Annotated in this window: 120 protein-coding genes and 1 other RNA gene (2 of these 121 cut by a window edge); 29 read left to right on the top strand and 92 right to left on the bottom strand. The window is 40.5% G+C overall.

From position 1 onward, the window contains the following. Together IHV11_RS01090 and IHV11_RS01085 are read right to left on the bottom strand one after the other, a co-directional pair. Positions 1-213, bottom strand: the 5' portion of a protein-coding gene (locus tag IHV11_RS01090) for an aminopeptidase (RefSeq protein ID WP_197193492.1). The gene continues 1,023 nt to the left of window position 1, outside the view; only the first 213 of its 1,236 coding nucleotides appear in the window; its start codon is at positions 211-213; the stop codon falls past the left edge of the window. A 232-nt stretch (positions 214-445) separates the two neighbouring features. Continuing rightward, positions 446-1,357, bottom strand: coding sequence for a GAF domain-containing protein (locus tag IHV11_RS01085; protein ID WP_197193491.1), 912 nt, complete (start codon positions 1,355-1,357; stop codon positions 446-448). Positions 1,358-1,536: 179 nt separating this feature from the next. Here IHV11_RS01085 and IHV11_RS01080 point away from each other — a divergent pair, with 179 nt between their 5' ends. The 4 genes from IHV11_RS01080 (at position 1,537) to IHV11_RS01065 (ending at position 5,545) form a co-directional block, all read left to right on the top strand. Further along, positions 1,537-1,998 (top strand): LytTR family DNA-binding domain-containing protein, encoded by a 462-nt coding sequence (locus tag IHV11_RS01080; protein WP_197193490.1) that lies wholly within the window; start codon positions 1,537-1,539, stop codon positions 1,996-1,998. Then, positions 1,995-2,399, top strand: coding sequence for a DUF3021 domain-containing protein (locus tag IHV11_RS01075; RefSeq protein WP_197193489.1), 405 nt, complete (start codon positions 1,995-1,997; stop codon positions 2,397-2,399). The genes IHV11_RS01080 and IHV11_RS01075 overlap by 4 nt, the downstream gene beginning before the upstream one ends. Before the next feature lie 287 nt (positions 2,400-2,686). Further along, the gene (locus IHV11_RS01070; RefSeq protein WP_197193488.1) at positions 2,687-5,074 is read left to right on the top strand and encodes an immune inhibitor A domain-containing protein; all 2,388 of its coding nucleotides are present in this window, start codon (positions 2,687-2,689) and stop codon (positions 5,072-5,074) included. 81 nt (positions 5,075-5,155) lie between these two features. Continuing rightward, positions 5,156-5,545 (top strand): hypothetical protein, encoded by a 390-nt coding sequence (locus IHV11_RS01065; RefSeq protein WP_197193487.1) that lies wholly within the window; start codon positions 5,156-5,158, stop codon positions 5,543-5,545. Positions 5,546-5,834: 289 nt separating this feature from the next. On the opposite strand, the gene IHV11_RS01060 is transcribed toward IHV11_RS01065, so the two are convergent. The 8 genes from IHV11_RS01060 to IHV11_RS01025 all read right to left on the bottom strand — a co-directional run bounded on the left by IHV11_RS01060 (position 5,835) and on the right by IHV11_RS01025 (position 15,459). Next, entirely contained in the window at positions 5,835-8,957 is a 3,123-nt protein-coding gene (locus IHV11_RS01060; protein ID WP_197193486.1) for an MMPL family transporter, read from the bottom strand. 15 nt (positions 8,958-8,972) lie between these two features. Further along, complete coding sequence (locus IHV11_RS01055; protein ID WP_191752208.1) at positions 8,973-9,425, bottom strand: MarR family winged helix-turn-helix transcriptional regulator; 453 nt, start codon at positions 9,423-9,425, stop codon at positions 8,973-8,975. A 351-nt stretch (positions 9,426-9,776) separates the two neighbouring features. Then, positions 9,777-10,241 (bottom strand): helix-hairpin-helix domain-containing protein, encoded by a 465-nt coding sequence (locus tag IHV11_RS01050; protein ID WP_231620168.1) that lies wholly within the window; start codon positions 10,239-10,241, stop codon positions 9,777-9,779. A 14-nt stretch (positions 10,242-10,255) separates the two neighbouring features. After that, positions 10,256-10,726 carry a GNAT family N-acetyltransferase gene (locus tag IHV11_RS01045; RefSeq protein WP_197193485.1) on the bottom strand — a complete coding sequence of 157 codons (471 nt, stop codon included), beginning with the start codon at positions 10,724-10,726 and terminating at the stop codon, positions 10,256-10,258. 393 nt (positions 10,727-11,119) lie between these two features. Next, a complete protein-coding gene (locus IHV11_RS01040; RefSeq protein ID WP_197193484.1) occupies positions 11,120-11,641 on the bottom strand; it encodes a DinB family protein in 522 nt (173 codons plus the stop codon). Positions 11,642-12,007: 366 nt separating this feature from the next. Continuing rightward, positions 12,008-13,021, bottom strand: coding sequence for an LLM class flavin-dependent oxidoreductase (locus IHV11_RS01035; RefSeq protein WP_197129400.1), 1,014 nt, complete (start codon positions 13,019-13,021; stop codon positions 12,008-12,010). A gap of 108 nt (positions 13,022-13,129) precedes the next feature. Continuing rightward, positions 13,130-14,128, bottom strand: coding sequence for an LLM class flavin-dependent oxidoreductase (locus tag IHV11_RS01030; protein ID WP_197193483.1), 999 nt, complete (start codon positions 14,126-14,128; stop codon positions 13,130-13,132). A 107-nt stretch (positions 14,129-14,235) separates the two neighbouring features. Continuing rightward, positions 14,236-15,459 carry an EAL and HDOD domain-containing protein gene (locus IHV11_RS01025; RefSeq protein WP_197193482.1) on the bottom strand — a complete coding sequence of 408 codons (1,224 nt, stop codon included), beginning with the start codon at positions 15,457-15,459 and terminating at the stop codon, positions 14,236-14,238. Positions 15,460-15,677: 218 nt separating this feature from the next. Here IHV11_RS01025 and IHV11_RS01020 point away from each other — a divergent pair, with 218 nt between their 5' ends. Next, a complete protein-coding gene (locus tag IHV11_RS01020; protein WP_197193481.1) occupies positions 15,678-16,205 on the top strand; it encodes a general stress protein in 528 nt (175 codons plus the stop codon). Positions 16,206-16,226: 21 nt separating this feature from the next. After that, positions 16,227-16,433 (top strand): CsbD family protein, encoded by a 207-nt coding sequence (locus IHV11_RS01015; RefSeq protein WP_197193480.1) that lies wholly within the window; start codon positions 16,227-16,229, stop codon positions 16,431-16,433. Positions 16,434-16,480: 47 nt separating this feature from the next. Here IHV11_RS01015 and IHV11_RS01010 read toward each other — a convergent pair whose 3' ends face one another. The 12 genes from IHV11_RS01010 to IHV11_RS00955 form a co-directional block, all read right to left on the bottom strand. Further along, the gene (locus IHV11_RS01010; protein WP_144698131.1) at positions 16,481-17,317 is read right to left on the bottom strand and encodes an undecaprenyl-diphosphate phosphatase; all 837 of its coding nucleotides are present in this window, start codon (positions 17,315-17,317) and stop codon (positions 16,481-16,483) included. 168 nt (positions 17,318-17,485) lie between these two features. Continuing rightward, positions 17,486-18,547, bottom strand: coding sequence for a M42 family metallopeptidase (locus IHV11_RS01005; protein ID WP_197194889.1), 1,062 nt, complete (start codon positions 18,545-18,547; stop codon positions 17,486-17,488). 77 nt (positions 18,548-18,624) lie between these two features. Continuing rightward, positions 18,625-19,605, bottom strand: coding sequence for a nuclease-related domain-containing protein (locus IHV11_RS01000; RefSeq protein ID WP_197193479.1), 981 nt, complete (start codon positions 19,603-19,605; stop codon positions 18,625-18,627). Positions 19,606-19,854: 249 nt separating this feature from the next. Further along, positions 19,855-20,215, bottom strand: a transfer-messenger RNA (tmRNA) gene (gene ssrA, locus IHV11_RS00995). Positions 20,216-20,355: 140 nt separating this feature from the next. Then, positions 20,356-20,823 (bottom strand): SsrA-binding protein SmpB, encoded by a 468-nt coding sequence (gene smpB / locus IHV11_RS00990; RefSeq protein ID WP_197129384.1) that lies wholly within the window; start codon positions 20,821-20,823, stop codon positions 20,356-20,358. A 104-nt stretch (positions 20,824-20,927) separates the two neighbouring features. Next, complete coding sequence (gene rnr / locus IHV11_RS00985) at positions 20,928-23,219, bottom strand: ribonuclease R (RefSeq protein ID WP_197194888.1); 2,292 nt, start codon at positions 23,217-23,219, stop codon at positions 20,928-20,930. Between the two features lie 58 nt (positions 23,220-23,277). After that, a complete protein-coding gene (locus IHV11_RS00980; protein WP_197193478.1) occupies positions 23,278-24,024 on the bottom strand; it encodes an alpha/beta hydrolase in 747 nt (248 codons plus the stop codon). A 12-nt stretch (positions 24,025-24,036) separates the two neighbouring features. Then, positions 24,037-24,726, bottom strand: a complete 690-nt coding sequence (locus IHV11_RS00975; protein WP_197193477.1) for an alpha/beta hydrolase — start codon at positions 24,724-24,726, stop codon at positions 24,037-24,039. 143 nt (positions 24,727-24,869) lie between these two features. Then, positions 24,870-25,109: a preprotein translocase subunit SecG gene (gene secG / locus IHV11_RS00970; RefSeq protein ID WP_066397553.1), complete on the bottom strand. Its 240-nt coding sequence runs from the start codon at positions 25,107-25,109 to the stop codon at positions 24,870-24,872. Between the two features lie 89 nt (positions 25,110-25,198). Next, the gene (locus IHV11_RS00965; RefSeq protein WP_137791702.1) at positions 25,199-25,531 is read right to left on the bottom strand and encodes a hypothetical protein; all 333 of its coding nucleotides are present in this window, start codon (positions 25,529-25,531) and stop codon (positions 25,199-25,201) included. 51 nt (positions 25,532-25,582) lie between these two features. Beyond that, positions 25,583-25,837 carry a hypothetical protein gene (locus IHV11_RS00960; protein WP_197193476.1) on the bottom strand — a complete coding sequence of 85 codons (255 nt, stop codon included), beginning with the start codon at positions 25,835-25,837 and terminating at the stop codon, positions 25,583-25,585. 221 nt (positions 25,838-26,058) lie between these two features. Continuing rightward, a complete protein-coding gene (locus IHV11_RS00955) occupies positions 26,059-26,760 on the bottom strand; it encodes an FHA domain-containing protein (protein WP_197129368.1) in 702 nt (233 codons plus the stop codon). Positions 26,761-27,170: 410 nt separating this feature from the next. Here IHV11_RS00955 and IHV11_RS21435 point away from each other — a divergent pair, with 410 nt between their 5' ends. Next, positions 27,171-27,257, top strand: coding sequence for a putative holin-like toxin (locus IHV11_RS21435; RefSeq protein WP_225218726.1), 87 nt, complete (start codon positions 27,171-27,173; stop codon positions 27,255-27,257). 134 nt (positions 27,258-27,391) lie between these two features. Here IHV11_RS21435 and eno read toward each other — a convergent pair whose 3' ends face one another. The 9 genes from eno to cspD form a co-directional block, all read right to left on the bottom strand. Next, entirely contained in the window at positions 27,392-28,684 is a 1,293-nt protein-coding gene (gene eno / locus IHV11_RS00950) for a phosphopyruvate hydratase (protein ID WP_137791699.1), read from the bottom strand. A gap of 95 nt (positions 28,685-28,779) precedes the next feature. Further along, positions 28,780-30,312: a 2,3-bisphosphoglycerate-independent phosphoglycerate mutase gene (gene gpmI / locus IHV11_RS00945; protein WP_197193475.1), complete on the bottom strand. Its 1,533-nt coding sequence runs from the start codon at positions 30,310-30,312 to the stop codon at positions 28,780-28,782. Next, complete coding sequence (gene tpiA / locus IHV11_RS00940; RefSeq protein WP_197193474.1) at positions 30,309-31,067, bottom strand: triose-phosphate isomerase; 759 nt, start codon at positions 31,065-31,067, stop codon at positions 30,309-30,311. Before tpiA ends, gpmI begins: the two co-directional genes overlap by 4 nt. Positions 31,068-31,289: 222 nt before the next feature. Continuing rightward, positions 31,290-32,474: a phosphoglycerate kinase gene (locus tag IHV11_RS00935; RefSeq protein ID WP_137791696.1), complete on the bottom strand. Its 1,185-nt coding sequence runs from the start codon at positions 32,472-32,474 to the stop codon at positions 31,290-31,292. Positions 32,475-32,601: 127 nt separating this feature from the next. Continuing rightward, positions 32,602-33,609, bottom strand: a complete 1,008-nt coding sequence (gene gap, locus IHV11_RS00930) for a type I glyceraldehyde-3-phosphate dehydrogenase (RefSeq protein ID WP_066397583.1) — start codon at positions 33,607-33,609, stop codon at positions 32,602-32,604. Between the two features lie 81 nt (positions 33,610-33,690). Further along, positions 33,691-34,713 (bottom strand): sugar-binding transcriptional regulator, encoded by a 1,023-nt coding sequence (locus IHV11_RS00925; RefSeq protein ID WP_197129355.1) that lies wholly within the window; start codon positions 34,711-34,713, stop codon positions 33,691-33,693. Positions 34,714-34,998: 285 nt separating this feature from the next. Continuing rightward, positions 34,999-35,244, bottom strand: coding sequence for a glutaredoxin family protein (locus tag IHV11_RS00920; RefSeq protein ID WP_197193473.1), 246 nt, complete (start codon positions 35,242-35,244; stop codon positions 34,999-35,001). 184 nt (positions 35,245-35,428) lie between these two features. Further along, complete coding sequence (gene rpoN / locus IHV11_RS00915; protein ID WP_197193472.1) at positions 35,429-36,754, bottom strand: RNA polymerase factor sigma-54; 1,326 nt, start codon at positions 36,752-36,754, stop codon at positions 35,429-35,431. Between the two features lie 224 nt (positions 36,755-36,978). Next, positions 36,979-37,179, bottom strand: coding sequence for a cold-shock protein CspD (gene cspD, locus IHV11_RS00910; RefSeq protein WP_066245685.1), 201 nt, complete (start codon positions 37,177-37,179; stop codon positions 36,979-36,981). Between the two features lie 335 nt (positions 37,180-37,514). Here cspD and yvfG point away from each other — a divergent pair, with 335 nt between their 5' ends. Continuing rightward, positions 37,515-37,730 carry a protein YvfG gene (gene yvfG / locus IHV11_RS00905; RefSeq protein WP_197193471.1) on the top strand — a complete coding sequence of 72 codons (216 nt, stop codon included), beginning with the start codon at positions 37,515-37,517 and terminating at the stop codon, positions 37,728-37,730. A 218-nt stretch (positions 37,731-37,948) separates the two neighbouring features. Then, the gene (gene clpP, locus IHV11_RS00900; protein ID WP_137791692.1) at positions 37,949-38,551 is read left to right on the top strand and encodes an ATP-dependent Clp endopeptidase proteolytic subunit ClpP; all 603 of its coding nucleotides are present in this window, start codon (positions 37,949-37,951) and stop codon (positions 38,549-38,551) included. Between the two features lie 54 nt (positions 38,552-38,605). Here clpP and IHV11_RS00895 read toward each other — a convergent pair whose 3' ends face one another. The 18 genes from IHV11_RS00895 to IHV11_RS00810 all read right to left on the bottom strand — a co-directional run bounded on the left by IHV11_RS00895 (position 38,606) and on the right by IHV11_RS00810 (position 55,646). Beyond that, positions 38,606-39,583, bottom strand: coding sequence for a zinc-binding dehydrogenase (locus tag IHV11_RS00895; RefSeq protein ID WP_197193470.1), 978 nt, complete (start codon positions 39,581-39,583; stop codon positions 38,606-38,608). A 158-nt stretch (positions 39,584-39,741) separates the two neighbouring features. Then, a complete protein-coding gene (gene trpE / locus IHV11_RS00890) occupies positions 39,742-41,274 on the bottom strand; it encodes an anthranilate synthase component I (protein ID WP_197193469.1) in 1,533 nt (510 codons plus the stop codon). 301 nt (positions 41,275-41,575) lie between these two features. After that, positions 41,576-41,875 (bottom strand): hypothetical protein, encoded by a 300-nt coding sequence (locus tag IHV11_RS00885; RefSeq protein ID WP_197189756.1) that lies wholly within the window; start codon positions 41,873-41,875, stop codon positions 41,576-41,578. Between the two features lie 142 nt (positions 41,876-42,017). Then, a complete protein-coding gene (locus IHV11_RS00880; RefSeq protein ID WP_197193468.1) occupies positions 42,018-42,275 on the bottom strand; it encodes an HPr family phosphocarrier protein in 258 nt (85 codons plus the stop codon). 41 nt (positions 42,276-42,316) lie between these two features. Continuing rightward, positions 42,317-43,258, bottom strand: a complete 942-nt coding sequence (whiA, locus tag IHV11_RS00875; protein ID WP_191752265.1) for a DNA-binding protein WhiA — start codon at positions 43,256-43,258, stop codon at positions 42,317-42,319. 40 nt (positions 43,259-43,298) lie between these two features. After that, positions 43,299-44,249 carry a gluconeogenesis factor YvcK family protein gene (locus tag IHV11_RS00870; protein WP_197129336.1) on the bottom strand — a complete coding sequence of 317 codons (951 nt, stop codon included), beginning with the start codon at positions 44,247-44,249 and terminating at the stop codon, positions 43,299-43,301. Further along, positions 44,250-45,125: an RNase adapter RapZ gene (gene rapZ / locus IHV11_RS00865; protein WP_197129333.1), complete on the bottom strand. Its 876-nt coding sequence runs from the start codon at positions 45,123-45,125 to the stop codon at positions 44,250-44,252. It abuts the gene before it with no gap. Between the two features lie 51 nt (positions 45,126-45,176). Beyond that, positions 45,177-45,635, bottom strand: coding sequence for an NUDIX hydrolase (locus IHV11_RS00860; RefSeq protein WP_066397616.1), 459 nt, complete (start codon positions 45,633-45,635; stop codon positions 45,177-45,179). A gap of 565 nt (positions 45,636-46,200) precedes the next feature. Next, on the bottom strand, positions 46,201-47,157 hold the full coding sequence (trxB, locus tag IHV11_RS00855) for a thioredoxin-disulfide reductase (protein ID WP_197193467.1): 957 nt from the start codon (positions 47,155-47,157) through the stop codon (positions 46,201-46,203). An 84-nt stretch (positions 47,158-47,241) separates the two neighbouring features. Continuing rightward, positions 47,242-48,867 (bottom strand): tetratricopeptide repeat protein, encoded by a 1,626-nt coding sequence (locus IHV11_RS00850; protein ID WP_197193466.1) that lies wholly within the window; start codon positions 48,865-48,867, stop codon positions 47,242-47,244. A gap of 319 nt (positions 48,868-49,186) precedes the next feature. Then, positions 49,187-49,831: a bifunctional phosphoribosyl-AMP cyclohydrolase/phosphoribosyl-ATP diphosphatase HisIE gene (gene hisIE / locus IHV11_RS00845; RefSeq protein ID WP_197193465.1), complete on the bottom strand. Its 645-nt coding sequence runs from the start codon at positions 49,829-49,831 to the stop codon at positions 49,187-49,189. After that, positions 49,828-50,586 (bottom strand): imidazole glycerol phosphate synthase subunit HisF, encoded by a 759-nt coding sequence (hisF, locus tag IHV11_RS00840; protein WP_197193464.1) that lies wholly within the window; start codon positions 50,584-50,586, stop codon positions 49,828-49,830. Before hisF ends, hisIE begins: the two co-directional genes overlap by 4 nt. Beyond that, positions 50,586-51,317: a 1-(5-phosphoribosyl)-5-[(5-phosphoribosylamino)methylideneamino]imidazole-4-carboxamide isomerase gene (gene hisA, locus IHV11_RS00835; protein ID WP_197193463.1), complete on the bottom strand. Its 732-nt coding sequence runs from the start codon at positions 51,315-51,317 to the stop codon at positions 50,586-50,588. The genes hisF and hisA overlap by 1 nt, the downstream gene beginning before the upstream one ends. Next, the gene (gene hisH, locus IHV11_RS00830; protein ID WP_197193462.1) at positions 51,314-51,955 is read right to left on the bottom strand and encodes an imidazole glycerol phosphate synthase subunit HisH; all 642 of its coding nucleotides are present in this window, start codon (positions 51,953-51,955) and stop codon (positions 51,314-51,316) included. The genes hisA and hisH overlap by 4 nt, the downstream gene beginning before the upstream one ends. Beyond that, a complete protein-coding gene (gene hisB / locus IHV11_RS00825) occupies positions 51,956-52,552 on the bottom strand; it encodes an imidazoleglycerol-phosphate dehydratase HisB (RefSeq protein ID WP_197129317.1) in 597 nt (198 codons plus the stop codon). Beyond that, positions 52,553-53,824 carry a histidinol dehydrogenase gene (gene hisD, locus IHV11_RS00820; protein ID WP_197193461.1) on the bottom strand — a complete coding sequence of 424 codons (1,272 nt, stop codon included), beginning with the start codon at positions 53,822-53,824 and terminating at the stop codon, positions 52,553-52,555. Continuing rightward, the gene (gene hisG, locus IHV11_RS00815; RefSeq protein WP_197189764.1) at positions 53,821-54,465 is read right to left on the bottom strand and encodes an ATP phosphoribosyltransferase; all 645 of its coding nucleotides are present in this window, start codon (positions 54,463-54,465) and stop codon (positions 53,821-53,823) included. Before hisG ends, hisD begins: the two co-directional genes overlap by 4 nt. Next, a complete protein-coding gene (locus tag IHV11_RS00810) occupies positions 54,462-55,646 on the bottom strand; it encodes an ATP phosphoribosyltransferase regulatory subunit (RefSeq protein WP_197193460.1) in 1,185 nt (394 codons plus the stop codon). Before IHV11_RS00810 ends, hisG begins: the two co-directional genes overlap by 4 nt. 283 nt (positions 55,647-55,929) lie before the next feature. On the opposite strand from IHV11_RS00810, the gene cax reads away from it, so the two are divergent. Both cax and IHV11_RS00800 read left to right on the top strand, forming a co-directional pair. Further along, entirely contained in the window at positions 55,930-56,985 is a 1,056-nt protein-coding gene (cax, locus tag IHV11_RS00805; protein ID WP_197193459.1) for a calcium/proton exchanger, read from the top strand. A 354-nt stretch (positions 56,986-57,339) separates the two neighbouring features. After that, positions 57,340-58,362: a redoxin domain-containing protein gene (locus IHV11_RS00800; protein ID WP_197193458.1), complete on the top strand. Its 1,023-nt coding sequence runs from the start codon at positions 57,340-57,342 to the stop codon at positions 58,360-58,362. Positions 58,363-58,570: 208 nt separating this feature from the next. Here the strand turns inward: IHV11_RS00800 and IHV11_RS00795 are convergent, their stop codons facing one another. The 13 genes from IHV11_RS00795 to IHV11_RS00735 all read right to left on the bottom strand — a co-directional run bounded on the left by IHV11_RS00795 (position 58,571) and on the right by IHV11_RS00735 (position 68,231). Next, a complete protein-coding gene (locus tag IHV11_RS00795; protein WP_197189767.1) occupies positions 58,571-59,113 on the bottom strand; it encodes a histidine phosphatase family protein in 543 nt (180 codons plus the stop codon). Between the two features lie 22 nt (positions 59,114-59,135). Next, positions 59,136-59,597 (bottom strand): SRPBCC family protein, encoded by a 462-nt coding sequence (locus tag IHV11_RS00790; RefSeq protein ID WP_197193457.1) that lies wholly within the window; start codon positions 59,595-59,597, stop codon positions 59,136-59,138. Positions 59,598-59,673: 76 nt separating this feature from the next. Next, positions 59,674-59,982, bottom strand: a complete 309-nt coding sequence (locus tag IHV11_RS00785) for a hypothetical protein (RefSeq protein WP_197193456.1) — start codon at positions 59,980-59,982, stop codon at positions 59,674-59,676. Positions 59,983-60,051: 69 nt separating this feature from the next. Continuing rightward, a complete protein-coding gene (locus IHV11_RS00780) occupies positions 60,052-60,495 on the bottom strand; it encodes a GNAT family N-acetyltransferase (protein ID WP_197193455.1) in 444 nt (147 codons plus the stop codon). A gap of 93 nt (positions 60,496-60,588) precedes the next feature. Further along, the gene (gene putP / locus IHV11_RS00775) at positions 60,589-62,058 is read right to left on the bottom strand and encodes a sodium/proline symporter PutP (protein ID WP_197193454.1); all 1,470 of its coding nucleotides are present in this window, start codon (positions 62,056-62,058) and stop codon (positions 60,589-60,591) included. 451 nt (positions 62,059-62,509) lie between these two features. After that, complete coding sequence (locus IHV11_RS00770; protein WP_066397668.1) at positions 62,510-63,100, bottom strand: hypothetical protein; 591 nt, start codon at positions 63,098-63,100, stop codon at positions 62,510-62,512. Positions 63,101-63,189: 89 nt separating this feature from the next. Further along, on the bottom strand, positions 63,190-63,702 hold the full coding sequence (locus IHV11_RS00765) for an acyltransferase (protein ID WP_197129288.1): 513 nt from the start codon (positions 63,700-63,702) through the stop codon (positions 63,190-63,192). Beyond that, positions 63,703-64,344, bottom strand: coding sequence for a pyrophosphatase PpaX (gene ppaX / locus IHV11_RS00760; RefSeq protein WP_197193453.1), 642 nt, complete (start codon positions 64,342-64,344; stop codon positions 63,703-63,705). Next, positions 64,319-65,287, bottom strand: a complete 969-nt coding sequence (locus tag IHV11_RS00755; protein WP_197193452.1) for a nucleoside recognition domain-containing protein — start codon at positions 65,285-65,287, stop codon at positions 64,319-64,321. The genes ppaX and IHV11_RS00755 overlap by 26 nt, the downstream gene beginning before the upstream one ends. Positions 65,288-65,303: 16 nt before the next feature. After that, positions 65,304-66,119: a prolipoprotein diacylglyceryl transferase gene (gene lgt, locus IHV11_RS00750; RefSeq protein WP_197129275.1), complete on the bottom strand. Its 816-nt coding sequence runs from the start codon at positions 66,117-66,119 to the stop codon at positions 65,304-65,306. A 22-nt stretch (positions 66,120-66,141) separates the two neighbouring features. After that, positions 66,142-67,077, bottom strand: coding sequence for an HPr(Ser) kinase/phosphatase (hprK, locus tag IHV11_RS00745; RefSeq protein ID WP_137791665.1), 936 nt, complete (start codon positions 67,075-67,077; stop codon positions 66,142-66,144). Positions 67,078-67,152: 75 nt separating this feature from the next. Further along, positions 67,153-67,659, bottom strand: a complete 507-nt coding sequence (locus IHV11_RS00740) for a GNAT family N-acetyltransferase (protein ID WP_197193451.1) — start codon at positions 67,657-67,659, stop codon at positions 67,153-67,155. Positions 67,660-67,730: 71 nt separating this feature from the next. Then, positions 67,731-68,231: a S4 domain-containing protein gene (locus IHV11_RS00735; RefSeq protein ID WP_197193450.1), complete on the bottom strand. Its 501-nt coding sequence runs from the start codon at positions 68,229-68,231 to the stop codon at positions 67,731-67,733. A gap of 601 nt (positions 68,232-68,832) precedes the next feature. On the opposite strand from IHV11_RS00735, the gene IHV11_RS00730 reads away from it, so the two are divergent. Continuing rightward, the gene (locus tag IHV11_RS00730) at positions 68,833-69,684 is read left to right on the top strand and encodes a vanadium-dependent haloperoxidase (RefSeq protein ID WP_197193449.1); all 852 of its coding nucleotides are present in this window, start codon (positions 68,833-68,835) and stop codon (positions 69,682-69,684) included. A gap of 391 nt (positions 69,685-70,075) precedes the next feature. Here the strand turns inward: IHV11_RS00730 and IHV11_RS00725 are convergent, their stop codons facing one another. The 4 genes from IHV11_RS00725 to IHV11_RS00710 form a co-directional block, all read right to left on the bottom strand. Further along, a complete protein-coding gene (locus tag IHV11_RS00725; protein WP_197193448.1) occupies positions 70,076-70,447 on the bottom strand; it encodes a phage holin family protein in 372 nt (123 codons plus the stop codon). A 1-nt stretch (position 70,448) separates the two neighbouring features. Further along, entirely contained in the window at positions 70,449-70,637 is a 189-nt protein-coding gene (locus tag IHV11_RS00720) for a PspC domain-containing protein (protein ID WP_137791660.1), read from the bottom strand. A gap of 14 nt (positions 70,638-70,651) precedes the next feature. Beyond that, on the bottom strand, positions 70,652-71,731 hold the full coding sequence (locus IHV11_RS00715) for a DUF4097 family beta strand repeat-containing protein (protein WP_197193447.1): 1,080 nt from the start codon (positions 71,729-71,731) through the stop codon (positions 70,652-70,654). Positions 71,732-71,822: 91 nt separating this feature from the next. Further along, on the bottom strand, positions 71,823-72,125 hold the full coding sequence (locus IHV11_RS00710; protein ID WP_197129265.1) for a DUF4870 domain-containing protein: 303 nt from the start codon (positions 72,123-72,125) through the stop codon (positions 71,823-71,825). A 177-nt stretch (positions 72,126-72,302) separates the two neighbouring features. Here IHV11_RS00710 and IHV11_RS00705 point away from each other — a divergent pair, with 177 nt between their 5' ends. Both IHV11_RS00705 and IHV11_RS00700 read left to right on the top strand, forming a co-directional pair. Then, positions 72,303-72,503, top strand: coding sequence for a hypothetical protein (locus IHV11_RS00705; protein ID WP_197129263.1), 201 nt, complete (start codon positions 72,303-72,305; stop codon positions 72,501-72,503). Between the two features lie 104 nt (positions 72,504-72,607). After that, on the top strand, positions 72,608-72,811 hold the full coding sequence (locus IHV11_RS00700) for a hypothetical protein (RefSeq protein WP_197193446.1): 204 nt from the start codon (positions 72,608-72,610) through the stop codon (positions 72,809-72,811). Between the two features lie 222 nt (positions 72,812-73,033). On the opposite strand, the gene uvrA is transcribed toward IHV11_RS00700, so the two are convergent. Further along, on the bottom strand, positions 73,034-75,904 hold the full coding sequence (uvrA, locus tag IHV11_RS00695; protein WP_197193445.1) for an excinuclease ABC subunit UvrA: 2,871 nt from the start codon (positions 75,902-75,904) through the stop codon (positions 73,034-73,036). Between the two features lie 6 nt (positions 75,905-75,910). Further along, entirely contained in the window at positions 75,911-77,902 is a 1,992-nt protein-coding gene (gene uvrB, locus IHV11_RS00690; protein ID WP_197193444.1) for an excinuclease ABC subunit UvrB, read from the bottom strand. A 241-nt stretch (positions 77,903-78,143) separates the two neighbouring features. Between uvrB and IHV11_RS00685 the strand changes: the two genes are divergently transcribed. Further along, positions 78,144-79,016 carry a sulfite exporter TauE/SafE family protein gene (locus IHV11_RS00685; RefSeq protein ID WP_197193443.1) on the top strand — a complete coding sequence of 291 codons (873 nt, stop codon included), beginning with the start codon at positions 78,144-78,146 and terminating at the stop codon, positions 79,014-79,016. A 15-nt stretch (positions 79,017-79,031) separates the two neighbouring features. Here the strand turns inward: IHV11_RS00685 and IHV11_RS00680 are convergent, their stop codons facing one another. Next, positions 79,032-79,262, bottom strand: coding sequence for a DUF2198 family protein (locus IHV11_RS00680; protein WP_197193442.1), 231 nt, complete (start codon positions 79,260-79,262; stop codon positions 79,032-79,034). A 239-nt stretch (positions 79,263-79,501) separates the two neighbouring features. Between IHV11_RS00680 and IHV11_RS00675 the strand changes: the two genes are divergently transcribed. Together IHV11_RS00675 and IHV11_RS00670 are read left to right on the top strand one after the other, a co-directional pair. Beyond that, entirely contained in the window at positions 79,502-79,687 is a 186-nt protein-coding gene (locus IHV11_RS00675; protein ID WP_197129244.1) for a hypothetical protein, read from the top strand. 21 nt (positions 79,688-79,708) lie between these two features. Next, positions 79,709-80,509 carry a serine/threonine protein kinase gene (locus tag IHV11_RS00670; RefSeq protein WP_231620167.1) on the top strand — a complete coding sequence of 267 codons (801 nt, stop codon included), beginning with the start codon at positions 79,709-79,711 and terminating at the stop codon, positions 80,507-80,509. 47 nt (positions 80,510-80,556) lie between these two features. On the opposite strand, the gene IHV11_RS00665 is transcribed toward IHV11_RS00670, so the two are convergent. The 13 genes from IHV11_RS00665 to moaA form a co-directional block, all read right to left on the bottom strand. Continuing rightward, positions 80,557-81,933 (bottom strand): DUF2254 domain-containing protein, encoded by a 1,377-nt coding sequence (locus tag IHV11_RS00665; RefSeq protein ID WP_231619509.1) that lies wholly within the window; start codon positions 81,931-81,933, stop codon positions 80,557-80,559. Positions 81,934-82,085: 152 nt separating this feature from the next. After that, positions 82,086-82,589 (bottom strand): GNAT family N-acetyltransferase, encoded by a 504-nt coding sequence (locus tag IHV11_RS00660; RefSeq protein ID WP_197193441.1) that lies wholly within the window; start codon positions 82,587-82,589, stop codon positions 82,086-82,088. A gap of 25 nt (positions 82,590-82,614) precedes the next feature. Then, positions 82,615-82,938 (bottom strand): MGMT family protein, encoded by a 324-nt coding sequence (locus tag IHV11_RS00655; RefSeq protein ID WP_197194886.1) that lies wholly within the window; start codon positions 82,936-82,938, stop codon positions 82,615-82,617. An 84-nt stretch (positions 82,939-83,022) separates the two neighbouring features. Continuing rightward, entirely contained in the window at positions 83,023-84,642 is a 1,620-nt protein-coding gene (locus IHV11_RS00650; RefSeq protein ID WP_197193440.1) for an ABC-F family ATP-binding cassette domain-containing protein, read from the bottom strand. Between the two features lie 213 nt (positions 84,643-84,855). Continuing rightward, positions 84,856-86,841, bottom strand: a complete 1,986-nt coding sequence (locus IHV11_RS00645; protein ID WP_197193439.1) for a TRAP transporter permease — start codon at positions 86,839-86,841, stop codon at positions 84,856-84,858. Next, positions 86,834-87,337, bottom strand: coding sequence for a DUF1850 domain-containing protein (locus IHV11_RS00640; protein ID WP_197193438.1), 504 nt, complete (start codon positions 87,335-87,337; stop codon positions 86,834-86,836). The genes IHV11_RS00645 and IHV11_RS00640 overlap by 8 nt, the downstream gene beginning before the upstream one ends. A 49-nt stretch (positions 87,338-87,386) precedes the next feature. After that, positions 87,387-88,376: a TAXI family TRAP transporter solute-binding subunit gene (locus IHV11_RS00635; RefSeq protein ID WP_197193437.1), complete on the bottom strand. Its 990-nt coding sequence runs from the start codon at positions 88,374-88,376 to the stop codon at positions 87,387-87,389. Positions 88,377-88,513: 137 nt separating this feature from the next. After that, complete coding sequence (locus IHV11_RS00630; protein WP_197129231.1) at positions 88,514-88,948, bottom strand: Dps family protein; 435 nt, start codon at positions 88,946-88,948, stop codon at positions 88,514-88,516. Between the two features lie 12 nt (positions 88,949-88,960). Beyond that, positions 88,961-89,410, bottom strand: coding sequence for a TlpA family protein disulfide reductase (locus tag IHV11_RS00625; protein ID WP_197193436.1), 450 nt, complete (start codon positions 89,408-89,410; stop codon positions 88,961-88,963). Between the two features lie 231 nt (positions 89,411-89,641). Next, complete coding sequence (locus IHV11_RS00620; protein WP_066397741.1) at positions 89,642-90,184, bottom strand: peroxiredoxin; 543 nt, start codon at positions 90,182-90,184, stop codon at positions 89,642-89,644. Positions 90,185-90,373: 189 nt separating this feature from the next. Beyond that, positions 90,374-91,048: a TVP38/TMEM64 family protein gene (locus IHV11_RS00615; RefSeq protein ID WP_197129228.1), complete on the bottom strand. Its 675-nt coding sequence runs from the start codon at positions 91,046-91,048 to the stop codon at positions 90,374-90,376. Between the two features lie 65 nt (positions 91,049-91,113). After that, the gene (locus tag IHV11_RS00610) at positions 91,114-91,974 is read right to left on the bottom strand and encodes a VOC family protein (protein WP_197193435.1); all 861 of its coding nucleotides are present in this window, start codon (positions 91,972-91,974) and stop codon (positions 91,114-91,116) included. A gap of 138 nt (positions 91,975-92,112) precedes the next feature. After that, the gene (gene moaA / locus IHV11_RS00605; RefSeq protein ID WP_197193434.1) at positions 92,113-93,132 is read right to left on the bottom strand and encodes a GTP 3',8-cyclase MoaA; all 1,020 of its coding nucleotides are present in this window, start codon (positions 93,130-93,132) and stop codon (positions 92,113-92,115) included. A gap of 377 nt (positions 93,133-93,509) precedes the next feature. Between moaA and IHV11_RS00600 the strand changes: the two genes are divergently transcribed. Both IHV11_RS00600 and IHV11_RS00595 read left to right on the top strand, forming a co-directional pair. After that, on the top strand, positions 93,510-93,710 hold the full coding sequence (locus IHV11_RS00600; RefSeq protein WP_066397748.1) for a cold-shock protein: 201 nt from the start codon (positions 93,510-93,512) through the stop codon (positions 93,708-93,710). Between the two features lie 160 nt (positions 93,711-93,870). Then, a complete protein-coding gene (locus IHV11_RS00595) occupies positions 93,871-94,770 on the top strand; it encodes an STAS domain-containing protein (RefSeq protein WP_197193433.1) in 900 nt (299 codons plus the stop codon). Between the two features lie 19 nt (positions 94,771-94,789). Here IHV11_RS00595 and IHV11_RS00590 read toward each other — a convergent pair whose 3' ends face one another. Together IHV11_RS00590 and IHV11_RS00585 are read right to left on the bottom strand one after the other, a co-directional pair. Beyond that, positions 94,790-95,413 (bottom strand): methanogen output domain 1-containing protein, encoded by a 624-nt coding sequence (locus IHV11_RS00590; RefSeq protein WP_197129217.1) that lies wholly within the window; start codon positions 95,411-95,413, stop codon positions 94,790-94,792. Positions 95,414-95,533: 120 nt separating this feature from the next. Next, positions 95,534-96,031: a GNAT family N-acetyltransferase gene (locus IHV11_RS00585; protein ID WP_197193432.1), complete on the bottom strand. Its 498-nt coding sequence runs from the start codon at positions 96,029-96,031 to the stop codon at positions 95,534-95,536. Between the two features lie 300 nt (positions 96,032-96,331). Here IHV11_RS00585 and IHV11_RS00580 point away from each other — a divergent pair, with 300 nt between their 5' ends. Beyond that, positions 96,332-97,231 carry a LysR family transcriptional regulator gene (locus tag IHV11_RS00580; protein ID WP_197193431.1) on the top strand — a complete coding sequence of 300 codons (900 nt, stop codon included), beginning with the start codon at positions 96,332-96,334 and terminating at the stop codon, positions 97,229-97,231. 10 nt (positions 97,232-97,241) lie between these two features. Here the strand turns inward: IHV11_RS00580 and IHV11_RS00575 are convergent, their stop codons facing one another. After that, positions 97,242-97,421 carry an aspartyl-phosphate phosphatase Spo0E family protein gene (locus tag IHV11_RS00575; protein WP_197129209.1) on the bottom strand — a complete coding sequence of 60 codons (180 nt, stop codon included), beginning with the start codon at positions 97,419-97,421 and terminating at the stop codon, positions 97,242-97,244. Between the two features lie 450 nt (positions 97,422-97,871). Between IHV11_RS00575 and IHV11_RS00570 the strand changes: the two genes are divergently transcribed. From IHV11_RS00570 to IHV11_RS00530, 9 genes are all read left to right on the top strand, one after another. Continuing rightward, positions 97,872-99,368, top strand: a complete 1,497-nt coding sequence (locus IHV11_RS00570; protein ID WP_231620166.1) for a spore germination protein — start codon at positions 97,872-97,874, stop codon at positions 99,366-99,368. Positions 99,369-99,371: 3 nt separating this feature from the next. Then, positions 99,372-100,472 carry a GerAB/ArcD/ProY family transporter gene (locus tag IHV11_RS00565; protein WP_197193429.1) on the top strand — a complete coding sequence of 367 codons (1,101 nt, stop codon included), beginning with the start codon at positions 99,372-99,374 and terminating at the stop codon, positions 100,470-100,472. Then, on the top strand, positions 100,469-101,611 hold the full coding sequence (locus IHV11_RS00560) for a Ger(x)C family spore germination protein (RefSeq protein WP_197193428.1): 1,143 nt from the start codon (positions 100,469-100,471) through the stop codon (positions 101,609-101,611). Before IHV11_RS00565 ends, IHV11_RS00560 begins: the two co-directional genes overlap by 4 nt. Positions 101,612-102,028: 417 nt before the next feature. After that, a complete protein-coding gene (locus IHV11_RS00555) occupies positions 102,029-102,310 on the top strand; it encodes a hypothetical protein (protein WP_197193427.1) in 282 nt (93 codons plus the stop codon). 147 nt (positions 102,311-102,457) lie between these two features. Then, a complete protein-coding gene (locus IHV11_RS00550; protein ID WP_197193426.1) occupies positions 102,458-103,165 on the top strand; it encodes a 4'-phosphopantetheinyl transferase family protein in 708 nt (235 codons plus the stop codon). Positions 103,166-103,259: 94 nt separating this feature from the next. Next, positions 103,260-103,991, top strand: coding sequence for an ABC transporter ATP-binding protein (locus IHV11_RS00545; RefSeq protein WP_197193425.1), 732 nt, complete (start codon positions 103,260-103,262; stop codon positions 103,989-103,991). Continuing rightward, positions 103,954-106,419 carry an ABC transporter permease gene (locus tag IHV11_RS00540; RefSeq protein WP_197193424.1) on the top strand — a complete coding sequence of 822 codons (2,466 nt, stop codon included), beginning with the start codon at positions 103,954-103,956 and terminating at the stop codon, positions 106,417-106,419. The genes IHV11_RS00545 and IHV11_RS00540 overlap by 38 nt, the downstream gene beginning before the upstream one ends. A 20-nt stretch (positions 106,420-106,439) precedes the next feature. Continuing rightward, positions 106,440-106,937: a PadR family transcriptional regulator gene (locus tag IHV11_RS00535; protein ID WP_197193423.1), complete on the top strand. Its 498-nt coding sequence runs from the start codon at positions 106,440-106,442 to the stop codon at positions 106,935-106,937. 16 nt (positions 106,938-106,953) lie between these two features. Beyond that, positions 106,954-107,613 (top strand): hypothetical protein, encoded by a 660-nt coding sequence (locus IHV11_RS00530; protein WP_231620165.1) that lies wholly within the window; start codon positions 106,954-106,956, stop codon positions 107,611-107,613. Positions 107,614-107,908: 295 nt separating this feature from the next. Here the strand turns inward: IHV11_RS00530 and IHV11_RS00525 are convergent, their stop codons facing one another. The 7 genes from IHV11_RS00525 to IHV11_RS00495 all read right to left on the bottom strand — a co-directional run. Beyond that, on the bottom strand, positions 107,909-108,595 hold the full coding sequence (locus IHV11_RS00525; RefSeq protein ID WP_197193422.1) for a CPBP family intramembrane glutamic endopeptidase: 687 nt from the start codon (positions 108,593-108,595) through the stop codon (positions 107,909-107,911). 173 nt (positions 108,596-108,768) lie between these two features. After that, the gene (locus tag IHV11_RS00520) at positions 108,769-111,816 is read right to left on the bottom strand and encodes an efflux RND transporter permease subunit (protein WP_197193421.1); all 3,048 of its coding nucleotides are present in this window, start codon (positions 111,814-111,816) and stop codon (positions 108,769-108,771) included. Between the two features lie 3 nt (positions 111,817-111,819). After that, a complete protein-coding gene (locus IHV11_RS00515; RefSeq protein WP_197193420.1) occupies positions 111,820-113,055 on the bottom strand; it encodes a beta-ketoacyl-[acyl-carrier-protein] synthase family protein in 1,236 nt (411 codons plus the stop codon). Positions 113,056-113,218: 163 nt separating this feature from the next. Further along, a complete protein-coding gene (locus IHV11_RS00510; RefSeq protein ID WP_197193419.1) occupies positions 113,219-113,632 on the bottom strand; it encodes a hypothetical protein in 414 nt (137 codons plus the stop codon). A gap of 10 nt (positions 113,633-113,642) precedes the next feature. Further along, positions 113,643-114,656, bottom strand: coding sequence for a beta-ketoacyl synthase N-terminal-like domain-containing protein (locus tag IHV11_RS00505; RefSeq protein WP_197193418.1), 1,014 nt, complete (start codon positions 114,654-114,656; stop codon positions 113,643-113,645). A gap of 64 nt (positions 114,657-114,720) precedes the next feature. Then, positions 114,721-114,993, bottom strand: coding sequence for an acyl carrier protein (locus IHV11_RS00500; RefSeq protein WP_231620164.1), 273 nt, complete (start codon positions 114,991-114,993; stop codon positions 114,721-114,723). An 18-nt stretch (positions 114,994-115,011) separates the two neighbouring features. Then, on the bottom strand, positions 115,012-115,343 hold the 3' end of the coding sequence (locus IHV11_RS00495) for a 3-oxoacyl-ACP synthase III family protein (RefSeq protein ID WP_197193417.1). Its footprint extends 703 nt past the window's final position; the window shows 332 of its 1,035 coding nt (coding positions 704-1,035); the start codon falls outside the window, past its right edge; the stop codon is at positions 115,012-115,014.

The raw sequence follows: 115,343 nt of genomic DNA, 5'->3' as shown, positions 1-115,343 counted from the left end.
AAGAGTGAGATGAATGCGGCTTGTTTGTGTATCTGTCCAATCCACCATCACTCGTTTACAACCATTCTCGTATGCATGCTTCGTTACCTTACGCGTAAATTCTGCCGTCTCAATTGGCGAACTAATGAGCAACCTTTGTCCCTCTTTTAAACCTAATCCAACCTTTATCACTAATTCAGCGTATTGATCCAATTTTTCTTCAAACGACTTCATACTTTCCCCTCCGATTGGTAAAACATAAAAACGACTGATAAGTTTATATTATTTTAATTATATAAAAAAATGAATATTATGACTACTGTTTTCTTTAATGACTTCTAAGTTGACTGTAGTGTGAGAAACTTCTTAGCTACCCCATACTTAGGGTAAGCTCACCTCACCTCCGGAAAAGTAAGGATCTGAAACGGACAATGAAGATAAAGAAACATTTACTTAAAAGAAAAGATCACATAACAGACTGTGATCTTAAATGATTACTTTCAGTTTTATTTAGGCTAAATCCGATCTGCGAGAGTGCACTCTCTAAATTGTTCGTGATCATAATTCCTTTAAAATCTACATCAACATGTAAAGTTGTCATTGCAAGATCAGGTCTGAATCCCGTTAGAATTGGAGTAACACCAATTAACCTTAACAACTTCACAATATTTAACAAATATTCACTAACCGAATTATTGATTCTGCTCACTCCTGAAAGATCAACGATCATATACTCCAGTTCTAAGCTCATGCTGCTTTCTAGTGTGCTTTGAATGATGATTTCTGCTCGATATTCATTGATATGACCAATGATTGGAAGGATTGCAACACCTTTTGTTAAAGGAACGATCGGCACTGAAAGTTCTTTTATCTCTTTATTTGCCTTGTCCAGTTCTAACACGTACGTCAATAAGGATGACATCGTCTGGAAAAGCTCGATGTGCTGATCTGTAAACTCAAAGGTTTCAGTATCTAAACCACAGATGGTTCCGTAATTTTCACCATCTTCATAATAGATCGGTATTGCAATAAAGCTTCCACCACCTAGATCTGCCGTCACATTCAGATGCTTCGTCCGTTCATTTTCCGTAATATCTTGGATTAAAAGAATATCATTGCCTTGATCTACACTCACTTTACAAAACGTTTCTTGAAAGGGCATTGATGTACCTTCTTGAATCAATACTGTGTTTTTATTAATCGCTTTTTTTATTTCATTTACTTCTTTGTCGTTCTTAGCAATAAACAACGTATTAATGTTGATAAGTTTACTCATAAAATGAAGAATATTCTCTGTTGCTTCTTCAAAGTTTTTAACCGATTTATTTTTAAGTGTTGCATTTAGATGAATAGACAAAGTAAATGACCAACCTTTCATTTCCAAAAATCTTTTTGAGTTTATACTTTGATGGTCCACCCATTTATTTACCCTTCGCTAAATGAAATAAACATTTATGTAAAAAAATATCTCTTTCAACCGTAATTCCAGTCTTCTTATACCAAATTATGGTACTTGTGATTTGAATTATGCGATACTTTTTTTGGAGGTGATGTTATTTGGAAATTAAGATTGATATTGATCCAAAGTATGAACAAACTGCCATTACGATTCAAACAAATGAAATGACTTCTGAGTTAGAGAAGATCCTCCTTTGCCTTAAGAACACCAAAACAAGCCACATAAAAATTTTTGGGACGAAAGAAGATCAAACGTTTATTTTACAACCATCAGAAATTGATTATTTTTATTCTGAAGACAGAAGAACTTATGCAAGAACGAAACAATCACACTATGAAGTAAGCATGAATCTCACTATGATCCAAAGTCATTTGAGGAATCACTATTTTGCACGCTTCTCTAAATCAGTAGTAGGAAACGTAAATCAGATTAAACGTTTTGAGTTATCGTTTAACGGAAATTTGTGTGTGTACTTCCATTCTGGACACCGAGAATATGTAAGTAAAAAATATGTTAAAGCACTAAAAGAAAAACTATTAAACGGAGGTACTAATGAATGATTGTGAATAATTGTTTTTTAAACAAGCTTTTAATCGGATTGAGTTTTGGTGCGGTGATATTTTTTGTTGCTTTAACTAGTTACATGCTATTCGAAATTGAGATAACGATAAAAGAACTTTGGCTGAATTTCACAGGTTCACTACTGGTCGGAATCTACTTTTCAACTGCATCGGTGATTTTTGATATTGAAAAATGGAGTACCCTTAAACAAACTAGTATTCACTTTATAACTTCAGTCGCATTCTTCTTCCCCATCGTCATACTTGCAAAGTGGGTGCCTGTTGAAACTTCTCCACTCCTAATATGCTTCCTGTGCTTTCTTATCATCTACAGCTTCATCTATTTAATCTTTTATTTCCATTTCAAAAGAATGGAACGGCAGTTAAACGATTTACTCTAAACGTTTATAAAAGCTAAAAAAAACAGCTCTTTGAACGAGAGTTGTTTTTTATGTCTAAAGAACTATATGAAAACTCCTAAAATAAAACATTCTTCACCATTTTTTCAAATTAAAAGTGTTTGAAAATAGTTCTTTAAATAGTAAATACTCCCTATTCTATATAAAAAACACGGGAGTTATCTCCTATTCTAGTAGTTGCGTTATCGTGGTAACATTTTGAATACACGGAATTATCCGACAATATATGTCGGTTTTCGGTAACTACTACGATTTTAGGGGGAATCTTGGTGAAAAAAGGGAAATGGGTATCTGCTGCACTTGCTACTATGTTAAGCTGCTCTGCTTTTTCAGGTGTTAGTGCTGCACCAGCGAATGTATCAACCGATTTACAAGCAACACATCAACACGATGATCACAAAGGACATAAGCATGGAGGCGGTCCTTTTGATTTAGGCGTCGCCAACGATGAAAAATTGATCGAAATGCTGAAGAAACAAGGCGAGATCAGTAAAAATGCATCTGAAGCAGATGCACAGAAAAAATTACAGCAATTTTTACACAAAAAACAAGAGAACGCTTCTAAATTCTCTGAAGGTGCACTAGAAGACGAACATAGTGAAAAACGTAAAGAAATTAGAAGTAAGCATAAAAAAGATGGCCTTAAAAAAGACCGTAGAAAAGAAGATAAGATCAAAAATGTAAAAGAAGAAAAGTGGAAAGGACAAAAGCGTGTAGATAACGTTCTTGTTCTTATGATAGAGTTTCCAGACTACCCTGCTACGAACATTAAAGCAGACGAAACAGATATGTTTTATGAAGAATACCCTAAGAAACACTATGAAGACTTAGTCTTTGGAAATAAAGGATATAAAGGGCCGAATGGGGAAAAATTAATCTCCATGAAGCAATATTATGAACAACAATCTGGTGGAAGTTACTCTGTAACAGGTAGTGTTGGAGGTTGGTATAAAGCTAAGCATCCAGCTGCTTATTATGGAGGTAACGTACCTACTCCAGACGGTAACGACAAAGACGCTCGTTCTCTAGTAAAAGAAGCGCTAGAAGCGGCTGCAAAAGATCCTAACATTAACCTAGGAGACTATGACCAAGAAGATCGCTACGACCTAGATGGAGATGGTAATACGCGTGAAGCTGATGGTTTAGTAGACCACCTTATGATCGTTCACTCAAGCGTTGGTGAAGAAGCTGGCGGAGGTGCACTTGCAGGTGATGCAATCTGGAGCCACCGTTGGAACCTTGGTTCACCTTTCCCAATCGCAGGCTCAGAGTCTGAAGTTGATTATTGGAACGGTATGATGGGAGCTTACGATTATACGGTTCAACCTGCTGATGGAGCAGCTGGCGTATTCGCTCATGAATATGGTCATGACCTTGAGCTTCCAGATGAGTACGATACACAATACACTGGCCAAGGTGAGCCTGTTGCTTACTGGTCGATCATGTCTAGCGGAAGCTGGGCTGGTAAAGTTCCTGGTACTGAGCCAACTGGTTTCAGTGCTTGGTCTAAAGAGTTCTTACAAGCGTATATCGGTGGTAACTGGTTAAGTGGAGAAACGTTCGTTTACGAAGAGATCAATCGTAAAGGGATTGAAGTTCTTCTCGATCAGGCAAACACGAAAGGTACGAACAATGATGCCGTTCGCGTTGATCTTCCACAAAAAGAAACCGTGGTTAACAAGCCTTATAGCGGTGCGAACCAATATTTCAGTGGTAGTGGAGATGACCTAGATAACTCATTAGTTACCTCTCTTGATCTTACAAAAGCTTCAACAGCTTCACTAAACTTTAAAACTTGGTATGACATTGAAACAGATTGGGATTATGCTTCTATTCAAGTAAAAGAAGAAGGAGCAACGGATTGGGTAACTGTTAAAGGAAACCTGACAACAGATACGAATCCAAATGAACAAAACCCTGGCCACGGTATTACAGGAAGCACGAATGGCGAATGGGTAAACGGAGCGTTCAATCTATCAGCTTATGCTGGCAAGAAGATCGACCTGAAATTCAACTATTGGACAGATGTAGCTGCAACAATGCCTGGATTCTTTGTAGATGACATTTCTGTAAACGTTGATGGAACCGAAGTATTGTTTGATAATGCTGAAGGAACGTCTACATTTAAGCAAGAAGGCTTCACGAAGAACCAAGGAAAATTCTTTTCTGATCATTACTACTTATTAGAATGGAGAAATCACCAAGGTGTTGATAAAGGGCTTGGGCACATCGCTCGCGGTAAAAGCTTGATGTCTTATGATGGCGGACTTGTTGTTTGGTACGTGGATAACAGCTATTCTGACAACTGGACAGGCATCCACCCTGGAGATGGTTTCTTAGGCGTAGTTGATGCGAACCAAGAAACGCTTAAATGGAGTGATGGTAAAGTAGCTTCAACTCGCTACCTGATCCATGACGCTGCGTTCAACACAGATAAAGGTAAACCGATGTTCTTAGATTACAAATCAATCAATGGAACATCGCTTACAGATAACGCGATCCATCCAAACTCCGTATTCAATGATAAAGATGACTACTCTAACCCTGGACTTCTAGACGCAGGACGTAACGTTCCACAATACGGACTAAAGTTCTCAGTTGAAGGAAAGAGTAAAGATAATTCTGTAGCGAAGATTAAGATCTCTCGCAAGAAATAAACATTATTCATAAACCCAACTGTGTACATGCAGTTGGGTTTTATTTTCCTAGGGTAAACTGTTAATAAGGAGGGTATAAAAATGAAAAAGTTTGTACGCGTATTCTTAACGGTTTTTACACTGATCTTGCTTATGAGTTGCAGTTCCCAAGAAAATGATAATCTTCTTGGGAAAAACACAAAGGAATCAGAAGAAAAAAAGGCAGAAACTGATCCAAAAGATTCCTCTGATTCTAAATCTGCAGAACAAAACGAGGTGACTGCCATGATCGCGAATGACGAAAGAATCATTCAGATGCTCAAAGATAAGGGAGAGATTCCTGAGAATGCCACAACAGAAGAGATCAACAACGCTCTCCAAAAATATCTGCAACAGAAGAATCCTGGCAATCTAGAGGATGAAAAAGCTAAAAAGAAATACATCGAGGAATTGAAGCAAAAGATTCAAAAAGATAGTAAGACAGCTGAATAGTTGTAGATTCAGTAATAGCATATAAGAGCTGTTTATGTATTCGTTGTTGCTTTTGAAAGTAGTTGATTTCCGTTGCAGATGCTCGCTTTCCGCGGGGCAGGCGGTGAGCCACATTTCACTACAATCAAAAAGTCAAAGAAGGAAATGAAATAGACTTAAAAACAACAAGCTTTTAGAATGCATTCAATATAAAAAATTTAAATCAGCTACATTCTAATAAAAAATCTTCAAAAAAAGATGGTTTAAAGTGTCTAGTCTTAGAGCACTTTAAAACCATCTTTTTTATTGCTTAGCTTCGTTTATACGGCCACCAGTTTGCTTCGCCAAAGTTCTTAACTAAAACTGGGATGAGTAACGGCAACACGACAAATGCATATAGAAGCAATCCTACTAAGATGATGGACGCGATCTGCAATAATGAAAGCATTCCAGAAGGCATCATCGCAGCAAACGTTCCACCTAATATGATAACGGCGGAAATGATAACCGTTCCCATCTTTTTCATTGCGAGAAGCATCGCATCTGCAACCGTAAGATCTTTATATTCATTAAATCGATCCATTAAGAAGATGCTATAATCAACGCCGAGCGCCACAAGGATTACGAATCCAAAGAACGGAACAGCCCAGCTGATTCCTGTATATCCTAATAAGTTTACATAGATGAATTCATTGATCCCCATTGACGTGTAATACGTTAAAATGAGTGAACCAATCAAGTAGACAGGCATGATTAAAGAACGGAACAAAAATACGAGAATGATCGAGATTCCTACTAACATGAGCAGAACGGTTCTTGAGAAATCATTGCTAGAAACAGTCTGCAAGTCAGCGTTTGAACTCGTGATTCCCCCCACTGCCACTTTTGCGTTTTCTAGCTCCGTTCCTTTTGTCACTCGATTGATTGCTTCTTTTATCTCGCCTACTTCATCAATTGACTCGTTAGAATAAGGATTGATTCCAAACACTACATCCATCGTCATCGTTTTGCGATCTTCTGATAGATAAGCATCAAGTGCCTGTTCAAAATCCTCGCTTTCAAGTACCTCTTCTGGCATATAAAAAGCACTCTTATCCTTTGTTTCGGCTAGATTGTTCAAATAATCCTGCGCAGAACCAAGACCATCTGAAACTTGATTCAATCCGTCAGCACTCTGATCTAAACCAGTCGTTAACTGACTAAACTGACCACCAAGGTCTTCAAATCCTTTTAACAGCTCTTGTTGGCCCTTATTAATACCGTTTAAGCCGTTTGTTAGCTTAGGTACATTATCAACGATCTGACCTTGACCGTTAGCTAACTGCCCGAGACCGGACTGAAGTTGATCTGTACCATCGATCACTTGCTGAAGTCCACCAATAATGCCTTGTTGATAGCCGTTTATCTCTTTAAATTTACCATTAGCTTGTTGAACACCTGATGAAACCTGACTCAATCCACCGTTTAATTGGTCTAGTTGACCTTTGATAACAGGCAGTTGGTTTTGAGTAGCTTTCACTGTGTTCTTTATTTTCTGATACTCTGAATCGTTTTCTGGAATTTCATAACGATCTTCCAAAGCTTGAAAATCTTGTTCTGTAATCGAGGCTAAAGCAGTATTCAAGCTTCCTAAACCTTGCCCTAGTTTTACGTAGTTTGATTGGATCGTTGATAGATTTGATCCCGCTTGTTCATAACCCTGCTGAATCTTTTGATAACCAGCCAACAGCTCTTGTTGTTTAGATTTTATCTGTTGTAATCCCTTTTTTGCGTCAGCTGCTCCTATCGTTCCTTTTCGAATTCCATCTTCTATCTTCACCAGATTCTTTTGAATCTCGTTTAAACCCGATTGAGTAGCACTCGTGCCGTCGATAAGCTGCTGAATGCCGTCAGTCGCACCAGTCAGCTGCGGCTCAGATTTTGATAACTCTCCGCTCGCTTCCATAAGTCCGCTGCTGATTTTATTGATTCCTTCTTTTCCATCACCAAGGCCATCGCCTAAGTTTTCTGCCTGCTTGTAGACGAAGAACTCTTCAACCGGTTCGCCAGTAGGTCTGGAAACAGACCTTACTGCATCAACATGGTTAACCTTTTCAAGTTCCTGACTAATCTTTTCAGCAAGCTCCATGTATGAAGTCGAGTCCATACTTTCATCATTTTTAATAACGATGTTTGTTGGCATCGATTCTCCCGCTCCAAAGCTTTCTTCAATTACATTAAACGCTTGGATCGATGAAACATCCCCTGAAATTTCTTCTAATGAGTTAAACGATAGCTTTCCATCATACGTTACAAGAAATGGTACGCATATTACCGCAACGAGGATGAGCGATAACAATGGACGTTTTAATGAAAAGTTCCCTGCAACTGCCCAGAGTTTGCTTTCGCCATGCTCCGCTTTTTTCTTAGATGGCCAAAAGATTTTCTGACCTAAGACCATCATGAAGAAAGGTACGATCGTGAATAAAGCAATTAAAAGAATACCTACACCAACCGCGACTGCTGCTGCTGATTGATAGAGAATGAACTGAGAAAAACCGATCGCAGCAAATCCAATCATGACCGCCAATCCACTAAAGAAAACAGTACGTCCCGCCTGACGATACGTTGCGATGATCGCTTCTGTTTTACTTTCTGTGAGTGTTAGTTCTTCTTTATATCGACTTAGCAAAAGAATGCAATAATCTGTCCCGATTCCAAACAGTACAGCGACTAAAAAGATCTGCGTATAATTGGAAATTGGAAAGTCGAACGAATCGACTAACATCGCCACGATTGATTGTGAAGCGAGATATGTCACACCAACGGTTAGCAATGGAATAAGTGGCGCAACTACCGATCTGAATACTAAGAGCAATACACCTAGAATGAATACTACCGTAATGCCTTCTGTCTTTTTAAGTCCCTCTTCAGAACTTTTCACAAGATCTTCGTTGATCATCCAGTTACTTGTGTAATAGTGATCAACTTTGTTGTCTTGGATCGTTTTGTATAGAGCCTCATTCACTTCACTTGGCTCTCGGTCATTCCAAGCTACTTTTATAGACGTTAAGATAGAGTTTCCATCTTTTGAGACTAACTGCTTCTCGAGACTTTTTTCATTAAAGTGAGTCAGAATCTCCGTGATTCCTAGCTCTTCTTTATTCTTTTCAAGTTGACGGATCGCTCGCTCAACTTCTTTTTGATCTGCGGCACTAAGTCCCTTTTCATCTGAAAAGACAAGGGCTACGGTAGACTCATCACCACCGCCTTCTTGTTCCTGAACTTCGCTCATAATGTCTGAAGCCAATGATGACGAATAGCCATCCGGTACATCGACTTGTCCTTTTTCTCGTACCAGCTCTGTCATATTAGGTGCCGATAACATAAGAACGGCAACGACAGCGATCCATGCAACAAGCACAAGCCACTTTTGTCTTAAAATAAACCGCACGATTTTTCCCCCTGCCTATTGTTTTTCCTGAAGTGTTGTTAAGATGTTGTTGATCTTTTCGTACGTGTCAATAAACTGTTTGATCTCCTGCTCTTCAAACTGAGTAATGATAGATTCTACCAAGTTATAGATTCTTTCTTCAGTTTTTTTGTAAAGCTCGAGTCCCGCTTCCGTTAATGTGAGGTAAACGACGCGGCGATCATTTTGATCTCTCGTTCTCTCGATCAAGTCTTGATCCCACAATTTTGTGATCACAGCGGTAATCGCGCTTTTTTTAACATCAAATACTTTCGCTAGCTCTGTTGACGTACAGTTCTCTGTCTTGTAGATATATTTCAATGTATAAAATTGATCATTTGAAAGTTCACTCTGTAGCTGTTCTTTTACAAGGGACTCCCCTTTTTTATGAACCGCAAATGTGAGATCGATATAACGATCAACAAGTTCTTTAATGGATAGTTGTGACATGCAAATCCTCCTGTTTGTTCATTTTTTTAACTGTTCAACCATTGAACTATCTATTTCCAGATTTAGATTACATGGTGGACAAGCAGCTTGTCAATCACTCTGCTGTAACTTTTACAGAGATCTATTTAAACGTAACAAAAAAGACATATCTCTTTAGATTAAATAGTTCAGATAACGTGGAGAAAACTTAAAATCACTGCCCAAAAAACATACGTTTTCGCAATTTGAATAGCAAGTGAATTAATAATACAATTAGCACAAAAAAAGCTTGGGAAATCCCAAGCTTTTTGTTATTGAATGTGTAGTTCTTATTCAATTAAAGCCCCCGTTTGTTGAAGATGATTCTTTATCTTATTTTTCATACCATGCTGTCTTTGGTCTGGAAATTGGATAACCATTTTGTTGTCTATATAATTTTCTTTCATTGGTAAAATCAAACCACTGCTTTTCACTGTCGGGATAATTAGCATAATGAATAATACAAAGAATTTGGTCTTCCACACAAGAATCAGTCCAACATCCAAGATTCAACTCTAAATTATGGAAGACCTCTTCCCAATTTTCTGTCTTTATTTGTTCGAGGGTAAAATAACCCAGAAGAGTAACTAACTTAAAAGCTAATTCAGAACCAATTGAAGGCACTTTTTGAAATGTTGCTAAGCCTTTCAACGTTTTTGCCCTTTCATTTGAAACATCAAACAAGTCAACGATTTCTTCTATCATCAACTTATGGAAGTCACTAAATTTTATTTTCATTTTCCTAAGTATTTGTTTTTCCTCTTGAGATAAAGGTAATTTTGGTCTTTTTGGATTCAAGAATTATCCTCCATTCAAGTAAGTGGCTTAGACATATCCATCATATTTTTAAATCCGAGATTTTCATAAACCTTTCTCCCTGACGAACTTGACCACAGCCTTGCTCGTCTTGCCCCTTTTTGTGATAGCCACAAACAAATTTCATCTACTAATTTATACGCTAATCCATTATTACGATGATTTTTCAATGTATATACTGCTAACACCCAACCAAAAAGACTTTGTTCTTCTGCAAGCGGGTAGGGATACTCTTTCCTAAGTAAACCACCTGCACAAGCAACAATCTTATCATTACTATCTATGGCAACTCTGAACTTTAAATTACCTAAATTAGTCTCTTTTATAAACAAGTTTTTAACTTCTTCAATTCTCTGGATATCTGGCTTTGGAATTTCATCTATCTCTCCCATTTCGCATGCCATTCTGTACCAATAGTCTGCCATAATAGTAATTTCATCATCATTAGCCCATCGAGTTTCATACATTCTATTACCTCCAAAAAGAGAGATACTTAATTTCATTTATTCAATTAAACTGCCCGTTAGTTGAAGAACTAACTTTTAATAATCTTTAAGTTTATTTTACCACATAATGTAATAAACCCTTTATTTTTCTCGCAACAGACTGATAATCACATACCAATTCACAAGTAAAATAGCAGCCTAATTCCAACAATGACAATAGCCATTGTCACTTTGTTATTATGGGTGCTATTTCTTATGTTATTTTGTTGTTATGTTCTTATAAAATGCCGATATATCAATACAAACGGTTCTTTTATTTACCGTGATAAAAGGGATGCTAATACATATGCCATTTACGATGTTTCTCCACAAAAACTGAACTACTTATCTTTAGATATGCCTTCTTTATCTTTCTTATGAAGTTTGCTTGTTTTCTTGTAGTGAATAAAGATAAAAAATATAATCGATCGATGCTCCTTTATAGCCGAGCTGATTGACGATCGCCGATAGATGACCGCGATGATACGTGCCGTGATTCACGATGTGTTGATTAAGATCTGCATAGGTTGAATGTAGTGTTCCGAAATGTGGATGATGAACGGTAATATCAGGGGATAAATCTCCTATTCCTTTGATGAAATTCTCGTAGTCTTCAGATATGGTTTGGAACTTCTTATGCATGTTTTGTAGATCAGCCTCATTTATTTCTTCGTGTAGCTGTTTTACGGAGTTAAAAATATCTTCGAATGTTCTCCCTTTTAGTACCTGTAGCCATACATAATCAACTTGATACATGTGTACGAGAACATCGGCAATCGTAGGAAAAACACTTTCTACCTCTTTTCTATACATTTCGGTTGGAAGTTCTTTAAGTTTCTCAAATACCTTCTCATTAGCCCAAGAGTTGAATAGTTGGAGCTGTAGTGATTTACCCATCTTTAATACCTCCAAGTTTGTTATTCAAGGTACTAATTTCGATATTGAGATGGAAAACTCCTTTAAAAACGCAAACAAACGTTCTTTTTTTTAGGAAGTGGCAATGTGGCTGAGCCATATTCGTACGCAATAGCCTTTGCAACAAGCAAAGTATACTTAAAGGGGTATTTGAAGGATTCAATCCAGAAGTTTTATAATTTTATCCACAAGATCTGCCCTTCAATCCAAAAGTTTTGCGGTTTTATCCACGAGTTTTGCTGCTCAATCCAAAAGTTATCTGCGAATCTACAAACTTCGACAAACTCTTAAACTAAAATCCCCCAAAAAAGCGCACTCCCCTAAAGAGTACGCTGATCATCACATATCTTATTTTACGATCTCTGATAACAACTCAAAAGAACGCAATCTTGCAGCATGGTCGTAGATCTGACCATTTACGATAATTTCATCTGCCTGTGTTTCATCCAAGAACGCTTGAAGCTTGGCTTTTACAGTTTCAGGACTACCGATAAAGGATGTGCGTAACTGTTGGTCGAGTGCTGCTTTTTCATACGGACTCCAGATCCCATCCATGCTCTCAACAGGGGGCTTCAGCTTCGTTGGATTTCCACGGACTAAGTTGACGAACTGCTGCTGAAGAGAAGTAGCGATTCGTGCTGCTTCCTCGTCTGTATCTGCGATTACCACGTTTGCTCCAACCATCGCATACGGTTTCTCGAGTACTTCTGATGGTGTGAACGTATTACGGTATAACTCTAGAGCAGGAATCGTGTTGTCTGGGGAGAAATGACTCGCAAATGCAAACGGCAGTCCTTCTCTACCCGCCAATCGTGCACTAAATCCGCTTGAACCTAAAAGCCAGATCGGAATATCTTGTCCTTCTCCAGGAACTGCTCTAACTTTCATCGGCGATTCTGCTCGTTCTGGATCGAGATACGTTCGCAGTTCATCTAACTGATATGGAAAATCATCACCCATGTTGCCTAGATCACGGCGAAGTGCTTGTGCGGTTACCTGATCAGTTCCCGGAGCTCGGCCTAGTCCGAGGTCGATTCTTCCTGGATAAAGTGCATCAAGTGTGCCGAATTGTTCAGCAATCACGAGTGGGGCGTGGTTAGGAAGCATGATCCCGCCAGAACCGACACGAATTTTTGAAGTACCACCCGCCACATGTCCGATCACGACCGAAGTAGCAGAGCTCGCGATTCCAGGCATGTTATGATGTTCAGCTAGCCAATAACGGTTGTATCCCCATTTCTCAGCATGCTGAGCGAGATCTAACGTATTTTGAAACGATTCCGTTACCGTTCCGCCTTCAACGACCGGTGCAAGGTCAAGAACTGACCATTTCACATCACTTAAACTTTTTTTATTGGACATCGTAACGTCCTCCTTATTTAAAGCAACAAAAAATTAGCTACTATATTTTAATAATTCGCTACTAGTATAACAAGTTTGCTTTCGTAAATAAAAAATACTGCTTATCCTTTATGTGGATAGCACGTGCTTAGCGAGCAACTCATATGACTTTTTGCGGTCTTCATAAGAGTGAGTAATCGTCACAATCATTATTTCATCTGTATGATAGATTTCTTGTAGTCTCTGTAGTTCTTTCTTTACCTCTTGTGGTGTGCCTATCATCATTTTTCTTTTTGCCTCAAGTATTAATTGTTTCTGTTCTTCTATTGAGAAAGAGCTCTGAGCTTCTTCTAGTGTTGGAACGCCACTTCCCTCGCCAGCAGCATTCTGTTTTCTCCATAGAATTCCTGGTAATGCGAGTTCCTCAGCACGTTCCGTTGTTTCTGCGCAGATCACAGAAACCGCAACAATGGTTTTTGCTGTTTTCAATAATGATTTTGGCTGAAACGACTTTTGGTAGGATACTACAATTTCTTGTCCTGGCTTATCACTCATAAAATGGCCGAACGCATAAGCTGTTCCAAGTTCTGCAGCTAAATCAGCACTTTTTTGGCTAGTTCCAAGAATCCATGGAACGGGCGAAATCTCAGGGACTGGCGCGGCCTGAATCTTAGAGAACATATCGTCGTTTGGAAAATCGTTATGCAGAAAATGCAGCAGTTGTTTAGTGTAGTCAGGAACTTTTCGAACATTCTCCAGATAATTGCCCGAAAGAGCGATCGACGCTTCTGCTGAACCCCCAGGTGCACGGCCTATACCTAGATCGATTCTATCTGGAAAAAGGGTAGCAAGCATGTTATAGGTTTCCGCAACTCTGTAAGGTTTATAATGCGGTAAAAGCACAGCTCCTGCGCCGAGTCGTATCTTTTCTGTGTTTGCCCCTATGTAGCTCAACATCACTTCTGGCGCTGAACAAGATAAGCCGCTAAAGTTATGATGTTCCGCGATCCAATAACGAATATATCCGAGCTTTTCTCCCTCTTTTGCCAGATCCATTGAAGCTTGAAGAGCATCTTGCGCACTTTTACCAGAGGAGATTGGTGATTGATCGAGTATGCTTAATTTCATCAGGTGCATCCTCCCTTGTATTCTTGTATTTTACTCCAATCTGACTCTCTTTACTTTTTTTGAGGATTATCAAATAAAAAAAGAACCCCACTTGAGGTTCGATAACGCTAGACTTTTATTTCAGTATCCGCCTTTACAAACTGATCAGCAGATAATGTACTTGCTCGGTAATGCGTAAAGAGTTCCGCTTCTGTCAAATTTAACGTGCGGCAAATCGACTGAATTTCCAGCCATGAACCTCTCTCCAAACCTTGTACGATTTTTAATGAAAGGTTATAGGAATCCCTATTCCCTAAAAGAGCTTCAGCCAGCTCATTCGTTATCGGAAGGTCTGCGATCACATCTTTCATGTTCTTACTTAGCAGAGTGTCGATAAGAGAAAACATACCAAACATGTAAAGATGGTTTTTAGATACACCTACAGATTTTGCGATGCGTTCAAAAAAGAAGGCCCGAGTAAGACTCATCTTTACGATTTCTAATCCATTATCGACTCTGTTCAAACTCGACATCATCAAAATCATAACGAGCTTTTTGATCTCAAATAGTCCGACGAGAACGACAGCCTGTTTAATCGTTGTAATCTTACTTTTAAAAAAGTAGGTACCAGAATTCATCACTTTCAAAAGCTTATAAGAAAGCGAGAGATCACGTTGGATCAAGCTGCTGATCTCATCAATGTCTGGATCGGAACCATTCAACTTTTCTAATAACAAAAGATAGTTCGTTGGAATAGGAGCGATATCCTTGCCTTGTAATATAACGGGTCTGCTAAAGAAGTAGCCTTGAAAATACTCAAATCCTAGCTCTTTGGCTTCTTCAAACTGCTCCCGTGTTTCGATCTTTTCAGCTAGAAATGTAATCTGCTCGCGGTACGTTTCAATCATAATCTTCATCTCTTCGACGTCCATGATTAAATAATCTACTTTAATAATATCGATATAAGGTAGAACTCTATCTAAGTTGCGGTTTACTGAAACATCATCCAGCGCAATAATATATCCTTTATTCTTCAACTCTTTACAGACTTCAAGTACTTCGTCCGTTAGACGAACATCTTCTAAGATCTCAACAACGATATATTGAGGAGAAATATAAGTAGGAATTCGATTTAACAACAGATTTTCCGTAAAGTTTATAAAACATTTCTTGCGTTCTCCAACTTCTTTGATCCCGATTCCAGCAAAGCTGTTCACCATCACATCTATCGTAGCACTGTCATGATCCAAGCCATCATATCTATTGTTCTCACTGTTTCTATATAAAAGTTCATAAGCCACAACGTTCTCATCTTTATCTAAGATCGGTTGTCTGCCGATAAAAATATCCATTTCAATCCCCATTCACAATCAATAATCTTTTTTCCTTTATATAGACATCAAACCATAAATTGTAAACAAGTACAATACGTGTTTCGTTGTTAAATGCTTCCAAATGGTTGGTTGCGACTTCTCCTTATACTTTTGACCAACCTGTAATATCATGTTTCATCTTAACCGACAGTAGGAACACAAACTACGTACTAATCTTCTACAAAAGGAGGAAATCGATGAATACTCATGGTAAAGTGGTTGGCGTTTTCCGTTCAGAAGATGATGCGATTGATGCAATTAAAGAGCTGAGAGATCAAGGTTATAGTGACAACGAAATCTCAGTGATCGCAAAAGATAAAAAAGAAGTAAAACACATTCATGAAGAAACCGGATCAAAAGCTCCAGAAGGTGCTGCGACAGGGATGGCTACTGGTGGCATTCTTGGTGGACTTGGTGGTCTATTACTAGGTGCTGGTGCACTAGCTATCCCAGGTATTGGTCCGATCGTAGCAGCCGGCCCTATTGCAGCAGCACTCGGTGGAGCGGCAGTTGGTGCTGGTACTGGAGGAATTGTAGGCGCACTAGTAGGATTAGGATTTCCTGAAGAGGAAGCAAAAGAATATGAAGAATCTGTTGAAGAGGGAGACATCCTTGTTCTTGTTGATGCAGATGATATCAATCGACATAGACAAGTAAATGACACGTTCCACACGTATCGCTCGAGTAACTCACATCGATACGAAGATACGTATTCTACGAAATAAACGGATGGAGGCAGATCAATCATGAAAAACGATACAATGGAAGGTAAATGGAAACAGCTTAAAGGTGAGGCACAAAAACAATGGGGCAACCTAACGGACGATGATTATGATCAAGCACAAGGTGACCGTGAAAAAATGATTGGAAAGATTCAAGAAAGGCACGGAAGAAAAAGAGAAGAAGCAGAACGTGAATACGACGATTGGTATAGCAGAATGGAACAATATTAAAAATAGTGAAACCCCACTTGTTTGAACCAAGTGGGGCTTCTTTTTCATTACATGATAACAAAAAAGATAACAGCTACTAGCACAAGACGATAGATCGCAAATGGCGTTAGCTTAACTTTTTCGATAATGTTTAAGAAGAAGCGGATCGATAACATAGCGAATACAAACGCACTGATAAATCCAACAATAAAGAACGGCATAGCATCCATACTAAAATACTCTAAGTTCTTTAATAAGGAAATACCACTCGCACCTGCCATGATCGGAACAGCCATGATAAATGTAAAATCAGCTGCCGCACGGTGACTAAGCCCTAGAAGGACACCACCTGAAATCGTAGCACCAGAGCGTGAAAATCCTGGCCACAGGGACAAACACTGAATCAATCCAATAGAGAAAGCTTGTTTGTACGTAATCTTATCCACTGTATCAATAACAGGATTTTGATTTTTAGCAGCAAATCGATCAGCAAAAATCATAAGAAACGCACCAATCGCGAGTCCAATAAGGACAGTGTTCGTCGTGAAAAGGTACTCATCAATATAATCTTCAAACAACAAGCCAAGAACACCTGCAGGTAAGAGACCTACGATGACTTGCGTTAATTTTAAACGACTCCCCGTAATTTCATTTGTTGCTTTGTTTCGGCTAAGTCCCAGCATATCGATGAATCGTTGTCTGAAAACAACGACTACCGCTAAAATCGAACCAAGCTGAATCACAACTTTAAATGTATTCGCTGGGTATTTACCTAAAAAGTCTTGTGATTTTAACCACATGTCATCCACAAGAATCATATGTCCCGTAGATGAAACAGGAGCGAACTCCGTCAAACCTTCAACTAACCCTAGAATAAGGGCTTTTAACAACAATAGGATGTCCATAAAAATAACTGATCTCCTTTAACAACTTATACTCTCATCTCTATATAATAGACGTTTTTCGATGATTAGCAAAGAATGATGTAAAACTTTTTATAACACTGTAACATATTGCGATAAAGTGAGAAACCCCGTCGGAATAAAATCCAACGAGGTTTTTTTGAGTAGTGTTTAGTAATCCAGAAGCGAATGAAGTTTTTCTTTATCTAGAACCTTTACTAGCTCTACTAAAAGCTTTGTGCTATTTTCTAAGTCGCTTTTACTGATCATGGATGTATGACTGTGAATGTAGCGAGCCGCCACTCCCACTACAAGACTTGGGATACCCTTTTTGAAAAGATGGAACTTACCCGCATCAGTTCCTCCGCCGAGCATCACATCTACTTGGTAAGGTATGTTATGTTTCTCTGCAACCTCGATAATTAAATCACGAAAACCGGTGTGCGGAATCATCGACGAATCGAGAAACGTAATGAGGGGTCCTTTTCCGAGCTTCGCCTTGTTCGCGTTACCGCCAGGACCATCTTCTGCAACGCCCACATCAAGAGCAATCGCGACATCTGGCTCCATAATGGCTGGTGCAGTGATTGCTCCTCTAAGCCCTACTTCCTCTTGAACGGTTGCACCACAATAGACGGTGTTTGGATGCTTGACGTTTTGAAGTTGTTCTAAAACCTGAAGCGCTGTATAACAGCCTGCTCGATTATCGAGTGCTTTAGCAAGAATGGTGTCACCGTCAGGCATCATTTCAAAGGGGCATATCGGAAGAATCGGATCACCTACTCTAATTCCCCACTCCTTCACCTGATCTTTATCTTTAGCACCGATATCAATAAACATCTCTTTCATCGGATAAACCCGGTTTCGTTCATCCGCCGTTAAGATATGAGGTGCTTTTGATCCAACGACGCCTGTGAACGTTTTACTTTTCGTCTGAACATGGACACGCTGCGCGAGGAGAACTTGTGACCACCAGCCTCCTAAAGGAACAAAGCGCAAATACCCTTGTTCTGTGATCTCACTGACCATGAAACCGACTTCGTCCATGTGGCCTGCAAGAAGTATTTTAGGACCGTCATTCGTAGATCCGTGTTTTTCACCGAATACACTACCGATGTGATCGTTCATTAGCGAGGCACCTGTTTTGCTGATCTCACGTTTCATGATCTCTCGGATCGCTTTTTCAAAACCAGGAGCACCATTCGTTTCGGTTAACTCTTTTAATAAGTCCATCATTTTTCACCTTCCTATTTTATAGGATGGGGAAAAGATACGGTTTGAATACGTTCTTTTTCAGAAGGAGAATGAAATTATTCAAAATTGAAGGTTAGTTCATATTTTCTGCCTTTATTCGTTCCGATTGTTTTAGAACATAGTGAGTTTAAAAGGTGTTTCGTTATATGAGGTGAGTTGATATGGAGGAAATCATTCATTTGGCGGTTATTTATCGTATTTCCAATTAGCAAGTAATAATCATGTAGGGCTTGTATATGAGCGTCTTTAGAAGTGGTCATACATCTAGAACAAGCCCATGTACCAAACGTTCTGTGCATACTATATAATTTACAATTCGTACACTGAATTCCTTTTATTAAATCACTTTCTGAGATTTGGAAATGCTGAAGAATATTGAATTTTAGTGGATGGTGTTGTAATTGAAGTTGTACGGAAAGATTATGATGAGATTCCTTAGTAAGGAGATGATTGGTGTGTCTGACCTCAAGTTCTTTTATTTTTTCAGGCAAAACATAGAAAGGTAATACGAATTGGGAGAGAGTGTGAGATTTTTCTTTTTCAGTGGATTTGATTACTGATTTATCATTTCCGATAATTACAAGCGGTTCGATTGGAATGGAAGGATATTTATAAAAGGCAAGCCACTTTTGAAGTTGCTCTACATGTCTATTTACTTGAATGATTGGACTGCTGAACGCTCTTTCATCCTTATTATCATTGATCCTGATCAACTGATTAAATGTTGAGTCAAAAATAAGAGTTCCAGTTATGTTTTTCACTTCGATGATAATCATGAAATTTGAGGATAACAGGAGGCAATCAATCTGGAAGTAATGTGACCCATCATATAGACGAAGGTCATGAAAGATATGGTACTTCTGTTCGGGTAAAAAACTTAGCGGAAAATCTAATGAACGCTCACCTCGATATCCAGCGATATTTTTTGCATATGTTTCAGAAGCAATTTGTCTTTTTGGATGATCAAGATCAAGTCGTCTAAATAGTGCCTCAAACTTAAATAATTTAATCGGCTTTGTTCGTTTTTTGATGATCAAGATCTAACTCCTTTCGTGATTATATTGTTAATAATTCTTTTGTTTGGGTGCAAAATCCTGTGAGGAAAATAGATATCGGCAACTTTTTTGTTATATCGGCGAGAATGAGTATTTTATCAGCAACTTTAGAATTATATCGGCAAGATTTTAAATATATCAGCGAAAATCAGATTATATCGACATTTGCCAAATTTAGCATACAAAAAAGGACTCACCCTAGTTGGGCAAGTCCTGTTATCCACCTATGTATGGTGGAGACGGTGGGAATCGAACCCACGTCCAAAGATATTGGCACTTAAGCTTCTACGAGTGTAGTCGGTTTATTCGCGTTTCGCGGATCCGTCTGCCAGCCGACAGGCGCCTGGACCGCTAGCCTGATTATTCTCTTCCATCGTCCTCAGGCGGAGGACAACCGGCGTAGCCCACTAAGAGTGAGTCCCTTACCCTACCACATGGGCGATGGAGGGAGGAACAGCTAAAGTGCTATTACGCAGCTAAAGCTAAGTTGTTGTTTTGTTTGCCAGTTATTGGCTGTGGCGTTTTAACGAGGCCGACCCCCTCGACTCGCAACTTAAGCTCAAACTACCCCTGTCGAATCCGTAACGTCCCCATTATAAAATGGTAAGCAGAAACTTAATTCTGCCGAACCTCGGAAAGAGATAAAAGCTCAATCGCTTCTATTCACTTGTGTACTCAGTATAACATTTTTGCTTCATCGTCTCAATTGTAACATCCTGTAAAAGGAACCAATTAATCTTTTTGTCGATCTCGGAATGCACGTTCAATTTCTCGCTTCGCATCCTTCTTCTTCAGATCGTCACGCTTATCGTAATGCTTCTTCCCTTTTGCAAGTCCGATCAAAAGCTTCGCAAAACCATTCTTCAGATACATTTTCAAAGGAACAATCGAATATCCTTGTTCTTTTGTAGCACCTAACAGCTTGTTGATCTCTTTGCGGTGTAAGAGCAGCTTACGCGTACGAAGTGGATCATGATTGTACCGGTTTCCTTGCTCGTATGTGCTAATGTGCATGTTGTGTAAGAACAACTCGCCATTTTGCACACGTGCGAAAGAATCTTTTAGATTAGCCCTGCCTGCGCGAATGGATTTAATCTCCGTGCCCTGAAGGACAATTCCTGCTTCAAATGTTTCTTCGACGTGGTAATCGTGCCGCGCTTTCTTATTCTGTGCGACTACTTTCCCTTCTCCTTTTGGCATGTAAAACTCAATCCTCCCCACAGCAAGTGAAGTTTAATTATAGCAATATGGTCAAATAACGTCAAGGTTCACCACTATAGATGAACCTTGACTGAACATGCTTATTATTTCTTCTTTTTCTTGCCTTTTTTCTTAGCTACTGGTTTATAGAAAGGCTTTTTCTTCCCTTTCTTTGAATCTTGAGGGCCGCTTGAACGCTCAGATTCACTCGTGCGGTTCTTGCTTCTTCTTCCTCTTCCACGTTTTGGTGTATCCCCAATATCGATCACTTTCTGGCGATCTTTAAAGCGTTTACGAGGTGTTCCTTTCATTCCGACGATTTCAAAATCAATCGCGCGTTCATCTACATTTACGTTCGCAACTCGGATGGAAATCTCATCACCGATTCGGAACACGTTACCCGTTCGCTCACCGATCATCGCCATAAACTTCTCATCAAATCGGTAGTAGTCGTCTGTTAAGTAGCTAACATGTACGAGTCCTTCGATCGTGTTTGGAAGTTCAACGAACAATCCAAAGTTCGTCACAGAGCTGATCACGCCATCAAACTCTTCTCCGATCTTATCAAGCATGAACTGTGATTTTTTCAGCTCATCTGTTTCGCGTTCCGCATCAACGGCACGGCGTTCCATCGCGGATGAATGTTTGGCGATCCCAGGAAGTTCCGCTTTCCAATGACTGACTGTTTTTGGTCCTGTGTCTTTTTTAAACAGATACGTACGGATGAGGCGATGTACGATCAAGTCTGGATAACGACGGATGGGTGAAGTGAAATGCGTATAGAACTCAGTCGCTAATCCGTAGTGACCAAGTGACATATGATCATATTTCGCTTGCTTCATGGAACGAAGCATGATCTTTGAGATCACCATTTCTTCCGGTTCACCTTTTACGGTTTCTAGTAACTGTTGAAGGCTTCTCGGGTGGATGTCGCTCGCGGTGCCTTTTAACGCATAACCAAACATACCGATGAACTCTAAGAAACGCTCTAATTTGCCCTCATCAGGATCTTCATGGATACGATACATGAACGGAAGCTCGAGCTCGTGAAAATGCTGAGCTACAGTTTCATTCGCACAAAGCATGAATTCTTCGATCAGTTTTTCTGCGACTGATCTCTCGCGAAGAACAACATCTTGTGGATCGCTGTTTTCGTCTACGAGTACTTTTGCTTCAGAGAAATCAAAGTCAATCGCACCGCGTGCAAAACGTTTTTTACGAAGAACCTCAGCAAGCTCTCCCATCAGCTTAAAGAAAGGAATAAGTGGCTCGTATTTCTTGTTAACTGCTTCGTCTTCATCCTGCAAAATTTTACGAACATCTGTATACGTCATTCGTTCTGTTGTTTTGATCACACTAGGGAAAATCTCATGTTTAATGACTTCACCATCGTGGTTGATCTCCATCTCACATGAAATCGTTAAGCGATCAACTTTCGGGTTTAATGAACAGATACCGTTCGATAGACGATGTGGGATCATCGGGATAACACGATCGACTAAGTACACACTCGTACCGCGCTCTTGCGCTTCTTTATCGATCGGAGAATCTTCGGTTACATAGTGCGTAACATCTGCGATATGTACGCCAAGCTTGTAATGACCGTTAGGCAGCTTGATCACATGAACCGCATCATCCAAGTCTTTCGCGTCTGCTCCATCAATCGTTACAATCGTTTCGTTTCGAAGATCGCGACGTCCTTCAATATCTTTCGGATCGATCTCATCTGGTGTGTTATGAGCTTGCTCGAGTGCTTCAACTGGAAACTCTCTTGGCAGTCCATGTTTGAAGATAACAGAGATAATATCTACACCTGGATCGTTCTTATGTCCGATGATGTGGATGATCTCTCCTTCGGCACTGTTTTTGCCTTCAGGATATTTTGTAATCTTCACAAGCACCTTATGTCCTTCTACAGCTCCGTTAACGCCGTCTGCCGGAATAAAGATGTCATTTGGTATCCGTTTATCATCAGCCACAACAAAACCGAATTTACGGCTTTCCTGGAACGTTCCGACGACCTCTGTAACCCCTCGCTCTAAAATACGAATAATCGAACCTTCCGGGCGTGATCCCGAAGATGTTTGGTTTAAGCGCACGAGAACCGTATCTCCACTCATCGCACCATTCATATCTGATTGTGAGATATACACATCTTTTTGTTCAGAGTCTTCAGGGATAAGAAACGCAAAGCCTTTCGCGTGACCTTGAACGCGGCCTTTAATTAGACTCATTTTTTCAGGCAATCCATATCGGTTCGTACGTGTTCGAACGACAGAACCTTCATCTTCTAGTTCGTTAAGTGTTAAAACCAGTTTCTTGAAAGCTTCAGCGTCAGGAAGTTGAAGAGCTTCTTCAATCTCTGTTACTGTCATCGGTTTTTCCGATTCTTTCATGAGCTGGAGTATTTGCAGTTTATCCAAAAACTGACCTCCTTTTTAAGGAAAAAAGGTTCTATTCTGACCAATCAAGGTCTTCTAAGAAAGCATAAACATCTTCATGCAGCTGTTCTTTTTCCTTGTCTAATGTAATAACATGTGATGAGTTTTCATACCACTTTAAATCTTTCGTTTCACTTTCTACTTCATCATAGATAATATTTGCAGAATCCGTGTTTATCATTTCATCATTTCTAGCCTGCACAACAAAGGTAGGTGCATATACGAGATCTACCGAATTTCTTACACTTTGAATAAGGTCTTGTAGAGCTTTTAACGTGTTCATTGGAGTATTTTTGAATTCTTCCATTTCTGCTTGAATCTGTTCTGCTGATTTCTGTTCACGCTTTTTATATTCTTCAGCGTACGCACAAACCCCTTTATACATCACTTCTTCACTCTTGATGGACATCGGTGCGCACATCGGAATTACGGCTTTTACAGGGTGGTCCGTAGCAAGTTTTAAAGAGAATACTCCACCTAACGAAAGACCGCAAACAGCAATCTCGTCGTAGCCTTTTTCTTTTAGATGATTGTAGCCGCCAATCACATCTTCCCACCAGTCTTGGGGCCCTGTGTGTACTAATTCTTCAGGAGGAACGGCATGCCCTTTATATTGAGGGGCGTGACATGTATAGCCCTTCTTCTGCAGAAACCTCCCCATCATTCGTACATCGGCTGAACTGCCTGTGAACCCATGAAGCATTAAGACTGCCCGCTTTCCTCCTTCAAAGAAAAACGGTTTTGGTGCTGCGATTTTCATGTTGTACCTCTCCTATTCATTCATTAAAAATTGATATACTTCTTGAATTAATTCTTCTTTCTCTACATCATGACAGATCATGTGCTTGGATTGTTTAAAATAACAAAGACGCTTGTTAGAGGCTGCTATCGCTTTATACAGATATTCTGCACTTCTTCTCGGAACAAGGCCATCACATTCTCCTTGAACGATTAGAGTTGGTGCCGAGACTTGTGAGAATTCAGGTTTAATCATTCTTACAAGCTTTTGAAACTCTCTTGTTGCTCTAAAAGGTGTATCAAGGAACTTTTTTCTATACCTTTTATATAATTCATGATCTCTTAGTTGACCGTTCAGACCAGAGACCATCATATTGGCAATATCTTTAATCATCTGTGCGGGATTAAGATAGTAGGCACTTGCGTTCAACAGAATCAATTTGTCGCAACCATATTTGGAAGCTAGATAACCCGCTATCATGCCGCCCATCGAAAAGCCGACAATATAGATCTGTTCAACCTTTTCTCGAAGCTCCAAATAGGCACTTTCCGCTTCTTGAAGCCATTCTGTATGTGTTCTACCTCTTAATGAGAGTTCGGTTCCGTGTCCAGGATAAGTGGGCACAGATAATAACCAGTCTGTATGCTTTTCAAGATATTCAGTAATTGGCTCGATCTCATAAGGTCCACCCGTGAACCCATGCAAACAAAGACACCCGATCATGCTACCACCTTTTTTGTCTATAGGTTACCCTTTTATCCTCGTAACAAATCATATCACAACCACTCTCATAAAGGTTATGCGGCGTTTCTACAGACTAAAAAAACAACAAGCGGCATTCACCGCTTGTTGTTTTTGACTGTTCTTTAGTTCATCGGAATAAAGTATGCTACTGATATTGTTAGAATGAAGAACAACACTGCAAGAATGATCGTTAACTTACTTAGCAATGCGTCGATTCCACGTGCTTTTTGTTTACCAAAAAGCTGTTCAGCTCCACCTGTAATCGCACCTGATAATCCTGCCGAACGACCTGATTGAAGAACAACGACAACGATTAATGCGACTGATACTAAAATAAGAAGGATTTTTGCTGCTGTTAGCATGTATGTTACACCTCCACCGTTCCACGTTACATTACCCTAAATGTACCATAACTTGAAGGGACGAGGCAAAGTTTTTTTCAGAACCTTCATTAATTTGTTCCTGAATAGTTAATATCAAATTCTTTATGAAAAATATAGAGACGAACCGCTTTAATTACATTCAGTCTTTTGTTCAACATCCCAACTACTTGGACGGTAGCTCCTGGCTGCACGGCTTCGTCTGGCGCGATATCTAGCGTCTTGTCTCCATCGAGCAGCTCTGTCTTAGCGTCCAGTTTTACTTTCATCAACGTTTTTTTATGAGAGATGGTAAATACTTGGCCATTGGTTTCTTTCACTTTTCCAATAAAGCTGATCGGATTCAATTTTTCCAGTTTGTTCTCTGCACCATCCGAAGATTCTTGTTTAAGTGGTTGCATCATAAACATCCCCTCTTCGCATTAATGGGGACATCCCCCATTTTCATTTTACTGTTACTTGTTATGTTTTATGTCTGTTTCTAGTGGTGTGTCTTTTTTTGACGAGTAGTAGTTATCATTGAAAATGGATTTTTTGATCACAACATCTTTATAGGTCTCAGATTTCAAACGAGCTCTTTCTCCATTTGTTATCTGCAGTTCATAGGTTCGTATATACAAAATCGTAAATAGTAGAATGATAAATACTCTGATTAATCGAAACCGATATGATCTTCCTCTTCGATCCCGTCTAGTTTCCTCTACCCTCATTACTTCCTCACCACACCTATTTAAAAGAAACATCTTTTTTTAAAAAGGAGTTTTTTCCTTTTATTTAATTTACTCTCTTTTTGTCTACTCTAAAATGGATTTATCATGACTCTTTCCTCATACGAAAATGATAAGTTTCTGATAATTAGATTGTGTTTTTATTATAAAAAAAAGCCTATCAGAACGATTGGGTTCTAACAGACTCTTGGGAGTGTTTCTATTTAATTAATCTGCAACATGTATCCATAACGTGGGACAGTAACGATAGCATCTCCGTACGGACCAAGCTTCTTTCTGAGTCGGTAAACAAGTGCATTGATCTCATCGTTTCCAACGTCAGGTATATCGTTCGAACCGGCAACCATTCGCTCCGGCCATATTTGAATCTTTATTTCGTCACTGCTGACTGCCTGATTCTTTTTTCGATACAAAAATACAAGAAGGTCGGTGTGCTTTCCTGACAGAAATAAAGGCTCACCATCAATCGAAATCTGGCGGCGTTCAGGAATGATATGCAACCCACTCGTGATCTGTGATTCTGCTGGTTGAATAGGTGAAGTAAACTCCATCGTAAGATCTGATTGATCTTCTTGAGTGTTCAGATAGGTTAAAAGAATAACTCCCTTTGCCAAGCTGATCACATCTCCAGATTGCAACTGTTTTGGCATATGTGGCTCGAGCAGCTGATTATTGAGCGCCGTTCCGTGCTTTGAATCAAGATCTCGAATAAAAGATACCCCATCTTGCATGTAAATCTCAGCATGCTTTCGAGATACATAAGGGCTGATAAATGACACATCTGTTTCGTTCGTTTGAGAAGAGCGTCCAAAGACTAATGCTTCTCCTTCAGGTTTTAATGGCATGAGGCTCCCCGTGTCATAAGGATCCCCAGCTTCTATGCGTATGTATAAACTATCATTCATCAAAAATTCCCCCGTACATCAAGCAAGTACTTGTTATATGCATTTTAAATGATTTTCGTTAAAAATAGAAGGATTATGAGGTTTTGTGAGAAATTCGGCAAGAGCTGTGGTAAGTATTTGGTAATTTAAGAAACTTGGAACGCTCGTGAATGATTGCAGTGATATAGAGATTCTGAGAAGGTTTGTGAAGTTTTAAAATCGCTCACAAAGTCTTGGAATCACTCATAAATCTTTCGAATCGCTCACAAATCTTTCGTATCGGTCGCAACTTTATAAATCACTTTATTTTAATTAATTCTGAAATCCTTTAAGCAAGAAAGACAAGCCTTATTACCTATCTTTCTCTTTTGGGGTATAGGACAACCCTGCTTTTACGAATCTTAAGGGTAACACGATTGGAGGGATCAAAGATGACTGTTTTTGAAACGATGTCGCTCATGATCAGTTTCTCAATGCTCATTGTTACTATCCTTCATTCTAACAATCGCTCTCGATAAGCAGCAGAGTATGCTTTACCACTTTAAAAATGAAGACAGCCCCCGAATCAGCACTTCTAGTGCTTGATCCGGGGGCTTGTCTTTTTCACAAAGACAAAATGGCGAGTTTGTCTTTGTTTGGGGTCAGACCCCAATTATTTTTTAAGGTTGTAGAATGCGTTCATTCCTGGGTATACAGCAAGGTTTCCTAGCTCGTCTTCGATGCGAAGAAGTTGGTTGTACTTCGCAACACGGTCTGTACGTGAAGGAGCACCTGTTTTGATTTGTCCAGCGTTTGTCGCAACAGCGATGTCAGCGATTGTGCTATCTTCTGATTCACCTGAACGGTGAGAGATAACTGCTGTGTAACCAGCACGTTTAGCCATTTCGATCGCGTCGAACGTTTCAGTCAACGTACCAATTTGGTTAACTTTGATAAGGATGGAGTTACCGATTCCTTTTTCGATACCTTCAGAAAGCTTAGTTGTGTTTGTTACGAACAAGTCGTCACCAACAAGCTGTACGCGGTCACCGATACGCTCTGTTAATAGTTTGAAACCATCCCAGTCGTTCTCATCAAGACCGTCTTCAATTGAAACGATCGGATATTTGTTAGCAAGATCTTCGTAGAATGCAACCATCTCTTCAGAAGTCTTAACAACACCTTCACCTGAAAGGTGGTATTTTCCGTCTTCTTTGTTGAACAATTCAGAAGCAGCAACGTCCATTGCAAGGCGAACTTCTTCACCTGGCTTGTAACCAGCTTTTTCAATCGCTTCCATGATTGTTTGAAGAGCTTCTTCGTTCGAACCAAGGTTTGGAGCGAATCCACCTTCGTCACCTACAGCTGTGTTCAATCCTTTTTCTTTAAGAACTGCTTTTAAGCTGTGGAAGATTTCAGTACCCATGCGAAGTGCTTCTGGGAAGCTTTCAGCACCAACAGGCATTACCATAAATTCTTGAATGTCTACGTTGTTATCCGCATGCTCTCCACCGTTTAAGATGTTCATCATAGGAACTGGAAGAGTTTTAGAGTTGAATCCTCCAAGGTACATGTAAAGAGGTACGTTTAAGAAATCAGCAGCAGCGTGTGCAACAGCCATGGAAACACCAAGGATTGCGTTAGCGCCTAGCTTACCTTTGTTTTCAGTACCATCAAGCTCGATCAACGTTTGGTCGATTCCAACTTGGTCAAGTACATCAAAACCGATAAGTTCTGGAGCGATGTTTTCGTTTACGTTGTTTACAGCGTTCATAACACCTTTTCCAAGGTAACGCTCTTTGTCGCCATCACGAAGCTCAACTGCTTCGTATTCACCTGTAGAAGCACCAGATGGAACGATTGCGCGTCCAAAAGCACCTGATTCTGTGTAAACTTCTACTTCAACTGTTGGATTACCGCGAGAGTCTAGAACTTCGCGAGCATAAATTTCAATAATAGCTGACATATTTGTCTCTCCTTTTTAAAAGAAAATGTAATTTGAGAATAAGGTATTTCGAGCACTATGCACAAGAGGCTCTGTACATATTCCGTAAAATAAACTTATTTGATTAATGATTTACCTGTCATTTCTTTCGGTTGTTCTCCACCTAAAAGGTTTAAAACCGTTGGTGCAAGATCGGCCAAGATTCCGTCTTGACGCAGTTCTAATCCTTCTTGTGTCACAATTACAGGAACAGGATTTGTTGTGTGAGCCGTCATCGGATTGCCTTCCATCGTAATGACTTCATCAGCATTACCATGGTCAGCAGTAATGATCGCAGCTCCTCCTTTTGCAAGGATCGCATCGACCACTTTTCCTAAGCACTCATCCACTGTTTCAACTGCTTTAATCGTAGGCTCAAGCATCCCTGAGTGACCTACCATGTCAGGGTTTGCAAAGTTTAGGATGATCGCATCGTGCTTATCTGCTTCAATCTCTCCAACAAGCGCATCCGTTACTTCATAAGCACTCATCTCAGGCTTTAAGTCGTACGTTGCAACTTTAGGCGAGTCGATTAAGATACGCGTTTCACCAGGAAACTCTGCTTCACGTCCTCCACTGAAGAAGAACGTTACGTGTGGATACTTTTCCGTTTCAGCAATACGAAGCTGTTTAAAGTTTTGTTGTGATAAAACTTCACCTAATGTGTTGTCTAGGTTTGTAGGTTTGAACGCTACATCCCCATCAACCGTTTCACTAAAGTGTGTTAAACATACGAAGTGAAGGTTTTTCGGGAACGCTTCTCCGCGATCGAAACCACGGAAATCTTCGTTCGTAAACACTTGAGAGATTTGGATTGCACGGTCAGGACGGAAGTTACAGAAGATGACTGCATCTCCATCTTGAACGGTCGCAACAGGCTCTCCGTTCTCTTGTTTTAAAACAGAAGGAAGAACGAATTCATCATGAACGCCATTGCTGTATGAATCTTCAACAACTTCAAATGGATCTTTGTAATCTGGTCCTTCACCATAAACCATAGCACGGTATGATTTTTCAACTCGGTCCCAACGCTTATCACGGTCCATGGAATAGTAGCGGCCAGAAAGTGTTGCAATCTCACCAACACCGAGTTCATTCATCTTGTCCACTGTTCTTTGAATATAACCTTTAGCCGATTGCGGTGGTACATCACGCCCGTCCAAGAATCCGTGCAGATATACCTTTTCCACGTTCTGCTTTTTAGCTAGTTCTAATAGTGAAAGAATGTGTTCGATATGGCTGTGAATACCACCATCAGAAAGCAACCCAAAGATATGAAGTGCTTTGTCAGTCTTTTTCACATGGTCCATCGCATCAATAAACGTTTGATTTTCGTAAAAATCTCCTTCTTTGATCGATAGGTTCACGCGAGTCAAACTTTGGTAGACGATACGTCCTGCACCAATGTTTAAGTGACCCACTTCTGAGTTACCCATTTGACCTTCAGGAAGTCCAACGGCTTCCCCACTAGCTGTTAGTTGAGCATGCGGATACGTTTCCCAGTAGCGGTCAAAGTTGGGCTTTTTCGCTTGTGCAACAGCATTACCTTTGTCTTCATTACGGCAAGCAAAACCGTCTAAGATGATTAAAGCTACTGGTTTTTTACTCATCGGCTAACGCCCTCCAGAAGCTGAAGGTAAGATTTTGGCTCAAGGCTAGCTCCGCCAACCAAAGCGCCATCAATATCAGACATACCCATTAATTCTTTAATGTTGTCAGGCTTAACACTGCCGCCGTATTGAATACGAACTGCATCTGCAACATCCTGAGAGAATTGCTCTGCTACAACACTGCGGATGTAAGCACATACTTCGTTCGCATCTTCAGAAGATGCTGTTTTGCCTGTTCCGATTGCCCAAACTGGCTCATATGCGATAACCGTTTGTTTCATCTGCTCATCTGTTAATCCAGATAGACCTTTTTCAGTCTGTTCTTTTACAACGTCCTTCGTCTTGTCTGCTTCACGCTGTTCAAGCGTTTCACCCACACAAACGATCGGAGTCAGACCATGTTTGAATGCAGCATGTGTCTTTTGGTTAACAAGCTCATCTGTTTCACTAAAAAGTTCACGACGCTCAGAATGTCCAAGAATAACATATTGAACGTTAAGATCTTTTAGCATAACAGGGCTGATTTCACCTGTGAACGCACCACTTTCTTCAAAGTGCATGTTTTGTGCACCGATCGCAAGTGGTGTACCTTCTGACTCGTCTGCTAAGCTGTCAAGGAACAAAGCAGGAGCACAGATTACAGAGTCTACAGTTTCAGCTGAAGGCACAAGACCTTTCACTTCTTCTACAAAACTGCGTGCTTCTGTTAATGTTTTATTCATTTTCCAGTTACCTGCAATAATAGGTTTACGCATTCTTTTCACCTCTTAAAAGTGTTTCTTTTAGAGTAGTACTAAAAGTTGAAGCAGTCAGTTATACAGTAGCTTAATTGATAAGTCGATTGGAGTGTAAGGTGCGAGACTCCTGCGGGACAAGCGGTCAGGTGAGATACTTAGTGGCGCAAAGCGGCAAGTGGCTCACCGCCTGCCCCGCGGAAAGCGAAGCACCTGAAGTGGAAATCGACCGCGCACAAAATCTTACTTGTCGTTTAAAGCTACTACGCCTGGAAGTTCTTTACCTTCCATGAACTCAAGGGAAGCGCCGCCGCCTGTTGAGATGTGGCTCATCTTGTCAGCAAGACCAAACTTCTCAACCGCTGCAGCAGAATCTCCACCACCGATAACGCTATACGTGTCAGTTGCTTCTGCAAGTGCATTTGCTACTGAACGAGTACCGTTTGCGAATGCATCGATCTCAAATACACCCATCGGTCCGTTCCATATTACAAGCTTCGATTCTTTAATAACCTTTACGTACTTTTCAATCGTTTTTGTTCCGATATCAAGCCCTTCCCAATCAGATGGGATAGAATCGATCGCTACTACTTTCGTGTTAGCATCGTTCGAAAAATCGTCAGCTACTAAAACATCCTCAGCAATCAGGAAGTTCACGCCTTTTTCTTTAGCTTTTTCCATGAAACCGCGAGCTGTTTCAATCTTATCTTCTTCTAAAAGAGACTTCCCTACATCATGGCCAAGCGCCTTAATGAATGTATACCCTAAACCACCGCCGATGATCAGGTTGTCTACTTTGTCTAATAGATTATCGATTACGTCAATCTTATCCTTAACTTTTGCACCACCGATGATGGCAGTGAAAGGACGGTCAGGATTCGATAGAGCTTTTCCTAGCACTTCAAGTTCTTTTTCCATCAACAAACCGGAAACAGCAGGAAGATGTTTCGCGATCCCTTCTGTTGAAGCGTGCGCTCTGTGAGCTGCTCCAAATGCATCGTTTACGTACACATCAGCGTGTGCAGCAAATTTTTGTGCTAATTCAGGATCGTTCTTCTCTTCTCCTGGATAAAAACGAACGTTCTCAAGTAAGATCACGCCGCCTTCTTCTAGGTTAGCAACTGCCTTTTCAACTTCCTCGCCGTAAGCTTCATCCGTTTTTACAACTTCTTTACCAAGAAGCTCGCTTAAACGTTCTGCTACAGGAGTTAGACGAAGCTCTTCAACAACTTGTCCTTTTGGACGTCCTAAATGACTTGCTAAAAGAACTTTAGCGCCTTGCTCTGTTAAGTATTTGATGGTTGGAAGAGCAGCGTTGATACGCGTTTCATCCGTAATGTTTCCATCTTTCATTGGTACGTTAAAATCAACACGGCAAAATACGACTTTGCCTTTTAAATCGATGTCACGAACACTTTTTTTGTTCATAAGTACATGCAGCCTCCTGACTAGTAAAAAGATTAAAGAAACGACAATCCCAGGTTTTACATGGGAAAGAGGAGTAGAAGCCTGTTTGAAACGACTTCTCCCCCTCCTTATTGTTCTTCTCTATCTATTAAAGTCCTTTTTTAGCGATATAGTCAATTAAATCTACAACGCGGCTTGAGTATCCAGTTTCGTTATCGTACCAAGATACAACTTTAACCATGTTTCCTTCCATAACCATCGTGGAAAGAGCATCGATTGTAGAAGAGTGAGTGTCGCCATTGTAGTCAGTAGATACAAGCGGCTCTTCAGAGTAGCCAAGGATTCCTTTAAGGTTGCCTTCAGCTTCAGCTTTAAGTGCTGCGTTTACTTCGTCAACAGTAACTTCTTTGTCAAGTTCAACAACTAAGTCAACTAGAGATACGTTTGGAGTTGGAACACGCATTGCCATACCGTTTAGCTTACCTTTAAGTTCAGGAAGCACTAGAGAAACTGCTTTAGCAGCACCAGTTGAAGTTGGAATGATGTTCTCAGCTGCCGCACGAGCACGACGAAGATCTTTATGTGGAAGATCTAGAATTTGCTGATCGTTTGTGTATGAGTGAACAGTTGTCATCATACCGCGCTTCACGCCGAATTTCTCGTGAAGAACTTTTGCGAATGGTGCAAGACAGTTCGTTGTACAAGATGCGTTAGAGATAACATCGTGGCTAGCTGCATCGTACTTGTCTTCGTTAACACCCAGAACTACAGTGATATCCTCATCAGAAGCAGGAGCAGAAATGATTACTTTTTTAGCGCCAGCTTCTAAGTGTTTAGCAGCGTCTGCACGCTTAGTGAAACGTCCAGTTGATTCAACAACTACTTCTACACCAAGGTCTCCCCAGCCAAGTTGTGCTGGATCGCGCTCAGCTAAAACTTTGATTTCTTTGCCATCTACAATAAGTGCGTTTTCCTTAACTTCAACAGAACCAGCGAATTTGCCGTGTACTGTGTCATGCTTTAATAGGAAAGCAAGAGTGTCAGCATCTGTTAAGTCGTTTACAGCTACAACTTCTACCTCAGGGTTGTTGAATGCTGCGCGGAATACATTACGGCCAATACGACCGAAACCGTTAATACCAATTTTTGTTGCCATGTAAAATGACCTCCTTGATTTAAGAGAGAATTTATTTTTTATATAAAGGGAAATCCCCTTAATAACGAATTGAAAATGAACTTACGAGCGTCCCAATAATTGTCGGGCAGCTCCTTCGTCCGTGATTAAAACCTTTTTCGGACCGTGTTTCATGAATGCTGCAATCGCATCGGATTTAGATGATCCGCCTGCTACAGCCATGATGAAATCACTATTCTGCAGCTCATCTAGCTGCAAGCCAATCGTGCGCACGCGGTGAACCACTTCACCCTGCTGATCAAAGTAATAGCCGAATGCTTCTGCAACAGCTTTTTCTTTCTCCAGCTTTTGTAGAACGGATGGATTTGAGTTTCGACGTACTGCCATTGTTTTAGCATCGCCAATCCCGTGAAGCACTATACCAGCGGAGTGTATGAGCTCCATGACTTCTTTAACACCTGGCTCAGCCATCAAAGATAGATACGTTTCTTTACTCAACTGATCAGGTAGATGAAGAAGCCTGTATTCCCCATTGGCTTTTTGAGCCATCGTGGAACAAATGGTGTTCGCTTGGTTCTCAACCTTTTCACCAAGTCCGCCTCGGGCAGGAACAAACAATAACTGTTGTCCTTTCTGTATAGGTGACATCATCTCTGCAACTGAAGCGAGTGTTGTTCCACCCGTTACAGCGATAACATTCTTCGCTGATAGCTGACGCTTTAATCGGTCTGCTGCAGCCTTACCCATATCATTTTTTACCCACACATCTTGATCACTATCACCTGGTACTACGATGACTTCTGACAGATTTAACATTTCCTTAAGTTTTGATTCTAAAACATGCAAACCAGACAATTCTTTCATCATCTCAGAAAGCTCTAGTAAAATATCATGTCCTTCTGATGTTAATGACATGCCAGCGGTCTGAATGTTTAGAAGTCCTTGATCTTTTAGAAACGAAACTTCTGAGCGCAGTACGCGTTCTGTCAGGTTCAAGGTTGATGCTAAACTTCTTCTTCCAATAGGTTCATGAATTCTCACCACGTTTAAAACGTTGTATCGCTTTCGCATCGTTTCTAGAAGATCTGGCAGCAACTTCTTTTGTATCTCTATAAGTTTTTTCATTGCACATTTCTCCTGATTCAATGAGATGAACGATTAAGCTCTCTGGAATTTTTTGATGGCAAACCCAGTTGGACTTTTTATGTCCCGGTTAGTCATTTTTTGTCCCATTAGCTTAAGAAAATAACTTGGTTTGACCCAAGTCCCAATATTACCTATTGTAGATTACCCTGAAAGTGATCTTTTAAAACGTGCCAGACTTCACTTTTTGTCATAAAAGTGTCGAATTTCTCTCTGGCAAGTTTATATTATCAAATAGTCTCACTACATTTCAACAACTTTTACTTATTAAAAATTAGTAAGCGCTTTCTTTACTTTACTTTCTGAGATCATTCCGTAGTCAATTTCTTTCCCATCGACTTCAATAACAGGAATCATCAATCCGTATTTTTCAAGAAGGAGATCATCTTGATAGATGTCGATCGACTCTAAGGTGAACGAGATCTCCTGCTGCAGCTTCTGTAATAGTTTATGTGCATCATCACAAAGTGGACAATGTATTTTCGTATAAAGTATGACTTTTTTTTCACCCATTTTTAGTACTCCTTCCTTTGTATTCATCGTTGATTTTAAAAAGCAATTGATTTCCGTTGCAGATGCCCGCATTCCACGGGTAGGCAGTGAGCCACACCCATACGTTATGTATCAGTGCCTCACCTTTCAAGTGGCATTGGCTAGCCAAACAAAAAGGACTTCTCCGTGAGGAAAAGACCTTAGTTTAAGAGGTATACCGTTTCCGTTTTGAAGAAGATGGTATGTTTAATTCTTCCCGATATTTCGCAACCGTTCTTCGGGATATCGAGAGACCGCTGTTCTTTTCTAAGAGAGATGCAAGTATCTGGTCTGATAAAGGTTTGGTTTTATCTTCGTTCTCTACCAATTTCTTAATTTCCGATTTGGCGGAAGTTGCAGAAACGCTGCCCCCATCTTGTGTAAAGATTTTAGCTGTAAAAAAGGATTTAAGCTCCACTGCACCTTTTGATGTTTGAATTACTTTATTTTTGACAGCTCGACTTACCGTGGATTCGTGTACCCCGATTTCGTATGCCACTTCTTTTAAAGTGAGTGGTACCATATCCGATCGATCGAATGTTAAAAAATACTTCTCTTGTACTCTGACGATCTCATTTGTTATGTTAAGGAGCGTTTCTTTTCTTTGTTCTAGAGCCTTTTTCAACCAATTAAACTTTTGGAAAGAATCATCTAAAAATTTCGATGTTGCGTTTTTTCCGTTTAAGAGTGTGCCATAGCTTTCGTTCAACTTGAGCATTGGTGAGTATTGCTCGTTAACAGCAATGTGAAATTTTCCGTTCTCTTCTGTTACAGAGACATCTGGATATAAATACGCTTGATCGTTGGCAGGAGCGTACGCAGCGCCTGGTCGAGGATCAAGTGTTTGAAGAAAATCCGCCGCTGCTTCTACTTCTTGTGGTGTTACGTTTAGATGAGTTGATAGCCATTTCATCTTACGCTCTGCTAGCTGGTCTAAATACTGATCTACGATTATGTAGCTTATTGTATGTTCTTGATGTTGTTCTTGAAGTTGAAGCAACAGACACTCTCTTAGATCTCGTGCACCGATTCCAACAGGCTCTAACGTTTGAAGGAGTGAGATAAGCTCCTCACATTTTTCAACTGTTGTTTGAAACCGATGTGCCGTATCCTCAGCAGAGACGGTGAGATACCCGCTCTCGTCTACACTTAGCAGTAAGTATTGAAATATTCTTCGATCCTGTTCTTGGATCGGCAGAAGGATCGATTGTTTATAAAGGTAGTCGTACAAGGTTTCTTTCTCTATGATCAGATGCTCGAGTGGTTGCTGTGCATCTGAGCGGCCATTAATCCCATTTTTCCGCACGCTTTTCTTCAATGTCGTGAACATACCCTTTGGTTCTGCAATTTCAATAAGCGGATTCTCTAATGCCTGCTCTTGAAGATATGATGTCAGTTCATAACTGGGAACTTGTAAGATGGCAATGGCCTGGCGCAATTCAGTTGTCATGACAAGGTTCATGCTCTGTTGTTGAAACAAACCCATTTCCATTCTAAATCCCCCCTATTCCTTCATCATACTACAGATGTAAGCGCTATACATCCTACAAAATTTGGGGTCTGACCCCACACAAATACAAATCCTAGAAATTTGTATTTGTGAGGAAGACAGCTAGCTCTGCATACATACTAGATTACAAAGACTTCTTAAGATCTTCAGCCAACAAAAAAATGCCAGCACCGCCCGAAGGCAGTCTGGCATTTTAAACTTTACTATTAAAGTTTTGTTACGTTAGCAGCTTGCGGTCCACGCTCGCCATCAACGATTTCGAAAGATACTTCTTGTCCTTCTTCAAGAGACTTGAAGCCTTCTGATTGAATTGCAGAAAAGTGAACGAATACGTCGTTTCCGCCTTCAACTTCGATGAAGCCGAAACCTTTCTCAGCGTTGAACCATTTTACTTTACCATTTTGCATGGGTGTTTCCTCCTTACAAACGCTATGTAAGCGTTTTAACTCTTTTAACCGACTTACTATGTAAATAAAAAGGCATAAAAAAATGCGCACTCATCTGAATAATTCTGAAGTGGATTTTAAGTGTTCCACTTCTTATTCAAAAAGTACGACCGCTTTAAATCCAAAAGATATTCACAACGTAAATGGTTGAATTAACTATAACATGCTAAAACTCAATTGTCAAAACAAGGGATACAAATTTTAATATCCTTTTGCACAAACATTAAGATAGGCTATGATAGATAAAGAACAAGAACCTTTTAGAATGGGTTTTACGAATGAAGGAGGAACAACGAGTGAGCGAAGCATTTTCAGTCCATTATTTTAAAGAGAATTTTCAGCAATACATAGAGCGCAATAAAGATGTTTTCACGAAGACTCATGCGATGAATGCCTACTACCGTTCGATCGTCGGCACTCTTATTAATGATAATCTTAACAAAAACAGTGAGATCGTACGTCGCATCCGCAACTTAGAAACCGCCTATATCGAGATTAAAAACGAAAACTAAAGCTTATTTTTCTCATTTAAGGGTATTGTTTTCACATGTAGAGGTTTAAAATCCTGCATATAGCGGGCATTATGATGATAGCCCATACATAAGGTGTAAGAAGGATATTGAGCATTGCTGGCGAAATGAGTTACATACAGCATATCGTTTGACCTTGTTTGACCTTTTTTGTATGATGACAGTACAGTTTAACTTGAAAAAGGAGAAGGAGGATTTCCATGAACTTAATTCCAACAGTAATTGAACAAACGAACCGTGGGGAGCGCGCTTACGATATCTACTCCCGTCTATTAAAAGACCGTATTATTATGCTTGGCAGTGCGATCGACGATAATGTTTCAAACTCAATCGTAGCACAACTTCTATTCTTAGCTGCTGAAGATCCTGATAAAGACATCTCGTTATACATAAACAGCCCAGGTGGTTCGATCACAGCTGGTATGGCGATCTATGACACGATGAACTTCATCAAGCCGCACGTTTCCACGATCTGTATCGGTATGGCTGCATCTATGGGTGCCTTCTTGCTTGCTGCAGGGGAAAAAGGAAAGCGTTATGTGCTACCTAACTCTGAAGTTATGATTCACCAACCTCTTGGAGGAACACGTGGTCAAGCAAGTGATATCGAAATTCACGCTCGTCGTATCATCCAGATGCGCGAACAGCTGAACAAGATCCTTTCTGAAAAAACAGGTCAGCCGCTTGAAGTCATCGAGCGCGACACAGACCGTGATAACTTCTTGCTTGCAGAAGATGCGGTTAAATACGGATTGGTTGATAAACTAATCACATCTGTAGACAGCACAGATATTAAAAAATAAGTAAGGTAATAAAAAAACTGGACTGCAGGATCTGCAGTCCAGTTTTTTTGTGGTTTATAAAACAGCTACGATTTTTCCTTTTACATGTCTTTCTGAAAGTTTGATAAGCCCTGCCGGTACTTCTTCCAACGAGATTTTTTCAGAGATCATCGCGGAAATTTTCCCTTCGACGACAAGTTGTGCTAATTCTTCGTTCATGGTCGCTAAATCTTTTAAAGCTTTTATTGAATTTGAGAAATGAGCAGCTCCTAACGCGATTTCATGAAAAGAAAGAGCCTGACTGAAAGGCTTTACAGCCGAATAATCTGGGTTTCCTGCAATGAAAGCAATGCGTCCGTTAAAGGCGATGCTTTTTAATGATTCCGTGGCATTCTCCCGGCTAACCGTGTCAAGGACCGCATCGACTCCAACTTCGCTCGTAAGTTCCATCACACGTGCATGAACGTCTTCTGTTTTATAAAAAATCACGTGATCGGCTCCAAGACTTTTTACATATTCCTCATTTTCAGGCGAACACGTTGTGATGATGGTAGCTCCGATTTGTTTTGCCAACTGGATTGCAAATCCACCGACACCACCAGCTCCACCGTGAATCAAGATGGTCTCCCCTTGTTGAAGGTTCATCTTTCTAAAAAGTGCTTGATACGCTGTCATCCCTGCACAAGGAAGAGCCGCTGCCTCTTCAAATGAAAGCTCAACAGGAATTCTAGCCAAAGAATGAGCCGTTGTCACCGCATACTCAGCAAAACCGCCTCTTTTCATAAAGTTGCCGTGGAAAAAAACACGATCTCCCTGCTTGAATTCAGAAACGCCTTCACCAGCTTCTTCAACAATTCCCGCTGCGTCAACACCAAGGATGTGAGGGTAGTTCCATGCTGGGTTTCCGTGAGTTGCTGTTTTATAGTCAACAGGATTAAGTCCAGCAGCCTTGATACGAATCAAGACTTCACCTGGTCCAGGAGTAGGTTTTTCCGTTTCCTGAACCTTCATCTCACTCCACATATTTTTGTCTTCAAGCGTTAAAGCTTTCATCTATACTCGCCCCTTTGAGTTTGGAAATATGAAAAGAATATAAGGGACAGTATATCCATTTTCGGCATTTGGTAATAGCAATCTGCTCAGATGATGATTGTTTTACAGCTTAAGTAATCAATGGTTCGATGAGTTGATTATTAATGTCGTGAGTGTCTTCACCGAATAGACAAAACGGGGGTTTGTATTTGTCTGGGGTCTGTCCCCCCCTCTATTGCTTTCAGCATAGCTTTTGCTTTATTGACCGTTTCTTCGTACTCTCGCTCAGGAACTGAATCGGCAACCACGCCTGCACCTGCTTGGACGTAGGCTTTGCCATCCTGAAATACGATTGTCCGTATGGCAATACAAGAGTCCATCTGGCCGTTAAATCCTAAGTATCCGATGGCTCCTCCGTAAACACCGCGTGACTGTTGCTCTAGTTCAGAAATAATCTGCATGGCTCTGACCTTTGGTGCACCTGAAACAGTTCCCGCCGGCATACAAGACCTGAGAGCATCGAAGAAGTCTTTATCTTTTTGCAATTTACCTTTCACGTGTGAGACCATGTGCATCACATGTGAATATCGCTCTATCTCCATATATGAATCTAGTTCTACAGTTCCGTATTCGCTCACTCTTCCTACATCGTTTCTTCCTAAATCAACAAGCATGACATGCTCTGCTCGTTCTTTTTCATCAGCAAGCAAGTCCTGCTCAAAAGCCAAATCCTCCTGAAGCGTCTTGCCTCTTGGACGTGTTCCTGCGATCGGTCTGTTCTCCACACATCCATCATCCACTTTTACAAGAAGCTCTGGGGAAGCCCCCACGATATACGCGTCCTTCGATTTGTAATAATACATATATGGCGAAGGATTCATCGAACGCAGAAGTCGATACACATCGAACGGGTCCGCTTCGGTTTCCTGTTCGAATCTCTGTGATAATACGACCTGAAAAACATCTCCCGTTTTGATATATTCCTTCGCTTGCTTCACCATGTAACAAAATTCTTCTTTTGTATGTGAAGAACGAACCTCGTTTTTTTTCATTTCCGATAAAGGAAATTCAGTCTGAACAGCTTTCTTTTTTGCGGGTTGCTGCAGCTCTTCATACGTTCTACGAATTCTATCGCACACTTGTTCATATTTTTCGTGTAAGTTGTTTTCACTATCATCAGGAGAAACGTGCAGATTGCATACAATCGTTGTTTTTTGTTTCAGATGGTCGAATACGATGACTTCATCTGTAAACAAAAATTCCATTTCATGTTCTTGCTCAGATGGAGATTTTGGTCTTGAGACATTTTCAAACGTATGAATCAGATCATAGCCGAAAAAGCCAACAGCGCCTCCTGTGAACGGAGGCAGAGAAGAGTGTTTAGGAGATTTGTATCGTGATACGTAGTCTTTCACGATATCTAACGGAGAACCGTGCTTTTGTATACTTTTCTTATCATTTATAAACGTGATATCTACTGTCTTCCCTGATGATGACACCACCAAGAACGGCTTTCGGCCAATATACGAATATCTCGCCCAACGCTCTCCGCCTTCAACACTTTCTAGCAGAAAAGCATGTTCTTCATGACGAACTCTCTCAAACTGAGAGATGCACGTTTCATGGTCAGATAGGTAAGTAAAACCGATTGGAATCACATTAAAATTTTCTTTTGATAGAGAAACGACTTCCTCTATATTTGGTATAAACATGTTATTTTCACCTCTTTCAAAAAATAAAAACCTCTCGCTTGTTACAGCGGAGGCTGATGTTTGCATCATAAAAAAACTAAGAAAGAGGTTTAATCGGAGGATTAAAATACTCTCAACTCAGCTCAAACTATGCTCTCTTTTCTCCACTCATCTCAACTCTAACTATTCTCCTGATTAGTGATTAATATATAGCGTTACCCCTTTTCTGTCAACTCTCAAATGAGTAGACATCTCTTTTTGAAATGAGATGTCTTTGAAATAGAAAATCGAATAATATTGAATGCTTTTTCCTAAGGTTCATTTATCGATAAAAAGAATGCCGAATCACCCACACCCAGCAGACACTAAAAAATAAAATAAGACTAAATATAATCGTAATCATAAAAGCGAGGCCAAGAAACAGTCCTGAACTTGCTGGATATTGCAACGAAAATCCTGCCAATGCTAAAGGATAAAGAAAGATAAAAATCAACATTAAAACCCAGAAAATCAAACGTACAGAACTTCTTCGAGGTTTAATCAGATAAAGTGTCAGAAGGATATTTAGAATCGTTAATCCTGCGGCAAACGACCAGTCATGCATAAAACTTGTGTGATGCAAAGTAATCGCCTCCCTTTTTCCTCTTTAACAGTATATAGAGTGAACGGTGTGGGCCAACCCTGCAAAATCGAAAAAACCGGTGATTTGTCCTTATAGAAAGGACAAATCACCGGTTTTGTAATTGTATGGGGTCAGACCCCCGTTATTCTGCTTTGGAAACAAAAGCAGTTAGGGCTTCGATTGCTTCGTTCTCATCAGGGCCATCAACAGCGAGTACAAGTTCACTGCCAGATCCTACAGCTAAGCTCATGATTCCCATAATGCTCTTTGCATTTACTTTCTTGCCTTCCTTCTCAACAAATACATCAGATGTGTAACGGTTTGCTTCTTGGACGAACAATGCCGCTGGGCGTGCTTGCAGTCCACTCTTCAACTGCACGGTTACTTTCTTTTCAACCATTCTACCTTACCTCCTCTAACCTTATCTCTCTATGAAAAACATCAATGGATGGGTTGACCGTTTCTAATCTTCGTAGCGATTTCATCAATCTTACGTAATCGGTGGTTAACACCTGATTTACTAACAGGGCCTGATGATACCATCTCGCCAAGCTCTTTGAGGGTAATTTCTTGATGCGTGACTCTCAGTTGCGCAATCTCGCGCAGCTTATCTGGAAGTGTCTCAAGTCCTACCTGTTCGTCAATAAACTTAATGTTCTCGACCTGTCTCATAGCAGCCCCTACTGTTTTGTTGAGGTTCGCTGTCTCACAGTTTACGAGTCGGTTCACTGAGTTACGCATATCTTTTAAGATTCTAATATCTTCAAAAAATAATACTGCGTGATGAGCGCCGATCAGTGTCAGGAACTCTGAAATCTTTTCGCCATCTTTTAAATAGATAATATAACCTTTTTTGCGTTCTAGAACTTTTGCTTTAAGTTCAAATTTGTTCATCAGTTCAGCTAATGCAACCGTATGCTCTTCATACATAGAGAATATCTCTAGGTGATAGCTTGTCTCTGGGTGGTTTACAGACCCACCTGCTAAGAACGCACCTCTCATGTATGCACGGCGGCAACAGCTCTTCTTATTAAATTCCTCTGCAATGTTGCGGGTAAACGTAAAAGCTCCGTCAATAATCTTCAAATCTTCCAACAATGCTCTTGATTCTTCTGAAACACGTACAATGTAGACATTATTCTTTTTCAAGCGCATCTTTTTTCGTACTAATAGCTCTACGTGATAAGGATATACACGTTTGATCAACGTATAGATTCTTCTTGCAATAGCAGCATTTTCAGTCGGGATATCCAGAATCAATTTTCTGTTGCTGAAAGAGATGGAACCATTCATTCGAATTAAGGCAGCTAACTCTGCTTTTTTACAGCAATCTTTCAGTTCGAGCTGCGTTAATTCCTTTTTTGTATCTGCAGCAAAAGACACCTGCATCACCACCTCTCTTCCATCCGTTTCAATCCGTATTCTATTTTTCAATAAGTCCTAACAATAAGTCAGAAACACGCTGTGCATCGTGTCTGACAAGCGTTCCGTACTGAATGATGTTGTCACATAACAAACCGATTCCGAACGACTTTAACCGTTCCTCATCATAAGTAACTTGCGATGCGCCTTCTTCCAAATATAGATCCAGGTATTCTGAAGGAATCTTTTCATTGTTCGCGATCACAACATCGATAAAGTTGTGGCCCACATGATCGATCAATGCCTGAATGTGATCACCAGCCGTGTAACCTGTAGTCTCTCCAGGCTGTGTCATGACATTACATACATAAACTCTAGGAGCCGTTGCCTCACGGATGCTCGTGGAAATTCCGTTCACAAGAAGGTTCGGCAAGATGCTCGTGTACAAACTTCCTGGTCCGATCACGATCAAATCGGCTTCTTGAATCGCTTTCACACTTTCACGAAGAGGCTCGATCTTTTCATCAGATAAAAAGACGCGTTTGATTTTCTTATTCGACAGCGGGATCTTAGATTCCCCCTGAACAATCGTCCCATCTTCTAACTCCGCACATAGAATAATACTGTTTTTCGCTGCAGGCAGTACTTGTCCTCTTACGTTTAAAACGCGGCTAAGTTCCCGAATTCCTGTTAAAAAATCTCCCGTAATATCGTGCATGGCAGCAAGAAGCAAGTTTCCAAGCGAATGACCCGTAATTCCGTCTCCCACTTTAAACCTATGCTGAAACATTTTTTCTACAAGCGGTTCCACTTCAGAAAGTGCGGCGATCACGTTTCTCACATCACCGGGAGGAGGCATATCGTAATCTCTCCTCAACCTTCCTGAGCTGCCGCCGTCATCTGCAACCGTAACGATAGCAGTGATATCAACTGGATAGCGCTTTAAACCGCGGAGAAGAACAGAAAGACCTGTTCCTCCGCCAAGCACTACCACTTTCGGCTGCTTATTCATTTAAACTTTATCCTTTCCCATATCTCTGTGAGAGCTGAATGTCACATATTCTTTGGAAAGTGCATTTCCGATATATTCAGCTAGAGCTACAGAACGATGTTTTCCGCCTGTACATCCGATCCCGATAATCAGCTGGCTCTTGCCTTCTCTCTTATATTGCGGAATCATAAACTGAAGCAGATCAAGCAGCTTTTCTAAAAACATGTTCGTTTCCGGCCACTTCAATACATACTCTGAAATATCTGCTTCAAGCCCTGTTCGCGGTCTCATATGCTCAATATAATGAGGATTTGGTAGGAAACGCACGTCGAACACTAAGTCAGCGTCGATCGGCATCCCGTACTTAAATCCGAATGACATTACGTTGATCGTGAACGGATGAGCGGCATTTGCAGAAAAACGCTGAATGATACGTTCACGTAATTGAAGTGGTTTTAAGTCAGATGTATCTAAGACTTGCTGTGCTCTTCCTTTTAGTTCTTCAAGCATCTCACGCTCTTGAGTAATCCCTTGAAGCGGGTTTCCACTCTTCGCCAAAGGATGAGAACGTCGGGTTTCTTTGTATCTGCGTACAAGTGTTGCATCCTTACAATCCAAATATAAAATCTGCGGCTGAACATCCGATGAGAGGGCAAGTTGATCGAGCGTTGAAAACAACTGATCAAAAAACTCGCGACCACGAAGGTCCATAACAAGTGCCACCTTGTTCAACTTGCCAGCAGATTCTTGCATTAATTCTACAAATTTAGGGAGTAGTGCAGGTGGTAGATTATCAACACAGAAAAAGCCTAAATCTTCAAAGCTCTGCATGGCTACCGTCTTCCCGGCCCCTGACATTCCTGTAATAATCACCATTTGTACATCATGTCTTTCCATGCCATTTCCCCCCAGTTTACTATGTTCCATTTTTATGCGACCCGTCTTAACTTATGCTGGGTCTAAACGATAAGAAAGCAGTTCAAAATCAGGTGTATACGTAAATGTGCCAAATATCATGTTGCTGCCACTCGTCATATAGTCAAGAATGTGATGATCTCCTGGCGCCATCGGAAGTTCACGTACTTCTTCAACCGGCTTCCATGACAAAATCCCTTCTTCACATTCATCTAATGCAACACCTTCTGAGTCTGTTGCAAAAAAGGTAAACATCATCCACTCAGAGACGATCTTGTCGCCTTCTTTAATAATAAAATTAAACACACCTTTAAGCTGCGGATTCTTCAGATAGATTCCCGTTTCTTCACGGTACTCGCGTATAACAGAATCACGGATAGACTCGGTAGACTCCATCTTTCCGCCTGGTGCTACCCACCAGCCCCGTCTAGGCTTTTGAAGTAAAAGCACTTGATTATCTCTTATTAACACACAGTTTGTTACTCTTTGCACTTGTTTTCACCTCAGGGCTATGTCCTACTTTTTAGTATACTAAATTATGTAACCCCTCACAATACAGAGGCCTCAAGGGTTTGACGTATTTTAGCATTCTAATTTATGGTATTTTGCTTTTCTTATTATGTGAAAAAAGAACCTATTAAATTAAAGGAATTATTTCAATACAGGTAATACCTTTGCGACATTTAACTGAGAAGCTTCTGAGCAAATACTCCCTTCACTATGATCGCTTGTTTAAAACGAGATCCTTAAACTAAAAGCTAGCTTTCAGGCATTACCTCTTCTTTGGCAAAGTTGATTGGAGCGCAAGGTGTGAGACTCCTGCGGGACAGGCGGGCAGGTGAGACACTTAAGAGTGAAACGAACAAATGTGGCTCACCGCCTGCCCCGCGGAAAGCGAAACACCTGGAGCGGAAATCAACCACTTCTTCGCATAAATTAACTCATAAAAAAAGGACACGAAGCATAGCTCCGTGTCAAAGTCTTGCCTTTATAAAAAGGGGGTCAATTTCTTATTTTTATAATACCCCACAATTATTTCATCACTGTTACAATCACATTAATTGGAAGTTACGTTTTTTAGTTTCTCCGTTAAACTCTCCACGTAATGCTGAGCAGCTTGTGCCGCAATACTTCCATCACCTGTAGCCGTAACGATTTGACGAAGTGTTTTTTCACGGATATCTCCTGCTGCAAAGATTCCCGGAATTCTTGTTTCCATCTGTTCGTTCGTTTCTACATAACCATTTTCGTTCGTGATGCCAAGATCTTTAAAGGCAGCGTTCAATGGAAGCATTCCGATATAGATGAACACACCATCTGCTGAGAAGTCTTGTTCTGCTCCTGTTTCAGAATGAACGAGAGTTACTTTGTTCACCTTGTTGTTTTCACCGTGAATCTCTTTAACAGAGTGATTCCAGATAAAATCAATCTTATCGTTATCAAACGCACGTTGTTGAAGGATCTTTTGTGCACGAAGTTTGTCACGTCTATGAACGATCGTTACTTTAGAAGCGAATCGAGTCAGGTAAACACCTTCTTCAACAGCGGAATCACCGCCGCCGACAACGACTAATTCACGGTTCTTAAAGAATGCACCATCACACACAGCACAGTAAGAGACACCGCGTCCAGAGAATTCTTTTTCTCCCGGAATACCTAGTTTCTTATATTCAGCACCTGTTGAGATGATGATCGAACGCGCTTTATACGTTTTGCTTCCTGCATGAATCGTTTTGTACTCTTCGCCATCGATGATTTCTTTTACATCGCCATAAGCGTATTCAGCACCGAATTTTTTTGCGTGCTCAAACATCTTGTTTGAAAGTTCTGGTCCAAGAATGTGATCAAAACCAGGATAGTTTTCTACATCTTCCGTATTAGCCATCTGTCCGCCAGGGATACCTCGTTCGATCATAATCGTATCCAAGTTCGCGCGTGATGTATAAACCGCTGCAGTCATACCAGCTGGTCCTGCACCAAGAATAGCTACATCATAAATTCTTTCTTCAGTCATTAATGCCCACTCCTTATATAAGGAAATTCTTATTTACTATATCTATATCCTATTCGCACATAGGAGTAAAGTCCATCATTCTGCTCAAACGTTGCGATTTACCCAACCTATCAGTTTTTTTATGCGTAATGACAATACAGAAACTGTGATTCCATACTGCTCTGCAACACTCTTTTGGGTAGAACGCCCTTTTTGCTTACGAGCTAAGTGATCGATTGCCGCAGCAATTGCTTTTTGATTATCAAAGATTCGTTCGCCTGTCGTCTCCGCATATTTAATCGCTTCTGCCCAATAAAACAGTACATGCTCATCAAGCGCTGAACCCATTTCTTTAACAGAAAGAAGTACATCTAATGCCATACTAATAACCTCAGAAGGTGCGTTCACTTCAACACGTGCATCATCATGTTGGAGTTCTACAGCTTTTTCAGGCTGATGTTCCAGCATGATTGTTGCAGCGATCTCTTTTACGAATAACGACTCTTCTTTTCTAAGGCAAAAGTCACGAAGCGTCTCATAAGCCTCTTCATTTTTATTCCCTCTTAAAAGAATTAAATGCGTAATTTTGTTTTTTTCCAGTCCTTTACGAACCTGCTGAATATGCTCCATCGCTTTCACTTGACGATCTTTTTTCGGTTTGTTCTGATTGTTAGTTGGAATGCGATATTGATAGTCCCCGCCTGTTATCGTCAACTCATCACTTTGTGCTTTTTCCAAATAAAAAGGAGCAACGTGACTTTCAGGATCTAGATCGATTACCTTTTTCCATGTTTTTACAGAAAGGTCTTTTTGTCCAAGTGCATAGTACGACACAGCAAGCATATGTGTGGTTACAGGATCATATACAAATGACGACTTTCTAAGTGATTGCAGCCACTTATTCGCGTATAGATGCTCCTCTAATAACCCGAATGTATTCCCCAATTTGTAACGATGCTCAGGGTGCATCGGATGCACCGTTTTTAGCCGCTCAACTAGCTTGCCACCAGGTTCGTCCATCCCTAAATGGAACAGAAAAATAGCAAGATTGCATAGCGCGTTTAAGTTACCTGGATTCTTATCCAACACATCTTGAAGAACATCCATCGCTTCATCAAACTCGCTCTTATAAAAGTGAGTGAGTGCTAAGTTATTATACGCCGCCCAAAACTTAGGATGATTCGTGATGATCTCCTTTAACTGTTGTTGCGCTAATGGAAGATCTCCTCGTTCAATCGATTGCCTTGCTTCATCATGAAGCTTGATCAGCTCTTCTTCAGTAGAAAGAGGCAGGTTAGAAGACTTGCTTCCTGTTTCGAGTGAGATAAGATCTAATAGTTCTTGTGTATCATCAACAAATTCACCATCTGGATCAATCGCGATATATAAACGAGCATGTTCTTCAGCATCACTATACATGCCTAGATGCGCAAAGTTATTCGCAAGGAAAAAATGACATTCTGAAAGATCAGAACCAGACTGCTCTAATGCGTTCAGCAAATACTTATTGGATTCTTCATATTCTCCGATCTCAGCAAGCGTTGAAGCAAGCTGACATAAAAAAGAGGGCTCTTCCGGCTGGAAGGTAACGGCCCGCTCAAACATTTTTTTTGCTGTATATAGATCACGCCTATTATAGGCTTTTATTCCTTTTTCAAAAAAGTAATCCCCATCCTGGATAAAGGGAAGAACACGGCCGCTAGCTGCACTGGCCCGTTTTTGTTTATGCATATTTGGTTCCTCCATCTACTTATGTAAACATATATACTTCTATATCGTTCTGTTTACAAAGTTTTCAACCAAAAAATTATAACACAGGCGATAGTGAGTAACACCCCTTAGACTGTAAATAATGTGCAGGAAACTTTCGACAAAAAATGATGGATGCGTGTCAATCTGTATGAGACAAGGAGTCCGAGGTTTGTAAGTTATTGCGAAAAGTTTGGAACACTTTGATGGGGCTTAATATAAATCCCTGGAATCGCTCATAAAACCCTGCAATCGATCATAAATACTTTCAGACACAAAAAAACAACCGAGCTAAAAAGCCTCAGTTGTCCTTTTTCGTATGTCTTTCTTTTAATGTAGCTAAAATCTCGTCTAAAGGTACCTTTTGCTCCTGCAACAGTACCAAAACATGATAAAAAAGATCAGAAACTTCCCATTTCAATTCTTCGGTATCACGATTTTTAGCGGCGATAATCACTTCCCCTGCTTCTTCTCCAACTTTCTTAAGAATCTTATCGACTCCATGTTCAAAAAGATAGGTTGTGTAAGCACCTTCTGGCATCTCATGCTCTCGTTTTGCGATAATCTCTTGCAGTTCTGTCAGAATTCTATATCGATCAGGGTTTGGCGCATCTACTCTCTCATCCACCTCATAAAGTGTTTCTGAAAAACAACTATATGAACCCGTGTGACAAGCAGGCCCTTTAGGTTCTACAAGCACAACCACAGCGTCTTGATCGCAATCATAGCGGATGCTTCTGACTCTTTGTGTATTTCCGGAAGTTTCGCCTTTGTGCCATAATTCTTGTCGTGATCTTGAAAAGAACACCGTTTCGCCAATTTCGATTGTTTTCTGGAGCGATTCTCGGTTCATATACGCGACCGTTAGTACCTCTTTTGATTGAATATCCTGGACTACGGCAGGAATCAGTCCTTTTTCATCAAATTTCAGTTTTTCTAAATTCATCGAACAGACACCCCTAACTTTCGCAAATCTGCTTTTACCTCTTTAATCGATGTTTCTTTATAATGAAAAATACTAGCAGCAAGGCCAGCATCAGCTTTTCCAATCGTAAACGCATCATTAAAATGCTCGGAAGATCCAGCTCCGCCTGACGCAATAACTGGAACGGTTACCGCTTCACTCACTGCTTTCGTCAGCTCTAGATTAAAACCAGACTTTTCTCCATCTTTATCCATGCTCGTCAGCAGAATTTCTCCAGCACCCCGGTTTACTGCTTCTCGCGCCCACTCTGTGACTTCCCATTGAGTGGGTTTGCGACCTCCATGCGTATACACGCGCCATGATTTTAACTCTTCGTCATACTTTGCATCGATCGCCACTACGATACATTGGGCACCAAAATAATCCGATCCTTCTGTAATCAGTTCTGGTCGCAAAACCGCTGCTGTATTTACAGAAACTTTGTCAGCTCCGGCACGTAACACACGTTTCATGTCTTGGAGTTTATTGATACCGCCACCGACAGTGAATGGAATCGCAAGTTCTGCTGCAACTCGTTCAACGACTTCGACCATCGTGTCCCGTCCTTCATGACTAGCAGAAATATCAAGAAAAACGAGCTCGTCTGCTCCTTCTTCATCATAAAATCTCGCTAGTTCAACAGGATCACCAGCGTCGACTAAGTTAAGGAACTGAATCCCTTTAACAACTCTTCCTTCCTTAACGTCTAGACATGGAATAATTCTTTTCGTAAGCATTATTTCACACTTCCTAACGCTTCTGGCAGGGTAAATCGATTTGTGTAAAGTGCTTTTCCAATAATTGCACCAGCGATGTTACGTTCATCTGCTTTTAAAGAAACGAGATCAGCGATTGAGCTTACACCACCTGAGGCAATCACTTCTTTTCCAGTGATGCTTGCTAATTCTCCGATCGCTTCTACGTTCGGTCCCTGTAGCATACCGTCTTTTGAGATGTCTGTGAATATAAACGTCTCTGCCCCTTCTTCTACTAATCTTTTCGCGAGATCAACAGCTTTGATGTGAGACGTTTCAAGCCATCCTTCTGTAGCTACAAATCCATCACGAGCATCAAGTCCGATCGCTACCTTTGAACCACCGTATTGCTGTAACGCTTCTCTTACAAACTCTGGATTCGAAACCGCAGCACTGCCTAAGATCACTCGGTCAACTCCACCGTCTAAGTAATACGAAACGTCATCCATCGAACGAATTCCTCCACCTATCTGAACTTTTGCAGACAGTTCCTTCGCAACACGCAATACATGCTCATGGTTGATTTTCTTTCCGTCTTTCGCGCCGTCAAGATCCACCATATGAATCCACTCTGCACCTTGATCTGCAAACTGTTTTGCCATATCAAAAGGGGAATCTCCGTAGATCGTTTCTTGTTCATAGTCTCCTTGCATCAACCTTACGCACTTCCCATTACGCATGTCGATCGCGGGGTATAATACATATTCACTCATTCTTGTTTTCCCTCCTCAACAAAATCGCAAAAGTTTTTCAGCATGCTCATGCCTGTCTCAGAACTTTTTTCAGGGTGAAACTGCGTACCCATGACCCTGCCGCTTCCGACTACAGCTGGAACTTCCACGTCTTCGTAGTGAGCGACTGCAGCAAGTACCTCTCTATTTTCCGTCTGTACAACAAAAGAATGGACGAAATAAACATATCCTTCGTCTATACCTTTTACTAACGGCTGATCACTCTGCAAAAAGTGTAGATCGTTCCATCCCATGTGAGGCACTTTATATGAATGTCCTTCGTTCGTTTTGCCTGTAAAACGTTCAACTCTTCCTGGAAGTAATCCCAGTCCTTTCGTTAAACCATTCTCGCTGCTGCCATCAAAAAGGAGCTGCATGCCTAGACAGATGCCCATCAGAGGCTTACCGCTTTCCGCCTCTTTTTTTATAAAACTAGCGAGACCTGTCTTCTCTAACTCCGTCATCGCATCTTTAAAAGAACCAACTCCCGGCAACAACAGTCCATCTGTTTTTTGAAGTTCCTCTGGATTTCCGGAGAGGATGTAAGGTTGATTGATTCTCTTTAGAGCAGAACAGACAGAATGCAGGTTGCCCATTCCATAGTCAATGATTCCGATCATCTATAACATTCCTTTCGTAGAAGGCACTCCTTTTACCCTAGGGTCGATCTGTGTGGCTTCATCTAACGCTTTTGTAAAAGCTTTAAAAATAGCTTCTATAATATGGTGTGTGTTCGAGCCATAGTGAACGATCACATGCAGGTTCATTCTCGCCTCTAACGCGAGCTTCCAAAAGAATTCATGCACGAGCTCGGTATCGAACGTTCCTACTTTTTGACTTGGAAACTCTGCACGAAATTCAAGGTGCGGACGATTGGATAGATCGATCACCACTTGAGCGAGCGTTTCATCCATCGGTACAAACGCATTACCGTATCGTTTGATTCCTCGCTTATCCCCTAGTGCTCCTTGAATTGCTTGACCAAGACAGATGCCAACGTCTTCTGTTGTATGATGGTCATCGATCTCCACATCTCCCGCAGCGTTTACCGTAAGATCAAAATGTCCGTGACGTGCGATCGCGTCTAACATGTGGTTTAAAAAAGGGACAGGTGTTTGAATATCGGCTTGTCCTTCTCCGTCAATGTTTAGAGATAAGCTGATCTGTGTCTCTTTCGTATTTCTTTCAATCGTATGTTGTCGCGCTTGATTTTCCATCTACTTGTCCTCCAGTCGAACATCTATCGCTCTCGCATGTGCTTCAAGTCCCTCTATGCGAGCAAAAGCTGATATTTTCTCTCCATTTTCTTTTAGTGCCTGTTCACTATATCGAATCACGCTTGATTTTTTCGTAAAATCATCTACGTTAAGCGGACTTGAAAAACGCGCTGTCCCACTTGTCGGAAGAACATGATTGCTTCCTGCAAAATAATCCCCAACAGGCTCTGAGCTGTATTCTCCAAGAAAAATCGCACCTGCGTGTTTTATTTTTCCGAGAAGACTCATCGGATCTTTCGTCATGATCTCAAGGTGTTCAGGTGCGATCTGGTTGATCACATCTGCACCTTCTTCAAGCGAATTCACGATATAAATGCTTCCATGATCTCGAATCGCTTCTGTCGCGATATCTTTTCTTGGGAGTTCAGATAGTTGTGACTCTACTTCCGTTGCAACTTCTTCTGCTAACACTTTTGAAGTTGTAACCAATACCGCTGCTGATCGGGGATCATGTTCGGCTTGTGATAAAAGGTCTGCCGCAATGTAACGAGCGTTTGCTGTTTCATCCGCAAGAACGGCGATTTCGCTCGGACCTGCGATCATATCAATGTCACATACACCAAAAACTTCGCGTTTTGCTAGCGCAACGAATATGTTACCTGGACCAACGATTTTGTCCGTTTTGGGAACCGATTCAGTGCCATATGCCAGAGCTCCGATCGCTTGTGCACCACCTATTTTAAACATTCGTTTAACTCCTGCAATAGAAGCTGCAGCCAGTACAGCAGACGGAAGTTTTCCGTCTTTCCCTGGTGGTGAGACGAGTACGATCTCCTCTACGCCAGCAACAACGGCTGGTATGACGCCCATCAACACAGATGACGGATAAGCAGCTGTTCCACCTGGAACGTACACACCGACTGAATCAAGCGGCGTTACTTTTTGACCCAAAAGCGTTCCATCTTCACGTGTGAAGAACCATGACTGTCGTCGTTGTTTTTCGTGATATTCACGAATATTGCTTGCTGCTTCTGAAATAATTTCTATCATACTTGGATCAAGTGAAGAGATGGCTTCATCTATTTCGTTCTTTGTTACTTCAAGAGATGAAAGAGATACACCATCAAATGTTTCAGTATATTCAAAAAGGGCTTTATCTCCCTTCGATTTCACGTTGTGTAAAATATCAAGAACCGATTTTCTTTGCTTCTCCGTGTTTTGTTCAACACTTCTCTCTAAGTTTTTCAGTTCAGTGACAGGTTGTATCTTCATTGAACTTCCTCCTTGCTCTCAACAAGTGTTCGAAGTCGCTCAACCAGATCGTTGATTCGTGCAGCATGCAATCTGTAGCTAGCAGGATTCACGATCAACCTTGATGTAATTTCAGCTATTTTCTCAAGTTCGACCAGACCGTTTTCTTTTAACGTCCGCCCCGTCGAAACGATATCAACGATTCGATCTGCTAACCCTATTAATGGTGCAAGCTCGATCGATCCGTTTAATTTGATCACTTCAACTTGCTGGCCCTGCTCTCTAAAATAATGAGACGCAACATTCGGATACTTCGAAGCGATCTTTGGTGCAACTCTTTGATCATGTCCATTCGGTAGCCCCGCAACCGCCAGATAGCATTCTGAAATTTTCAGGTCGAGCACCTCATAAACATCACGTTCTTCTTCAAGCATCACATCTTTTCCGGCGATTCCGATATCAGCTACACCATGTTCCACATAGGTAGGGACATCCATCGGTTTTGCCAGAATAAAACGAAGACCTGCTTCAGGTGCATCGATAATTAACTTTCTAGATTCATCAAACTCGGGAGGAAGCGGATATCCAGCTTGTCTGAGAAGATCGACTGCTTCTTCAAATATTCGCCCTTTTGGCATTGCCATCGTTAATACCGTACTCATGAAAAGTCCTCTCCTTGCTGTGTTCCGATTAAATATTGCACATCATCAAAACGTTTGCTGAATTCATCTACATTTTTGACTCCAGAAAGATTCTGCATCACAACATGCGTCCCTTTATTACGCTTTTCTTTTGCTAACTTCAGTGCTTCTTTTCTGCGTTCAAATGTGTAAAGAATGCAATGTCTCTTTGTATCATCACTTTTGTTTCCGAGCGCTTCTACAAAATAGTCCATCCGAATCGCAAAACCAATAGCGGGTGCTTTTCGATCAAAACGACTGAGCAGGTCATCATAACGTCCTCCGCTCGCGATTGGTGCGCCGATTCCAGCAGCGTATCCTTCAAACACGATTCCCGTGTAATAACTCATGTGACTGAACAACGTAAAATCGAATACAATGTTTTGTGCCGCATCATAATCTTCTAAGAGATTGTACAAGTCCTTTAGTTCTTGTAAGGTCTGCTGTCCTACTCTGTTCGGATTTAATGAAGATGCTTCATCAAGTACTTCGATACCACCTCTTAAATCCAACAGTTTTAATAAGCGCTGTGTATCGATTGAAGATAGAGGAAGCTTCTTCACATGTGAAGTGTAGCCTACATAATTTTTTTCATTTAAATAACGTAACAAATCCGCTGCTCGATCATCATTTCCTAAAATATCGGAAAGAAGCTCTTGCACAAATCCTATATGTCCAACGGCTACAGTAAATGCAGCAATTCCGCTCTTTTTGAACACTTCGGACATTAAAGCGAGTGCTTCTGCTTCTGCACTAGCCGTTCCTTCACCAATCAATTCGATACCTACTTGTTCAAATTCTGCTGGCCTTCCCCCTTCTCGCTGTTGCGCTCTAAAAACGGGAGAACTGTATGCGAGGCGAAGTGGGTAAGCTACATGCTTCATGCTTGATGACACGACCCTCGCGATCGGAGCTGTCATATCTGGTCGGAGCACCAATGTTTTTCCTTCCATATCAAGCAGCTTGAACAATTGTTGATCTAAAATTGCGGAGGCTTCCCCGACTGTATCGTGATATTCCAAAGTAGGAGTCTGAATGAATTGATAACCCCAAGACTCCATCTCTTGTTTGATTTTATTTTTGATGTCTTCATTTTTTTGATAAAAAGCAGGAAGTGTATCTCGCATACCTGCTGGTTTTTCAAACACAAACGGTTTTGACATGATCCTTCATCCTTTATTTATAAAATGAATAGATTAAGTAATGTTTTACGAAAATATGAGCTGGCTTTTACATAAATTTGATCAATGGGAACTACCAAATTACACAAAACACTTTAGTTCGCTAATATACTACCACGATAAAGATTTAGTTGTTAGTCTACACGTACTTGTCGAAACTGTCAACCAATTCAAACAAAATCTTGTATCCTTATTCTGAGTTAAGAAAACAGATTTCAGGGAATAGTATGTAAAAATATATACATAGGAAGGGATGGAATGCGTCTTGTTTAATCGCATCTTTTTTATTGCCATCATGATTGGCGTACCGCTATCCGTTATCGGCAGCATCCTACATTGGCCTGCTGTCTTACTCTTTGTGATCTATTGTGCAACGATTATCGCACTAGCTGGTTATATGGGACGCGCAACTGAAAGCTTAGCCATCATAGCCGGGCCGAGAATCGGCGGGTTACTCAACGCCACTTTCGGTAATGCGGTCGAACTCATCATTTCAATCTTTGCTTTAAAAGCCGGACTTATAAGTGTAGTATTAGCGTCTTTAACTGGTTCTGTACTCGGAAATCTTTTACTAGTCGGAGGTTTGTCATTTTTCATCGGTGGATTAAAGTATAAACAACAAAAGTTCAACGTTTATGATGCACGCCATAACGCTGGTCTATTGATTTTTGCTGTGGTAGTCGCTTTTGTTTTCCCTGAGGTCTTTTCTTATAAACTGAACGACACCGATTCACTCACCTTAAGTGTTTGGGTCTCTGTCATCATGATCGTTCTTTATATTGCCGCACTTCTGTTCAAGCTTGTTACTCACCGCGGTGTCTATCAGTCAGAACACGATGTTGCGCATGGAGATGAAAAAGCAGAATGGAGTAAGTGGAAAGCTCTTATCGTCCTCGCTCTTGCTACTCTTGCCGTTGCTTATGTTTCTGAAAAACTCGTGCATACGTTTGAAGAAGTAGGCAGAACGCTCGGCTGGAGTGAAGTGTTCATCGGAATCATCATCGTTGCGATTGTTGGTAACGCAGCTGAGCATGCTTCAGCGATCATAATGGCTTACAAGAATAAGATGAATGTTGCCGTAGAAATCGCAATTGGTTCAACACTTCAGATCGCCATGTTTGTTGCTCCCTTGCTCGTATTGGTTTCTTTATTTTTTGAAAAGTCGATGGCTCTTGTCTTTACGCTTCCTGAACTCGTAGCGATGGTTCTCGCCGTATTCTTAACGATCTCGTTAACAAGTGATGGCGATACGAATTGGTTTGAAGGGCTTACGCTTCTAGCTGCCTACCTGATCATGGGAGTTGGTTTTTATCTTTTATAAGTGCCTGTTTCGTATTCAGTATTGCTTATGAAAGTAGTTGATTTCAATTCCAGGTTGCTCGCTTTCCGCGGGGCAAGCGGTGAGCCACATTCTTACGTTTCACTTTTAAGTGTCTCACCTGCCCGCCTGTCCCGCAGGAGGCACACACCTTCCATTCAAATCAACAGTCAAAGAAGGAAAAAAATTAAATGCCACTGAAACAGCATTAAAAAAAGAGATGTAATATATAGCATAAGACCAGTGCAGGGAGAGACCCTTCACTGGTTTTTTTAATGAAACAAGCAAATTAGGAATAAAAATAGCAAAACTTTGATAAAGTTTAGAATAGAGGACAAGTTTAAGGTGGGTGGTAAAATGGCGGATTATTTAACGATCGGATCTTTTCCAATAAAGATGGTTTGGCTTGCGATTGTAGGATCAGCGTTGATCGCGTATGGCATATTGTATGTAAAAGTAAGAGAAGAACCTGATAAAAAACAGCTGTTAGACGTATTGAGTAATGCGGTAGGAATTTTTCTATTGGTTTGGAAGTTCAGTTATTCTGTTCTGCATCCCCTACTGATCGTTGAACATCCGTTAAGCATCTTGTACTTTAATGGAGGAGAAACAGGAATCGTACTCGGGATCATCTTTTCAATCCTTTACATGCTAAGGGCTTCAGGAAAACGTGAGCTTGATAGAACTCGGGTGTTTTATATCGGAATATTAGGTCTAACTGTTTTTTTCGCCGCTTATTATGGTGCACATTTTGCGTCAACCACCCTCTTCGCAGACGGGTTGATCTCATTGTTCTTTTCCATCCTGTCAATCTACTTATATACGAAGGGTTCATTTGAAATAAGAAAAACCGTTCTATCTATGCTAGTCACCGCACTCTTCTTTTCCGTTCTAACGAATTCCCCGCTCGGGGGACAGGACATGAACGGTGAAGCAGTAGAGGCGGCATCTTATGGAATCAAAACAGGTGACCGTGCACCGGATTTTGAATTAAAAACGATTGAAGGCGAAACCGTAAAGCTATCAGATCTTAAAGGAAAGGTCGTATTCGTAAACCTATGGGCAACATGGTGTCCGCCTTGTCGTGCAGAAATGCCTGAGATGGTCCGTTTCTATAGAGACCACTCCTCTAAGAAAGTAGAAATCTTAGCTGTGAACTTAACAGACAGCGACTCTGAAAAAGAAGTGAAAAAGTTTGCGCAATCGTACAAGTTAAATTTTCCGGTTTTATTAGATCCAGACGGTAAAGTCGGAAACACGTACAAAACGGTAACGATTCCGACTACTTTTATTATTAATAAAAAAGGAATCATCGTGCAAAAACATATCGGCCCGATGAGCTACGATATGATGGAAGAATTTTATAAGAACGCTCAATAAATGAAGGTTTTACGAAAGAAAACTGGCTACATTCCCTTTTCGTGTGGGGTATCAGCCAGTTTTCTTTCGATATATAGATGTACAAGTGCACAAATTCACGGTAATCTCTTTTTTATTCACGGTAATGACCAATATATTCACGGATAGCATACATAATTTCACGGATAAAATTATTTATCCGATTTTCGACACACCTCGACAGCCCCACCTAGATCTTCTCAAACAAATAGAGCTTCGCGTTTTCGGGTCTGCCTAATCTTGGTCCCTTAAATCCTCTACGGATCAGTTCTTTTCTCATAAACATCATGAGTCCACCATGACTTACAATTAGTGCATTTTCTTCGTTTTCTTCTAGTATGCGGTCAACGATCTTTGAAACACGCATTTCTACATCCGTTCTACGCTCAAGCTGAGATTTGTGGTTAAAGAACCATGCTGTTCGAATGCAAAGAGGATATAGAATCATTGGAATCTTAATATCTCTTTTAAAAAACGGATAGACTGGGATTTCACGAAGATCATCTGTTCTAATCAGCTCTCCTCTATAAATCTTCCCTGCTGTATATTCTGCACGACGAACTGTACTCGAATAGCATGTATTCCAGTTGATTCCGCCTAAGTCAACGTCTGTTTCTTCTACATCAGACGCTTCGTATTCTTTCAACCACTGATCAAATTCAGAGGGCGTGATCCATTTTTCAGTCGGATAGCCTCTTTTGACTTTGAAATGACGTACCATTCCTATCTTCATCACTGATCACCACTTTCTACTTTTATGTGTGTTGCGTATTTTCTGCGATCTCTTTTAGCGCTCTTGCCCGTCCTACTAGAAAATTAGTCATGTACTTCTCTAGGAACAACCAATCAGCTAATCTTCCAATCACGCCAAACGGAGACTTGTAATGAAAATGATCCACCATAACGGTCCCGTTCCCCTTCGGTTCAAAGGTGTGAGTATGCACGAATGAATGGAAAGCCCCCTTTACCATCACATCTATGAACATATGAGGTCTTTCCATCTCAATAATTTTTGCAGTCAATCTTTGTCTCACGCCAAGATGAACAGCTTCCCACGTCACATGATCTCCTTTTTCCATATAACCTGACGTTACTCCGGCGACCGCTCTTTCTCCTGTATGAGAAGTCGTTTCAGTATGTATATCTACGTTTCGTGCGAGATCAAAACAGGTTTCTGCAGAAGCATGTACAAATTCTCGGTGTATAATGATAGGCATGATTATGACTCACTTTCTTATGAATATGTAAAAAACAACACCTCATTAAATGAGGTGTCTAACAGAATATGATTCTTTAACTATTCTCTGTATAGAATGAAATTCCTTCACTGACATGCTCACTGTAGAACGAGATCAGCTCAGGCATAGAATAATAACTTCTATAATCTTCCGTTATCCCGAACACATCTTTTGTATACAGTGTTCCGAGTTGCTCGTTTTTATCAAATAAAATTAATCCGTAAACATCTCTTAACGTAAAGATTACCGGGCAGCCCTTGTTTAAGTCGCTCTTAAACTGTTCTTTGCTCTCGATTGGTCGTAATGATTTCTCTGGATAAAGCGATCCTAAGAACCAAAGCTTCACTCTATCTTTTATCCTCATGTCCGTCACCCCGCTTATACCATCATATGCGTAGGCTGCTATTAAGAGTGAATTCTTTTAAACAATTGTTTAATCACACAGCTTTTTTTCGAGTACAATTTTATGTAACCCATTTTTATTCGTATACGTTTCCTTCACATCAAATCCATTTTTAATATTTAACAGCAGCATGTGGCGCCACTTATTCATCGTTTTGGTTCGAACAACAGAATACCCTTTCATTTTTAGATACTCATGCTGTTGTTTCATTAACTTCGAAGCTACTCCTTGCCCCCTATAAACGGGGTCGACTCCACCTAGCCAGCTATAATAAGTGTTATGATCGATTTCATAGCCCATTTTATAGCCAACTACCTTTGAATGATGAATAGCTGTAACGATCGTTAGTTTGTCCTTCCCTTTCATTTTACAAAAGAGACCGTCATTTGATGCACCAAAGATTACTTCGTGTAGCTGAAGGATTCGCTTCAATAGATCCTCCTCTGGCATTCCTTCAAGAATCATGAATTCCATTCTGCGTCCTCCTCTATCAGTAACTTTATTCTAAGAAAAAAACTGACCAAATCAGCTATTAAATCCGCTATTTGGTCAGTCCATACCTCACTATTAACTTACTAATCTTTTCGTCTCTTCAAACTCTTCCTGAATACTTGCACTTGGTTCTTTTGTCATCAAGCTAACGACTACGATCGTTAGTGTACATGCGATGAATCCTGGAATGATCTCATATACATCAGCCATAGCCGGGATGAGTTCCCAAACGATAACAGTTACAGCCCCTACAACGATACCAGCAAAAGCAGACCATTTCGTCATTCTCTTCCAATATAGACTCAGCAAGACGACCGGACCGAATGCAGCACCAAACCCTGCCCATGCATAACCTACAAGATTCAGAATCGTTTCACTCGGATTAAGAGCCATAACAAATGCAATAACGGCAACAGCAAAAACCGCCAAACGCCCTACTAACACGAGTTCCTTGTCAGATGCAGAACGTTTTACGAATGCTTTGTAAAAATCTTCCGTCAAAGCACTCGATGTTACGAGCAACTGAGATGAGATCGTACTCATAACTGCCGCTAAGATCGCAGCAAGCAAGAAGCCCGTAATAATCGGATGGAACAATACTTCAGATAATAAGATAAATACCGTTTCAGCTTTTGCTTCTCCAAGAGGTGCTCCCGCTTGGTTGAAGTAAGCAATCCCTACTAGACCTGTGAACATCGCTCCAACGATGGAGAAAACCATCCAACCCATTCCGATTCGTCTAGCGCTCTTCATCTCTTTTACAGACGTGATCGCCATAAAACGAACGATAATATGCGGCTGACCAAAGTAACCCAATCCCCATGCTAATAAGGAGATGATACCGATCAAGCTAGTCCCCGTAAAGGCATCAAGTAAAGTTGGACTGATGCTTTCGATCTCGTTAAACGACGCATCCCATCCGCCAACTTTTAAAATGGCTACGAATGGTACAAGGATTAACGCTACAAACATGATCGCTCCTTGTACGAAATCTGTATAACTTACCGCTAAAAAACCACCGAATAAAGTATAAATAATAACTACTCCAGCTGTAAGCAAGATCCCCCACATGTAATTCAGACCAAAAGCTGTCTCGAATAATTGTCCGCCCGCAACCATTCCGGATGATGAGTAAAACGTAAAGAAAATCACGATAACTAATGCAGACGTAATACGCAGTATGCGTGAAGTATCTTTGAATCGGTTCTCAAAATAATCTGGAATCGTAATCGAGTTGTTCGCTACTTCCGTATACGTTCTGAGTCGAGGTGCAACGAAAAGCCAGTTTAAATAGGCACCTGCACACAAGCCGATCACAATCCATCCAGCACTCAAACCAGATACGTACATTGCACCTGGAAGACCCATTAACAGCCATCCACTCATATCTGATGCACCTGCACTAAGTGCGGTAACGGCTGGTCCAAGATTTCTTCCACCAAGCATGTAATCGGTAAGGTTATCGGTCTTTCGGTACGCATAAAGCCCGATCAGCACCATCCCGATCATGTACACACTAATTGAAAAAACAACTCCATAATCCATATTCAGTTTTCCTCCTGCCTTTTCTTGTTGTAAAAACGCTTTCAATATTTTAAAAATTATAAAAAGGAACATTTTTATTATAAAGACATTTTTCGACAAAAGGAATAGATTTTTTTGGAAGACATTTAATATTGAGCTTGTTAGCTGCCAAAACAAGGTGGCGTGGCACATAAGGACTAATCAATCCAGTAGTTTTGGTGCTGAATCCAAAATTTTTGGTGTCGAATCCAGAAATTTCTGCATTCAATCCGGAAGTTTTGGCTATTTATCCACGAGTTTTGGTGCTGAATCCACGAGTTTTGGCTGTTTATCCACGAGTCTGCAATCCTCGACAAATTTCGCTGTTTGTCACTAGCCCCCAAGTCTCATACTCGCTATTCCCCACTCCCTTTACACATCAAAAAAACTGGTACCCATTCATGAGACGTTTGGGCGCCAGTTTTTAATCACTTTATAATTTTTTTCGTCTTAATCGTTTGACCTTTACAAATTGATTCGTAAATAGATCCAGCTCTTCGTCTCGGTAGATGTAGAAGAACCTATGGTGATGACCATCTTTCATTTCGGCCAGATCACACTTCATGTAATCATCCAGTTCCTGTCGCGTCAGTTCGACCGTATACATCTTGCCATGACTCGGAATATCCAGTTGGATCTCTTCTAAAAAATGGAGTTCTTTAAATAAATAAATAGAAGTATCTAGGAGAAATTCACAGATTAAATCTTCTGTTCCAAAGTAGTGTTGAAAATGTTCGCGTGTAAACGCAATATGAGGTACGTTACGTTTGTAAGTAGAATAGTCGCCGTAAAAAACCAGCTTTGCACGTTTGCTTTGAAGTTCGTAATGCTTAACAAGACCATGACCTTTCATTTTTGACACAGCAGTCCGGAAACGATAGGTATCGCGGGCAGCAAGTTGTTCGGCCTTGTTTTGTGGATGAGATGCTTTCGGTGCATGCTGAGACTGACAGTTGTCTTCAACGAGGTGTCCAATTTTAAACGTGTTCTTCATAAATACGATCGAGAATGATTTCCTTCTCATAGTATGCGCCTCCAGCTTTCGCTTTTTTGCCTGTTTTAAGTATACGACGAAAATCAAGAAAACCCAAGAGGGGAACTTACGACAAATTTCTATCTTTCCATTTCCCTCTTAAGAAGTTCTTCTTTCGTGTAGATGACCTGCATCGGATTACCACCGACGAAAGATCCCTCTGGAACATTTTTGTGGACGAGTGTTCCAGCTGATACGATCGCACCGTCACCGATCGTAACGCCTGGGAGGATCGTAGAGTTCGCACCGATCATCACTTCATCGCCCACGATCACATCACCCAAACGGTATTCTTTTATCAAATATTCGTGAGCTAATATCGTTGTATTATAGCCGATCACACAGTTCTTCCCGACTGAAATGCGTTCCGGATACATGATGTCTGGCATGACCATCAAGGCGAACGCTGTCCCCTCACCGACCTTCATCTTCAAAAAAGTACGGTATAGCCAATTTTTCATAGGTAGAAATGGCGTGTATCGAGCCACTTGTATCGCGATAAAATTCTTTACCACTTTCCAGAACGGGACAGTGTCATACACCTGGTACAATGAGTTTCTTCCTTTTACCGGATAACGCTCAGTATTCCGCAATTATCTCTCTCCTAAAACATCCAGCAAATCCGTCATTTCATTCAGCATGAAGTCTGGATTAAACTGCTGCAAATAATCGTTGCCGCGAATGGTCCATGCTACACCAGCCGTTTGTGTGCCAGCATTCTGACCCGCAAGAATATCGTACTTACTGTCGCCTACCATGATTGCTTCTTCTGGTGTTGAACCGAGCAAAGTTAACGCTTTTTGAACAGGCTCTGGATCTGGTTTCGCGTTTTTCACGTCATCTAGCGTAACAACCGTTTGAAAGAACTTATCAAGACCAACAAGGCGCAAGCCCATCTCGACTGTATTTCTCATTTTTGTAGTTACGATGCCCAGTTTATAGCCCTTTTTATACAATTCTTCTACCGTTTCAAAAACTCCTTCAAACTCTGTAACCAATTCATCGTGATGTGAGATGTTATGTTCACGGTATGTTTGAACTAAGTCTGATACTTTTTCTTTATCGAACTGCTCCATCGTCTCAACGAGCGGCATCCCCATAAACGGCAAGACACTCTCACGATTGTATTGCTCAGGGAAATGCTTATCTAGCGTGTAAATGAAAGAAGCGATGATCAGTTCGTTCGTATTGATTAATGTTCCGTCTAGATCAAATAGTATGGTGTTGCGTTTCATGTTGTCGTTCCTTTCTTGTTAAACGATTTTTCCGTTCAAGCTTGTTCCATACGTAAGCAACTAATACCGTAAGAACGATCGCCGTCACTACTCGGATGATCAACAACGGCAGAACGGGAATTCCTAATGGTACAAAAACAAGTGTATCCTCAACAACAGCATGGCAGCTTACGAGAAAGATAAAAGCTAGATACAGATCTTTCTTTGAGACGCCATCCTCTTTTGCAGCCTGCATCATCACACCTGCACCATATGCGAGACCGATCGTAAGTCCAGCTGCCATCGTCATGGACATGTTCTCTTTCATACCTAGCAGCTTCATAGCTGGTGCCATCCATTTCGAAAACTTGTTCAGCCAGCCTTTGTCCTTCATATACTGCATGATGATCATGAGGGGGATGACGATAAGTGCTAGTTGCAGAATACCGAGTGAAGCTTTTTCTATAGCAGCCAGAGTGATTTCTCCCCAGCCGTTCGGAGCCGCTTCAGGCTTTGAAATAAAACCATATTGTGCTTTTTCTGTTCCGCCATCCCATAAAAGGTTGATCATAAAAGCAGAGAAAAGCGCCAAGCCGATTCGCACGAGTAGGATCACCCACAATTTGATACCTACACTCGCTGCAACACCAGACTCAATAAATAGGTTGTGCGAAAACGAAAGCATGACAGCTAGAATAAATACATCTTGTACCGATAAAGAATCTAGAGTCAGAATCCCCCCGATCCCTGCATATAGATTCAGAAAATTACCGAGAACGAGCGGGATCGCCGCTTCACCCGGAAGTCCGATCCATTTCATGGCTGGAGCTAAAACAGCGATCAGCCAATCTAACACTGGTGTGTGACTCAACAACGTGATCAGTAAAGTGACAGGAAAAATAATTTTCCCTAGCGTCCAAGTGGTTTTCAAGCCTGCAAGTGTGCCTTTTTTTAACGTTTCCACTTTTCATTCGCCTCCCTTAGCTTTCTAGATATCGTTGTTTAGCCAATCCTGTTTTTCTTCTATAGATCCAGATGATCACCGCCGCTGCAATCCAGACCAAACTCACCACTTGTGCGATGCGAAGGGAAGTTCCCCAAACGATCAAGCTATCCGTACGAAGTCCTTCTACAAAGAAACGTCCGATCGAATACCAGATGATATACGTTAAGAACAATTCACCTCGGTGAAGGTTCACTCTGCGTAAATAAAGCAAGACAATAACACCTATGAAACTCCAAAGCGATTCATAGAGAAAGGTTGGATGATAATAAGTCCCATCAATATACATCTGATTGATGATAAAGTCTGGCAACATGAGTGATTCTAAAAAGTTTCGCGTTACTTCCCCACCATGAGCTTCCTGGTTCATGAAGTTGCCCCAGCGTCCGATCGCCTGACCGAGCAAGATGCTAGGAGCTGCGATATCAACCAGCTTCCAAAAAGAGATTTTCTTTACTCTTGAAAAAACGAGTGCTGTTAAGAAAGAACCGATCAGTGCACCATGAATCGCGATACCGCCTTCCCAAACAGCGAGAATCTTACTTGGATTGTCTTTATAAAAGTCCCATTCAAACGCTACATAATACAGCCTTGCACATAAAATAGCCACAGGTACTGCAATCATCACTACATCAACGAACGTATCCTTAGCAAGCCCGCGTCTCTCTGATTCTCTTACCGCAAGCCAAAGGCCAAGCATCGCACCAAACCCAATAATAAGTCCGTACCAATAGATCGTGAGTGGTCCTAATTCGAGTGCTACACGATTTAATGGCTGAATCGTTTCTTCCACAGTCTACACTTCCTTCTCATTCTTATAGGTCTTCTTCATCTCCAGCTTCGATCACATCTGTCAAACGGTCTGAGAATTGCTGTGCGGCATTCATGCCCATTCTCTTCAGTCGGAAGTTCATCGCTGCCACTTCAATAATGACCGCTAAGTTTCGTCCAGGACGAACAGGGATCGTTAAGATCGGAATCTCAGTATCAATGATCTTCGTTGTCTCTTCTTCCAATCCTAAGCGGTCATATACTTTTTTAGAATCCCAAGCTTCCAGATTCATAACGATTGAGATTTTTTTATAGTTGCGAATCGCTCCAGCACCGAACAACGTCATCACGTTGATGATGCCAAGACCTCGAATCTCAAGCAGATGCTGGATGAGTTCAGGTGCACTGCCGATGAGCGTATCTTCATCTTCCTGTCTGATCTCAACTGAATCATCTGCTACTAACCGATGCCCACGTTTTACAAGTTCTAGTGCGGTCTCACTCTTACCAACACCTGAGTTACCTGTGATCAAAACGCCGATTCCATATATATCTACTAAAACACCATGTTTAGCTGTCGTTGGCGCTAAGCGGCTTTCTAAATAATTGGTGATACGGCTTGATAAACGCGTTGTCGTAACCGGTGAGCGCATGATCGGCACTCCGCTTTTATGAGAAGCTTTAAGCAGTTCTTTCGGGACTTCTATATCTCTAGAAACGATAATTCCCGGTGTCTCATCCGTACAAAGCGCTGTTAAACGCTCCATTCGTGTTTCAGGATCGAGCTCAGAAATAAACGACAGCTCTGTTTTCCCAAGGAGTTGTAATCGCTCCCCTGGATAAAATGTAAAGTAACCAGCCATCTCAAGACCTGGCCGGGAGATGTCGCTCGTTCGAATCGTGCGGTGGATGCCTTCTTCACCACTAACAAGCTCTAGATGAAATTTTTTTATGAGTTCATGAATATGTACCTTAGCCATTGGGTCCTCCTCGACATTTTTCAATGATTCTATTGTATCACTTCAACCACGGATTAACCAAAGAGTACTATAGGGTTATTTCTGACTTTCTGCCCAGCTGTAAACGTCTACAGGTATCGTATTAAACGTTGATTCTTTTTGAAGGGTCATCCCTAATCTCGATGCGACCGAGACAGACTTTTTATTATTTCGCTGAATCAGACAGGTCAGTCGTGTGATTCCTAGTTCGTGAATGGCGTAATTTTTGAAGTAAATCGCTGCCTCCGTTGCGTAGCCGTTTCCCCAAAATTCCTTAGCCAGCCAATAGCCAATCTCATACTCTTTTTTTCCATCGATCATTTGCTGCACAATACCTGCGTGACCGATTGGAACTAGACTTTCCTTAAGCACGATTAGATACAAACCTCTCCCATCACGATATCCCGGAATCAGCCATTCATCAAAGCTTTTTCGAGCTTCTTCTTTTGAACGAGTTACCCCTTTCCCGATGAATTGAACAACATCAGGATCTGCCCATAATGATGCAAAAAAAGAAAAATCCTCAGTCGTGTACGGTCGGAATTTCAGCCTTTCTGTTTGCAAAATCACCAGCTCCTTTTGAAAGAGAAATGCCGTTTGATCGAATTCGAAGCAAACGGCTGGAATGAATATTATTATTTTACATCTATAAAAATCTTATCATGAACAGAGAGCTTTTGACTTGGTTTCGTTAAACAATTGTTTAACAGAATCTTACCTGCTTTAATGTTTTGTGCAATTTCTGTTCTGCTCCACCCTTCTAGGTGATCCGCAAGCGTGCGGTCGAGCCGAAAGATTCCGTTGACAGATGTTATCTGTATTTCGCAAGCAGAATCCCCTCTTTTCATGGAAGTAATCTTTTTCCCTGGTTCTATCTCTATAAAAGATGTCGGAATGATCGACAGGGGATCGACATGCTCTGTGAACGATTTATAGTTGTTGAGTTTTTTGTTCCAAGAATGATTTTTCGGACATTTGTAAATCGCAAACTGATAGATGTTCTTTCCGTTTGCGTTGTGTCTGCGAATGGTAGTATCTGTAAATATGGTAACTTTTCCGCACATTTTGCACTGTTTTTTTACTGTGTCCGCTTTCATTTGTTGGTGTAGTGCTAAAGCATATTGTTTGAATTGCATTGTTTCTTCACCTCTGGAATTAGTAGGGAAGAAATACAACTTCTATTTGATTATTTGCAGAACGAAAAAAAAGCTCCCCTCATACAAGGAGAGCTTTGAACGCAATGTTACCCGTAATAACGGACTGCAGTTCGCTGTATTTCCTCTGTAATGGGTTGTAGACAGACTTCTCCCGCGGTCAGAAACACGGTGTTTCTTAACGGTTGAGAAGCGATCTAAATTGTTTTCCATTACAGGTTAAATGTTGGCATACAGGTCACTTGAGGTCCTTTCTTCAAACAGAATACCTTAATATTACTATAAAGTATAAAATATGGAAACGATTTAATCTTTTTTGGAGAGATTTCCACTTCAGGATTCATGCTTTCCGCAGGGCGGGCGGTGTTCATTTTATCAAATGAAGAGATCGAAAAAGAATTAGTAGAGATAAATAATAATAAGCAAAACTTTTAGCTTTATTATCAGTAATCGGGTGTATTTCTGTAATAAGAAATGTGCCCTTTCTTTTTGAATTGGGCTTATGAAAAGGACACTTGTCCAAGCATGAATTTTTGTCCACCATACATTATAAAAAAATAAGAGAAAGAGGCAAAAAAAATATATGCGATATAATTACCCTCTGTGGACAAAATTGCCTTATGCAGGACAAGAGCACCCGCCAAAAAATCCTGTAAATCCCTATGCTGGTTCATGGCCTTTGAACTACTTAAAACAGGAAAAGCATGGATTTACTACTTTGGATGGCGAGCCGATAAAATTAAAGTTAAAAGATCCCCGGACGATTGATTGGAAGAAAGAATTAAAACAGGTTCAAAGAATTGTAAGACATTTAACTCAAGAACAGATTAGGATCGCAAAGTTTTGGGCAGAAGGTCCTCCAAGTAAGCAATGGACTCCCATTGCCGATATCTTAATTGACACTTATAATGTGACACCGCCATATGCAGCTCGTATCCTTGCAGCTTTAAGTGCCGGAATGAATGATGCACTTGTTGTCACCTGGTATTTAAAATATCTAGCGCTTGTTCCTCGTCCCAATCAGTTTGACCCTAAGCTCGCGACAATCGTCTGCACCCCTAACTTCCCTGCTTATCCTTCAGGCCACTCCGTATTATCCGGTACAGCGGAAGTTATCTTAAGCTATTTCTTCCCTACAGAAAGAGAAGGTCTGCATCAACTAGCTGAAGAAGATGCATTATCACGTCTATACGCAGGGGTTCATTTTAACGTGGATAATGAAGAAGGACTGCGCCTCGGAAGACAGATTGGTAAGATTGTAATTAATCAATTAAGCAAAGAACGGGATGCAAAAGGAAAATATATTGATAATCCTTATACGGAACATCGGAATGCAAAATTGTTCCCCCCTCCATATATACAAGCCATTCCTTTTGATTTTGATACAAAATGTTCATCACTTGTTATTGATGAAATCTCTGAAAAAAAACGCTAAACGTTATAAGAATAAAAAGTTGCATTTTAGGGTGCATTTCTAATATAAGAAATGCACCCTCCTTTTTGAGATGAAAGAGACTTAATTTAAGTAATTTAAATCAGTTTTAGGATTTTTCCTGTAATGAGTGATTCCACGAACGGCGATTACTGAATAAGGCGAAAAAGTAAACGACCAGAAAATGATGAACTGCACCCCAATTGTTAGTGGTGTCTAACAATTGGGGTGCAGTTCAAAAAAGATCTGGTCGTTATTTATGTCATTTACATATCCATTTATAGTGCTATTCCACCTGTTAAATGGCTTGGGGATTACGATTTTCTCCTCAATGAGAACTCGCTATGAAAATCCACCGCTTTTTTCAAACTTTGTATGAATGATCGAACTGCCACTAGTTTCTTTTTCGCTTCTTTCTTAAAGGCTCCAATACAAAATTCGTCAGGAACATATTGAGAAGTGAAATGATGACTGCAGCGAGTAATGCCATTCCGAATCCATCAATATTAAACGAGCTACCCATCAACTCCGCCGTTAATGATAAAAGTGCTGCGTTTATGACGATTAAGAATAATCCTAAAGAGAAAATGGTCACAGGCAATGTCAACAGGACCAGGATCGGCTTTAGAAAAACGTTAAACAATGATAATAAAACGCTGGCTAGTAATGCAGCACTGATGTTTTCAATATGAAAACCATCAAAATACCCTGCCACAACCATTAGCGCAACGGTGTTGATCAGTAAAGAAGCAAACCAGCTCATCATTTTATACGCCATCCTCTGGCATAACAGCTAGCGCGATGATATAGGCTAAACCAACTGGGATAACCGCTGTAAACAGTGCAAGTGCTACTGTTCCTAATCGTACAACCGTGGGATCCACATTCATATACTCCGCAATTCCACCGCAAACTCCTGATATCTTAGCGTCGTTCGATCTTTTTAGTTTTTTCATGATGTATGTCACCTCTATTTCGCTTTTAGCACCACAACAGAGCCTGTTTTCGCTTCCGCCTCCAATTTAAAAGAAGGCCAGCTCTTACCTCCATTCGCGATAAACGAAAGAAACTTACGAGTAACTTCTTTCTTTTCTTCTCGCACCTCAACGGACTCAAAATCACAAACAAATCCACCAACGATTGTTTTGAGAACGGCATCAAGCTCAAGTGTTTCTGGAAATTCAGTTTCTATTTTTCCCGTCACCGTCTTAAAAGATGCATACCCTTCTACTGCTGAAGCAAAACGGCAGTAAATCGAACCATTTATCGTTTCTGAGCGTACTTGGGATGCATCTACAGTAAGACGAACAGGTCCGTTCATCGTTTCTGCTTCTACGTCCTTAAACTGACAATCGTTAAGTGTTAATGAGCCGTTAGCAGCCGAAGCTTTCACGTTGTCCCCTGTACAATGGTTCATCGCAATTGCTCCTACAGTTGTTTTGACCGTAAGCGTTTTTGCATGCGAATCACTTATTTTCACAGGACCATTAAACGTTGTAATCTTGATCTCGTCATAAGCTTCTCTTGGAATTGAGATAACGGCGTTCACCTTTTGATGCTTGTTTCTTGAGTAGAATCTCATCTTAGTCGCATCACAATCATAGAACGTTTCATTTCTGAATTTCGTTTTCGCTGAAGATCCTTCTGGCACTTTATAAACATGAGCATCGCATTCGACTTGGACGTCTTTTCGATCCCATGGTACGACCGTAACTGAACCGTTGTATACTTCGACATCCATTGCCTGAAACATGACATGGCTATCTTGAAAGACATAATGAACAGGTTCAGAAGGTCCGAAATTCAAATCAAAATCAACCGTCTTGATGCGTTTTACAACACGATCAAAAAACTTTGCCACTTTATAACCGGAAGTGGGAAGTTTGACAGCAGTCGCACCGTTAACGGCTTTATTTTTGAGATTGAGAGGACTGATTGAGCTCAGCTGCAGCTTCTTCTTATCGTTAAGGGCATACAAAAGTTTCTCCGCCTCTTCAACAGAGATCTTTCCTTCGTTCAGCATGTTTAAAATCATTTTGCGTTCTTCCATACATTGACGCCTCCTTTTTGGGGTTCCGTCACCGGCGTCGGCTGATTCTAAGATGTCTGAGACTTTCCGGTATTACTTGTACAAAAATAGATTATGAGACGATTACCTTTATCCCTTTAACAATATTCCAGATCATCACAATTAATGTCAGTGTTCCAAAAATGAGTGCACTTATAATAATAGCGATAAGATGATATTGCGTTTCAAAAATGATAATAATACCTAATGGAACAGCGATAACGGGAAATAGATGGGACAAAAATGATCTCTTAGCGTGCTCCATCACTTCAGGCTCATCTGCGATTAGATATACGGCGATCGGAAATAAAAATGGTGCGAAAAACAGACTAAAATAACATAGTGCAGAAATAGCTTTTTTTGAGCCTTCCTTCATGAAACAAGACCTCCTGCTTTAATAAATCCATAACGAAACGGGACTACGAGCAAAAGAGGCATGTGCCTTTTTTACTTCGACCCCTTTAAACAATCTTCCTTTATCTCTATAGCCATTCGACATAACTTCTAAAATTCCGTATCATAATGACAAAAACACCCAAGGGAGCTACCACCATTGAAACAGATTCGAACATTAAAAATACTTTTTATAGTATTAGCTATACTGATGATCACTAGCATTATATTCGGTGTTATGACTGAAGATGCTATGGAACTCACAGTTAGTGACCGAATTCTAGCTGGGATGTTCGGCACTTTCATCGTAATGTTGATAAACTATGTAATCTACAAACTTCTTTCTAAGATATGGAAATAAAAACACCTATCTATTTTATACGAAAATTGTCGTTTTGAGGAGGTTTTGTTTAGGAAAACCACGAAAAAGGAATGGTTAAACAAATACGACAGGAGTGATTTATTATGGCTGAAGAGAAAAAAAAGCAAAAAGGCAAAATGGACAATCCTGAACAATACAAAACAAATCAACAAAGTTTGTTTGATAAATTTGAAAGTGAACAAAATGTAGATTCAATTCCGATGGAAGATCTTAAACAAGAAAAACGCGAAGAAAAGGACAAGAAAGGTACGAAAGATTCTTCGTCCTCAGAAGAGAAATATAAATAATTTCTAAGGTTCACATACACTTTCTCATATTTTGAGAAGGTGTATTTTTTTGTAGTTTTATTTAACCAATCGCATAGCAAAAAAGTCCTATTCCAATTAGTTAAATCCTACTTTTCCAATATATTTGTTTCATAAATGTTTTAATAAGACGATATTCTTTCAACCCCTATCTTTTAATAGAAAAAGGACGGTGAAATCATTTCACCGTCCTTTTACTAGCTTCTATTTAATCGTTTCTTTTTCTTTGATCTTTCCAGTCATCCGTTTCTTATCACGTTTTAAGATCGGAGCAAGATAACGACCGGTGTGAGAAGCTTCAATTTCAGCTAACTCCTCTGGTGTACCTGCACCAACGATCATACCGCCCTTGTCCCCACCTTCTGGTCCAAGGTCAACTAAATGATCACACTGCTTGATAACATCAAGGTTATGCTCGATAACAAGTACAGAGTCTCCGTTATCAACAAGTCTTTGAAGTACGACAAGTAAGCGTGAGATATCATCAACGTGAAGACCCGTTGTCGGCTCGTCTAGAATGTAGATCGTTTTTCCAGTAGAACGCTTATGAAGCTGAGACGCGAGTTTTACACGCTGTGCTTCTCCTCCTGAAAGAGTTGTAGCGGATTGACCGAGCTTAATATAACCAAGACCGACATCAAGAATGGTCTTTAGCTTACGATTGATCTTAGGGATGTTGGCAAAGAACTCAACAGAATCTTCTACCGTCATGTCTAAGATATCTGCGATGTTTTTCCCTTTATACTTCACTTCTAATGTTTCTCTGTTATAACGTTTACCATGACAAACTTCACATGGTACGTATACATCTGGCAAGAAATGCATTTCAATTTTAATGATTCCATCTCCGCGGCATGCTTCACAACGTCCACCTTTTACATTGAAAGAAAAACGTCCCTTTTTATAACCACGTACCTTTGCTTCATTCGTTGATGCAAACACATCACGAATATCATCAAATACTCCCGTATATGTCGCTGGATTTGATCGTGGCGTTCGGCCGATTGGAGACTGGTCGATATCAATAACTTTATCAACATGCTCTAGACCCTTGATGGACTTATGTGCACCAGGCTTGTCCTTTGCACGGTGCAGCTTTTGTGCAAGAGCTTTATGCAGGATCTCATTTACAAGCGTACTTTTCCCGGATCCAGAAACACCTGTAACTCCTGTAAATAAACCTAATGGAATTTTTGCGGATACGTTTTTCAGATTGTTTTCTGTTGCACCTTTAACCTCAATATATCTTCCATCTGGCTTACGTCTTTCTTTTGGAAGGGGGATAAACTTTTTACCAGACAAGTACTGTCCTGTAAGCGAAGCCGGATCTTCCATAATCTCTTGTGGAGTACCTTGTGATGTGATCACGCCACCGTGAGCCCCTGCACCAGGACCAATATCAATGACATAGTCTGCCGCAAGCATCGTATCTTCATCATGCTCTACGACAATCAACGTATTCCCAAGAGAACGCATTTCTTCGAGTGTACGAATCAGTCGGTCATTATCTCTCTGATGAAGCCCGATAGATGGCTCATCTAGAATATAAAGAACACCCATCAATCGTGACCCGACTTGAGTCGCAAGGCGAATACGTTGTGCTTCACCACCAGATAGAGTACCAGCTGCTCGGCTTAGCGTCAGATAGTCTAGTCCTACATTGATCAAGAAACCTGAGCGATCCACGATCTCGCGTAGAATGAGCTTCGCGATCGCACGTTCTTTATTCGTCAGATCAAGGTTATCGAAGAATTCTTTTGCTTCAGTAATGGAAAGAGAAGTAGTTTCACCGATATGCCTCCCATTGATCAGAACAGAAAGAGCTTCTTTTTTCAGACGATGCCCTTTGCATGTTGGACATGGCTTTTGCGCCATATATCCTTCCATCTGCTCACGGATATAATCTGAACTCGTTTCACGGTATCTGCGCTGAATGTTGCCTAATACACCTTCAAATTGAATCTCGTTCTTGCGTACCTGACCGAAATCATTTTTGTACGTGAAAGTCAGGTACTCTTTACTTCCGTTCAAAATTTTATCCATCTGATCTTTTGGAAGATTTTCAACCGGTACGTCCATATCAATACCAAAATGGTTACAGATGCTCTCTAAAAGCTGCGGATAATATTGAGAGCTGATGGGCTCCCAAGGTGCGATGGCGTTATCACGTAAAGAACGACTCCAGTCAGGGATAACGAGCTCCGGATCCACTTCAAGCTTTACTCCTAAACCATCACATGACGAGCACGCCCCGAACGGACTGTTAAATGAAAACAGGCGTGGTTCTAGTTCACCAATCGAAAATCCACAATGAGGACAGGCGTGATTTTGAGAGAATAAAAGTTCCTCTTCTTCCATGACATCAACAACAACACTTCCTCCACCAAGGTTGAGTGCTGCTTCAAGAGAATCAGCTAGACGAGTAGCGACTCCTTCTTTTACAACGATACGGTCGATCACGATTTCAATGGTATGCTTTTTATTTTTTTCAAGCTTAATCTCTTCAGATATCTCACGCATCTCACCGTCGATGCGGACACGAACATACCCTTGCTTCTTAATATCTTCAAGCGCTTTAACATGTTCCCCTTTTCTACCGGAAACAACAGGTGCTAAAATTTGAAGCTTCGTACGCTCAGGATATTCTAAAATCCGGTCAACCATTTGTTCAATTGTTTGGGAAGTGATCTCCACGTTATGAACAGGACATACCGGTCGTCCGATACGAGCAAATAGAAGTCGAAGATAATCATAGATTTCCGTAACCGTTCCAACTGTTGAACGAGGATTACGGCTTGTTGTTTTTTGATCGATCGAAATCGCAGGTGACAGTCCTTCAATCGAATCCACATCTGGCTTATCCATCTGTCCGAGGAACTGACGGGCATAAGCAGATAGTGATTCAACGTAACGACGCTGCCCTTCTGCGTAGATGGTATCAAAAGCCAGTGAAGACTTACCCGAACCAGATAAGCCGGTCAAAACAACCAGCTTATCACGTGGGATCGTAATATCTATATTCTTTAAATTATGGGCTCTAGCACCCTTTACAACTATGTTTTGGTTGGTAGCCAACTGCAATCATCCTTCCGCTTTTAACTCAAGTATGAGGTCACGAAGCTCAGCTGCACGCTCGAATTGAAGGTTCTTTGCAGCATCCTTCATCTCTTTTTCCATACGCTCGATAAACGCTTCGCGATCTTTCTTGCTCATCTTTTGCTTAGGAGCTTTTGAACTTGTATACGTTTCTGTATCTTCGGCAGCTTGTGTTGCACGAATCACATCACGCACTTCTTTTTTAATCGTAGTAGGTGTGATTCCATGCTTTTCATTGTGCTGCATCTGCTTCTGACGTCTGCGTTGCGTTTCATCGATCGCAATCTGCATGGATTTCGTAATTTTGTCTCCATACATGATAACGTGACCGTTTGAGTTACGCGCGGCACGTCCGATCGTTTGGATCAACGAACGCTCTGAACGTAAGAAGCCTTCTTTATCTGCATCTAAAATCGCTACGAGAGACACTTCAGGTATATCCAGTCCTTCTCGCAACAAGTTTATTCCGACGAGTACATCAAACACACCGAGACGAAGGTCACGGATGATCTGAATCCGTTCTAACGTCTTAATTTCTGAATGCAAGTAACGAACTTTTATACCAAGCTCTACAAAATAATCGGTAAGATCCTCAGACATCTTTTTCGTTAGAGTAGTAACAAGAACTCGTTCTTTGTTTGCGATTCTTTCGTTGATCTCACCGAGCAAGTCATCGATCTGACCTTTGATCGGACGAACTTCTAGTGTAGGATCAAGGAGTCCTGTTGGACGAATGATCTGCTCAACCGGATCAGGTGCGTGTTCGAGCTCATACGGCCCTGGTGTTGCTGATACGTAAATATGCTGAAACTTTGTATACCGCTCAAATTCGTCAAACGTTAACGGTCGGTTATCTTTTGCAGAAGGCAGTCGGAACCCGTGATCGACAAGAACCCCTTTTCTCGCTTGGTCTCCATTAAACATTCCACGAATCTGCGGAAGAGTAACATGGGACTCATCGATAACAATCAGTGAATCATCCGGAAAATAGTCTAGAAGTGTGTATGGCGTCGATCCTAATGGTCTAAGCGTCAGATGAACCGAGTAGTTCTCGATCCCTGAGCAAAAGCCCATTTCCGCCATCATCTCTAGGTCATATCTTGTACGCTGTTCGAGACGCTGTGCTTCTAACAGTTTTCCAGCTTCATTCAATTCTTTTAGGCGATCTTCAAGCTCAGCTTCGATGCGCTTGATCGCTACCTTCATTTTCTCTTCACGTGTTACGAAGTGGGAAGCCGGGAAAATGGCAACGTGTTTACGTTCACCTAGAATTTCGCCTGTTAGTGCGTCCACTTCTGTAATTCGGTCGATCTCATCACCAAAAAACTCCACACGAAGACAATGTTCGTCACGTGAGGCTGGAAAGATTTCCACGACATCTCCTCTAACTCGGAACGTACCTCGAGTAAAGTTAATATCATTTCGGTTGTATTGAACATCTACAAGATCACGTAAAAGCTGATCACGGTCTTTCTCCATCCCTTCTCTTAAGGAGATCACCATGTCTTTATATTCTTCAGGTGAACCTAGACCATAAATACACGATACGCTGGCCACAATAATAACGTCTTTGCGTTCAAAAAGTGATGAAGTAGCCGAGTGGCGAAGTTTATCGATCTCATCATTAATGCTTGCATCTTTTTCGATATACGTATCAGAATGTGCGATGTATGCTTCTGGCTGATAATAATCGTAATACGATACAAAATACTCAACTGCGTTGTTCGGAAAAAATTCTTTCAACTCACTGTAAAGCTGTCCGGCTAATGTTTTGTTATGAGCAATAACAAGAGTCGGTTTGTTTACTTCCTGAATAACGTTGGATACCGTAAACGTCTTTCCTGTTCCGGTCGCACCAAGCAGGGTCATACTCTTCTTTCCTGCGTTTATATTGTTCACAAGATGTTGGATCGCTGCGGGCTGATCCCCTTGTGGCTGATAGTTTGATTTGATTTCGAACAATTGACTTTGACTCACAAAACCGAACCTCCGTTCCTAAATTCTGGTTACTCAAATTATAGCACAGCCCATATCCAAAAACCTAATAATTACGAACAAATATTCGCAGAAGTTTCTGGAAGGAAAGTAAAGTGTTATACTTAAAGGTAGGCACTTGTTGGGAAATAAATTGTGTGGGGTCTGACCCCATTTCCCGCTAGCATTACCAAGGCTTTCGGAAAAATTGTAAAAGGTGTGTCCCTTTAAAAGGAGTTTTAAAATGGAGTTTTTTTATATACTGTTAGGTTTATGCATCGGCATCTTTTCAGGCATTTTCGGAATAGGTGGCGGCTTTATTCTGACACCTGTTCTAATCTTGTTCGGTCTCCCTCCTCTTTCAGCGATCGGGACGAGTCTTATGTACTCAATCGGGACAAGTGTTTCAGGCGTTGCTGCTCATCTTAGATTTAAGAATATTATATGGAAAACTGCTGCTGTTTTAGGAATTGTAGGAATCGTTGCCACACAGGTCGCTCATCCACTTGTAGTATGGTTAGAGAAGATGGGTTACGACGATACGATCATCCCAATTTTTTATATTGTTCTTCTTGCCTACTTTGCTCTTTCCCTGCTTTATAAGCAAACAAAACGCAAGAATCTAGCGCAAAGCACTACTGAGATCTATTTCTCTTGGCCAAAAGCAGTCTTTATTGGATTTACAGGGGGATTCATTTCTACGACATTAGGAGTTGGCGGAGGATTCGTAATGGTTCCAATGCTCATTTCTTTAATGAAGTTCCCTTCTAGAAAAGCGGTTGGGACGAGCTTAGTCAGTGTGTTTTTCATCGTAAGTGCTGGTTTCTTAACGTACGCATCAAGTGTACAGATTGATTATAAACTTGGCCTCCTGCTTATTTTAGGGGCGTTGGTCGGGACTCAACTAGGTGCAAAGCTCACAACCATCTATTCCAGCGAACAGATTCAAAAATATCTAGGTGCTCTATACATCACGATCTTAAGCTCAGTAGTACTGAAGCTCGTTCATCTTGATAAAGCTGGTTTAGGTATCATTACACTATATGTGCTATCCATGCTCGTACTTTTCTTAAAAGAAACGATCACTCATACAAAAAGAAAGACGTCTACCTCGTAAAGGTGACGTCTTTTTTTATCTTACTTTTCTTTTTTGTTTGTTATAAATTTTAAGTCCCAGTAAGAAGCCTAAAATCGTAGAAATTACGGCAACGATTTGGAGAGGCAACGGTTGATTCAAGCCATCAAAACCAAAAATTAAGATAACAACAGTAATCGCTAAAGGTAAGTACTTTGTAAACAACACTCTATTAAATAACAGCTGTAGACCAAAAGGCAATAAAGCTGCGACAATATACTCCGACATGAAACGAAGAACCCCTCTCCTTGAACACCAAAAAACATAACTTTTGTAAACGTTCTATTATACCTCTCTAAATTTAACAAAACTCACTAGACAAAAACAAGGAAATTGTTGCGGGAAATAAATTGTTTGGGGTCAGACCCCTTCTCTTTGAAACTTTTTGTTTAAAAGTACGTACAGTAGGATAATGCTTGAAAAGGACGAATATGATTAACAAGGATCTTCAAAGGAGATGATTTTTCATGTTAAAGAAACTATTAAAATCACTATTAGGTCAAAGCAGCCATAAAAGGTACAGCAGCTCAGGCTACAAATATAAGAAAAGCTACAAGAAATACAGCAGCAGTGATTTTGGCAAGAAGCATTATGGTGGATATGGACACAAGCATTATAAAAAGAAAAAGAGAAGCAGCTTCTTTAGCTCCTGATCTGAGTAGCATTCAAACAACATGATAGCTGAACTATGGAAAGGTATGCAAAGAACGTTTTGGGACAGACCTATTAAAGCTAGAAACCTTGTTCATAATCAATATCTTATTCAAGAAGTTCTAGGAATGGGTAGTTACGGTATTACGTACCTAGCACTTGATACGCATACAGATGAGATTATCGTACTAAAACAGCTTCGGAACACTAAAGCAAAGACCACAACAGGTCTTCTTTCTTTCCAAAGAGAGTCTCAAATTTTAGAAGCGCTGCAGAAACACCCTGTACCGAAGCTAATGAATACCTTTCAAAATGAACAAGGTCACTTTATCGCTATGGAATGGATCAAGGGAGACACATTCGAAGATCTAATTTTTCGTGATAATCAAACATTCAACGAAAAAGAAACGATTACGATATTGCTAGAGCTTTTAACTATTACTGAACGCTTTCACCAGAAAGGGATCATACATCGAGACCTTCGAATTCCAAATATCATTCAACGAAATAAAAGACTGATCGTGATTGATTTTGGGCTTGCTTGTTATTTATCAGACATAGACCATGAGATTGAAGATCCACATGAGCATCCGGAGAAAATTCGGATGCGGGCTGTTAAAGTGGAAAGCGACCTGTTTGCTCTCGGTCATTTTGCCTTGTTTCTTCTTTACTCAACTTACGTGCCCCAAACGAAGAAAGAGGCGAGCTGGGAAAAAGAGTTAGAAATTTCATCCTCACTTAAATATGTTCTTCGAAAAATGCTTCAACTTGACGAGCCGTTTCATTCGGCATCGGACGTTCAAAAAGCATTGCCCTCCATATAAAAAAGCTCGGTACTTATACCGGGCTTTTTCATATTCTATAGCTGCATCTACGGTTGTTTACTTTTAAATAAGAAATCCTCATACTCTTTTTCATGATTTGTCGTCACGGAAAGATTCTGCAGCGCTCGATGAAATTGTTGATAATCTAAAGCAAATAAGAATTGATTTTCTAACCCGCTTGCGGTTAAAATCCCGAATTCCCAGACTGCATTATAATCACGCTTATTTAGAGATTTTGCCATCAGATCAAGAACCTTCAGTATTTCCGTACATACTATCACATTATCTTTTGCATAGTGGCGAATGTATCCAAAAGCATTGTATAAATAATGGCTAAAATCTCGTTCTTGTAAAACGACGCGCAGATTATTTTGTTTATCTACCAAATACTTCGAAAAAATGGATCCACGTGAAATCGTAGTTAGAACTTCACCTAGTTGATAGATGGAGTTAATCGCTGTTTTTGGATCATTATTTCCAAGCGATCTAATCGCAACTTCCACAAGTTTATTAATACTAAATTCAATATCTTGAACTTCTGTTTGCCTTCTTCCAATACTGATGAGCGCTAAATATTTTTGTTCATCCACTTCATTCTCACCTTTTTTCCAATAGGTGATAAATGGCGTTGTAGCATACACATAGCTTCCGATCGCATACTCCAATCGTATGACAATATCATCTCGTTCAGCTTCTTTCATGATAGAAATGAAATCCACCAGTTGGATAAATCCCGATTTGCGCGCTGAGATCGTATTGCCGCTTTCATCACATATCTCACTGTTTACCGTAGTTAAATCATCCACTTTATAAGGATCGACTTCGTCCTCTAATGTACTCTTTACAATGTACAACGCTTCATTCTTCATGTCATATGTCATCTGATTCACTTGAAGCCAAGCAACAGCATGATTGATAAAAAAGATAAAGGTTCCCATTGAAAATGCAGCAATAATAGCTGCCGCCAAAGGAACAGCAAAATAATATTCGGCCATTCTTTTGTTCAAAAATAAAAAACTCAACAACATATAAATAAAACTTGAGGTAAATATTCCTAAAACACGCTGAGTTGATTTACTAGCTATAAAGTTTTTCAACATACGAGGAGAAAACTGTCCAGAAAACGTCGTAAACACAACTAGGATCAAGTTAAACGTGAAAGTAGTCAAAGTTAGAGTTGCAGCGGTAAGCGTTCCTACTAGATTTCGTGTAAGATCATAATCGACTGCAAAAAATGGACGCATTTGATCTCCTAAATCGTACTTTAGATCAGTTGTTAATGTGGCCGTCACTAATAGTGCAGAAAATATCATGTAGAGCACGGGAGTAAACCACATATTTGATTGCACCGTATGTGATAGTTCCCTCTCGGACATTTTTGTATATTTCTTTAAATAATTATCTAACAGGTTCAATCTAAACATGTGTACATCCCCTCAGAAGTAAAAACAACAGTTATTTGGAACACTCAAAACGCAATGAGCTCCTATCCTATTTTGCCCTATTAAAAAAAAGTCAAACTTTCTATCGTTTTATCACAATAAAAAAAAGCAATTCTATTGAATAGAATCGCACGTCACTTCTTGATTATTTTATTGGAGAACGATTGGATGACTCGTCTCTCTTCATTACGCTCTTTATACTGTTCACTCGTGTATTCACCGATCACTTTTCTCCAAAATGTTTGAGCAGGTTTGTTCGCTTCTATTTGAGAAACTTGCCAATCTCCTTTATGTTTTTCAAATACCTGATGAGCAGCAAGTTTACCCAAACCACTAAGCCTGAATCTTTTCATGATAAAAAATTCTGAGATCGACCAGTAAGTATTGTTGGCCTCCTGTACTTCGCTTACTAATACAAACCCTGCTACCTTTCCTTCCCATTCGATCAGATAAGGAAAGCGACGACTTTCTTGCCAATAGTTATCTAAATAAGCATACTGACCAAAAACTCCATTGTCATCGACGTAAATGTCGATAAACTCTGAGAAATCATAAAAATAAAACTGCATAAGATTATGGATCGTTTCTTTATCCCTCAACTCTGCTACTTTTATTACCGGATTCTGTTTGATCTGCATACTCATTTCTCCCTGTAAATGCTAATTAAATATAATCCTCGCAATCTGGCGTATACCTGTATGCTTCGATGTTCATTCTGTTTTTCCCTTTAAATTGCACGCCTTCACTCTCTAGAAGTGACTTTTGCGTAAAAAACAATTCCTCATCTTGAATGCCGATCTCTCCTTTTGCATTAATTACCCGGTGCCAAGGCAGATCATGCTTCTTACTCAAAGAGTGAAGGATACGCACGACCTGTCTAGCACTTCGCGGATTTCCAGCTACACGGGCAATCTGTCCGTAAGTCATGACTTGTCCCTTCGGTATACTTTTGATGACTTTAATGACCTTCTCAGTAAATGGCTCCATCATTTCTCCTCACTTTTTTAAATAAGTAGCCAAACAAAAAAAGAGTGCTAAATCTACGATCAGACTTAACACTCCTTCGTTGTTTTATTTATACATCAATTGGCGCTGCTTCTTCAATTCATCATTCGCCAAGTACTCATCATAAGACATTTGCTTATCAAGAATTCCTTTAGGCGTGATCTCGATGATACGGTTCGCGATCGTTTCAACGAACTGATGGTCATGTGACGTGAACATCAATGCACCTTTGTAGCCGATTAATCCGTTGTTCAATGCTGTGATCGATTCTAGATCCAAGTGGTTCGTAGGATCATCCATGATCAATACATTTGATCCGCTTAGCATCATCTTAGAAAGCATACAACGTACTTTCTCTCCTCCAGATAATACAGACGGCTTTTTCATTACTTCTTCACCTGAGAAGAGCATACGTCCTAAGAATCCGCGAAGGAAGCTTTCCGTTTGATCTTCAGGAGAATATTGACGAAGCCAATCTACAAGAGTCTGCTCGCTGCCAGCAAAGTACTTCGAGTTATCACGCGGGAAGTACGCTTGAGACGTTGTTACACCCCATTTGTATGTTCCGCTGTCCGCTTCCATCTCACCCATTAAAATTTTAAATAGAGTTGTGATGGCGATCTCTTCTTTACCTACAAAAGCGATCTTGTCGTCTTTGTTCATGATAAAGCTCACGTTATCAAGTACTTTTACGCCGTCGATCGTTTTTGTTAAACCTTCAACACGAAGTAGATCATTTCCGATCTCACGGTTGATGCCAAAGTTCACATACGGATATTTACGAGAAGAAGGTCGGATATCATCTAAAGAGATTTTATCCAATAACTTCTTACGTGAAGTTGCTTGTTTTGATTTAGATGCGTTCGCACTAAATCGCGCAACGAAAGCTTGAAGTTCTTTGATTTTTTCTTCTTTTTTCTTGTTTTGATCTTGTGCCATACGAAGCGCTAATTGAGAAGACTCATACCAGAAATCATAGTTACCCACATAGATCTGGATCTTTCCAAAATCAAGGTCAGCCATGTGCGTACATACTTTGTTTAAGAAGTGACGGTCATGGGATACAACGATGACTGTGTTTTCAAAATTGATCAAGAAATCTTCTAGCCATTGGATTGCTTGAAGGTCTAAGTTGTTCGTCGGCTCATCCAGAAGTAGAACATCCGGCTTACCGAAAAGAGCTTGTGCAAGCAATACTTTTACTTTTTCAGAACCTGTTAGTTCAGCTAGTTTCTTTGTGTGAAGATCTTCTTTAATACCAAGACCTTTTAGAAGGATCGCTGCTTCTGATTCAGCTTCCCAACCGTTCAGTTCGGCAAACTCACCTTCAAGTTCAGCTGCACGAATTCCATCTTCATCTGAGAAGTCAGCTTTCATATAGATCGCGTCTTTCTCTAGCATCACTTCATAAAGACGAGCGTGGCCCATAATAACCGTCTGCATTACCTCTTGATCTTCATACTCAAAGTGGTTCTGCTTCAATACGGCTAGACGTTCGCCTGGCGTCATGTGAACGTCACCTGTTTGTGCTTCGATCTCACCAGAAAGAATTTTTAAGAATGTAGATTTACCCGCACCGTTCGCACCAATTAAACCGTAGCAGTTTCCTGGTGTAAACTTTATATTAACGTCTTCAAACAGCTTGCGGTCGCCGTAGCGAAGACCAACGTTAGTTACCGTAATCATTTGGATATCTCTCCTTTTTATATATAACTGACCAACTATCTCTATCAGCCTACATACATATATTCAAATCCGTATCCTACAAAAATGCATACTTACTGATTGTATCATAAATACGAGAGGTATAACCTTACAATCTTTTACCCACATTGAAAATTTTAAACTTTGCACACATAAAAAAGCTCAAAAGACAGATAGCCTTTGAGCTTTTCCCTTTTAAACAGCTGGAGATGATGGAGCTTGTGGATTGTCTTTTTTTAATAACCAATACTGATTTCCAAGCATAAGAGCGAACGCTGCAAGACCGATCGCGCTGAACATGCCTTCTGGATAGATCAGCAAGAAGCCGATCGCAACGGCTGCGATTCTTTCTAGCCAAGAAAGAGGTCTCATCCAATAGCCGATCATTCCTGCCCCAATCGCGATCATTCCTACAAATGCCGTTGAGATCACCCAAATCGCTTCAGTCCATGTTGTATCAATCAACATGAGCTGTGGTGAGATAACGAAAATATAGGGAATGATAAACGCTGCAATGGCAAGTTTTGATGAGAGAATACCGGTTCGTATCGGTTCACCGCCCGAAACCCCTGCTGCGGCAAAGGCTGCCAGTGCTACCGGAGGCGTGATATCTGCGATGATTCCAAAATAAAAGACAAACATATGAGCTGACAGATCAGGAACCCCAAATAATAAAATAGCTGGAGCCGCAATCGTTGATGTAATGACATAGTTCGCCGTTGTTGGTGATCCCATACCAAGTACGAGCGATGCGATCATCGTTAAGATCAAGGTCGGAATGAGATACCCACCTGATAACTCTAGCAAACCGTTCGCCATCTTAAGACCTACACCTGTTACGGTGACCACTCCGACAATCATACCTGCAGCTGCTGTAGCCGCTGCAACCCCAAGAGCGGTTCTCGCTCCATCAGCTAACGCTTCAAGAAAGAGCTTCGGCCCCATGCGTGTTTTCTTATTGAACATCCCTACCGCGATCGCACTCACGATGGACCACAGCGCAGCTTTTGTTACACTCATACCACTCATAAGCAAGAGAATAACCACAACGATCGGAATCAACAGATACACTTGTTTAATAACTCTTTTCGTTTCAGGCATCTCTTCACGAGATAACCCTCTAAGGCCGATGCGTTTTGCTTCGAAATGTGTCATGATCCATATTCCCGCAAAGTATAAAACGGCAGGAATGGCTGCGGCTTTGGCGATATCCCAATAGGTAATACCGCCTCCGATAAATTCAACCATCAAAAACGCCGCCGCGCCCATGACAGGAGGCATGATCTGACCACCAGTAGAGGAAGCTGCCTCAACTGCTCCTGCAAAGTTTTTATCATAACCTAAACGTTTCATCATCGGAATCGTAAAAGCCCCTGAAGTTACAACGTTAGCAACCGAGCTTCCACTGATCGTTCCTTGAAGAGCACTCGAGAAAATCGCTACCTTAGCAGGTCCGCCGACTCGTCTTCCTGCAATGACGATGGATAGATCATTGAAATATTCGCCCACTCCTGTCTTTACGAGAAAGGCTCCAAATAATAGAAACAGAAAGATATACGTTGATGAAACCGCGAGTGGTGTTCCTAAAATACCTTCTGTTGTAAAGAACATCGTCCTTACGATCCGTTCGATCGTCAAACCTTTATGCTCTAAGAAGCCCGGCATATAAGGTCCCATATATGCGTAAAGCAGGAATAGACCTGCAATAATCGTGATCGGCAGCCCAACGACCCTTCTCGTTGCTTCTAAAACAAGTAAGATTGCGAGTACCCCTATTAGAAAATCTTGAGTCGTTAATCTACCTACCCTCATCACGAGATCATCCATAAATATGTACCAATACGACCCTACCGCTATAGACAAGACAGCCAAGATCATGTCATACCAAGCGACTTGAAAAAGTGGCTTACCTTCTTTTTTCTTTTTAGAAGCTGGAAATAGCAAAAAGATTAATGTTAGTGCAAAGCCTAGATGAATCGTTCTTTGCAGCTGTGCCGGCAACACTCCGAAAATAGCTGTATAGAGTTGAAATAGTGAAAAGGTAATAAGACCGATGAGTGTAATCCAATAAAGAACACCTTTTAATTTCCGAAACCCTGCTTCAGGATCATACTTTTCTATCAGCTCTTGTACAGCTTGATCTGATATTTGTTCACGCTCGTTATGCTTGTTGTTATCCAAGTTTTTTCCCTCCTATCAACCTTTGCCATATATTCAAGTTGTCTACTTTTATTGAAACCCAAGATCCTTTTTCACTGAATGAAGAAAAGGGATATTCATGACCTTTAAGAAGAAGTGTATGATTGGCTATAATTTGTCCGATTCGAATATCTAATGAAGGAAACGTTCTTTTCATGTTGGATAAAATATAGTTCTCACCCTTTTGTGCAAACACTTCACCTTCTTCTGCACCTGATGGCATGCCAACACCAAATTCCTGAAACCTCATTTCAGTTTGAAGAATTTCTTCGTTATGAACTTGATAGATTTCACGAACCGGTGTTTTATGAATCGAGTGTATGTATTCAATACTGAACTCACTACCTTGCTTTGCATCAAAGAAAGCTAACGATTTACCTGTCTTGCCATCTTCAATTACTACTGATTTAAAAAACGGCACAAATGAAGCAATCGCTAAAGACAATAAAATCAGTATGCTAATAAAAATTTTCTTCATAAGAATACATGGACTAAAGAATACACTCTTAGTCCATGCTCAACACCTCTTATTTTAAGATTCCTTTTTCTTCAAAATACTTTTTAGCTCCAGGATGGAAGTCGATTCCCATACCGTTTACTGCATTCTCAGCAGAGATAAGCTCTCCTTTTGCATGACTGATCTTATCTGTGTTCTCAAAGATTGCCTTTGTGATCGCATACACCGCATCATCTTCCATATCTTTGCGAACAGTTAGCATGGAAAGTACGGCTACCGTTTTTACGTCTGCTTCGATCTTGTATGTTCCGCTTTTAACGGTATCTTCAATATAATACGGATGCGCTTCGATCAGCTCTTTAATCTTGTCATCTGAAATCGGTACGATCGTTACAGGTTTTGTTGCAGATAATGCATCCACAGCTCCTGTTGGCGTGCCTGCTGTGATAAAAGCCGCTTGGATGTTCTTATCTTGAATACCTTCCGTAGACTCATCGAACGATAGATGCTGGGCATCAATGTCTTCCATTGTCATACCATGAATTTTTAGAATTTGTTCAGCATTAGCAAAAGTTCCACTACCTGGCGCTCCAACTGAAACCTTTTTGCCTTTTAAGTCTTCAACACTCTTAATCCCGCTATCTTTTAACGTAACGATCTGGATTGTTTCAGGATAAAGTGTCCCGATTCCCGATACTTGGTCAACTTTTTCTTTAAACATTTCCTTGCCTTCTACTGCATAGCTAGCAATATCTGTTTGTGTGAACGCTACATCAGCATCACCATCTTGAAGCAGCTGCATGTTCTCTACAGATGCACCTGATGCCTGAGAATTTGCTTCAACATCTAACTCATCCTTCACAATCTTCGCCATCTCTCCACCTAGTGGATAATATGTACCACCTGTACCGCCTGTCACAATACTAATCTGATCAAGATTTAATGAAGCGCTTTTTTCACCAGAGTCTTTCTTTTCAGATGGAGTCTCAATTTTTTGACCACAAGCTGCTAGTGAAAATGCAAGAATCATTACGAAAAATAATGCGATCCCCTTTTTCATATTCTTCCTCCTTTTGGAATAATTTGGTCCATTCTTAAAGTTTAGCATATGCTACGTTAAAATTGCAGAATAATTATAATTTTTAGAAATATAATCAGTACACAAAAAAAGAGCGACCGAAGTCACTCCTTTTTAGATTAGCTTACGAACGCACGAAGCATCCAATTATGTTTTGCTAAGCTTTCACGAACGGATAATAACATGTCGTGCGTTACCTCATCACCTTCACGCTCGGTTACTTCCATTCCTTCTTTAATCTCAGCGATCAGTAGTTCAAAATCGTTAATAACGTTTTGAACCATAACTTCTGCAGATTCGTTTGTATTCGCTTCTTCTACCGTTGCCAACTCTAAATATTCTTTCATCGTTGCAACGGGTGTTCCTTTTAGTACGAGTAGTCGCTCAGCTAATTCGTCAATGTTCGTTGCCGCTTCATTATAGAGCTCTTCAAACTTTTCATGAAGTGTGAAAAAGTGAGGTCCTTTTACATACCAGTGATAGTTGTGTAGTTTTACAAACAACACATTCCAGTTAGCTACTTGACGATTCAATACTTCTTGAATGGTATTCATCGTATCATCTCCTTATTTTGTTTCTTCGTTTAACACACGGTTCAATCTCTTGCGAAGCATGTCCATACCGCTTCCACCAGCTTGGAAGTGACGAAGCTTACCTTCTTTATCAAACACATAGTACGCAGGTACATATTTGTTTTCAAAAGCATCGGTTAATTTATGCTCGCTATCTACATAGATAGGCTGTGTGATGTCATGTCCGATTGCCATCTGTTCGATAACGCTCATGTCTAGATCATTTTCTGATCGCGGCATGTGAACAGCCACTACGTTTAAATCGTCTTCATACTCATCGCGAAGTTCGTTAACATCGGGCATCGCTTCTTTACACAATCCGCAGCTTACGGACCAGAAGTGAATTAGTGTTGCTTTTTCTCCAACCAATACTTCTTTCGTCACTTCTTCATTCAACCAAGTTGTAGCACCATCAAGTTCAGGCATTTGTTCACGTAATTTCATCTAATATTCCCTCCAAAAATTGTTCGTTAGTTTTATTCTTAAGTAATTGCAAGATGTAGTTGATTTCCGTTCCAGGTTGCTCGCTTTCCGCGGGGCAGGCGGTGAGCCACTTGCCGCTTTGCGCCGTTAAGTGTCTCACCTGACCGCTTGTCCCGCAGGAGTCTCGCACCTTCCACTCCAATCAACGTTCAACGAGGAAATTCATTTAATAACCTCGAAGCAATAATATTTTTAAAGTGTCTTTTGCCCTGGCTTCCAGTTTGCTGGACAGAGTCCACCGGTTTGTAACGCTTGAAGAACACGTAGTGTTTCATCAGCATCACGGCCGATATTATTGTGGAAGACCACTTGATACATCATCTCGCCCTCAGGATTGATGATGAACATGCCACGAAGTGCAACACCTTCTTCTTCGATCAAAACTCCATAATCACGTGATACACGGTGGTTCGTATCAGCAGCGAGAGGATAGTTCAACTCACCAAGCCCGTTATCTTCACGACTCGTGTTGATCCACGCCAAATGCGTATGAACGGTGTCCGTTGATACCCCAATTACTTCCGCATCTAAGTCTTCGAATTCACTATATCTATCTGATAAAGCTGTGATTTCAGTTGGACATACGAAAGTAAAATCCATTGGATAGAAGAAAAGAACGGTCCATTTTCCATCTTCCATGTTCTTTTCTAAGCTTACTTTTTTCGTTTCTTTATTAGGCATGATCGCTTCCATCTCAAAGCGAGGTGCTTGTTTTCCTACCATACGTTCTGCCATTTTAAATTCCACTCCTTTTATTTAAATGATAATGAATATCATTATCATGTGTTGTTCACAATATTTATTATACTCACTTCTATTTTGAAGTCAATACTAATTTATAATAATTATTAATAAGGAACAAGTATTATGCTCATACATCAAGAAAACAAACAAAAAAGCCTTACTCTAAGGGTAAGAGTAAGGTTATGCGTTATCTTCTTTATGCTGATGAATTTGACTGGTAATCATCTGTTTGTTTTTCATTAGAATAGGTATACAAGCTGCAAATAGCGCTAAGCCGATTGCAATTGCGATGATTGTTCCATTTCCTTTAATAAAACTGTCACCAAGCAAGTTATATGCGAGTGTTCCTGGTAAAACGCCAAGCATCGTAGCTAAAATATAGGAGCGGAGTTTAAGTTTAGAGATTCCAGCCACATAGCTAACAACATCGAAATTCAGTACCGGAATGATTCTCAATAAGAAGATGTAAACAAAACCTTTTTCCTTAAGTTGATTCTGCCATTTCTCAATTCTTGAAGGTGAATCTGTTTTTTGTTTGATCCATCTCGCCCCAAGATGTTTGGCGATGTAGAACGATAAAATGGCACCAATTGTAGCTGAGAAAACTGTATAAACAGTTCCCCATACTACCCCGAATGCTAAACCACCTGCAAGTGAAAGAACAGAGATTGGAAATAGAGTAAAAGGCCGGATTACATTTACAATGATATAGACGATGGGAGCGACCATCCCAAAGGACAATACCCAATCACGCAAAGACATGGGGGTTATTTTAAAGACAAAATGGTTAAGAGCAAATAAAAACAGAACAATCAATAAGATTGCGGTGATCTTTACCAAAGTACTTCTTTTCATATAACCCCCCTCTTTGCCGTTTTTTTCTTACTTTTAATATTCCTGTTTCTGAGAGTTTGTAAACGTTAGCGCTGTTCGGCTTTAATCACGATACCGTTGCCTGAAGGGTCTTTTAACAAAATGGTTTCCGACTCTATATGATATGGAAATTGCTCACGTTCTAGAGCACTTAAAACTTTTTCGACTTCCAACTGCGATGGAACGATGATTTCATAATGAAGAAGTCCTGTAACATCATCTCGATTTGACTGGCCATCTCTTCCGTTCCAAATATTTACGGCAATATGGTGATGATAGCCTCCAGCGGAGATGAATAAAGCATGGTTCCCCATCCTTGTCTGTTCTTCAAAACCTAATATGTTCATGTAGAAAGTTTCGGCTTCGGCTATATTTAGTACATTCAAATGCACATGGCCCATAACCGTGTTTTCTGGCAGGCGATTCCAAGTCTTTGTATCTCTTTCTGCTAAAAGACTTTGTACGTCTAATGGTTCGCTGACAGCAGGTAATTTTCCTCTTTCATCTCGTCGCCAATCTTCGCGATTAACATCTCTATAAATTTCAATTCCGTTGTTCTCAGGATCTTGTAGATAGATAGCTTCACTAAACCTGTGGTTAGATGCTCCTAGTAAGTGAGTATTTGTCTCAATAAAATGGTAAAGAGCATTTGCAAGATCTGTTCTACTTGGTACAAGCAATGCCAAGTGATATAAACCTGCACTTTTTATTGGTCTCGCACGAAGCTCAGGATTACCTTCTAAAATGATAAGTGGCGTTTTGCCGTCTGCTGTTAATTCCACGATAGATTTCCGTTTTGTTAACACTTGTAGACCAATCGTTTCTGTATAGAAGGTAACAAGCTTCTCCAAATTTCTAACTTTTAAAGTCACACTTCCGATATGAGTTTTTTCATGAATAGGCGTCATCTTTCTTCCTTCTTTCCTATTTAATAGTGAAATTATTTATGTTATACGTAATTTAATTACTTTATGTAAGTAATTATAAAATAGTTATTAACAAACTTCAACCAGAAAAAAGAAAATGAGAAAAAGAGGCTGATTTACTCAGCCTCCTATATAGGACATTTCTATTTTTTTTCTTTCGCTCATTCCTTGTTCTTTTCTTTCATCAGAATAGCGGTCAGATCGATTTCCCCATATTTCAACAATGCGATCGAAAATTTCCTTGTCAGAAGCACCCGCTCGTACAAATTCTTTTAAATCAGTTCCTCGTCCAGTAAAAAGGCACGTGTATACTTTTCCGTCTGCAGATAATCTTGCTCTTGTACAAGTCGAACAAAACGTATCACTGATTGAGGATATAATACCGATTTCTCCCTGACCATCGGCATACTGATACCGTTTGGCTACTTCTCCATAATACTTACGATCAATGGGCTTTAAAGGCATCTCTGAATCAATCATCGTTAAGATCTCATTCTTTGCAACTACATCATCCCAATTCCAACCGTTTGAAGTCCCCACATCCATATATTCAATAAAACGCAAAACATATGGCGTATCTTTAAAATAACGAGCCATTGGGAGAATCTCTTTGTCGTTAATTCCCTTTTTGACCATCATATTTATTTTGACAGCAAGACCCGCTTCATGTGCAGCTTCTATTCCTTTTAAAACAGGTGATACGCCTACACCTCTTCCATTAATAATGCCAAACAGATTGTCATCAAGCGTATCCAAACTCACTGTTACTCTGTCCATTCCTGCCTTCTTTAAAGAAACAGCCATCTTAGGAAGAAGCACGCCATTGGTCGTTAACGCAATATCTCGAATTCCCTCTATTGCCCGAAGACGCTTTAACAGATCTGGCAGGTTTTTTCGAAGTAAAGGTTCACCGCCAGTAATTCGAATTTTTTCCACACCTGCCTTTGCAAACTGGGAAGCAATACGTATGATCTCATCGAAAGATAATAACTCAGTTCGTGTTAAGAATGGATAATCTGGTCCGAAAATTTCTTTAGGCATACAATAGGTACACCGAAAATTACATTGATCGGTTACCGAGATCCGCAAGTCCTGAAGCGGACGATGCAAACGATCAGTGATTCCATTACTTTCATTCATATCATCACATCATTTGTTTTAGTATTTTTATCAATGTACCACGAATAAAAGGAAGTTAAAACCAGAATTACTTACAAAACTCAGCTTCTTTAAAGAGAACGAGAATAGTTCATAATCACTATTTAAGATTTTAAATAGACCATTATTACCAAATTTTCTCTACTTCTACTTCACTATTCCTTGTTATAACAGCTTTCTAAGAGCATACCGAATATTTAATCATTTCCTTTTTCTTGTTCTACTTGTTTATTGGTTAGTAAAATGTTACGATAAATAAGAATTATTTTTGTTCGATTGTACAGGTAGACCTATTATCTTGATATTTTTGAGCAGAGATAGTATTATTGTGCGGTTTGGCACGACAGGAGGCAACAAAAATGGAACAAGGTAAAGTTAAATGGTTTAACGCAGAAAAAGGTTTCGGATTCATCGAGCGCGAAGGTGGAGACGATGTATTCGTACACTTCTCAGCTATCCAAGCTGACGGTTTCAAATCTTTAGACGAAGGTCAAGACGTAACGTTCGAAGTTGAACAAGGACAACGCGGACCTCAAGCTACTAACGTACGTAAAGCTTAATAAACCAATAGATAAACAGGACTCTTGAAAAAGAGGCCTGTTTTTTTTTATCCCCAAAAGTCATAATCATCTTCCACAAATTTTTTTTCAGTAAATTCAAACATGTGTTAATTGTTTTTGTTAAAATATATTTAACGTCTAAAATAATTAGGAGTTCAAAATGGATCTTCAAATGAAGCAGAAACAAGATCAAATTGAAATCGGTACACGAATTTCTGAAAATGCACCTCAAATTGCAGAGAAGATCATGAATAGCATAAAAGATAGCAACGCATATGTTTCCCTTCAACAAAATGCTCCATTGAATAATTACGAGGAACTTCAACAGTCCATTGCATTCATTCGTCTATTGGGGGATGCAGTTTCTGGAAAGGTCTCAGACTCCAAAAAAACGATTTATGAGTGGGGAGAAAATATTGGCATGCTTGCTGTACATTCTGGACAGCCGCTAGATGTCACACTTGAAAGCACGTCTTACTATCGCGATGTAATCTGGGATTTTATAAAAGAAGAAGGTTCGTTGCAAGAAATGTCTCCACACTCGGTATTGCATATTTCTACGACGATTAATCCTATGATTGATTACGCTGTACAAGCGTTCAGCAAATCTTATGTAAATAATTACAGAGAAATGACGAAACAGTTCCATCTATCTCTTCAAGAACTATCTGTTCCTGTTGTGCCTCTTTTTCCTGGAGTTGCCGTTCTGCCCGTCGTCGGCGATATTGACACGAACCGTGCAAAGCTCTTACTCGAAGCTACGCTTCAACAGTGTTTAGATCATGAAATCACTTCTTTAGTTATCGACCTATCCGGTGTGAGTTATATTGATACGATGGTCGCTCACCGACTTTTCCAACTTGTCTCAACGCTAAAACTTTTAGGAGTCAAAACAACTTTAACCGGTTTAAGCCCTGAGATCGCACAAACATCAGTAAGCTTGAATTTAGATTTTGATGAGATCACGTTAAAAGGGAACCTGCTTCAAGCATTGGCTGACTTTGGGTATGGTAAATTGGATAAAACAAATAAAAAAACAAAAAGAACAGACTCTAATTAAGGGTCTGTTTTAATTATCTTTATGATTTTCCACTTTTTAATTCTTCGAGCTCATTTAGAAGTGACTCAACCATCTCATCACATTTTTTCAGCTCATTATTAAGCATACTGATGGTCTCTTCTTCCCAAGAAAAAGGATCACCGTTTTCAGGTGTAACTGGAATGCCTTGATAGATATCTCCTTGTTCTCGTTCATCAGGCTGAAAGTAAATGGCTACTTCACAGATAGGATTTCCTAAGGCTATCCTTTGACGCAGCGAGACTTTTCCATAACCAAATTTTCGTGCTGCTATTCCACCAAGTACACTGGATGTCATTTTGCATAAGTGCGGTGCATCCTTAACAAACTCCCCGAAAGGACACTCTTTTGCACGAACTATTACATGGTCAGGCTTTACACTGACAATCTCAAAATGCCCGCCGATGGAATTTTTTAAATCCACAATGACATGAACGTATTGATCAACTGTCCAATCCAATGGATCATCATAAAATCTTTCTATCCATTCACCGGTACGTAGACCCAGCTGCTCAATATATCTTTCCGCAGCAGGACCAATTGCTTTTTTATGAATATGGGCATATTGAGTAATGAGTTTTGCTAAAAAAGTGTGTCCATTCAATTCACCTTTTGAAAGGTTCATACTGCATCTACCCTTTCTTTTGATTACATGCTGTTTCACTTATTTTGGCAAGATATGGACAACACTCTTTGGATACCCGAATGAGATTGTTTAAAACATTATTTTAATTATCCAAGTAAATTATTTTTGTGACTTTTCCCAATAAATCATATCGTCTACCTCTCTTATGATCATAAACCCTGATTTTTTCAGTACTTTTACAGATGCAGTATTGCTTTTTAGACACTCTGCAGAAATTTTTTCAACTTCTGGATGTGAAGAAAGCCACTCCGTGAATCCAATTACCATTTCAGTGGCATACCCTTTGTTTCGTGCTTCACCTACCATGCCATATCCAATCTCAACTCTCCCCTTCTCATCTGGTGGAGCTTTACATCCTATTTTTCCAAATAGTGTACGTGTTTCCTTGTCAATGGCTATTCTGCCCCATGCACTACTATCAGGCGTTTGTTGCAGCTTGTCTTTTTGAATCTTGATCAACTTCATATATTGCGGACTCGGCCACTCGTTGGATACATTGTAGTTTAGTAAATTGATCAGATCTTCTTTACTCTTAAGTGTGGCCTCCGCAAGTTCATAAGTAAAAGGTAGTAATAGAAGACGGTGCGTTTCAATCATTTTTCTTTTCCTCCTCTGCCAGGGGCTAATCGTTTTAACTATACTTAATAAATGAGGGGTATATGGTACCTTCTCTTAAAAAGTATTCGTTTATAAACAATAATTCCCTTGTACTTAACCCTTCCGTATTCATTCAAGAGCTTTGACACATGTAACTACTTAATCAATTAATAGCGTCAATTGATCTTTTTTATAAATTTCTTTCCTAAATTACTTTAAATGCAACAACTTTCTCGTTATTTAAGATAAAATGAAATAAAATTAACTTAGTTAAACATAGCTTAAATAAAGGAGATAACGATGAACTTAGAACAAATGAAATATATTGTAGAAGTGGCCAAAGAAAGTTCGATTACGAAGGCGGCAGACAAACTACACCTATCTCCTTCAGCGATATCACAATCGATCACGCAACTCGAAAGAGAGTTTGGCGTTACTATTTTTACTCGGTCTAGACAAGGTACGATTCCTACTACTGATGGGAAATTTATTGTTTCCAAAGCTTACGAGATTCTAAAAAAAATGCAAGAGCTTCATGAAGAGTTAGCCGATAAACAACATGCCAAAACACATGTTTTAAGAGTGGGTTGTGCACCAGCCTTAATGTACATTGTGTACGATGCCTTCTTATTATTTCATGAGCAATTTCCTGAAACGAACGTTATGATTCGAGAGATCGATCAAGATCATATATTAGAGGAAATGAAGAATGGACATATTGATATTGGACTAAGTCCATTTACCGATTATGAAGTATCCAACCTTCAGCATGAAAAAGGAGTGGATTATGAACTGTTGTATACGGGACATGTTTGCGTTTGTGCAGGCAAGAAATCTTCGTTATATTACAAAGATTTTCTTACTCCAGATGAGTTAAGCGATGAGAAACTGGTAATTTACAATTCAAAAGGCGGTATAACATTCAATGACAAATACGTAAAGAACGAACAGATTCTATTCTCATCCAATAATATTGAAGTCATGCGTTCTGCAATCTTGGATGGACATGCTTTTTCTTTTGTTTTTAATTTCACTTTCAAAAACAACGCAGATGTAAGAAACGGCAATTTAGCAATTATTCCGTTTATGCAGCCTGATCTGATCTACCAAGACTTCTGGACATTATTTCCTTTAACAAAAGGGCTCTCGACAGAAGCGAAAGAATTTAAAGAGAAGGTTAAATTTCTTTTAGACCAGTAATCTCAATATCTTATTTTACAGATGGATTCTCCATGATTGCTTTTTGATAAAGGTAGATTAGTTTGTCCAGCTTTTGACTCTGTTTGACGAGATCAGCATCTGAAAAATCATTGGAGCTTGGTTTAAGATCATACATTTCTTGACGGCAGATTTTAATTTCTTGCAATAGTATATTCAGATCAACATCCATGAATGATTTCCTTTCTATCTACACAATACTTCCAAATAAATGGATATGCATTTATGATAGTTGTTCTTTGTTTTTATGTAAATTTAGAAATAGTTAAAGACCACTAATCTATCCTTAATGCATCTTAGTCAATGTTGTTCTTGCAAGGTTGATTTCCTTTTCAGGTACTCGCTTTCCGAGGGGCGTGCGGTGAGCCACCTTGACACTTTGCGCCATAAGGTGTCCCACCTGGCACACTATTCCCCCAGGAGTCTCCCACCCTACACTCCAATCAACTTTTCAATGATGCCTTATAAAATAACAAAAAGCTAAAAAAGAGAAGCTCCATTCAAGCTTATGGGCTTCTCTTTTCTTTTGCATGTCCTTTATATTTTCTCTTCTACCCTATTAATGGAATAAACACCTCATTCAATGGACATACCTAGTAAAAAACGAGGGAGGTCTGTTGCATTGAAAAAAGAAGTAAATTCACAAATTGACCACTCCCCATTATTAAGTAACAGTCTTTCTAGCAATCTGGAAGGGATTCAAACTACGCTCGGTCCAACACCTGATTTAAAAATGCTACAGTACGAGATTAGAAACACATCTTTAACTATTCTGTATATGGCAGACTTAGTTGATTCAGATAAGCTGCAGAACATCTTAAAGTCCATCAAATATATAAGATACGCACCACCCGTGGAATCATCGTTATTTGAGCAAATGTATTCCGATATCTATCTAACCGCTCAAACCGCTAAAGTTACTAAAATGGATGATGTGATCAATCATCTTTTGAACGGCAAGACCATCATCTTAATGGATTCCATAAACGAAGGCTTTAGTGTGGATACGTATGGCGGCAAAGTTCGGGCGATTGAGGAACCACAAACAGAATCTCTTATTCGTGGGCCTAAAGTAAGTTTTACAGAAGAGATCGGTGTCAACATCGCGATGATTCGTAAGCAGATCACAGATGAGAACCTGAAGATAGAGACTTTTGTGATTGGTGAACGAGGGAAGAAAAAAGTAGCTTTATTGTATATAGGCGATGTGATCAATCCTGCAATCGTAGAAGAAGCGAGACATCGTTTAAACCATATAAGCATTGATGCACCTATCGATTCAGGCATTATTGAACAATCAATAGAGGACAACTTTATGTCTCCCTTTCCGCAATTTATTAGTACGGAGCGTCCTGATAAAGTTGCACTCTCATTATTGCAAGGAAGATTAGCAATTATCCCTGATCAGACAGCAAACGTATTGATCGCACCTATTTCGATTCTAGATACGGTTCAGTCACCTGAAGATTATTATGAAAGATGGCACATCGGGTCATTGCTGCGCATGCTGCGCGCATTCGCTGTTTTTATCTCACTTTTTCTTCCATCTTTTTATATAGCCCTTGTTTCCTTTCATCAAGGCTTGATTCCCTCACGTCTTGCTTTTTCAATTGCTGCTTCGCGTGAAGGGGTTCCTTTTCCAGCATTTGTTGAGGCTCTGATGATGGCGATCACGATGGAACTTTTACGGGAAGCTGGACTGCGCCTTCCGAAGCCCATCGGACAAACGATTGGTATCGTAGGAGGAATCGTTATTGGGGAAGCTGCTGTTCAAGCTGGAATCGTTAGTACCGTAATGGTCATCGTAATTGCAATCACTGCAATTGCTTCTTTTACATTACCGGTCTATAGCATGGGTGTAACCTATAGAATCCTCTTGTTCAGCTTTATTTTTGCTGCAGGCATGATGGGACTCTATGGAATTTCACTTGCTTTTATTGTACTTGTCATACATGTAGTCAATCTGACCAGTCTAGGTATTCCATACGCCGCACCTCTTGCCCCTATCTTTATCAACGACTGGAAAGAGCTATTCCTACGCTTGCCCATATCATTTATTAAAAAAAGACCTGTTTTCTTAGATCCTGTAGATGAAGTCCGTTCAGAGAAAGAGGAATAAACTGTGAGCAAAGTCAAATACACCGATCGTTCCATCAATGCTAAAGAATTAATGTACGCAGTAGCTTCCATGGTCATTGGTGTAGGTATCTTTAATCTGCCTCGTTATATCACGACAGTAACAAACGGCATTGATGGTGTGATCAGCATCCTATTGATGGGAGGAATCGTGCTAGGCATCGTATGGATCATGGGGCAGTTCATTCGAATGTATCCTGGTAAAGGCATCTATGAAATATTGCTAGCGATCATCCCAAAGCCACTCGCCTTACCATTAATCATTATTTATGGTTCATTTTTTGCTTTATTAGCAGCCTATGAAATACGAGCAATCGCAGAGATAACGAAGAAATATCTGTTGCCAAACACGAGCTCTGATAGTTTAAGTCTGCTTTTTCTGCTGGTCACCTTGTATGCGCTTTTTGGTTCTCGTACAGCACTCATTCGTATAAACTCAATGTTCTTACCTGTCGTATTAATCGTGTCATTGTTATTAGTTGTTTTAAACATTCGAATCATGCATTTGGATAATTTTTACCCGTTGCTCACAACAGACTTGCAGGGCTATGGGTCAGGTATGATCAATATATTCTTTTCGTTCACCGGCATCTCCATTATCCTAAGCTATTCTTACCTCGTAAATGAACCTGATAAAGCATCCTCTGCCGCGGTGAAAGGTGTATTTATCTCCATTATCATCTACACGATGGTCTTTGTTTCGTGTGTGGCTGTGTTTTCTAATCTCGGGACTGATTTTTTAGAGAACCCAACGATCGAGCTAGGTAAAGAGATCGAGCTTCCGGGAGGTTTTTTTGAAAGATTCGAATCCGTCTATTTTACGATATGGATCATGACGATCTTTAATACAACATCGATGTCCATTGATTCTTCACTCATCGTCTTAGAATCTCTTTTTAAAAAAGCAAAGAAAGAGACATTGATTGTCATCTTGTCTCCTATCATTTTCTTCGTCTCGATGGTTCCGATAGGCATGGAAGGTATGGAAGCGATGGGAACATTTATCGGACGAGTCAGCTTGGCATTAATTGCGATCATACCGATTCCTCTTTATATTATCGCTAAGATCAGAGGAGTGAAATCATGAAGAAACTTTGTTATATGCTATCAACCCTCCTTCTTATTAACTTGTTGCAAGGTTGCGGAGCACGAGAGATCGAGAAAAAGGCTTTTGTGATTGGTGTCGGAATCGATCAGGAAAAATCGGGTGAAAATTCGAATCAGCCAGTGATGAACGGAACTTTTCAAGTTGCTGTCCCAAGGTCCTTAAAACCTGACGTAACGAACGAAAAAGCATATCAAAACTTACAGGAAAAAGGACACGATATATCCGAACAAATATCAAAAATTGCTCAATACTCGAACAAAGAGTTATATTTTGCTCACAACCAGATTATTTTGATTTCGGATAAGGTGGCCAAACACCCTGAAAGAATGGAGCGTCTGCTAGATTTTTTTGTCAGACATGAAGATATTAGACGCAGTGTACGTGTCTTTATTACAAAAGGAGAAACAAAGCAGTACCTTAACGTTGAGAATAACGAAAAACTGCCATCACTCTATATCGACACGCTGTCGGCTAATGTACAAAATCATTCACGTACTGCTAGCATTATGAGGTTAGGAGATCTGCAGGAAGATCTGTTAGCTCACCGTTCATTCGTCCTGCCATTGCTGCATTATAAGAATACAGAAGAGATCAAGCTTGGTGGTGCCGCTATCATAAAAGGGGAATCAAGCAGATTAACGCATATACTTAATGAAAAAGATACAGAAGCTATGAACATTTTGAACGGTGAATTCCAAAAAGGTATGCTTTTTTTCGAATTAGATGACGATCTCTACATCTATAAAATAGATACATCAAAAAGTAAGATTAAACTTGTTCCAACTAAGAACGGTCAGCTTACATTCACGATCAGAATCAGCCTAGAAGGAGAGATTCAAGAAGTCAATAAACAGATGGATTCACGTACTGTTTCAGCCAATCATGTAAAAAAAGAAGTAGAAAAACAGGTCGCTAAAAAAACAGAGCCATTTATTAAGAAACTTCAGAACCAATATAAAACCGATATTCTAGGTCTCGGTGTCTACATGGAAAAGCATCATCATAAAGAGTGGCTAAAACTAAAAAACGACTGGGAAACGGGTAAAAATCACTTTAGCCAAGTGAAGATAAACACACAGATCCATACGACGATTAGCTCAGCAGGAGGTCTAAGATAAATGTTCGAAATGAATGAATTATTAACCCGCATTCTAACTTGGAGGTTTATCTTTTTCACCCTACTATCCTTCTTATTCCCGTTCACCTACATCACCCTATATAAGTTGCTGCAAAAAAGAGGTATGCCATTATGGAAAAAGGAAGCACGCACCACTTCAAAAAAATGAACAATAATACAGTGACTTACCTCGTTTTGCTTATCATGAGCTTAAACTCTGGGCTTCCCTACTACTCTTTCTGGTAATTTTCAGGCTTGTTTATGATAACGGAATAAAAATTAAAATATTGTTATCAGAGCACGCTAGTTTCAGTATAAATTTTTAAAAAATATTGAATTATTTTACAGACAAGCTATCCTATTGTTATGGAGAAGAAAGAATGTTTTTAATAATACACAAGAGAAAGGAAGAAAAGAAATGGCATTAGATACATATTCCCCACCAACCTTTTCAGCGAAGACTTTTAATTGTCCTCACTGTGGAGAACTGGCTGAACACGCTTGGGATGAGATCCACCATAATAAACAAGATTACAAAAGTACAGCACTTGATTCTAAACGCGTTTTCACACTATCAGATCCTGATTATTCAGACCAGAACCACGTTATCTCCATCAGTAGATGTCAAAACTGTAACCTATATTCTTTATGGAGATATTCTTCATTGATCTATCCTACCAAGTTAATCAATAAATCATAATAGAAAACAAAATATACGATCTTAAACACTTGTTTAAAATTTTAAACAAGTGTTTTTTTCTTTACTCGTATTTACCGCAATGTTTATTGAACCGTATAGAAAGCGTGGAGGGAATCTTGTATGGTTAATGAAAGAGGAGGTTTAGATATGGTCCAACAACTTAAAGCATCAGCAACAGAAGTTCATTTATGGTTTTTAGATTTACTACAGTCTTTAGATATGGATATCTCTATCCTCTCAGATGACGAGTTCGATCGGCTGAACACCTTCAAAGTTTCTGAACAAAAAGATACCTATCTTAAATGTCGTTATGTGTTGAGACATTTATTAGCGTTGTATTTAGATCAACTTCCTTCATCGATCTCTCTTTCCTATAATTCATTCGGAAAGCCTTATTTAACAGACAACCCTCTTCACATCAGTTTCAATATCAGCCACTGTAAACATTCGGCTGTTATCGGTATAACCATGGGAAGTATTGGTGTAGATATTGAATGTACGACAGGTCAGAGTTTGAAAGAAGCTAGTTCTCTTTTCTTAAACGACTACGAAATGAAAGCACTCGAGCTCTCTTCAGATCCTGAACGTGCTCTATACCATGTTTGGACACAAAAAGAAGCCATTTTAAAAGCAAATGGCACAGGCTTCAGCCACTCTCCTCATGCTATTACAGGTTATGTTACTTCCTCAGTTCAGCTTCAAAACGCGCAAGTTAATCACTATCATCTCAATTCTTTTATGAGAGAAGATAGCATTGTTTCCATATGTACATCAACCCCCGTTGATATAAAACAGTTAGATTTCTCCTCCGAATTACTTAAACACAAAATACTAACATCTCCCATAAACGGTTAATTAGCCTCATTTTGTATATACTTAGTAAATAAGTTTGTATATACTGAGTATATATATTATTATATACTCAGTATATAACTACAGGAGGTAGACCATGATACATGTGCAGAATCTTGAGAAGAACTACACGATCGGCACCAAGTCCTACAATGTTTTAAAGGGAGTAGACTTTAAAGCAGAGGATGGAGAGTTCATAGCAGTCATGGGTCCTTCAGGTTCTGGCAAGAGTACCCTTTTAAATCTTCTAGGTGGCCTTGACCAGCCTGACAACGGATCGATAACGATTAACGATGAGTCCATCCATACCATGAGTGAAAAACAGCGTACGCTGTTTCGCCGAGAACAGATAGGTTTTATATTTCAGAACTATCAATTGCTTCCAAACTTGACCGTTGAAGAGAACGTTGGTTTTCCGATGCATGCTGCTAATAAGAACAAAGCAGAAATCCATCAAACGGTCTCTAACCTTTTAACCTCAGTGAGTCTTACTGGAAAAGAGAAGAACTATCCTTCTCAACTAAGTGGAGGTCAACAACAACGAGTAGCGATCGCAAGAGCTTTAAGCATGAACCCTCCCTTGATCTTAGCTGATGAGCCGACCGGAAACTTGGACCGAAAATCAGGAACTGAGGTCCTCCGCTTACTCACGACACTTCACCAAGAAAAGAAACTTACGATCATCATGGTCACCCATGATGTTTACGCAGCAAGTTATGCAGATCGTATCATTCTCATCAAAGACGGCCTGATCGAATCAGACATCCGTCAAGGGGAAGGAGCAAACACTGATGTTATGGCAAACATCTTGGCGAAACTTAACTCGTAAGAAAGTACGTACACTTCTTACCTTGCTTGCTATCATACTCGGTGTCTCCTCCATGTTCGCCGTGATCAGTACGGTAGAGACCGCACAGGATGTAACGACAAAACGGTTAGAACTGTATACGGGAAACGCTGATTATTCTATCTTAAGCCGTGAGAACCTCTTTTCAGAAGACATATTAGCTAAAACAGAAGATGTGGACGGTGTGAAGAGTTCACTCGGTCTCATCCATAAACAAGCGTACGTGGATACCGGTCAAGAGGGACTGGATCAAGACCAAAGAAGGATCCGGCTGACTGGGCTCTCTTCTTTTAATAGCGAATTGTTGTCATTAACAAACGTTAAAGGAGAACTGAAAAAAGAAGGTTTGATTCTTCCGAAGTCTACAGCTGCCACTTGGAATTTGTCGGTCGGTGACTCGATCGACGTCAACCTTCCAGAAGGAGAAAAACAAACGACTGTCGCGGCGATTGTTGGAGACACTCCTCTTCTAGAAGGACCAACAAGCTGGGAAGATGCAAAGAACAAAAGTTGGCGGGCCATAGTACCACTTGATACCCTGCAGGAATGGTACTCTCTAGAAAATCGAGTACAAGAAGTTCGTATGAAGTTCGATAAGAAATCTAACGACCAAATCGTATTGGACCTAGAACGAACGATCTCCAATGATAATGTATATCTGCAAGAAGTCGTTCTAGACGAGAAACAATCCAATCAGTTAGAAGAACTTTATTTGATGCTGTATGTGATCGGTGGACTCGCGATGTTCATATCTGCGTTCATCTTATATAACACCCTGTATGTCACGATCGTAGAAAGAAAAAATGAGATCGCCGTCATGAAGACAATCGGATATACACCATCACAGATCAAGAAAATCTTCTTAACTGAGGTAGTAACATTATCTGTCATAGGTATCTTAATCGCCCTCCCTATCGGCTTTGGGTTGGGATCGTTGCTTCAGACCGGATTATTTAGTTCGTTTCAAACAGATTTTGATTTTTCCATGAAATATCAATGGGCGTTATTACTATCCATCTCGCTAGGTCTGTTGATTCCGCTTGTAGCATCCTTATTACCCGTAACACATGCAAGTCGCCTTGATATTATAAAGACACTAAAAAACATACCAGAATCAAAACCAAAGACGAACAGACTACGTGTTGCGTTAGGCATCGTCATGCTAGGATTCGGATTGATCGAGCACGCGCTATCCATCTTCTTCTTATTCTTTGGCTTTGCCCTACTCTTTCCAATTCTGATGAAATTCACGGTTTCGGCTATCATGAAACTGCCTTTTATCGGATTTGAAGGAAAGATCGCGTGCAATAACTTGCTTCTTACATTAAACCGGTCTGCGAACATGGCGTTGATTTTAGCATTTGCGATCTGTTTAGGGTTGTTCGTCTCATCGATCTTTACATCACTTGAGAACAACACGAAAAAAGATATCGCTCGTTCTTTCGGTGGAGACATCCAGGTCACGACAGAACAAGAGATTACAGATCAAGATGTGAAAGAACTGAAGAATGTTCGTGGAGTCGATGATGTTTATTCGTACCAAGAAACAGATGTTACATGGGATACGGATGAAACAACTAGACAGATCAAAATGGTGAGTGTAGACCCTGAATGGAACGAGAAACACCCTCTGTTCTATTTTGATACAAAAGAAGAAAAGACGACAGTTGCCTTTGAAAACGGAAAAGGCGTCTTGCTCGGTTCATTTGCTTTTGATGAATGGGGCGGTAAAGTGGGAGAAGATATCAAGGTTCGTGTGAACAACGACGTTCAGTCATTGAAAGTAATCGGAAAAGTGAACACGAATCATCACGGAGGGTATGCGACGTTTATAGAGAACGATCGTTACGATGCGCTTGTTCCAGGTAGCCGACCTTATCATGCCATATTAAGCGTCTCAGAAGAAGGTGAAGAGAACAGGATTAAGAATGATCTCTTAGCCACATCTCCTTTTAATTTTCTGGAGATACAGACGATGAGAGAAGAAGTGATCAAACAAGAACGGGCACTTCCGGGTGTGAGGATTCTATTTAACGGGCTTCTGTTCATCACAATCTTGGTTTCAGGTATTGGCATCGTCAATACGTTACTCATGAACGTGATGGAGAGGATGCGAGAACTCGGAGTCATGCGAGCGGTAGCTTTTACCTCTTCACAGATCTATAGAACGATACTGACAGAAGGGCTTTTGATCGGAGTAAACGGAATCGTATTCGGTATCATCATGGGGATTATAACCATCTACCTTAACACGTTAACGACAAAAGATGAGATGATCGAATTTACACTACCGTTTAGTACGTTACTCGTAAGTATAATGATGGGAGTGATCGTGAGTCTTCTAGCAGCGTACTTACCAGCTAGGAAAGCTGTAAAATATGATCTTCAACAAGCGTTAAAGCATGAGTAAAGAAGGAATGAGGAGTTTTTATGTCAGTAAAGCATGCCATCTTGATCCTTTTATCCCAATCACCTAGGCATCGATACGATCTAAAAGTGTCCTTCGAATCTATGGTCTATAAGCAATGGGAGATAAATGCTGGTCAGATCTATACGACCATCGACCGGCTCGTCAGAGATGGGCTTGTAGATGCGTCTTCTGAAGAAGAGACAGACCTTCGGATCTACCGAATTACGCCTAAGGGTGAGGAGGAAATACAAAAGTGGCTGCTAGAACCTGTGGAGAAGCCACTTTTAAAAGACGATTTTTATTTTAAACTGTTATGTGTGAAACAACTGAGTTCGTTCAACCTTGAGAAGATGGTCAAACAGCAAAAAGAGATGATCATTAAAAACATCTTAGAACTGCAGCTACTACGGAAGAACATCTCTTTTACAAAAGAGAATGAGACCATACTGTATCTGATAGATGGGAAGATCCTTCACCTTGAAGCGGATATGAAATGGTTAGAAATTATCCCAGATTAAAGGAGAGGTAAACATTATGATGGACTTTATCTTAGAAAACAAATGGCAGTTCTTAATCACCGCAGAAGTTTTCTTTTGGGTTTTCTCATTAACATTCCTTGTCGTTCGCTATTGGTTCAACCTAAAGAAATTAAGCATCGTCTTCTTTTTCCTTTTTATCATCAACGATCTTTGGATTGCGACGATGGGCTTCATGGATTATTTAAAGACCGGAAACTTTACGAGCTACCAGATCGTCATCTTGATTATCATCGTCTATGCACTGACTTACGGGAAGTCTGATTTTAGAAAACTGGATATCTTTATTCAGAAGAAGGTTGCGAAGTGGAAGGGGCAGCCGATTCCGGACTTAAAAGGACCAGAGAAGCTCTACGGTAAAGACCTTGCACGACAAGAGAGAAAACATTTTGGTATTCACCTCTCGATCTTCATCTTGGCGCATATTGGTATGTATATAGTTTACGGTCTTTCTGATCAGCTCACACAAACTGCAAACATCGAACAGTTATTGTCTACGTGGTTCAGCAGCAAAGATGCTCTCTACCCGTTCAAAAACGAATCGATGAACAACCTGAGTCGAATCTGGACCCTCGTCTTGATCATCGACGGCGTCACGTCCCTATCCTACACGTTCTTTCCGAAGAACGAAAAAAAGTCAGTCTTTACGAACAATTAGATACAAAGACAAAATGTAACAACTTCGTTCTTTTTTAGAAAAATATGGTTATAATATCCTATAGCTAACAGAACCCACAGCGCCTCTTAACAAGGAGGACCCATGTGGGTCTTTTTTCTTTCCCTCTATTCTACTTGAAGAATCTCAATAGACAAGTCATACACGTTATTCTTAAAGCACTCTCTATGAAATAAACGATATCGAAACAATTCTAAACACCTGATTGAACAAAAACCGAGTATAAAATCATAGATTTTATACTCGGTTTGGTTTGTTATCGGTTCAACTCTACTTATTAATTTCCAATCAATACGCCTAGGAACAGAATTCCGTTAAACAGACCATGAATGATCATCGGAACATAGATCGATCTTGTCTTTTCATATGAAAGTGCGAACAAGATTCCGTTCACGATGTTAACAGGCAGGATGTCGAGTGAGGGTAAGTGAACCAGAGAGAAAATGATGGCGTTTAAGAGTATGGCCGGCCATAAATTGAAGTGTTTACGAAAGTTCTTATAAATGAAACCACGGTAGACGATCTCTTCATAGAACGGGGAAATCACTGCAGCAGAAAGAAGAGCTAGTGTTAACTTTAATACGTTCGGATCAGCGACTGCGTTCGACCTTTCGTTTGGCCCAACATCTAAAACTTCATACATGATATAGAGAAGCAAGCCTGCCGTCACCAGCGCGAGAAGCGTGTATATCGAGATTAGCCGAAGATGTTTCCTGATCTTGATCTCTGGACGAAAACCGAGATCTCTAAACGATAGATTGTTTTTTTTGATGCCGAACAAAAAAACAGCTGTGAGTGCTACACATGCTAAAAACAGACCTGTGATCACGCCTATGATTACACTATCAAGACCGAGATCAGTCAAAGAAGGTTCTAACCAAAAATCTACAACGATAAATTTTGCGATAAGATGTATACCCAATATGAAAACAACATCCCACAATCTCCAGTTTACTTTGTTCATATGTTCCACCCACTTTTATATGTATAACTTTCATTACCTCTTTCCCAGATTCCATAAACTGTTAAGTAAGAACTAAATAATAGTATTCTACTTGATTACTTTTTACCTACAATAATAAAAAGCTAGCGAATTCATAGACGAATCGGCTAGCTTTTACTTATTATTTATACAGTTTATGCCGCTTTCTCATTACTCTCTTTTATCTTCTTCTTAAATATCTTTCTCTTCACTCGAATTAGTGTCTCGTACACGATCGGTACAACAATCAATGTCAGAAGAGTGGAAGAGATCAATCCACCGATAACCGTTACCCCTAGCCCACGAGAGATCAAACCACTACCGTCAGACTGACCACTGATCACAAGCGGCGCAAGAGCACCGATGGTTGCAAGGGCCGTCATGAGAATAGGACGTAGTCTCGTCATGCCAGCTTCAAGGATCGCTTGTCGTAACGGTGTACCTTCTTTTTCTTTTTGAATGATACGATCCACTAGTACGATAGCGTTCGTGACGACGATTCCGATCAACATCAGAGCTCCGATCATTACGGAGATGCTAATCGGTTCTTTGATCACAAAGAGTCCTAACAGACTGCCGATGATCGCATACGGTAATGAGAACAGGATGGCAAGCGGTGCGAGTCCGCCACCGAACGTCACGACTAACACGAAGTAAACGATCATGATCGCACTTCCCATCGCGATTCCTAACTGTGTGAAGGAATCATCGATCTGCGCCGACACACCACCGTATTCTACGGTGATCCCGTTTTCGAAGTTAATCTTATCCACTTCGTTCTTAACGGCTTCTGTAGTAGCTTTTACATCTTTGTTCGTGATCGTAGCGGATACAACTCCGTATACTCGACCGTTTCTCTTCGTGATAGAAGCTGGTGCGTTCTCTTCTTTTACAGATAAGAACTCAGACAAAGCGACCTCTTCATTAGCTAGAGTGGTTATTTTTTTATCAAGAATCGTGTTTTTTGTAAGATCGTCAGCTTCTTGTACGAGACGAACCGGCACTTCGTTCCCCTCTACGTCTACAGAAGTAAGCGTATCAAGTGAATCCTTCGCCCCAAGAGTTTGATAGATTTGAAGGGGCTGAACGCCAAACTTAGCCATCTTCTCAAGATCCATCGAGAATCCGAGCTGACTCAACGTATCGGAACTAGTTGAATCTAACCCTTTCAAATCTTTTTGATCATCTAATGTGTTTGAGACCTTATCGATTGCTTGATTAACACTTTCTACATCATCACCATAAACGTAGAGTGATAGACTGTTGTTTCCTCCAGAGCTTTGGATACTCCACTCTCCCATGTTCGCTTTCTTCAGTAGAGGGGCTAACCTGTCTTGTTCTTTCGTGACGTCTGCCAAACCATCTTTATAGTTCATAATGAACAGCACTTGCTTAACGTCTGAAGGGTTTAGCGGGTTTCCTTCACCGAATGAAGATTGGACATGTTTGATATGTTCGCGGTCTAAAAGAATCGCTTCTGCTTTTTGAACTTCTTTTTTGATCTCTTCATTCGTTGAACCTGGTACTGGGTTGTATGAAGCGATAATCATCTTGTTCTGACTGTCAGGCATGAAACTGACCCCGATGAGCGGTAACAGGAACAGACTACCGACCAACAGGACGTTAATCGCGATAAAACTGATGATCTTATGATTCAGACTCCAGTTTAATGTCTTGTGGTAGAACGAAGGTTTCGTTTCTGGTTCATGTGCTTTGATGTTCTTCTTTTGTAAAAGAAGATGTGCCATCATCGGTACGATGGTAACAGAGACCACCAAAGAAGCTAAAAGAGCGAATACGATCGTAAGTCCAAACGGTAAGAACAATTCTCCTACCGGGCCGTCGATGAGACCTAGCGGAAAGAATACGGCGATGGTAACAATCGTCGATGAGACGATGGGTGAGAACATCTCGTATGTAGCCGCTTTGATCAACTGTTTTCCTTCTAGTACTTCTGATTTTAAGGCCATTCGTCGGAAGATGTTCTCGATGACAACGATCGAGTCATCCACTACACGACCAATCGCAACCGTCATCGCACCTAACGTCATCAAGTTCAACGTGATGTCTAACTGGTTCAAGAAGATGATCGAGATGATGAGTGAGAGCGGGATCGAGACCACCGCGATCAACGTCGTTTTTATGTTTCGTAAGAACAACAAGATGATCAGAATCGCGAACGCGGCACCCATCAATGCTTTCTCGAACATAACATGAACGGAATCCTTGATCGGATCTCCTTCGTTCAACACAGAAGTAAATTCGATTGAATCGAACTTATCTGTATTTGATGCCATCTTCTCTTTGATGCCGTCTACCACTTTTACTGTGTTTCCTGCAGCACTTTTATAGATTTGAATCCCGATTGCTTCTTTTCCGTTGATCCTGGCAACGGATTGTTCTTTTGTGACTTCTTTTACTTCAGCCAGTTGCCCTAGCGTCGCGAAACCTTCAGCATTTTCAATCGTGGGAACCTCTAGACTTTTTAAATCGTCGATCGAAGCGACTGCTCCATTCACGACGAAAGCTTGTTCTTTTTGCTCGACCACTTGTAAGCCGAGCGGTGTATCTTTGCTCAATGCTTTTACATATTCTACAACGTTCTCTTCTTGTAGTTTAAACTGACTCAACTTCTCAGGAGAGAACGAGAGTTGTATCTCTTTTTGTTTGTTACCGATGACTTTGGCTTCTGAAACTCCTTCGATGCTCTCAAAATCTCTTTTGATGTCATCTTCTGCGATCTTGCTGAGTTCTTCGATACTTCGTTTGTCATCCGCGAGGGATAAGACGAGGATCGGCAGATCGTTAAAGCTTAATCTTGCTACTTTCGGTTGCTCTGTTGCAGCAGGAAGTTCGATCGTAGAAACAATCTCTTTTACTTCACGCTCTGCCTCTTCCATATCCTTCTTGAGGTCATATTGAATCTGTACGGATGAAGCGTTCTCAAAGGAAGTAGACGTAACACTCTTGACGCCTTCTAAGCCTTCTACTTTTGTTTCAATCGGTTTCGTTACGTTCTCGGTAACTTCATTAGGTGAAGCACCAGGATAGATCGTTGTAACGTCAACTATCGGTTCGTTGATGTTCGGTAGCGTTTCAAGTTTCATCGAGTATCCAGAAAACGTTCCAAACACGATTATAAATAGGGTAACGATCCAAATGGCAAGTTTGTTGTTGATGGAGAACTTGATAAATTTCTGCATAGTTTACTCTCCTCTGACTTTTCTTAGAATTAAACTTACGTTATGGCCACCAAAACCAAACGAGTTGCTCATTGCGTTCTCGATCGGATGAGGAATGGATTCTTCCCTCACGATGTTCAGCTGTAAATCTTCATCGAGTTCATCGCAATTTATCGTACGAGGGATAAAGTTGTTTACCATCGAAAGGACCGTGGCGATTACTTCGACCGCACCAGATCCACCGAGCATGTGTCCGGTCATGGACTTGATCGCATTGACGGGTATCTCTTTTCCATATTCCTCGAACACACGATGGATCGCTTTTGCTTCCATCTGATCGTTCAGTTGTGTTCCCGTACCATGCGCATTGATATAATGGATGTCTCTCGGTAGTAATCCCGCTTCATCTAACGCTTTTTCCATCGCCCGAGCAGCTAGAAGACCTTCTGGATGAGGCGCAGTAATGTGATGAGCATCAGTTGTTGCACCATATCCGATCACTTCAGCTAAGATGTTGGCTCCTCTATCTTTAGCGTGGTTGTATTCTTCCACGACAACCATCCCAGACCCAGCACCCATGAGGAATCCATCTCTGTTCTTATCAAAAGGACGACTCGCTTTTGTAGGTGAATCATTTTTTCTCGTCATCGCATGAATGCGTGCGAGTCCTGCTATGTTCAAACTCTGTATACCATCATCTGTTCCGCCTGCGATGAAAACATCCATCGAACCACTCTGTATGGCTCGAACTGCTTCACCTATCGCGTTCGTTCCAGAAGCACAAGCAGTAGAGATCGACCAAGCGGGACCTTTTATCTTTAGTTCTTTTGCAATGCGGATAGGTACGCTGTTGATCATACTAGCTTTAAATTTCTCTGGATCTACATCTTCCTTTGATCCGTTTAATAAGGAAAGGTGATTCTCTTGAAAGAACTGATCTCCCCCGTTACTCGATCCTATGATCACACCGGTCCGCCTGATATCGAAAGATCCTTCATCGAGCCCTGCCATCTTCCAGCTCTCTATTGCCGCTGTAAGTGCATAATCTGAAAACGAGTCAGCTACTTCGTCTGACTTTTGAATTAGAGAGGAACTGTTATCGATCTCAGCTGCGATCCGCGTAGTGTATCGTTCCGTATTAAAGCGTTCAATCGGTCTTGCCCCACTCTTACCTAAAATCATGTTCTGCCAATATTCGTCGATGTGTGTACCGATAGGAGTTACTACGCCACATCCGGTAATGACTACCCTGCGTTTCAAAGTGTTGTCCCCTTTCTGTAAAACTACCTCCTCATTTTATTAACAAGGAGTGAGAAAAAAACTAGCAATTACCGCAAAAATGAAGGAATTGGAATAAATCAACACAAAGAACTAAAAAAAGACCCTCAAAAAACGTGAGAGTCTTTGTACAGTTTCAAATTACCTATTCTCTTAAGTAAGAGACCGTGATCTCATCCACTTCCACCACTTTTTCTCCTTCTACCATCGCGTACCCTCTTCCTTTAAAGACGGTCGCTCTCTTCTTAATCACTTCAAAGTAAAGATCTAACCGGTCTCCGGGGTAGACCGGTTTTATAAAGACCGCGTTCTTAACTCCAGAAAGAAGTCCGATATCAGTTTCTTCTTCTGGTAAAACGAACGCACCGAGCTGTCCGATCGCTTCTAGGATAAGGACTTCTGGCATAGTTGTTTCTAATTTTGAGTTCATGAACCACTCATTACGTGTTACATTTTTAAATCCTTTTGCCCACTTCAACACTTCTCTTTCTGTTACACGATCGACGAGAAGAAACGGATAGCGGTGAGGAAGCACTTTTTGAATATCAAAGTTATCCATTATCTGTCTCCTAAACTACTTTAATGATTAAACATCCGAAATGCCCTGCAGGATCTATACAGTTAACCAGCCCGATCGCTTCTTTCTTTCCCGTCTCTTTAAGTGATAGAAGGCTTAAGATGACTTGATTGACACCACTCGCTGCAAGCGTGTTACCCATTGATTCTTTAAGCGAAAGAACTTCGACATCCTGTTTGAAGATCGATGTGACAACATCCGTTTCTTCCGCAACACCTATCAAGTCGACCATATGTGTTTCAATGTTAGCTTCAGCTAACGCATCCAGCATCGCTTCTTTAACCTCTGCTTCATCACTCACGGTAGTCATGGAAAAGCTGATCACTTCACCTATGGGTTCTGCACCTCTTCGTCTTGCTTCTTTCTCTGTTTCTATCACGACAGCTCCCGCTCCTGGGTTGAGTGGATGGTGTGGGTACTCTGAAATGATAGCTGATTTTTCGTATCCTGTTTCCGTCAGAAGTGAGATATCTCCTTGTGTTCCACCAGCTATAGCGATCGTACAACTACCGTTTTGGATATAGTTCACCGCTTGACCGAGAGCGAGTAGACCGCTTGTCTCTCCTGCCAAAACAGCAGCCGATGGACCTTGAAACCCGTTCTTTAAAGCGATCTCAGCGGGTGGTGAATTGATCATCGCTGCAGATGAATAATAGGGACTGATCCGTTTAGGGCCTCGTTCTATCAAGAGTTCGTGATTCTCTTGAAGAAACCGATCCGCTCCGTTTCCAGAAGCACCGATGATGACGCTGATTTCTTCCATCGAACCTTCATAGTCACTTAGTTTCGCTTGTTCGATCGCTTCGTTCGCTGCAACGATCGCATACTGAGCAAAACTATCTAGTCGGTTGATCTCTTTTTTTTCAAAGTGGTTGGTAGGGTCATAATGAGAGATGCCTTGATTGATAGAGTTCGTCTTGTCTTGGTATTCGTTATAGACCTCTAGACAGGTATGACCGAGTGGATTGATCATCCCTAGACCCGTTATGACGATTTTATTTACCATGTTTATCCTTACCTTTCTCTAATAGGAAGAAAATAAAAACCCTGTGTGTACAGGGTTCCGTGGATTAGTTCGTCTGACGTTCTTGAGCTTGTTTTTCAATAAAGTTCACGATGTTGTTAACCGTCTTAAAGCTCTCCGTATCGATAGCACCTAACTCGAGTTCATAGTCTTGTTTCACATGATTGATAAAGAATAAAACATCCATCGAATCTAGACCATAAGGAGAGTTCACTCCGAATAATGCTGCATCATCATCGATCTCATCCGGCGTGAGTGATAACTTGTACGAGCTGATAAACTTCAACTTGATCTTCTCTTTCATTATTTCTTTCATCATAATCCAACCCTTCTATTTTTAATTGTTGATGTATTTTAAACAGAGTGAGCCCCAAAGAAAACCTGCTCCGATCGCCGAGAAGACGATCGTATCACCCTCATTGATACGTTGTTCTTGTAACGCTTTATAAAGGACAGAAAAGAGAGTTGCTGATCCTGTATTGGCGTATTCGTGAACCGTAAATGTTGTCTTGTCTTCTGGTACCTGAAGTTCGTCTAACGCTGCACGCACGATGTTGACGTTTGCTTGATGAATCAAGAAGTGATCGATATCTTCGATCGTTAAGTTTGCCTTCTTGACGACGTTACGAATGGATGATGGAATCGCTTCAGTCGCTACGTTCCAAACTT

Origin of the sequence: Fictibacillus sp. 26RED30 (assembly GCF_015903845.1) — a bacterium.
In the GTDB taxonomy this organism is placed as follows: domain Bacteria; phylum Bacillota; class Bacilli; order Bacillales; family Fictibacillaceae; genus Fictibacillus; species Fictibacillus phosphorivorans.
The sequence above is the reverse complement of the archived record's forward strand: the minus strand, read 5'-3'. Positions and strand labels throughout refer to the sequence as shown.

What these genes read in the sequence shown, in the direction of transcription:
- IHV11_RS01085 (WP_197193491.1), bottom strand. Translation starts at nt 1,357, where the DNA reads ATGAAAGGTTGGTCATTTACTTTGTCTATTCATCTAAATGCAACACTT.
- IHV11_RS01075 (WP_197193489.1), top strand. Translation starts at nt 1,995, where the DNA reads ATGATTGTGAATAATTGTTTTTTAAACAAGCTTTTAATCGGATTGAGT.
- IHV11_RS01065 (WP_197193487.1), top strand. Translation starts at nt 5,156, where the DNA reads ATGAAAAAGTTTGTACGCGTATTCTTAACGGTTTTTACACTGATCTTG.
- IHV11_RS01055 (WP_191752208.1), bottom strand. Translation starts at nt 9,425, where the DNA reads ATGTCACAACTATCCATTAAAGAACTTGTTGATCGTTATATCGATCTC.
- IHV11_RS01045 (WP_197193485.1), bottom strand. Translation starts at nt 10,726, where the DNA reads ATGTATGAAACTCGATGGGCTAATGATGATGAAATTACTATTATGGCA.
- IHV11_RS01040 (WP_197193484.1), bottom strand. Translation starts at nt 11,641, where the DNA reads ATGGGTAAATCACTACAGCTCCAACTATTCAACTCTTGGGCTAATGAG.
- IHV11_RS01035 (WP_197129400.1), bottom strand. Translation starts at nt 13,021, where the DNA reads ATGTCCAATAAAAAAAGTTTAAGTGATGTGAAATGGTCAGTTCTTGAC.
- IHV11_RS01030 (WP_197193483.1), bottom strand. Translation starts at nt 14,128, where the DNA reads ATGAAATTAAGCATACTCGATCAATCACCAATCTCCTCTGGTAAAAGT.
- IHV11_RS01025 (WP_197193482.1), bottom strand. Translation starts at nt 15,459, where the DNA reads ATGGATATTTTTATCGGCAGACAACCGATCTTAGATAAAGATGAGAAC.
- IHV11_RS01020 (WP_197193481.1), top strand. Translation starts at nt 15,678, where the DNA reads ATGAATACTCATGGTAAAGTGGTTGGCGTTTTCCGTTCAGAAGATGAT.
- IHV11_RS01015 (WP_197193480.1), top strand. Translation starts at nt 16,227, where the DNA reads ATGAAAAACGATACAATGGAAGGTAAATGGAAACAGCTTAAAGGTGAG.
- IHV11_RS01010 (WP_144698131.1), bottom strand. Translation starts at nt 17,317, where the DNA reads ATGGACATCCTATTGTTGTTAAAAGCCCTTATTCTAGGGTTAGTTGAA.
- IHV11_RS01005 (WP_197194889.1), bottom strand. Translation starts at nt 18,547, where the DNA reads ATGGACTTATTAAAAGAGTTAACCGAAACGAATGGTGCTCCTGGTTTT.
- smpB (WP_197129384.1), bottom strand. Translation starts at nt 20,823, where the DNA reads ATGCCAAAAGGAGAAGGGAAAGTAGTCGCACAGAATAAGAAAGCGCGG.
- rnr (WP_197194888.1), bottom strand. Translation starts at nt 23,219, where the DNA reads ATGAAAGAATCGGAAAAACCGATGACAGTAACAGAGATTGAAGAAGCT.
- IHV11_RS00980 (WP_197193478.1), bottom strand. Translation starts at nt 24,024, where the DNA reads ATGAAAATCGCAGCACCAAAACCGTTTTTCTTTGAAGGAGGAAAGCGG.
- IHV11_RS00975 (WP_197193477.1), bottom strand. Translation starts at nt 24,726, where the DNA reads ATGATCGGGTGTCTTTGTTTGCATGGGTTCACGGGTGGACCTTATGAG.
- secG (WP_066397553.1), bottom strand. Translation starts at nt 25,109, where the DNA reads ATGCTAACAGCAGCAAAAATCCTTCTTATTTTAGTATCAGTCGCATTA.
- IHV11_RS00965 (WP_137791702.1), bottom strand. Translation starts at nt 25,531, where the DNA reads ATGATGCAACCACTTAAACAAGAATCTTCGGATGGTGCAGAGAACAAA.
- IHV11_RS00960 (WP_197193476.1), bottom strand. Translation starts at nt 25,837, where the DNA reads ATGAGGGTAGAGGAAACTAGACGGGATCGAAGAGGAAGATCATATCGG.
- IHV11_RS00955 (WP_197129368.1), bottom strand. Translation starts at nt 26,760, where the DNA reads ATGAATGATAGTTTATACATACGCATAGAAGCTGGGGATCCTTATGAC.
- IHV11_RS21435 (WP_225218726.1), top strand. Translation starts at nt 27,171, where the DNA reads ATGACTGTTTTTGAAACGATGTCGCTCATGATCAGTTTCTCAATGCTC.
- eno (WP_137791699.1), bottom strand. Translation starts at nt 28,684, where the DNA reads ATGTCAGCTATTATTGAAATTTATGCTCGCGAAGTTCTAGACTCTCGC.
- gpmI (WP_197193475.1), bottom strand. Translation starts at nt 30,312, where the DNA reads ATGAGTAAAAAACCAGTAGCTTTAATCATCTTAGACGGTTTTGCTTGC.
- tpiA (WP_197193474.1), bottom strand. Translation starts at nt 31,067, where the DNA reads ATGCGTAAACCTATTATTGCAGGTAACTGGAAAATGAATAAAACATTA.
- IHV11_RS00935 (WP_137791696.1), bottom strand. Translation starts at nt 32,474, where the DNA reads ATGAACAAAAAAAGTGTTCGTGACATCGATTTAAAAGGCAAAGTCGTA.
- gap (WP_066397583.1), bottom strand. Translation starts at nt 33,609, where the DNA reads ATGGCAACAAAAATTGGTATTAACGGTTTCGGTCGTATTGGCCGTAAT.
- IHV11_RS00925 (WP_197129355.1), bottom strand. Translation starts at nt 34,713, where the DNA reads ATGAAAAAACTTATAGAGATACAAAAGAAGTTGCTGCCAGATCTTCTA.
- IHV11_RS00920 (WP_197193473.1), bottom strand. Translation starts at nt 35,244, where the DNA reads ATGGGTGAAAAAAAAGTCATACTTTATACGAAAATACATTGTCCACTT.
- rpoN (WP_197193472.1), bottom strand. Translation starts at nt 36,754, where the DNA reads ATGGAAATGGGTTTGTTTCAACAACAGAGCATGAACCTTGTCATGACA.
- cspD (WP_066245685.1), bottom strand. Translation starts at nt 37,179, where the DNA reads ATGCAAAATGGTAAAGTAAAATGGTTCAACGCTGAGAAAGGTTTCGGC.
- clpP (WP_137791692.1), top strand. Translation starts at nt 37,949, where the DNA reads ATGAACTTAATTCCAACAGTAATTGAACAAACGAACCGTGGGGAGCGC.
- IHV11_RS00895 (WP_197193470.1), bottom strand. Translation starts at nt 39,583, where the DNA reads ATGAAAGCTTTAACGCTTGAAGACAAAAATATGTGGAGTGAGATGAAG.
- trpE (WP_197193469.1), bottom strand. Translation starts at nt 41,274, where the DNA reads ATGTTTATACCAAATATAGAGGAAGTCGTTTCTCTATCAAAAGAAAAT.
- IHV11_RS00880 (WP_197193468.1), bottom strand. Translation starts at nt 42,275, where the DNA reads ATGGTTGAAAAGAAAGTAACCGTGCAGTTGAAGAGTGGACTGCAAGCA.
- IHV11_RS00870 (WP_197129336.1), bottom strand. Translation starts at nt 44,249, where the DNA reads ATGAATAAGCAGCCGAAAGTGGTAGTGCTTGGCGGAGGAACAGGTCTT.
- rapZ (WP_197129333.1), bottom strand. Translation starts at nt 45,125, where the DNA reads ATGGAAAGACATGATGTACAAATGGTGATTATTACAGGAATGTCAGGG.
- trxB (WP_197193467.1), bottom strand. Translation starts at nt 47,157, where the DNA reads ATGACTGAAGAAAGAATTTATGATGTAGCTATTCTTGGTGCAGGACCA.
- IHV11_RS00850 (WP_197193466.1), bottom strand. Translation starts at nt 48,867, where the DNA reads ATGCATAAACAAAAACGGGCCAGTGCAGCTAGCGGCCGTGTTCTTCCC.
- hisIE (WP_197193465.1), bottom strand. Translation starts at nt 49,831, where the DNA reads ATGAATTTAGAAAAACTGAAATTTGATGAAAAAGGACTGATTCCTGCC.
- hisF (WP_197193464.1), bottom strand. Translation starts at nt 50,586, where the DNA reads ATGCTTACGAAAAGAATTATTCCATGTCTAGACGTTAAGGAAGGAAGA.
- hisA (WP_197193463.1), bottom strand. Translation starts at nt 51,317, where the DNA reads ATGAGTGAATATGTATTATACCCCGCGATCGACATGCGTAATGGGAAG.
- hisH (WP_197193462.1), bottom strand. Translation starts at nt 51,955, where the DNA reads ATGATCGGAATCATTGACTATGGAATGGGCAACCTGCATTCTGTCTGT.
- hisB (WP_197129317.1), bottom strand. Translation starts at nt 52,552, where the DNA reads ATGGAAAATCAAGCGCGACAACATACGATTGAAAGAAATACGAAAGAG.
- hisD (WP_197193461.1), bottom strand. Translation starts at nt 53,824, where the DNA reads ATGAAGATACAACCTGTCACTGAACTGAAAAACTTAGAGAGAAGTGTT.
- hisG (WP_197189764.1), bottom strand. Translation starts at nt 54,465, where the DNA reads ATGAGTACGGTATTAACGATGGCAATGCCAAAAGGGCGAATATTTGAA.
- IHV11_RS00810 (WP_197193460.1), bottom strand. Translation starts at nt 55,646, where the DNA reads ATGTCAAAACCGTTTGTGTTTGAAAAACCAGCAGGTATGCGAGATACA.
- IHV11_RS00800 (WP_197193458.1), top strand. Translation starts at nt 57,340, where the DNA reads ATGGCGGATTATTTAACGATCGGATCTTTTCCAATAAAGATGGTTTGG.
- IHV11_RS00795 (WP_197189767.1), bottom strand. Translation starts at nt 59,113, where the DNA reads ATGAAGATAGGAATGGTACGTCATTTCAAAGTCAAAAGAGGCTATCCG.
- IHV11_RS00790 (WP_197193457.1), bottom strand. Translation starts at nt 59,597, where the DNA reads ATGCCTATCATTATACACCGAGAATTTGTACATGCTTCTGCAGAAACC.
- IHV11_RS00785 (WP_197193456.1), bottom strand. Translation starts at nt 59,982, where the DNA reads ATGAGGATAAAAGATAGAGTGAAGCTTTGGTTCTTAGGATCGCTTTAT.
- IHV11_RS00780 (WP_197193455.1), bottom strand. Translation starts at nt 60,495, where the DNA reads ATGGAATTCATGATTCTTGAAGGAATGCCAGAGGAGGATCTATTGAAG.
- putP (WP_197193454.1), bottom strand. Translation starts at nt 62,058, where the DNA reads ATGGATTATGGAGTTGTTTTTTCAATTAGTGTGTACATGATCGGGATG.
- IHV11_RS00770 (WP_066397668.1), bottom strand. Translation starts at nt 63,100, where the DNA reads ATGAGAAGGAAATCATTCTCGATCGTATTTATGAAGAACACGTTTAAA.
- ppaX (WP_197193453.1), bottom strand. Translation starts at nt 64,344, where the DNA reads ATGAAACGCAACACCATACTATTTGATCTAGACGGAACATTAATCAAT.
- hprK (WP_137791665.1), bottom strand. Translation starts at nt 67,077, where the DNA reads ATGGCTAAGGTACATATTCATGAACTCATAAAAAAATTTCATCTAGAG.
- IHV11_RS00735 (WP_197193450.1), bottom strand. Translation starts at nt 68,231, where the DNA reads ATGCAATTCAAACAATATGCTTTAGCACTACACCAACAAATGAAAGCG.
- IHV11_RS00730 (WP_197193449.1), top strand. Translation starts at nt 68,833, where the DNA reads ATGCGATATAATTACCCTCTGTGGACAAAATTGCCTTATGCAGGACAA.
- IHV11_RS00725 (WP_197193448.1), bottom strand. Translation starts at nt 70,447, where the DNA reads ATGATGAGCTGGTTTGCTTCTTTACTGATCAACACCGTTGCGCTAATG.
- IHV11_RS00720 (WP_137791660.1), bottom strand. Translation starts at nt 70,637, where the DNA reads ATGAAAAAACTAAAAAGATCGAACGACGCTAAGATATCAGGAGTTTGC.
- IHV11_RS00715 (WP_197193447.1), bottom strand. Translation starts at nt 71,731, where the DNA reads ATGGAAGAACGCAAAATGATTTTAAACATGCTGAACGAAGGAAAGATC.
- IHV11_RS00710 (WP_197129265.1), bottom strand. Translation starts at nt 72,125, where the DNA reads ATGAAGGAAGGCTCAAAAAAAGCTATTTCTGCACTATGTTATTTTAGT.
- IHV11_RS00700 (WP_197193446.1), top strand. Translation starts at nt 72,608, where the DNA reads ATGGCTGAAGAGAAAAAAAAGCAAAAAGGCAAAATGGACAATCCTGAA.
- IHV11_RS00685 (WP_197193443.1), top strand. Translation starts at nt 78,144, where the DNA reads ATGGAGTTTTTTTATATACTGTTAGGTTTATGCATCGGCATCTTTTCA.
- IHV11_RS00680 (WP_197193442.1), bottom strand. Translation starts at nt 79,262, where the DNA reads ATGTCGGAGTATATTGTCGCAGCTTTATTGCCTTTTGGTCTACAGCTG.
- IHV11_RS00675 (WP_197129244.1), top strand. Translation starts at nt 79,502, where the DNA reads ATGTTAAAGAAACTATTAAAATCACTATTAGGTCAAAGCAGCCATAAA.
- IHV11_RS00670 (WP_231620167.1), top strand. Translation starts at nt 79,709, where the DNA reads ATGATAGCTGAACTATGGAAAGGTATGCAAAGAACGTTTTGGGACAGA.
- IHV11_RS00665 (WP_231619509.1), bottom strand. Translation starts at nt 81,933, where the DNA reads ATGTTTAGATTGAACCTGTTAGATAATTATTTAAAGAAATATACAAAA.
- IHV11_RS00660 (WP_197193441.1), bottom strand. Translation starts at nt 82,589, where the DNA reads ATGCAGATCAAACAGAATCCGGTAATAAAAGTAGCAGAGTTGAGGGAT.
- IHV11_RS00655 (WP_197194886.1), bottom strand. Translation starts at nt 82,938, where the DNA reads ATGGAGCCATTTACTGAGAAGGTCATTAAAGTCATCAAAAGTATACCG.
- IHV11_RS00650 (WP_197193440.1), bottom strand. Translation starts at nt 84,642, where the DNA reads ATGATTACGGTAACTAACGTTGGTCTTCGCTACGGCGACCGCAAGCTG.
- IHV11_RS00640 (WP_197193438.1), bottom strand. Translation starts at nt 87,337, where the DNA reads ATGAAGAAAATTTTTATTAGCATACTGATTTTATTGTCTTTAGCGATT.
- IHV11_RS00635 (WP_197193437.1), bottom strand. Translation starts at nt 88,376, where the DNA reads ATGAAAAAGGGGATCGCATTATTTTTCGTAATGATTCTTGCATTTTCA.
- IHV11_RS00630 (WP_197129231.1), bottom strand. Translation starts at nt 88,948, where the DNA reads ATGAATACCATTCAAGAAGTATTGAATCGTCAAGTAGCTAACTGGAAT.
- IHV11_RS00625 (WP_197193436.1), bottom strand. Translation starts at nt 89,410, where the DNA reads ATGAAATTACGTGAACAAATGCCTGAACTTGATGGTGCTACAACTTGG.
- IHV11_RS00620 (WP_066397741.1), bottom strand. Translation starts at nt 90,184, where the DNA reads ATGGCAGAACGTATGGTAGGAAAACAAGCACCTCGCTTTGAGATGGAA.
- IHV11_RS00615 (WP_197129228.1), bottom strand. Translation starts at nt 91,048, where the DNA reads ATGAAAAGAAGTACTTTGGTAAAGATCACCGCAATCTTATTGATTGTT.
- IHV11_RS00610 (WP_197193435.1), bottom strand. Translation starts at nt 91,974, where the DNA reads ATGACGCCTATTCATGAAAAAACTCATATCGGAAGTGTGACTTTAAAA.
- moaA (WP_197193434.1), bottom strand. Translation starts at nt 93,132, where the DNA reads ATGAATGAAAGTAATGGAATCACTGATCGTTTGCATCGTCCGCTTCAG.
- IHV11_RS00600 (WP_066397748.1), top strand. Translation starts at nt 93,510, where the DNA reads ATGGAACAAGGTAAAGTTAAATGGTTTAACGCAGAAAAAGGTTTCGGA.
- IHV11_RS00595 (WP_197193433.1), top strand. Translation starts at nt 93,871, where the DNA reads ATGGATCTTCAAATGAAGCAGAAACAAGATCAAATTGAAATCGGTACA.
- IHV11_RS00590 (WP_197129217.1), bottom strand. Translation starts at nt 95,413, where the DNA reads ATGAACCTTTCAAAAGGTGAATTGAATGGACACACTTTTTTAGCAAAA.
- IHV11_RS00585 (WP_197193432.1), bottom strand. Translation starts at nt 96,031, where the DNA reads ATGATTGAAACGCACCGTCTTCTATTACTACCTTTTACTTATGAACTT.
- IHV11_RS00580 (WP_197193431.1), top strand. Translation starts at nt 96,332, where the DNA reads ATGAACTTAGAACAAATGAAATATATTGTAGAAGTGGCCAAAGAAAGT.
- IHV11_RS00575 (WP_197129209.1), bottom strand. Translation starts at nt 97,421, where the DNA reads ATGGATGTTGATCTGAATATACTATTGCAAGAAATTAAAATCTGCCGT.
- IHV11_RS00560 (WP_197193428.1), top strand. Translation starts at nt 100,469, where the DNA reads ATGAAGAAACTTTGTTATATGCTATCAACCCTCCTTCTTATTAACTTG.
- IHV11_RS00555 (WP_197193427.1), top strand. Translation starts at nt 102,029, where the DNA reads ATGGCATTAGATACATATTCCCCACCAACCTTTTCAGCGAAGACTTTT.
- IHV11_RS00550 (WP_197193426.1), top strand. Translation starts at nt 102,458, where the DNA reads ATGGTCCAACAACTTAAAGCATCAGCAACAGAAGTTCATTTATGGTTT.
- IHV11_RS00545 (WP_197193425.1), top strand. Translation starts at nt 103,260, where the DNA reads ATGATACATGTGCAGAATCTTGAGAAGAACTACACGATCGGCACCAAG.
- IHV11_RS00540 (WP_197193424.1), top strand. Translation starts at nt 103,954, where the DNA reads ATGTTATGGCAAACATCTTGGCGAAACTTAACTCGTAAGAAAGTACGT.
- IHV11_RS00535 (WP_197193423.1), top strand. Translation starts at nt 106,440, where the DNA reads ATGTCAGTAAAGCATGCCATCTTGATCCTTTTATCCCAATCACCTAGG.
- IHV11_RS00530 (WP_231620165.1), top strand. Translation starts at nt 106,954, where the DNA reads ATGATGGACTTTATCTTAGAAAACAAATGGCAGTTCTTAATCACCGCA.
- IHV11_RS00525 (WP_197193422.1), bottom strand. Translation starts at nt 108,595, where the DNA reads ATGAACAAAGTAAACTGGAGATTGTGGGATGTTGTTTTCATATTGGGT.
- IHV11_RS00520 (WP_197193421.1), bottom strand. Translation starts at nt 111,816, where the DNA reads ATGCAGAAATTTATCAAGTTCTCCATCAACAACAAACTTGCCATTTGG.
- IHV11_RS00510 (WP_197193419.1), bottom strand. Translation starts at nt 113,632, where the DNA reads ATGGATAACTTTGATATTCAAAAAGTGCTTCCTCACCGCTATCCGTTT.
- IHV11_RS00505 (WP_197193418.1), bottom strand. Translation starts at nt 114,656, where the DNA reads ATGGTAAATAAAATCGTCATAACGGGTCTAGGGATGATCAATCCACTC.
- IHV11_RS00500 (WP_231620164.1), bottom strand. Translation starts at nt 114,993, where the DNA reads ATGATGAAAGAAATAATGAAAGAGAAGATCAAGTTGAAGTTTATCAGC.